This is a genomic window from Pseudomonas sp. NPDC089407 (genome assembly GCF_044900445.1).
In the GTDB taxonomy this organism is placed as follows: Bacteria; Pseudomonadota; Gammaproteobacteria; order Pseudomonadales; family Pseudomonadaceae; genus Aquipseudomonas.
Genome location: NZ_JBJDNB010000012.1, coordinates 2,762 through 115,700, shown reverse-complemented (window position 1 = coordinate 115,700; position 112,939 = coordinate 2,762). Strand labels below are relative to the sequence as shown.

The 112,939-nt window shown below is 62.5% G+C and carries 98 protein-coding genes, 5 tRNA genes and 2 pseudogenes; 45 read left to right on the top strand and 60 right to left on the bottom strand.

All coding sequences use genetic code 11. The features are described 5' to 3' along the window. Positions 1–73 precede the first annotated feature (73 nt). The 3 genes from ACI2KG_RS11925 to gabP form a co-directional block, all read right to left on the bottom strand. Complete coding sequence (locus ACI2KG_RS11925; protein ID WP_404662066.1) at positions 74–1,393, bottom strand: NAD(P)/FAD-dependent oxidoreductase; 1,320 nt, start codon at positions 1,391–1,393, stop codon at positions 74–76. Between the two features lie 62 nt (positions 1,394–1,455). Continuing rightward, positions 1,456–2,172, bottom strand: a complete 717-nt coding sequence (locus ACI2KG_RS11920; RefSeq protein WP_404662039.1) for a GntR family transcriptional regulator — start codon at positions 2,170–2,172, stop codon at positions 1,456–1,458. Positions 2,173–2,653: 481 nt separating this feature from the next. After that, on the bottom strand, positions 2,654–4,051 hold the full coding sequence (gabP, locus tag ACI2KG_RS11915) for a GABA permease (RefSeq protein WP_404662038.1): 1,398 nt from the start codon (positions 4,049–4,051) through the stop codon (positions 2,654–2,656). A 273-nt stretch (positions 4,052–4,324) separates the two neighbouring features. Between gabP and ACI2KG_RS11910 the strand changes: the two genes are divergently transcribed. Beyond that, positions 4,325–4,663, top strand: coding sequence for a DUF2892 domain-containing protein (locus tag ACI2KG_RS11910; RefSeq protein ID WP_404662037.1), 339 nt, complete (start codon positions 4,325–4,327; stop codon positions 4,661–4,663). A gap of 361 nt (positions 4,664–5,024) precedes the next feature. On the opposite strand, the gene ACI2KG_RS11905 is transcribed toward ACI2KG_RS11910, so the two are convergent. Beyond that, positions 5,025–6,233: a hypothetical protein gene (locus tag ACI2KG_RS11905; RefSeq protein ID WP_404662036.1), complete on the bottom strand. Its 1,209-nt coding sequence runs from the start codon at positions 6,231–6,233 to the stop codon at positions 5,025–5,027. 41 nt (positions 6,234–6,274) lie between these two features. Next, on the bottom strand, positions 6,275–6,724 hold the full coding sequence (locus ACI2KG_RS11900; RefSeq protein WP_201200656.1) for a YcgN family cysteine cluster protein: 450 nt from the start codon (positions 6,722–6,724) through the stop codon (positions 6,275–6,277). 222 nt (positions 6,725–6,946) lie between these two features. On the opposite strand from ACI2KG_RS11900, the gene ACI2KG_RS11895 reads away from it, so the two are divergent. Next, positions 6,947–7,540 (top strand): nitroreductase family protein, encoded by a 594-nt coding sequence (locus ACI2KG_RS11895; protein WP_404662035.1) that lies wholly within the window; start codon positions 6,947–6,949, stop codon positions 7,538–7,540. 201 nt (positions 7,541–7,741) lie between these two features. On the opposite strand, the gene ACI2KG_RS11890 is transcribed toward ACI2KG_RS11895, so the two are convergent. From ACI2KG_RS11890 to ACI2KG_RS11875, 4 genes are all read right to left on the bottom strand, one after another. Further along, on the bottom strand, positions 7,742–8,674 hold the full coding sequence (locus ACI2KG_RS11890) for a D-2-hydroxyacid dehydrogenase (protein WP_404662034.1): 933 nt from the start codon (positions 8,672–8,674) through the stop codon (positions 7,742–7,744). 2 nt (positions 8,675–8,676) lie between these two features. Then, positions 8,677–8,970: a YcgL domain-containing protein gene (locus tag ACI2KG_RS11885; RefSeq protein ID WP_016488604.1), complete on the bottom strand. Its 294-nt coding sequence runs from the start codon at positions 8,968–8,970 to the stop codon at positions 8,677–8,679. Further along, positions 8,967–10,100 (bottom strand): ribonuclease D, encoded by a 1,134-nt coding sequence (gene rnd, locus ACI2KG_RS11880; protein WP_404662033.1) that lies wholly within the window; start codon positions 10,098–10,100, stop codon positions 8,967–8,969. Before rnd ends, ACI2KG_RS11885 begins: the two co-directional genes overlap by 4 nt. 112 nt (positions 10,101–10,212) lie before the next feature. After that, complete coding sequence (locus ACI2KG_RS11875; RefSeq protein ID WP_404662032.1) at positions 10,213–11,850, bottom strand: phosphoethanolamine transferase; 1,638 nt, start codon at positions 11,848–11,850, stop codon at positions 10,213–10,215. A 252-nt stretch (positions 11,851–12,102) separates the two neighbouring features. On the opposite strand from ACI2KG_RS11875, the gene ACI2KG_RS11870 reads away from it, so the two are divergent. Then, positions 12,103–12,339: a YdcH family protein gene (locus ACI2KG_RS11870; protein ID WP_400613463.1), complete on the top strand. Its 237-nt coding sequence runs from the start codon at positions 12,103–12,105 to the stop codon at positions 12,337–12,339. 126 nt (positions 12,340–12,465) lie between these two features. Here the strand turns inward: ACI2KG_RS11870 and ACI2KG_RS11865 are convergent, their stop codons facing one another. Further along, the gene (locus ACI2KG_RS11865) at positions 12,466–13,647 is read right to left on the bottom strand and encodes a trans-sulfuration enzyme family protein (RefSeq protein ID WP_404662065.1); all 1,182 of its coding nucleotides are present in this window, start codon (positions 13,645–13,647) and stop codon (positions 12,466–12,468) included. A gap of 93 nt (positions 13,648–13,740) precedes the next feature. Here ACI2KG_RS11865 and ACI2KG_RS11860 point away from each other — a divergent pair, with 93 nt between their 5' ends. Beyond that, complete coding sequence (locus ACI2KG_RS11860) at positions 13,741–14,202, top strand: Lrp/AsnC family transcriptional regulator (protein WP_400737074.1); 462 nt, start codon at positions 13,741–13,743, stop codon at positions 14,200–14,202. Positions 14,203–14,403: 201 nt separating this feature from the next. On the opposite strand, the gene ACI2KG_RS11855 is transcribed toward ACI2KG_RS11860, so the two are convergent. Then, positions 14,404–16,734: an FdhF/YdeP family oxidoreductase gene (locus tag ACI2KG_RS11855; RefSeq protein ID WP_404662031.1), complete on the bottom strand. Its 2,331-nt coding sequence runs from the start codon at positions 16,732–16,734 to the stop codon at positions 14,404–14,406. Between the two features lie 544 nt (positions 16,735–17,278). On the opposite strand from ACI2KG_RS11855, the gene moaA reads away from it, so the two are divergent. Both moaA and ACI2KG_RS11845 read left to right on the top strand, forming a co-directional pair. Continuing rightward, on the top strand, positions 17,279–18,283 hold the full coding sequence (gene moaA, locus ACI2KG_RS11850; RefSeq protein WP_404662030.1) for a GTP 3',8-cyclase MoaA: 1,005 nt from the start codon (positions 17,279–17,281) through the stop codon (positions 18,281–18,283). 20 nt (positions 18,284–18,303) lie between these two features. Then, positions 18,304–19,200 (top strand): bestrophin family protein, encoded by an 897-nt coding sequence (locus tag ACI2KG_RS11845; RefSeq protein ID WP_404662029.1) that lies wholly within the window; start codon positions 18,304–18,306, stop codon positions 19,198–19,200. Positions 19,201–19,331: 131 nt separating this feature from the next. On the opposite strand, the gene moaB is transcribed toward ACI2KG_RS11845, so the two are convergent. Further along, positions 19,332–19,871, bottom strand: coding sequence for a molybdenum cofactor biosynthesis protein B (gene moaB / locus ACI2KG_RS11840; RefSeq protein WP_404662028.1), 540 nt, complete (start codon positions 19,869–19,871; stop codon positions 19,332–19,334). A 277-nt stretch (positions 19,872–20,148) separates the two neighbouring features. Here moaB and ACI2KG_RS11835 point away from each other — a divergent pair, with 277 nt between their 5' ends. Together ACI2KG_RS11835 and ACI2KG_RS11830 are read left to right on the top strand one after the other, a co-directional pair. Next, the gene (locus ACI2KG_RS11835) at positions 20,149–21,036 is read left to right on the top strand and encodes a LysR family transcriptional regulator (RefSeq protein WP_400613450.1); all 888 of its coding nucleotides are present in this window, start codon (positions 20,149–20,151) and stop codon (positions 21,034–21,036) included. 152 nt (positions 21,037–21,188) lie between these two features. Beyond that, positions 21,189–22,079 carry a DUF6216 family protein gene (locus tag ACI2KG_RS11830; protein ID WP_404662027.1) on the top strand — a complete coding sequence of 297 codons (891 nt, stop codon included), beginning with the start codon at positions 21,189–21,191 and terminating at the stop codon, positions 22,077–22,079. Here the strand turns inward: ACI2KG_RS11830 and ACI2KG_RS11825 are convergent. Further along, positions 22,042–22,815 (bottom strand): helix-turn-helix domain-containing protein, encoded by a 774-nt coding sequence (locus tag ACI2KG_RS11825; protein WP_404662026.1) that lies wholly within the window; start codon positions 22,813–22,815, stop codon positions 22,042–22,044. The two genes, ACI2KG_RS11830 and ACI2KG_RS11825, sit on opposite strands and share 38 nt — an antisense overlap. Positions 22,816–23,193: 378 nt before the next feature. Between ACI2KG_RS11825 and ACI2KG_RS11820 the strand changes: the two genes are divergently transcribed. The 5 genes from ACI2KG_RS11820 to ACI2KG_RS11800 all read left to right on the top strand — a co-directional run bounded on the left by ACI2KG_RS11820 (position 23,194) and on the right by ACI2KG_RS11800 (position 29,766). After that, positions 23,194–24,807 carry an APC family permease gene (locus ACI2KG_RS11820; RefSeq protein ID WP_404662025.1) on the top strand — a complete coding sequence of 538 codons (1,614 nt, stop codon included), beginning with the start codon at positions 23,194–23,196 and terminating at the stop codon, positions 24,805–24,807. Positions 24,808–24,830: 23 nt separating this feature from the next. Then, positions 24,831–25,757 carry a 4-hydroxyproline epimerase gene (locus tag ACI2KG_RS11815; RefSeq protein WP_404662024.1) on the top strand — a complete coding sequence of 309 codons (927 nt, stop codon included), beginning with the start codon at positions 24,831–24,833 and terminating at the stop codon, positions 25,755–25,757. 45 nt (positions 25,758–25,802) lie between these two features. After that, positions 25,803–26,750: a dihydrodipicolinate synthase family protein gene (locus tag ACI2KG_RS11810; RefSeq protein WP_404662023.1), complete on the top strand. Its 948-nt coding sequence runs from the start codon at positions 25,803–25,805 to the stop codon at positions 26,748–26,750. Positions 26,751–26,938: 188 nt separating this feature from the next. Next, positions 26,939–28,516, top strand: coding sequence for an aldehyde dehydrogenase (NADP(+)) (locus ACI2KG_RS11805; RefSeq protein WP_404662022.1), 1,578 nt, complete (start codon positions 26,939–26,941; stop codon positions 28,514–28,516). Positions 28,517–28,518: 2 nt separating this feature from the next. Beyond that, the gene (locus ACI2KG_RS11800) at positions 28,519–29,766 is read left to right on the top strand and encodes an NAD(P)/FAD-dependent oxidoreductase (protein WP_404662021.1); all 1,248 of its coding nucleotides are present in this window, start codon (positions 28,519–28,521) and stop codon (positions 29,764–29,766) included. Positions 29,767–29,899: 133 nt separating this feature from the next. Here the strand turns inward: ACI2KG_RS11800 and xenA are convergent, their stop codons facing one another. Further along, a complete protein-coding gene (gene xenA / locus ACI2KG_RS11795) occupies positions 29,900–30,991 on the bottom strand; it encodes a xenobiotic reductase XenA (RefSeq protein WP_400613433.1) in 1,092 nt (363 codons plus the stop codon). 75 nt (positions 30,992–31,066) lie between these two features. Between xenA and ACI2KG_RS11790 the strand changes: the two genes are divergently transcribed. The 5 genes from ACI2KG_RS11790 to ACI2KG_RS11770 all read left to right on the top strand — a co-directional run bounded on the left by ACI2KG_RS11790 (position 31,067) and on the right by ACI2KG_RS11770 (position 36,808). Next, entirely contained in the window at positions 31,067–31,375 is a 309-nt protein-coding gene (locus tag ACI2KG_RS11790; RefSeq protein WP_404662020.1) for an ArsR/SmtB family transcription factor, read from the top strand. A gap of 171 nt (positions 31,376–31,546) precedes the next feature. Further along, positions 31,547–32,725 (top strand): glycosyltransferase family 1 protein, encoded by a 1,179-nt coding sequence (locus ACI2KG_RS11785; RefSeq protein WP_404662019.1) that lies wholly within the window; start codon positions 31,547–31,549, stop codon positions 32,723–32,725. Then, positions 32,713–33,885: a UDP-galactopyranose mutase gene (gene glf, locus ACI2KG_RS11780; RefSeq protein ID WP_404662018.1), complete on the top strand. Its 1,173-nt coding sequence runs from the start codon at positions 32,713–32,715 to the stop codon at positions 33,883–33,885. The genes ACI2KG_RS11785 and glf overlap by 13 nt, the downstream gene beginning before the upstream one ends. A gap of 15 nt (positions 33,886–33,900) precedes the next feature. Further along, positions 33,901–35,049, top strand: coding sequence for a beta-glucosidase (locus tag ACI2KG_RS11775; RefSeq protein ID WP_404662017.1), 1,149 nt, complete (start codon positions 33,901–33,903; stop codon positions 35,047–35,049). Further along, on the top strand, positions 35,039–36,808 hold the full coding sequence (locus ACI2KG_RS11770) for an ABC transporter ATP-binding protein (RefSeq protein WP_404662016.1): 1,770 nt from the start codon (positions 35,039–35,041) through the stop codon (positions 36,806–36,808). Before ACI2KG_RS11775 ends, ACI2KG_RS11770 begins: the two co-directional genes overlap by 11 nt. Before the next feature lie 151 nt (positions 36,809–36,959). On the opposite strand, the gene mqo is transcribed toward ACI2KG_RS11770, so the two are convergent. After that, complete coding sequence (gene mqo, locus ACI2KG_RS11765; RefSeq protein ID WP_404662015.1) at positions 36,960–38,597, bottom strand: malate dehydrogenase (quinone); 1,638 nt, start codon at positions 38,595–38,597, stop codon at positions 36,960–36,962. A 327-nt stretch (positions 38,598–38,924) separates the two neighbouring features. After that, positions 38,925–39,116, bottom strand: coding sequence for a YhfL family protein (locus tag ACI2KG_RS11760; RefSeq protein WP_003254720.1), 192 nt, complete (start codon positions 39,114–39,116; stop codon positions 38,925–38,927). 142 nt (positions 39,117–39,258) lie between these two features. Between ACI2KG_RS11760 and ACI2KG_RS11755 the strand changes: the two are divergent. Both ACI2KG_RS11755 and ACI2KG_RS11750 read left to right on the top strand, forming a co-directional pair. Beyond that, positions 39,259–39,365, top strand: a pseudogene (locus ACI2KG_RS11755) (lysine transporter LysE); the annotation flags it as partial. Between the two features lie 211 nt (positions 39,366–39,576). Further along, positions 39,577–41,526 (top strand): sigma-54-dependent Fis family transcriptional regulator, encoded by a 1,950-nt coding sequence (locus tag ACI2KG_RS11750; RefSeq protein ID WP_404662014.1) that lies wholly within the window; start codon positions 39,577–39,579, stop codon positions 41,524–41,526. Positions 41,527–41,631: 105 nt separating this feature from the next. Here the strand turns inward: ACI2KG_RS11750 and aldA are convergent, their stop codons facing one another. From aldA to ACI2KG_RS11735, 3 genes are all read right to left on the bottom strand, one after another. Continuing rightward, positions 41,632–43,068: an aldehyde dehydrogenase gene (gene aldA / locus ACI2KG_RS11745; protein WP_404662013.1), complete on the bottom strand. Its 1,437-nt coding sequence runs from the start codon at positions 43,066–43,068 to the stop codon at positions 41,632–41,634. A gap of 50 nt (positions 43,069–43,118) precedes the next feature. Next, complete coding sequence (locus ACI2KG_RS11740) at positions 43,119–45,296, bottom strand: PQQ-dependent dehydrogenase, methanol/ethanol family (protein WP_404662012.1); 2,178 nt, start codon at positions 45,294–45,296, stop codon at positions 43,119–43,121. 294 nt (positions 45,297–45,590) lie between these two features. Next, positions 45,591–46,754 carry an ATP-binding protein gene (locus ACI2KG_RS11735; protein ID WP_404662011.1) on the bottom strand — a complete coding sequence of 388 codons (1,164 nt, stop codon included), beginning with the start codon at positions 46,752–46,754 and terminating at the stop codon, positions 45,591–45,593. 659 nt (positions 46,755–47,413) lie between these two features. Between ACI2KG_RS11735 and ACI2KG_RS11730 the strand changes: the two genes are divergently transcribed. After that, positions 47,414–47,686: a DUF3077 domain-containing protein gene (locus ACI2KG_RS11730; protein WP_336333902.1), complete on the top strand. Its 273-nt coding sequence runs from the start codon at positions 47,414–47,416 to the stop codon at positions 47,684–47,686. 438 nt (positions 47,687–48,124) lie between these two features. On the opposite strand, the gene ACI2KG_RS11725 is transcribed toward ACI2KG_RS11730, so the two are convergent. The 5 genes from ACI2KG_RS11725 to dapA form a co-directional block, all read right to left on the bottom strand. Next, positions 48,125–48,214: transfer RNA gene (locus ACI2KG_RS11725), tRNA-Ser, on the bottom strand. A 91-nt stretch (positions 48,215–48,305) separates the two neighbouring features. Then, the gene (gene purC / locus ACI2KG_RS11720) at positions 48,306–49,016 is read right to left on the bottom strand and encodes a phosphoribosylaminoimidazolesuccinocarboxamide synthase (protein WP_404662010.1); all 711 of its coding nucleotides are present in this window, start codon (positions 49,014–49,016) and stop codon (positions 48,306–48,308) included. Positions 49,017–49,046: 30 nt separating this feature from the next. After that, entirely contained in the window at positions 49,047–49,805 is a 759-nt protein-coding gene (locus ACI2KG_RS11715; RefSeq protein ID WP_404662009.1) for an MBL fold metallo-hydrolase, read from the bottom strand. Next, complete coding sequence (gene bamC / locus ACI2KG_RS11710; protein WP_400613405.1) at positions 49,806–50,927, bottom strand: outer membrane protein assembly factor BamC; 1,122 nt, start codon at positions 50,925–50,927, stop codon at positions 49,806–49,808. A gap of 15 nt (positions 50,928–50,942) precedes the next feature. Beyond that, the gene (gene dapA, locus ACI2KG_RS11705) at positions 50,943–51,830 is read right to left on the bottom strand and encodes a 4-hydroxy-tetrahydrodipicolinate synthase (protein WP_404662008.1); all 888 of its coding nucleotides are present in this window, start codon (positions 51,828–51,830) and stop codon (positions 50,943–50,945) included. Between the two features lie 259 nt (positions 51,831–52,089). Between dapA and ACI2KG_RS11700 the strand changes: the two genes are divergently transcribed. Further along, on the top strand, positions 52,090–52,650 hold the full coding sequence (locus tag ACI2KG_RS11700) for a glycine cleavage system protein R (RefSeq protein WP_003254741.1): 561 nt from the start codon (positions 52,090–52,092) through the stop codon (positions 52,648–52,650). Between the two features lie 11 nt (positions 52,651–52,661). Continuing rightward, a complete protein-coding gene (locus ACI2KG_RS11695; RefSeq protein WP_404662007.1) occupies positions 52,662–53,135 on the top strand; it encodes a peroxiredoxin in 474 nt (157 codons plus the stop codon). Between the two features lie 164 nt (positions 53,136–53,299). Here ACI2KG_RS11695 and ACI2KG_RS11690 read toward each other — a convergent pair whose 3' ends face one another. Next, positions 53,300–54,370 carry an AI-2E family transporter gene (locus ACI2KG_RS11690; protein WP_404662006.1) on the bottom strand — a complete coding sequence of 357 codons (1,071 nt, stop codon included), beginning with the start codon at positions 54,368–54,370 and terminating at the stop codon, positions 53,300–53,302. 20 nt (positions 54,371–54,390) lie between these two features. Next, the gene (locus tag ACI2KG_RS11685; protein WP_012273752.1) at positions 54,391–54,630 is read right to left on the bottom strand and encodes a sulfurtransferase TusA family protein; all 240 of its coding nucleotides are present in this window, start codon (positions 54,628–54,630) and stop codon (positions 54,391–54,393) included. A 122-nt stretch (positions 54,631–54,752) separates the two neighbouring features. On the opposite strand from ACI2KG_RS11685, the gene ACI2KG_RS11680 reads away from it, so the two are divergent. Beyond that, positions 54,753–56,189 (top strand): M48 family metalloprotease, encoded by a 1,437-nt coding sequence (locus ACI2KG_RS11680; protein ID WP_400613396.1) that lies wholly within the window; start codon positions 54,753–54,755, stop codon positions 56,187–56,189. Positions 56,190–56,307: 118 nt separating this feature from the next. Here the strand turns inward: ACI2KG_RS11680 and nadA are convergent, their stop codons facing one another. Together nadA and ACI2KG_RS11670 are read right to left on the bottom strand one after the other, a co-directional pair. Beyond that, the gene (gene nadA / locus ACI2KG_RS11675; RefSeq protein ID WP_016711984.1) at positions 56,308–57,366 is read right to left on the bottom strand and encodes a quinolinate synthase NadA; all 1,059 of its coding nucleotides are present in this window, start codon (positions 57,364–57,366) and stop codon (positions 56,308–56,310) included. Positions 57,367–57,730: 364 nt separating this feature from the next. Beyond that, the gene (locus tag ACI2KG_RS11670; RefSeq protein ID WP_404662005.1) at positions 57,731–59,239 is read right to left on the bottom strand and encodes a YdgA family protein; all 1,509 of its coding nucleotides are present in this window, start codon (positions 59,237–59,239) and stop codon (positions 57,731–57,733) included. A gap of 447 nt (positions 59,240–59,686) precedes the next feature. On the opposite strand from ACI2KG_RS11670, the gene ACI2KG_RS11665 reads away from it, so the two are divergent. The 4 genes and pseudogenes from ACI2KG_RS11665 to ACI2KG_RS11650 all read left to right on the top strand — a co-directional run bounded on the left by ACI2KG_RS11665 (position 59,687) and on the right by ACI2KG_RS11650 (position 64,277). Continuing rightward, the gene (locus ACI2KG_RS11665) at positions 59,687–61,039 is read left to right on the top strand and encodes an APC family permease (RefSeq protein WP_404662004.1); all 1,353 of its coding nucleotides are present in this window, start codon (positions 59,687–59,689) and stop codon (positions 61,037–61,039) included. A gap of 66 nt (positions 61,040–61,105) precedes the next feature. Continuing rightward, a pseudogene (locus ACI2KG_RS11660) lies at positions 61,106–62,314 on the top strand (HAMP domain-containing protein); the annotation flags it as partial. Between the two features lie 102 nt (positions 62,315–62,416). Continuing rightward, positions 62,417–63,172 (top strand): methyl-accepting chemotaxis protein, encoded by a 756-nt coding sequence (locus ACI2KG_RS11655; RefSeq protein WP_370739335.1) that lies wholly within the window; start codon positions 62,417–62,419, stop codon positions 63,170–63,172. Between the two features lie 145 nt (positions 63,173–63,317). After that, positions 63,318–64,277, top strand: coding sequence for a cation diffusion facilitator family transporter (locus ACI2KG_RS11650; protein WP_404662003.1), 960 nt, complete (start codon positions 63,318–63,320; stop codon positions 64,275–64,277). A gap of 223 nt (positions 64,278–64,500) precedes the next feature. Here the strand turns inward: ACI2KG_RS11650 and ACI2KG_RS11645 are convergent. The 18 genes from ACI2KG_RS11645 to ACI2KG_RS11560 all read right to left on the bottom strand — a co-directional run bounded on the left by ACI2KG_RS11645 (position 64,501) and on the right by ACI2KG_RS11560 (position 78,245). After that, positions 64,501–64,576 (bottom strand) — tRNA-Lys (locus ACI2KG_RS11645). Between the two features lie 59 nt (positions 64,577–64,635). Continuing rightward, entirely contained in the window at positions 64,636–65,310 is a 675-nt protein-coding gene (gene queC / locus ACI2KG_RS11640; protein WP_404662002.1) for a 7-cyano-7-deazaguanine synthase QueC, read from the bottom strand. 17 nt (positions 65,311–65,327) lie between these two features. Then, on the bottom strand, positions 65,328–65,975 hold the full coding sequence (gene queE, locus ACI2KG_RS11635; protein ID WP_201204552.1) for a 7-carboxy-7-deazaguanine synthase QueE: 648 nt from the start codon (positions 65,973–65,975) through the stop codon (positions 65,328–65,330). A 168-nt stretch (positions 65,976–66,143) separates the two neighbouring features. After that, the gene (gene ybgF / locus ACI2KG_RS11630; RefSeq protein WP_201204550.1) at positions 66,144–66,947 is read right to left on the bottom strand and encodes a tol-pal system protein YbgF; all 804 of its coding nucleotides are present in this window, start codon (positions 66,945–66,947) and stop codon (positions 66,144–66,146) included. A gap of 6 nt (positions 66,948–66,953) precedes the next feature. Beyond that, positions 66,954–67,454, bottom strand: coding sequence for a peptidoglycan-associated lipoprotein Pal (gene pal, locus ACI2KG_RS11625; RefSeq protein WP_012273762.1), 501 nt, complete (start codon positions 67,452–67,454; stop codon positions 66,954–66,956). 54 nt (positions 67,455–67,508) lie between these two features. After that, complete coding sequence (gene tolB / locus ACI2KG_RS11620; protein WP_218278946.1) at positions 67,509–68,780, bottom strand: Tol-Pal system beta propeller repeat protein TolB; 1,272 nt, start codon at positions 68,778–68,780, stop codon at positions 67,509–67,511. Between the two features lie 26 nt (positions 68,781–68,806). Beyond that, complete coding sequence (gene tolA / locus ACI2KG_RS11615; protein ID WP_404662001.1) at positions 68,807–69,916, bottom strand: cell envelope integrity protein TolA; 1,110 nt, start codon at positions 69,914–69,916, stop codon at positions 68,807–68,809. Continuing rightward, on the bottom strand, positions 69,916–70,368 hold the full coding sequence (gene tolR / locus ACI2KG_RS11610) for a protein TolR (RefSeq protein ID WP_008090221.1): 453 nt from the start codon (positions 70,366–70,368) through the stop codon (positions 69,916–69,918). The genes tolA and tolR overlap by 1 nt, the downstream gene beginning before the upstream one ends. A 14-nt stretch (positions 70,369–70,382) precedes the next feature. Next, positions 70,383–71,078, bottom strand: a complete 696-nt coding sequence (gene tolQ, locus ACI2KG_RS11605) for a protein TolQ (protein ID WP_010952367.1) — start codon at positions 71,076–71,078, stop codon at positions 70,383–70,385. Between the two features lie 2 nt (positions 71,079–71,080). After that, positions 71,081–71,533, bottom strand: coding sequence for a tol-pal system-associated acyl-CoA thioesterase (gene ybgC, locus ACI2KG_RS11600; protein WP_110743810.1), 453 nt, complete (start codon positions 71,531–71,533; stop codon positions 71,081–71,083). Between the two features lie 125 nt (positions 71,534–71,658). Beyond that, a complete protein-coding gene (ruvB, locus tag ACI2KG_RS11595) occupies positions 71,659–72,705 on the bottom strand; it encodes a Holliday junction branch migration DNA helicase RuvB (RefSeq protein ID WP_404662000.1) in 1,047 nt (348 codons plus the stop codon). Then, positions 72,702–73,319 (bottom strand): Holliday junction branch migration protein RuvA, encoded by a 618-nt coding sequence (gene ruvA, locus ACI2KG_RS11590; protein WP_110743812.1) that lies wholly within the window; start codon positions 73,317–73,319, stop codon positions 72,702–72,704. Before ruvA ends, ruvB begins: the two co-directional genes overlap by 4 nt. 109 nt (positions 73,320–73,428) lie before the next feature. Continuing rightward, positions 73,429–73,953: a crossover junction endodeoxyribonuclease RuvC gene (gene ruvC / locus ACI2KG_RS11585; RefSeq protein WP_012273769.1), complete on the bottom strand. Its 525-nt coding sequence runs from the start codon at positions 73,951–73,953 to the stop codon at positions 73,429–73,431. 188 nt (positions 73,954–74,141) lie between these two features. Then, positions 74,142–74,888, bottom strand: coding sequence for a YebC/PmpR family DNA-binding transcriptional regulator (locus ACI2KG_RS11580; RefSeq protein ID WP_400613373.1), 747 nt, complete (start codon positions 74,886–74,888; stop codon positions 74,142–74,144). 113 nt (positions 74,889–75,001) lie between these two features. Continuing rightward, on the bottom strand, positions 75,002–76,777 hold the full coding sequence (gene aspS / locus ACI2KG_RS11575; RefSeq protein ID WP_400613370.1) for an aspartate--tRNA ligase: 1,776 nt from the start codon (positions 76,775–76,777) through the stop codon (positions 75,002–75,004). A gap of 93 nt (positions 76,778–76,870) precedes the next feature. Then, positions 76,871–77,092, bottom strand: coding sequence for an FmdB family zinc ribbon protein (locus ACI2KG_RS11570; RefSeq protein ID WP_027919960.1), 222 nt, complete (start codon positions 77,090–77,092; stop codon positions 76,871–76,873). A 92-nt stretch (positions 77,093–77,184) separates the two neighbouring features. After that, a complete protein-coding gene (locus tag ACI2KG_RS11565) occupies positions 77,185–77,514 on the bottom strand; it encodes a ribbon-helix-helix domain-containing protein (RefSeq protein WP_346646452.1) in 330 nt (109 codons plus the stop codon). 257 nt (positions 77,515–77,771) lie between these two features. After that, the gene (locus tag ACI2KG_RS11560) at positions 77,772–78,245 is read right to left on the bottom strand and encodes a Dps family protein (RefSeq protein ID WP_028690591.1); all 474 of its coding nucleotides are present in this window, start codon (positions 78,243–78,245) and stop codon (positions 77,772–77,774) included. Between the two features lie 281 nt (positions 78,246–78,526). Here ACI2KG_RS11560 and ACI2KG_RS11555 point away from each other — a divergent pair, with 281 nt between their 5' ends. Beyond that, positions 78,527–79,120 (top strand): cold shock domain-containing protein membrane protein, encoded by a 594-nt coding sequence (locus ACI2KG_RS11555; protein WP_201204515.1) that lies wholly within the window; start codon positions 78,527–78,529, stop codon positions 79,118–79,120. 176 nt (positions 79,121–79,296) lie between these two features. Here ACI2KG_RS11555 and ACI2KG_RS11550 read toward each other — a convergent pair whose 3' ends face one another. Next, the gene (locus tag ACI2KG_RS11550; protein ID WP_400613364.1) at positions 79,297–79,503 is read right to left on the bottom strand and encodes a SlyX family protein; all 207 of its coding nucleotides are present in this window, start codon (positions 79,501–79,503) and stop codon (positions 79,297–79,299) included. 1 nt (position 79,504) lies between these two features. Next, positions 79,505–79,924: an HIT family protein gene (locus ACI2KG_RS11545; protein ID WP_404661999.1), complete on the bottom strand. Its 420-nt coding sequence runs from the start codon at positions 79,922–79,924 to the stop codon at positions 79,505–79,507. 692 nt (positions 79,925–80,616) lie between these two features. On the opposite strand from ACI2KG_RS11545, the gene ACI2KG_RS11540 reads away from it, so the two are divergent. The 3 genes from ACI2KG_RS11540 (at position 80,617) to ACI2KG_RS11530 (ending at position 84,750) form a co-directional block, all read left to right on the top strand. Continuing rightward, positions 80,617–81,900 carry an OprD family porin gene (locus ACI2KG_RS11540; RefSeq protein WP_400613360.1) on the top strand — a complete coding sequence of 428 codons (1,284 nt, stop codon included), beginning with the start codon at positions 80,617–80,619 and terminating at the stop codon, positions 81,898–81,900. Positions 81,901–82,060: 160 nt separating this feature from the next. Further along, positions 82,061–83,776: a proline--tRNA ligase gene (locus ACI2KG_RS11535; protein WP_404661998.1), complete on the top strand. Its 1,716-nt coding sequence runs from the start codon at positions 82,061–82,063 to the stop codon at positions 83,774–83,776. A gap of 20 nt (positions 83,777–83,796) precedes the next feature. After that, the gene (locus tag ACI2KG_RS11530; RefSeq protein WP_400613355.1) at positions 83,797–84,750 is read left to right on the top strand and encodes a hypothetical protein; all 954 of its coding nucleotides are present in this window, start codon (positions 83,797–83,799) and stop codon (positions 84,748–84,750) included. A gap of 180 nt (positions 84,751–84,930) precedes the next feature. On the opposite strand, the gene dinB is transcribed toward ACI2KG_RS11530, so the two are convergent. Continuing rightward, positions 84,931–85,989, bottom strand: coding sequence for a DNA polymerase IV (gene dinB, locus ACI2KG_RS11525; RefSeq protein ID WP_404662064.1), 1,059 nt, complete (start codon positions 85,987–85,989; stop codon positions 84,931–84,933). 221 nt (positions 85,990–86,210) lie between these two features. Between dinB and ACI2KG_RS11520 the strand changes: the two genes are divergently transcribed. From ACI2KG_RS11520 to ACI2KG_RS11500, 5 genes are all read left to right on the top strand, one after another. Continuing rightward, a tRNA-Met gene (locus tag ACI2KG_RS11520) sits at positions 86,211–86,287 on the top strand. A 134-nt stretch (positions 86,288–86,421) separates the two neighbouring features. Continuing rightward, positions 86,422–86,498, top strand: a tRNA-Met gene (locus ACI2KG_RS11515). A gap of 132 nt (positions 86,499–86,630) precedes the next feature. Then, positions 86,631–86,707 (top strand) — tRNA-Met (locus ACI2KG_RS11510). Between the two features lie 262 nt (positions 86,708–86,969). Further along, positions 86,970–89,612, top strand: a complete 2,643-nt coding sequence (gene mprF / locus ACI2KG_RS11505; protein WP_404661996.1) for a bifunctional lysylphosphatidylglycerol flippase/synthetase MprF — start codon at positions 86,970–86,972, stop codon at positions 89,610–89,612. Continuing rightward, on the top strand, positions 89,612–90,904 hold the full coding sequence (locus ACI2KG_RS11500) for a virulence factor family protein (protein WP_404661995.1): 1,293 nt from the start codon (positions 89,612–89,614) through the stop codon (positions 90,902–90,904). The genes mprF and ACI2KG_RS11500 overlap by 1 nt, the downstream gene beginning before the upstream one ends. A 214-nt stretch (positions 90,905–91,118) precedes the next feature. On the opposite strand, the gene ACI2KG_RS11495 is transcribed toward ACI2KG_RS11500, so the two are convergent. Next, positions 91,119–93,029 carry a potassium transporter Kup gene (locus ACI2KG_RS11495; RefSeq protein WP_400613349.1) on the bottom strand — a complete coding sequence of 637 codons (1,911 nt, stop codon included), beginning with the start codon at positions 93,027–93,029 and terminating at the stop codon, positions 91,119–91,121. A 235-nt stretch (positions 93,030–93,264) separates the two neighbouring features. Here ACI2KG_RS11495 and rimO point away from each other — a divergent pair, with 235 nt between their 5' ends. Then, positions 93,265–94,596 (top strand): 30S ribosomal protein S12 methylthiotransferase RimO, encoded by a 1,332-nt coding sequence (rimO, locus tag ACI2KG_RS11490; protein ID WP_201207575.1) that lies wholly within the window; start codon positions 93,265–93,267, stop codon positions 94,594–94,596. A gap of 195 nt (positions 94,597–94,791) precedes the next feature. On the opposite strand, the gene ACI2KG_RS11485 is transcribed toward rimO, so the two are convergent. The 4 genes from ACI2KG_RS11485 to ACI2KG_RS11470 all read right to left on the bottom strand — a co-directional run bounded on the left by ACI2KG_RS11485 (position 94,792) and on the right by ACI2KG_RS11470 (position 98,954). Beyond that, entirely contained in the window at positions 94,792–95,541 is a 750-nt protein-coding gene (locus ACI2KG_RS11485) for a hypothetical protein (RefSeq protein WP_404661994.1), read from the bottom strand. Between the two features lie 53 nt (positions 95,542–95,594). Continuing rightward, on the bottom strand, positions 95,595–97,274 hold the full coding sequence (locus tag ACI2KG_RS11480; RefSeq protein WP_404661993.1) for a DUF5666 domain-containing protein: 1,680 nt from the start codon (positions 97,272–97,274) through the stop codon (positions 95,595–95,597). Further along, the gene (locus ACI2KG_RS11475; RefSeq protein ID WP_404661992.1) at positions 97,271–98,116 is read right to left on the bottom strand and encodes a DUF6502 family protein; all 846 of its coding nucleotides are present in this window, start codon (positions 98,114–98,116) and stop codon (positions 97,271–97,273) included. The genes ACI2KG_RS11480 and ACI2KG_RS11475 overlap by 4 nt, the downstream gene beginning before the upstream one ends. Before the next feature lie 199 nt (positions 98,117–98,315). After that, complete coding sequence (locus tag ACI2KG_RS11470) at positions 98,316–98,954, bottom strand: hypothetical protein (RefSeq protein WP_404661991.1); 639 nt, start codon at positions 98,952–98,954, stop codon at positions 98,316–98,318. A gap of 197 nt (positions 98,955–99,151) precedes the next feature. Here ACI2KG_RS11470 and ACI2KG_RS11465 point away from each other — a divergent pair, with 197 nt between their 5' ends. From ACI2KG_RS11465 to tsaA, 4 genes are all read left to right on the top strand, one after another. Beyond that, positions 99,152–99,607 (top strand): GNAT family N-acetyltransferase, encoded by a 456-nt coding sequence (locus tag ACI2KG_RS11465; RefSeq protein ID WP_404661990.1) that lies wholly within the window; start codon positions 99,152–99,154, stop codon positions 99,605–99,607. Positions 99,608–99,726: 119 nt separating this feature from the next. Next, complete coding sequence (locus ACI2KG_RS11460; protein ID WP_404661989.1) at positions 99,727–100,437, top strand: rRNA pseudouridine synthase; 711 nt, start codon at positions 99,727–99,729, stop codon at positions 100,435–100,437. Positions 100,438–100,486: 49 nt separating this feature from the next. Beyond that, positions 100,487–100,948: a DUF1456 family protein gene (locus tag ACI2KG_RS11455; RefSeq protein ID WP_400613330.1), complete on the top strand. Its 462-nt coding sequence runs from the start codon at positions 100,487–100,489 to the stop codon at positions 100,946–100,948. A 6-nt stretch (positions 100,949–100,954) separates the two neighbouring features. Beyond that, positions 100,955–101,647: a tRNA (N6-threonylcarbamoyladenosine(37)-N6)-methyltransferase TrmO gene (tsaA, locus tag ACI2KG_RS11450; protein ID WP_400613327.1), complete on the top strand. Its 693-nt coding sequence runs from the start codon at positions 100,955–100,957 to the stop codon at positions 101,645–101,647. A 210-nt stretch (positions 101,648–101,857) separates the two neighbouring features. On the opposite strand, the gene ACI2KG_RS11445 is transcribed toward tsaA, so the two are convergent. The 4 genes from ACI2KG_RS11445 to ACI2KG_RS11430 form a co-directional block, all read right to left on the bottom strand. Then, on the bottom strand, positions 101,858–103,180 hold the full coding sequence (locus ACI2KG_RS11445; protein ID WP_404661988.1) for a dicarboxylate/amino acid:cation symporter: 1,323 nt from the start codon (positions 103,178–103,180) through the stop codon (positions 101,858–101,860). Positions 103,181–103,615: 435 nt separating this feature from the next. Continuing rightward, positions 103,616–104,962: an ATP-binding protein gene (locus tag ACI2KG_RS11440; RefSeq protein ID WP_404661987.1), complete on the bottom strand. Its 1,347-nt coding sequence runs from the start codon at positions 104,960–104,962 to the stop codon at positions 103,616–103,618. Beyond that, positions 104,959–105,636, bottom strand: coding sequence for a response regulator (locus ACI2KG_RS11435; protein WP_025340281.1), 678 nt, complete (start codon positions 105,634–105,636; stop codon positions 104,959–104,961). The genes ACI2KG_RS11440 and ACI2KG_RS11435 overlap by 4 nt, the downstream gene beginning before the upstream one ends. 133 nt (positions 105,637–105,769) lie before the next feature. Further along, positions 105,770–106,375 carry an outer membrane beta-barrel protein gene (locus tag ACI2KG_RS11430; protein ID WP_201207853.1) on the bottom strand — a complete coding sequence of 202 codons (606 nt, stop codon included), beginning with the start codon at positions 106,373–106,375 and terminating at the stop codon, positions 105,770–105,772. Between the two features lie 129 nt (positions 106,376–106,504). Here ACI2KG_RS11430 and ACI2KG_RS11425 point away from each other — a divergent pair, with 129 nt between their 5' ends. Together ACI2KG_RS11425 and ACI2KG_RS11420 are read left to right on the top strand one after the other, a co-directional pair. Then, positions 106,505–107,296 (top strand): dienelactone hydrolase family protein, encoded by a 792-nt coding sequence (locus ACI2KG_RS11425; RefSeq protein ID WP_404661986.1) that lies wholly within the window; start codon positions 106,505–106,507, stop codon positions 107,294–107,296. A gap of 202 nt (positions 107,297–107,498) precedes the next feature. Continuing rightward, entirely contained in the window at positions 107,499–108,200 is a 702-nt protein-coding gene (locus tag ACI2KG_RS11420; protein ID WP_404661985.1) for a 4'-phosphopantetheinyl transferase, read from the top strand. Positions 108,201–108,203: 3 nt separating this feature from the next. Here ACI2KG_RS11420 and ACI2KG_RS11415 read toward each other — a convergent pair whose 3' ends face one another. Together ACI2KG_RS11415 and ACI2KG_RS11410 are read right to left on the bottom strand one after the other, a co-directional pair. Beyond that, positions 108,204–109,811, bottom strand: a complete 1,608-nt coding sequence (locus ACI2KG_RS11415; RefSeq protein WP_404661984.1) for an ATP-binding protein — start codon at positions 109,809–109,811, stop codon at positions 108,204–108,206. Next, entirely contained in the window at positions 109,808–110,506 is a 699-nt protein-coding gene (locus ACI2KG_RS11410) for a response regulator (RefSeq protein WP_404661983.1), read from the bottom strand. Before ACI2KG_RS11410 ends, ACI2KG_RS11415 begins: the two co-directional genes overlap by 4 nt. Before the next feature lie 970 nt (positions 110,507–111,476). On the opposite strand from ACI2KG_RS11410, the gene ACI2KG_RS11405 reads away from it, so the two are divergent. Continuing rightward, positions 111,477–112,939, top strand: a 1,463-nt coding sequence (locus tag ACI2KG_RS11405) for an ATP cone domain-containing protein (RefSeq protein ID WP_404661982.1), incomplete at its 3' end; no start/stop codon positions are given.

Here is a 112,939-nt window from a genome sequence, read left to right as displayed (position 1 = left end):
TTCGGGCTGAGTGAGCCCGTGCCGGCGTTATCGACGCCGACCTGTCTGTTCTAAGCCTATCGCCTGCTATCGATCAGCTTTCTTTGCCAGCGCGGAACTGCCCCCACATCAGGTTGGCGTTCAGGCCCAGGGAAACCAGGGGCTGCGGCGGGTTTGCGCAAGGCCCGGGGGCATTGAGCAGGAATTCGATCAGTTCGTTCTTGTCACCGGCCAGCCAGTCGGCCAGCAACTTGCCGGTGACGGTGCCCCGGGTAACGCCCAAGCCGTTGCAGCACAGTGCGCCGACGACATTGGGCGCCAACTTGCCAAAGAAGCCCATGTGGTTGCGCGACAATGCCAGTGCGCCGCCCCAGGTGTATTCGAAGTTCACTTCAGGCAACATCGGGAAACGCCGGGCGAACGATTCGCGGTGGCGCTCGACAAAGCGCTCGAGGTACTTGCGGTTGCTGCGCCCGTCGGGGTTGTAGCTGAAACTGTTGCGGATCAGCAGGCGGTTGTCGACGGTGCGGCGCAGGGTGGTGCCGAACGGGTCGGCGGGGATCACACCCCAGTACGGTTTGCCTCCCAGGCGTGCCTGCTCTTCTTCGGTCAGCGGGCGGGTGATACTGCCGTAGGTGAACACTGGCAGCATGCGGCCCTTGAGGAAGCCGAAGCTCATGCCAAAGGCATTGGTCGTGAGCACCAGCTTGTCGGCGGTAATCGAACCATTGGCGTGGCGCAGCACGACCTTGTGACCGTAATCGACGTCGGTGATCGGCGTGTGCTCGTACAGCGAAACATTGCTCGGCAGGCTGTCGGCCAGGCCTTTGACCAGTGCCGAGGGTTGCAGCAAGGCGGTGCCAGGGGTGAACAGGCCCTTGCGGTAGAAGTGCGTGCCGATATGGTCAGGCAGATCGCGGCGTTCGATCACTTCGCAAGGCTGGCCAAGCTTGTCCAGGCCACGACGATAGGCATCCAGCACGGCAATGCCTCGGTCTTCGATGGCCGCCTGGTATTTGCCGCAGTGGCGGAACTGGCACTCGATGTCGTAGCGCTCGATCAATTCCTTGAGGTACGACTGGCCGCCCAGGTTGAGCTTGAGCACGGTCTTGGCGATGTCGATGTCGCCAATGTAGTCCTCGGCGCCGATGTCATGCGGCAGGTCGATGGCAAAGCCGGCGTTGCGCCCAGAAGTGCCAAAGCCGACCTCCTGCGCCTCGATCAGCACGATTTCGTCATCCGGAAAGTTCGTTGCCAGCTGCCGCGCAGCGGCCAGGCCGGTAAAGCCGGCGCCGACCACTGCCCAACGCGCCTGGCTGTGACCACTGTGGGCCGGCCTTGGCGTGCGGGGTTTGCTCAGGTGATACCAGCCACAGCTGGCATCATCGGCAGGTAACGAACTTATTCTTGTCATGTCACTAACCTGGATCTTGTTGTTTGACGAGTGGTCAGCACCGGTGGCCCGACCGGGGTATTTCATATCTGGATCGGTACATCCAGCCCTTGCGGGGCGGCATATTCGGCCATGCGCCGGCGCGACAGCTCCATGTGTTCACGGGCCAGCTGGCCAGCAGTCGGCGCATCACGGCGCTCGATGGCCTCGATCATCTGTTCGTGCTGCTCACAGGCGATCTCGAGGTCCCGCTGCATGTCGTCGGTGGTCGGGTGGCGGTAGAAAATCTTGCCCAGGCGGGTATGGTCGATCAGCAGCCGACGCAGGCTTGGCATCAGGTAATCGTTGTGCGCCATCTTGCCGATTTCCAGGTGGAAGGCGTCGTTGTAGAGCACGCGGTTTTCCACGTCGCGCTCTTCGATGGCCTGGCGGAATTTAGCCTGGATAGCCTTTAGCACTTCGACTTCATCGGCACTGGCGTAGGTGGCGGCCAGCTGGGTGGTGGCCACGTAGATGAGCGGCGCGGCCACGTAGAAGCTGTGCAGCGACTCGTGGTTCATGGCGGCGACACGTGGCGCGCGGTTGGCTTCCAGTTCGATGTAGCCTTCAGCGGCGATCTGGCGCAGCAGCTCACGGACCGGGGGGCGCGACAGGCCAAATTCGTCGCACAGGGCCAGTTCGTCCACCACCGCGCCCGGGGCCAGTTCCATGCTGAGAATCCGGCGGCGCAGTGCTTCGGCAAGGACGGCTTTGCGGTCCTGCGGCACTTCAGCGGTGAGTGGTTGAACACTGGCTTTCATGGCGGCCTTCTTTGTTGTCATAGCGCTATGTCTACTATTTGTATAACGACTATATGGCACTGTTAGACAATGTGTCTACAGCATTTTCGATGAACGGTGAAATCTGCCTGGGCCTTTGTTTTAGGGGGTTCCGCAGGGATCAGGGGTGGAATTAAACACCCTGGTGGCTGCATTGCCAAACCGGACAGGTAATTATCCGGATCAGACAAATCGACAGATTTTTAGCGCTTATACGACCGAGCGCCGCCCGCGCGGCGCATCGCGGATAAATCCGCTCCTACATTTGTTGCAACGTGCCGAACCTGTGACGCCATGGTCGTCAGCCTTGGTGCAGGTCTTGAGTCTTGCAAGCCGGCTGACAACCATGGCCTCACAGGCATGGCCACGTTGCAACAAATGTAGGAGCGGATTTATCCGCGATGCGCCGCGCGGGCGGCGCTCGATTTCAAAAGCAGCAAAAAGCGTTCGTCGTACCAGGCAATCAAGCAGCAGCCAAAGCCTCCCGCCGCGCATGCCGCCTGCTGGTAATCACCCCCAGCGCCAGGATCACCAGCGCCAGCGCCAGGGTCAGTGACACCTCCATACGGTGCTTGGGCATGACGAACATCGTACCCAGGGCAAAGATGATGAAACCGATCACTGCATAGGTCAGCCACGGGTACAGCCACATCTTGAAGGCAATGTCGACGTTCTGCCGCTGCAGGATGGCGCGCATGCGCAATTGCGAGAAGGCAATCGCCAGGTACACCAGCAAGGCAATCGACCCGGAACTGGCCAGCAGGAAGGCAAACACCTCGGCCGGGGCGAAGTAGTTGACGATGGTTGCCAGCATGCCGATCAGCGTGCTGCCGATCACCGCCGCACGCGGCACACCTACCTTGGAGGTGCGCTGGATAAAGCCCGGCGCATCACCACGCTTGCTCAGCGAATAGAACATCCGCGACGAGATGTAGATCGACGAGTTCAGGCAACTGGCCACCGCCACCAGCACCACGATGTCTACCAGCAGCTTGGCGTAGGGAATGTGCATGATTTCCAACGCGCGCTGGTAGGAGCCCTGCACCGGCAGCAGCGGGTCGTTCCACGGCACCACCGAAATGATCACGAAGATCGACAGCAGGTAGAACACGCTGATGCGCCAGATCACCGAACGAGTGGCCTTGGCGATGTTGCGCGCCGGGTCTTTCGACTCGGAGGCGGCGATGGTCACCGCTTCGGTGCCCAGGTAGCTGAACATGGTGGTGAGCAAGGCGCCGATGATCGCCGTCCAGCCATTGGGCATAAAGCCACCCTGCTGATCCAGCAGCAGTGGCAGGCCACTGACTTCACGACCCGGCAGCACCCCGGCCAACGCGGCTGCGCCCAAGGCGATGAAGGCAACGATGGCGATGACCTTGAGCATGGCGAACCAGAACTCGAACTCGCCGTACTTGGCCACGCTGAACAGGTTGGTAGCGGTCAGCAACACGGTCATGCTCAGGGCGAAGAACCAGGCATCGATATGCGGGAACCAGTTGTTGAGTACTACGCCAGCGGCGATGGCTTCGATGGGTATGACCAGCACCCAGAACCACCAGTACAGCCAGCCGATGGTAAAGCCGGCCCAGCGGCCAATGGCGCGGTCGGCGTAGGTGGAGAACGAGCCGGTATCGGGGCTGGCGACCGCCATTTCCCCAAGCATGCGCATCACCAGCACCACCAGCGCACCTGCCAGTGTGTAGGCGACGATGGCCGAAGGGCCGGCCGCCGCGATGGCATGCCCGGAGCCGATGAACAACCCGGCACCGATTACCCCGGCGATGGACAGCATGGTCACATGGCGTTGCTTGAAGCCTTGCGCCAGCTGATTGCCGGCGCCACTCGCGCTTGTCATTGTCATCCTGATCCCTGCTTTTGTTTTCTTTGTGGGGGGACGTGAAGCTCCTGGATCGAAACCCAGCGTGGATGAGCTTCGCGCCCGGTCACGGTACGCCAGCGAGGGGGCAGTCAAGATGCCTGGATTCGCCACGGACTTGACCATAGATGACATCGGCATCGCTGAAAGATGCATGACAGAGCCCTGAAGGCGATATCAGTTGCCGCTGGGCGACTCGAATGAACGCGGGCGGCGCGCTGCGGGTCAGCTGATTACATTTCACATGGAGGGGTTGTCATGCTCGATATCCATTCCGCTGCGTCGTCGCAGCATAATGTCCGTGGTCTGGAACGGGTCAGCTCGCTGGCCGGCGGGGCGCTGATGGTCAGCAAGGGGCTGCGCCACGGCGGCCTGGTCGGTTTGTTGCAGATGGTGGTGGGTGGCCTGGCGGTGGCGCGTGGGGTCAGCGGGCATTGCTCGACCAAAGCCTGGTGGCAGCGGCATCGGCAGGAGTATCACCGGTTGCGTTCGGATATCGAACGCAGTGCGGCGGAGTTGGAGGCCTTGAAGGCCAGTGCCAACGCAGCTACCGAGGGGGTGACCGTGACCGGCAAGGATCCGCTGGCTGGCAGCTGATTAATGCATTGCCTGTGCTGGCCCTATCGCCGGCAGGCCTGCTCTCATAGAACAAACTCTAACTTATTGATTTGGTGAAACTTGTGGGAGCGGGCTTGTCCCGCGAACACCGGCAAAGCCGGTGCCAGACACCGCGTTGCCTGCTTCGCGGGACAAGCTCGCTCCCACAATGGCCATTGTTCTCTGCGAGACAGCGCAGCCCGGAAGGGCTGGGTGATCTCCCACAGGGCGCTCATGGCTGCAGGGATACGACTGGCCAGTGCCGGCCTCTTCGCGGGTGAACCCGCTCCTACAACAGGCGGTGATTGCCCTGCAGGAGCGGGTTTACCCGCGAAGAGGCCAGCACAGCCGATAGAGATGCCTAGCGCAACGCCTTGCTCTGCAACACCTCGGACTGCCGGCCCAGCACATTCTCGCTGATCTGCACAAACTCTTCGGTGCTGACGCTCGGCAGGCGCATCAGCCCGCGCACCACATCGTCCAGCGAGCGCTTGGCCTGGGTGTGGATGCGGATTTCCTTGTCCAACGCTTGCAGCAGCATCACCCCGCGGGCCACCTGGGCTGGGCTTGCGTGCTCGCCCTTGAGCCGGGTGACCTTGGCGCCCTGCTTGCTCAGGCGCGCCTGCCAGGCCTGGTAGCGGTCATCGCTCACCCCGCCTGAACGGCGCAGCAACTCACTGGCGTAATAGTCGGTCAGGCTCTCCACTAGCCAGTCACTGCCGTCACGCCCATGAATCTGTGCAAACAACTGCACCACCTCACGCAGCAACGGGCTGCTGCCGTTCTCGCTGACCATTGGCCGGGCACTGTGCAGGTACAACGAGCCCTGCGCCGCCATCGCCCCGCGCCACATGCCGTCACGTGCGCCCACCAGCAAAAGCTTCGGCGGGTTGCGCGGGAACACCGCCTGCAGCTGCGGCCAGACGAAGGTAAGCAAGGTCAGGCTGTCCATGCGCCGCATGCCCTGCCCCACCGGTGCGGCCACGGTCACTTCGGTATTGCCCAGGCGGGCGCGGCGGCTGCCCAGATCACCCGCGAGCATCCAGCCAGTCGGCCGGTCGAACAGGCGCGATACATTGTCGATGCGGAACTTGTCCTTGCCGACGCGCGGCCAGGAGGTCTCGATGCTCTTCCAGCCCTCAGGCAGGTCGAATGCCAGGCGCGCCACCAGCTCGGTCCCATCCTGCTGGTCGAGGCGCGCAGGCGGTACCAACTGGTCACCCAGGAACAACGCCCAGTGCGGGGTGATACGCGACGAAAACGCGCCGCTGGCAAGCTTCTGGTCCAGCAGCACGCGGTAGCTGAGGCTGGTCTTGCCGGCCGCAGGCTGCCATACCCCGCGCTGACCTTTCAGTTGCCATTGGCCATCGGCCTGGAAGCCGCTGTAGGCCCCGGCCTTGCCCAGGTCGAAGTCAAGGCTGCGCACCGCGCTGCCTTCAGCCAAGGTCAGGCGAACCTCCGCCTGACCGCTGGCAGGCAGCAGGCGTACTTCGTAGTCGAGGTTGACCTTTTTCGCCCAAGCGGGCGCGCTGGCCATCAGGCCCAACAGCATTAACAGCTGGCAACGCATACAGAAACTCCTTGTTTCCCCTTGGCAGCGGGCCGCGCCGGTCAGCTGGCGCGGAAGATCAGGTGGTCTTCCCAGTCGTCTTCGTGCACATCCTGCTCCCTGAGCATACGCCCCGCCTGGGAAATGCGCTGTTCATGGACCTGCTGGCGATCGCCGCAGACCAGGTGGTGCCAGGCGGGCAGGTCCTTGCCCTCACTGACCAGGCGGTAACCGCAGGTGCTCGGCAGCCAGGTGAACTGGTCAGCCTTGCCTGGGGTGAGCTGGATGCAGTCTGGCACCTGGGCGAAGCGGTTGGGGTAATCGCTGCACTGGCAGGTTTGCAGGTCCAGCAGCTTGCAGGCAATGCGCGTGTAGTAAACGCTGTTGTCGTCCTCGTCCTCGAGTTTTTGCAGGCAGCACAGGCCGCAGCCGTCGCACAGCGACTCCCACTCTTGCGGGTTGAGTTGTTCGAGGGTCTTGCGCCGCCAGAACGGCGCGTTTTCAGCGATCATTACACGGGTTTCCTGCATGGAGTCAGCTACTAGCTTCAAGCTGTAAGCTTCAAGCAAAGGCAGCGCATACGGCTTTTCTCTTGGGGCTTGCAGCTTGCAACTTGAAGCTGGGGGCCATGGCGGCGCCAGTCTAGGGCCTGGGCTTCGGCAAAGCCAGACCGCTTGTCAGTCACGACGGGACGCAGTAGCGTGGGCGTTTCCCGTCCTTTTGCAGGAGCCGCCATGAGCGCCAACCCCCGCGTTGCCGATTACGCCATCAACGAGCAGTTCATCAACCGCTGGTCGCCACGCGCCTTCACTGCCGAGCCGATCAGTGAAGAAACCCTGCTGAGCTTCCTGGAAGCCGCCCGCTGGGCACCGTCGGCGTACAACTCGCAGCCTTGGCGCTTCCTGTATGCCCGCCGTGACACGCCAAGCTGGGAGCGTTACCTGAGCCTGCTGGTACCGTTCAACCGCAGCTGGGCGCAACAGGCGTCGGCGCTGGTGCTGGTGATTTCCAAGACCACCTTCGCCGCCCCGGGTGCTACCGAAGAAAAACCGGCGCTGTGGCACACCTTCGACACCGGTTCCGCCTGGGGGCACTTGGCCCTGCAGGCCAGCATCAGTGGCTGGCATACCCATGGCATGGCCGGTTTCGACCAGGAGGTGGCCCGCCTGGAACTGAAGATTCCGGAAGGCTATGTGCTGCATGCCATGGTGGCGATCGGCAAGCTGGGGGACAAGGCCAGCCTGGACGAAGCGCTGCAGTCGCGTGAAGTGCCTAGCCCGCGCAAGCCGCTGAGTGAGCTGGCGGCTGAGGGTGATTTCAGTCTGTAAGCCCTTTGTTGGTTTTGCTGGCCTCATCGCCGGCAAGCCAGCTCCCACAGGGATCTGCACAGCCTTCAGGTTCCGTGGGCTACCTGTGCTGGCCTCTTCGCGGGCTTGCCCGCTCCCACAGGTCTGGCACAGGTCGCAAGGGCTATGCGGTACCTGTGGGAGCTGGCTTGCCGGCGATAGGGCCGGTACAGGCATTACAAATCAATAGCCCCGAGCGAAATCGACTTCGCCACGCATCCCCTGCCCGGCCGCATAAGCCCGTACATTCTCGACAAACAACCGCACCATCGCCGCCGGCGAGGTGGGCGCCGAGCTGTGCCCGGTCAGCAGCAAGCCCCAGGCTGTCCAGAACGGGTGCTGCTTGGGCAGCGGCTCCTGGCGGCACACATCGATCACCGCCCCGGCCAGGTGGCCCTCTTTCAGCGCCTCTACCAGGTCAGCATCCACCACCGCCGCGCCACGCCCGGCATTGATGAACAGCGCCGTGGGCTGGAAGCACTTGAACAGTGCAGCGTCGTACAGGTCGTGGGTGGCAGGGGTATCGGGCAGCAGGTTGAGCACGTAGTCGACCTGGCCAACCAGGCGCGGCAGGTCGGCCAGCGCCGCCACTTCGACGAACGGTGCCTGTTCGCGGGCGCTGCTGGCAACCCCGTATAGCGCCACGCCAAACGGCTGCAGGAACTCGGCGACGCGCTGGCCGATGTCACCGGTGCCCACGATCAGCACCTTGCGCCCTTCCAGGGTACGCCCCGGGCGGTCGTCCCAGCGCCGCTCGACCTGGCTGACCAGGCGCGACAGCACCTCGCGCTCATGGCCCAGCAGGTAGGTGAGCATGTATTCAGCCATCACCTGGCCAAAGATACCCACCGCACGGGTCAGGCGGTAATCACGCGGCAGGCCATCGGCCAGCAACGGCGTGATGCCGGCCCAGGTCGACTGTATCCACTCGGGCTTGTGGCCTTGGCGCAGCAAGCTCGCCAGTAGGTCTGGCTGGCCCAGCCACACCGGGCACTGGGGTGCCTGGCGGGCCAGTTCGGCCGAGTCGCCACTGGTCAGGATTACCACTTCAGGCGCGGCTGCGCGCAACAGCTCGGCGTAGCGGGCATGGTCATGCTCGGCAATCAATACGCGCATGATCAGACCGGGTCGTTACGGCGCAGCAGCTCTTCGGGCAGGTGCTCGATGTATTCGTCTTCAAGCGGCGGCATCTGCAGGTGGTAGCCCTGATTGTCGAGGTTTTCCAGCACCTTGGTGATGTCCTCGCGGGCCAGCTTGCGCTCGGGGCTGAGCACCAGGTCGAACGCGTGCATGGGGGTGCCGAAGGCCGGCAGCAAGCCTTCGGGCACGCGTTCCAGGCCGTCGGCCTTGAGCACGTACAGGTACATTTCGTTCTTGCGTGGGCTCTTGTAGATCGAGCAAATGCGTTTCATCGGGTCTCTCCGGCACCTGCCAGGTTATCCAGCAGGGCCTGGCCCATGCGCTCACGGCGCCAGCCGCGTAGCGAATCGGGCAGTTGATAGGGGCCATTGGGGTAGCCGCTCTTGAGCAGCGCCTCCAGGGCTTTCTTGCGCAGCATCAGCTCAGGGGCAATACCCAGGCGCTCGCCTTCAGCCTGGCCGATGGCGCGCAGCTGCTTGAGGATGCCGGCGGCCTCGATCGGCAGCGGCTCGGGCAATGGCGCTGGCCACTGCTCAGCCGGCAGACTGGCGGCGCGCTTGATCAGCTGGACCAGGAACTCACCGTCCTGACGAATGGTGCGCGGGTGCATCTCGTCGATCTTGGCCAATGCCGACAGGTTGTTCGGCTGGCTCTTGGCCATGGGCCACAGCGAGTGCTCCTTGAGGATGCGGTTACGCGGCACATCGCGGCTACGCGCTTCACGCTCGCGCCAGGCGCACAGCTCGCGCAGTACGGCCAGTTGCTGCGGGGCCAGCTTCCAGGCCAGCTTGACGTCACGGTACAGGCTTTCGGGCTCGACTTCGCGGCGCAGGGCGGCCACCAGCTCGGCACCGTCCTCCAGCACCCAAGCGTACTTGTCGTCACTCAGGCGCGGGTGCAACACGGTGAACAACTCGGCGAGGTGCACGGCATCTTCGGCAGCGTAGCTGACTTGGGTTTCCGACAGCGGGCGCTGCAACCAGTCGGAGCGGGTTTCGCCCTTGGGCAGCTCGATGCCCAGCACTTCCTGTACCAGGCGCGAATAGCCCATGGAGAAGCCCAGGTTCAGGTAACCGGCGGCCAGCTGGGTGTCGAACAGCGGCTGGGGCAGCTTGCCGGTCAGGCGCAGCAGCACCTCGAGGTCTTCGCTGCAGGCGTGCAGAACCTTGACCACGCTGCTGTCTTCGAGCAGATCGGCCAAGGGTTGCCAGTTGCCGATCGACAGCGGGTCGATCAGGAACGCCCGTTGGCCGTCGCCGATCTGGATCAGCCCGGCTTTCGGGTAAAAGGTGTCGACCCGCATGAATTCGGTATCGACGGCGACAAAGGGCAGCTGATGCCAGTCGCGGCAGTGTTCGGCCAGGCTCTGGTCGTCACGGATCCAGTGAATTTCGATGGCCACAAGGCTCTCCCACTAACATTGGCGCGCAGTATATACGGCGAGGGCACTGCTGGTGAAACCCGGGCCATCCTTGATATCGATCAATGGTGCAGTTTAGGTATTTTGTGCTGCATCAGCGCTTGGCCGCCAGCCAGGGCCGGCAACTGGCGAACATGTCCAGCGACTGCTGGTAGACCTCGGTGTGCACCTGCAACAGGCCGAGCATCGAGTGGAACAGGTTGTCCTGCGACAGCGGGGCATCGCTGAGCTTGGCCAGGCAGTCGGTATCGACGCCGAAGTCCTCCTTGTAGCTGTCGGAGAACCAGGTCAGCAGCGGTACGTGCTTCTGTTGCTCGGGGGCGATGGCGTAAGGCGTGCCGTGCAGGAACAGGTTGTACTCACCCAGCGACTCGCCATGGTCGGACAGGTAGATCATCGCCGTGTCGACCTTGTCCTGCTTGCTGCGCAAGGTGTCGATCAGCGAAGCCAGCACGTTGTCGGTATAGGCCAGGGTGTTGTCGTAGCCGTTGATGATCTCTGCTTCGCTGCACTGGTTCAGTGCATTGCTCTGGCACACCGGGGTAAACCGCTCGCCGCCATTGGGGTAGCGCTTGACGTACTCGGGGCCGTGGCTGCCCATCTGGTGCAGCACCAGCACAGTGTCCTTGTCGAGGTTGTCGATCAGTTCGTCCAGGCCTTGCAACAGGATCTGGTCATGGCATTCGCCATTGGCGCACAGCTGCGGGTCCTTGAGGTTGCTGACATCGATGAACTGCACGCGGTCGCAGGTGCCCTTGCAGCCCGACTGGTTGTCGCGCCACTGCACCGCCAGGCCGGCACGCTGGAGTATGTCCAGCAACCCTTCACGGTTTTTCGCCACCCGGGCGTCGTAGTCCTTGCGCTTCATGCCGGAGAACATGCACGGCACCGAGACGGCAGTTTCAGTCCCGCACGAGTGCACGTTGGAGAACGCCAGCAGGCCCTGTTCCTTGGCCAGGTTCGGTGTGGTATCGCGGTCATAGCCCAGCACACCAAAGTGGTCTGCCCGGGCACTTTCACCCACCACCAGCACGGTCAGCGACTTGCGCTCATGTTTTTGCCAGGCGGCATCGCGCTTGGCATCTTCGCCGTAAGGCTGGAACGGGCGCGATGCCGTACCGACCCGTTCACTGACATAACCAATGGAGGCGCCGACGATATTGCTCGGGGTGAGCATCAGGCGCAGTTCGTGGTGATTGCGGAACAGCGACGACAGCCCTTGATAGTTGACCAGTGCCACCGAGCCAAGGGCCACCACGCAGGCGCCACTGACCACCAGTTTGCCCAGCAACTCGCGGTGCCAGCGGCGATAGACAATCTGCGCCTTCCACAGCAGCACCGAAGGCAGTACACCCAGTAGCAGGATATAAGCGGCAAACTTGAACGACATCAAGTCAAGCACTTCCGCAACATTGGTCTCGGCCATATTGCGGAACATGCCGGCATCAATAAGTACGCCGTACTGGTTCATGAAGTAAGCCACGCCCGCGCCACTCATGAACAATATAATGAGCAACGGTTTCAATACATAGCGGAAGGCAAACAACGTGAGGACCAGATTGAAGGCGAACAGCATCAGCACGGCAAACGCCAGGCTCAGCCACAGCCCCGACAGGCCGGGGGGCACAACCTCTTGCAGGTGCTCCCAGAGGAACATGTTGAAGCCGATCAGCAGGTAAAGGCTGGCCAGCAGCGTGACCCATTCAGTCCGCAGGGATTTGAAGTTGAGCATCAGCGTTCGCAATCAAGAGTAATTATCAACCCCCAGGCCGGGTGGCACCGTGGGAAAGTTGGGCGAACTCTAGAAAGTGCGTCATCAATTTTTTGTGAAAAAGTCGGTAACAATTTCGTGAGCATGCGCGTTTTGGCGTTTATCGGCATTTGTTTCAGCTGCCGTTCAGCCAAGCCGCCATCCCCCGCTTGCGTAAAGGCGGCTATCCTCAGTGGTCAGGACCTTACCGACAACCCTGACAGAGGTGAAGAAATGCCAGTTCCGCATGATCTGCTCGCTGACCTGCACGTTACCGCTGAAAATTTCCAGGCGCTCATGGACAAGGACCAGGCGCTGCATTCGCTGCACAAGGAATACAACGCCAAGGACAAGGAGGTGGTCGCCGCCGAAGGCAACGGCACCAACGACGAGGCCGTCAACCGCCTGCGCAAGGAGCGGTTGCTGATCAAGGACAAGATCGAACGGATCATTCATCCGCCCAAATCCTGACTGAACATCTTCTTTGAATTCACCGGCCCTATCGCCGGCAAGCCAGCTCCCACAGGGACCCCACATTATTTCGAACCTGTGGTGTACCTGTGGGAGCTGGCTTGCCGGCGATAGGGCCAGTAGCCCTTACACCGCAATCAAAGCCTGCAACGCCCCATCCAGGTCCTCGACCAGGTCGCGGTAATCCTCGATCCCCACCGACAACCGCAGCAGGTTCTCGCTGATTCCCATCACGCCCTTCTGCTCCGGGCTCAACGAGCAGTGCGACATGCTCCAGGAGTGGTTGATCATGCTTTCCACCCCGCCCAGCGAGTCGGCCAGCACAAAGATCTGCAGCGCCTCCACCAGGCGGTTGAGCGCGGCGCGGTCGCCTTTCACCTTCATCGCCACCACCGCCCCGCCACTGCGCATCTGGCGTTTGCACAGCTCATGTTGCGGGTGGCTTTCCAGCCCCGGGTAATACACGTGCTCGACCTGCGCGTGGCCTTCGAGGAAGCGTGCTACCTGCAGGGCGTTGCTGCACTGGCGCTCCATACGTACATCCAGGGTCTTCAGGCCGCGCAGGGCCAGGTAGCAGTCGAACGGCCCCTGTACCGCACCAATCGCCATGCTGATGCGGCGCAGGCGCGCCAGCAGCGCATCATTGGCCGCCACCACCACGCCACCGGTGAGGTCGGAATGGCCGCCGATGTACTTGCTGGCCGAGTGCATCACCAGGTCAACGCCCAGGGTGATCGGGCGCTGGTTCCATGGCGAGCAGAAAGTGTTGTCGATGCAGGTGAGAATGCCGCGCGCCTTGGCCAGGTCGCACACGGCCTTGATGTCGACCAGGTGCAGCAGCGGGTTGGTCGGCGACTCGATCCAGATCAGCTGGGTTTGCGGCTTGATTGCGGCAGCCACGGCGTCGAGGTCGTTGAGGTCGACATAGGTGGTGGTCAGGCCCGAGGTGCGGCTGCGGTAGTCTTCCATGATGCGGAAGGTGCCGCCATACACGCCGTTCATGACCACCACATGGGCGTCCTTGGGCAGCAGCTCCAGCACCGTGGCGGTGGCATTCACCCCCGAGGCGCAGGCCACGGCACCCACGCCTTCTTCCAGCGCGGCGACACAGGTTTCGTAGGCATGCCGGGTGGGGTTGCCGACGCGGCTATAGGAGTACTCCGGCTTGTCGTCCAGGCTGCGCTTGGTAAACGAGCTGGCGGTGACGATGGCCGGGAAGATGGCGTTGTCGGCAACGCTGAACTGCTCGCCGGCGTGGATGGTACGGGTGGCGAAATTACGCGGCTTGTCGGACATGGTCAGGCCCATTGGCAGAATGAAAGCAGCCACTATGGCACAAGCCAAATCGTCTGGCCTTGGGGTAACCTGTGAAATATTTTTCCGGCACGGCCCGCGCGCGATATGGACAGTTTCGACCAGCACATTCTTACCCTGCTTCAGCGCGATGCCTCGATTTCGCTGAAGGACCTGGCCGAGGCCGTCAACCTGTCGACCACGCCGTGCTGGAAGCGGGTCAAGCGCCTGGAAGAGGACGGCTACATTGTCGGCCGTGTCGCCCTGCTCGACCCGGAAAAGCTCGGTTTGGGGCTTACCGTGTTCGTCCAGCTCAAGACCCAGCGCCACGACAGCGCCTGGCTTGAGCAGTTTGCCGCGACCGTGACCGGGTTCGAGGAAGTGATGGAGTTCTACCGCATGTCGGGGGACTGGGACTACATGCTGCGGGTGGTGGTGGGCGATATTGCGGCGTATGACCGGTTTTACAAAAAGCTGATTACCAGTACCGATGGGCTTTCCAATATCACCTCCAGTTTTGCCATGGAGCAGATGAAGTACACCACGGCCTATCCGGTGAACCGTTCCTGATTTTTGTATTACAGCACCGGCCCTATCGCCGGCAAGCCAGCTCCCACAGGGATCGCACAATTTTCAGAACCTGTGACATACCTGTGGGAGGCTCTATGGTTTTCAGCAAGCTGGCTCCCACTGGTACTGCACAGATCTTCAGTCTTGTGGAGGACCTGTGGGAGCTGGCTTGCCGGCGATAGGGCCCTTAAAGGCAACCCATCAATCCGAAGCCAACACCGCCGCAATCCGGTTCCCGGCCTTGGCCTTCTCCACCTTGATCGCCACAAACTTCGAGGTGGGGGTATAGGTGCCCTCGCCATAACTCTCCAGCGGCACCAGCGGGTTGGTCTCTGGGTAATACGCCGCTGCCTGCCCTTGCGGCACGTCATACGCCACCAGGCGGAACCCCGACACCCGCCGCTCCACACCATCCTCCCACAGCGACACCAGGTCCACCTGCTCGCCCGGCTCGAAGCCCAGGCGACGAATGTCGGCCTCGTTGACGAACACCACCTCACGCAGGCCGAACACCCCGCGGTAGCGGTCGTCCAGGCCATACAACGTGGTGTTGTACTGATCGTGCGAACGCAGCGTCTGCAGGATCAGGTCGGGCTTGTCGCCACGGGCCAGCACCTTGGCATTGATCAACGCCTCGGGCAGCGCATGGGGCATGAAGCGGGCCTTGCCCGTGGCCGTGCGGAAGTTGCGGTCGGCCGCGTTGTTGCCCAGGTGGAAGCCGCCCGGGCTATTCAGGCGTTCATTGAAATCGGTAAACCCAGGGATGACGTCAGCGATCATGTCGCGAATACGGTTGTAATCGGCCACCGCATATTCCCAGTCGATCGGCTGGTTACCCAGCGTGGCCTTGGCCATGCCGGCGATGATCCACGGCTCCGAACGCATGTGTGGCGAGCGTGGGCGCAACTGGCCGTTGGAGAGGTGCACCATGCTGAAGGTGTCTTCCACGGTCACACCTTGCGGCCCCTCGGTCTGCAGGTCGATTTCGGTACGGCCCAGGCACGGCAAAATCAGCGCATCGCGGCCGGTGACCAGGTGCGAGCGGTTGAGCTTGGTGGAAGTCTGCACGGTCAGCGCGCAGTTCTGCAGCGCCGCATGGGTGCGCGGAGTGTCCGGGGTGGCCTGGGCGAAGTTGCCGCCCAGGGCGACGAACACCTTGGCCCGCCCTTCTTCCATGGCCTTGATCGCCAGCACCGCGTTATGGCCGTGGGCCCGCGGCACACGGAACTGGAAGCGTTTTTCGATGGCATCGAGCAACGCCGCCTTGGGTTTCTCGTCGATGCCCATGGTGCGGTCGCCCTGCACGTTGCTGTGGCCACGCACGGGCGACAAGCCGGCGCCTGGCTTGCCGACGTTGCCACGCAGCAGTTGCAGGTTGACGATTTCCTGCACGGTCGGCACCGAATGGCGGTGCTGGGTAACGCCCATGGCCCAGCACATGATGACCCGCTCGGCCTTGCGGTACATGCGTGCAGCGAGCTCGATCTCGGCCAGGGTCAGGCCCGATTGCTTGACGATATGCTCCCAGGGGGTAGCGTCCACCGCCGCCAGGTAGTCATCGACGCCACTGGTATGCTCGGCGATGAAGGCATGGTCGAACACCGCGGGCTCGCCCTTGGCCTGGGCCTCACGCTCCCACTGCAACAGGAACTTGGCAATGCCACGCATGGCCGCCATGTCGCCACCCAAAGCCGGGCGGAAATAGGCGCTGGAGGTCGGCTCGGAGCCGTTGCTGAGCATCTCGAACGGGTGCTGGGGGTGCTGAAAGCGCTCCAGGCCACGCTCTTTCAGCGGATTGAAGCACACTACCTGGGCACCGCGCTTGACCGCCTCGCGCAGCGGTTCGAGCATGCGCGGGTGATTGGTGCCCGGGTTCTGGCCGATGACGAAAATTGCGTCGGCCAGCTCCAGGTCGTGGAATACCACGGTACCCTTGCCCACCCCGAGGGTTTCCGCCATGCCCACGCCGCTGGCTTCGTGGCACATGTTCGAGCAGTCAGGAAAGTTGTTGGTGCCATAGGCGCGTACGAACAGCTGGTAAAGGAACGCCGCTTCGTTGCTGGCCCGGCCCGAGGTGTAGAACTCGGCCTCGTCCGGCGACTGCAGCGCACGCAGGTGCTTGGCAACCAGCTCGAAGGCCTCTTGCCAGGTGGTTTCCACATAGTGGTCGGTGGCCGCATCGTAGCGCATCGGGTGCGTGAGGCGGCCCTGGTATTCGAGCCAATAGTCGGTCTGGTCTTTCAGCGCGCTGACGCTGTATTTGGCGAAGAACGCCGGGTCCACCGAGCGGCCGGTGGCCTCCCAGTTGACGGCCTTGGCGCCGTTTTCGCAGAACTTGACCATGTCGCTTTCCGGCGATTCGCCCCAGGCGCACCCGGGGCAGTCGAAGCCGCCGTTCTGGTTGGTCTTGAGCATGGCCCGCAGGTTCTTGAAGGCGTTCTCGCTACCCAGCCAGCTCTTGGTCACGCTTTTCAGCGCGCCCCAGCCGGCGGCGGCGCCTTTGTAGTCCCTGATGTGTTCGTCCTGGCTCATGCGATGAATCCTCACGCTTCGATGCTTTTATTCAGCGTATGGAGCGTGGGGCGGGGGCGTCCAATCGAAAGATCTTACGGGGTGATAGGCGGTTTCGATCATCGATATTTTCTGGAGATGTGTTGGGGCTGCCAGGTGCTTGCCACAGGATCTTCAGCGCCTGTGAGATCGAGCGCCGCCCGCGCGGCGCTTCGCGGGACAAGCCCGCTCCCACATCTGTTTCGGGCCAGTCACTTCTGTAAGGTCACCTCTGTCCGCCCTGTTTGTTCCATTCGATATCGAACGGTACGCCACTGCACCTCATCGATTTCCAGCCATGCACCAAAGCTGCAACCCACCTGGCACAGGAAAAACTGGCCCGAAACAGATGTGGGAGCGGGCTTGTCCCGCGAAGCGCCGCGCGGGCGGCGCTCGATCTCACCGGCGCTGAAGATGCTGTGCCAAGTGATAGAGCCCACCAATCAAACAGTCGGGCAAAGCAATTTGACGGCCCTGCGGCCAGGTTATAGCTTGGAGTTGTGTCCCTACCCATTCGAGCGCGAACGTGGAACAGAACAGCCGGGCCCTGATAGACGGCTTCAACCGGAAAATCGACTACCTGCGGATGTCGGTCACAGACCGCTGCGACTTCCGCTGCGTGTACTGCATGGCCGAAGACATGCAGTTCCTGCCGCGCCAGCAAATCCTCAGCCTCGAAGAACTGTTCCAGGTGGCCGAACGCTTTGTTGCCCTCGGCACCCGCAAGATCCGCCTGACCGGTGGCGAGCCGCTGGTGCGCCAGGGCATCGTCGAGCTGTGCGGGCGCATCGCCGCCCTGCCCGGCCTGCGCGAACTGTGCATGACCAGCAACGGCTCGCAACTCGGGCGCCTGGCCCAGCCGCTGTTCGACGCAGGCGTTACCCGCCTGAACATCAGCCTCGACAGCCTGAACCCCGAGCGGTTCAAGCAACTGACCCGCACCGGCGACCTGCATCAGGTCATTGCCGGCATCGACGCGGCTCGCCGGGCCGGCTTCAAGCGCACCAAGCTCAATTGCGTGGTGCTCAAGGGCCGCAACGACCACGAACTGGTCGACCTGGTGCGCTTTGCCATCGACCGTGAACTGGACATCACCTTCATTGAAGAAATGCCCTTGGGGGTGATCAGCGAGCACGAACGTGGCGAGTCGTTCTGCTCCAGCGATGAAGTGCGCGAGCTGCTGGCCGGGCAATTCACCCTGATCGAGTCGACCGAATCGTCCCAAGGCCCGGCCCGTTACTGGCGCCTGGCCGAAGCGGCCAACACCCGGGTCGGCTTCATTTCGCCGCACAGCCACAACTTCTGCGCCACCTGCAACCGCGTGCGCCTGACCGTCGAGGGCCGCCTGCTGCTGTGCCTAGGTAATGAGCATTCGGTAGACCTGAAGCACGTGCTGCGCGCCCACCCGGGCAACCCTGAACGCCTGGAAAAGGCCATCCGCGACTCGCTGCACCTCAAGCCCTACCGCCACCACTTCGAAGTGGGTGGCGACGTGCAGATCCTGCGCTTCATGAACATGACCGGCGGCTGAACGGCTGTCTCTGGATTTCCATGATCGTCCACCCCACCCCCGATGTGCTGCGCGTGCTGTTCACCCTCAAAGGGTCAATCGTCAAACGCATCGCCTTGCGCTGCCTGATGGTCACCCTGCTGGCCGCGCTGATCGTGCTGGCCGAGCGGCATTTTCCGGCGTTTTTCTACCCGGTCAGCGCCACGCCATTCACCTTGCTGGGCCTGTCGCTGTCGATCTTCATGAGCTTTCGCAACAACGCCTGTTATGACCGTTGGTGGGAAGGGCGCAAGGCCTGGGGCAAGCTGATTATCGAAACCCGCTCGTTCGTGCGTGAAAGCGTGGTGATCACCGATGAAAAACTGCGTGCCGAGTTGCTGCGCAGCCTGTGCGGGTTTGCCCATGCGCTGAATGCGCGTTTGCGCAATGAATGTGAAATGCGCGCGGCCAAGCCTTGGCTGGCGAAAGACAAGATCAGCGCGCACAATGTCTGTGATGGCATCTTGCAAGAGATCGGCGCGCACTGTTCGCAACTGGCTGCGCAGCAACACATCAGCGATTGGCGTTACAGCCTGCTGGAGCAACGGCTGGTGGGCCTGACCGAAGTGCAGGCGACCTGCGAGCGGATCAAGGGCACACCGCTGCCGTTCCCCTATACGCTGTTGCTGCACCGCACCATCTATATCTTCTGCATTCTGCTGCCGTTCGCCCTGGCCGAGCCGCTGGGCTGGCTGGCGCCGTTGTTCACTACCATCGTGGGTTATACGTTCTTCGGCCTGGATGCGATTGGCAATGAGCTGGAAGACCCGTTTGGGCGGGATGAGAATGATCTGCCGACCGATGCCATGGTGCGGACGGTGGAGCGGGATGTGCTGGCGGGGCTGGGGGAACAGCAGCTGCCACCGGCTTTGTTGCCGGTGGGGTATGTGTTGAGCTGACAGATTGTTGTTGCCTGTGCTGGCCTCTTCGCGGGTGAACCCGCTCCTACAAGGTGCAGCGCAGGGCTTGAAACCAGTAGGGTCGTTGTAGGAGCGGGTTCACCCGCGAAAGGGCCAGCACAGGAAAACCCTCAACCGCGGCTCGCACAGGCCTCGATCGGCAACAGGTGCTTGACGAAGTTGCAAGGCCGGTGCCGGGCGTCCAGTTGCTCCGCCAGGATCCCTTCCCACGCCGTACGGCAAGCCCCGGTAGACCCCGGCAGGCAGCACACCAGCGTACGGTTGGACAACCCGGCCAGCGCCCGGCTCTGCACGGTCGAGGTGCCGATATCCAGAATCGACAACGCCCGGAACAGTTCGCCAAAGCCATCGACGCGCTTCTCCAGCAGGCACTCCACCGCCTCTGGCGTGCTGTCACGCCCGGTAAAGCCGGTACCACCCGTGATCAGCACCACCTGCACCTGGTCATCGGCAATCCAGGTGGCCACCTGGGCGCGGATCTTGTACAGGTCGTCCTTGAGCAGCGCCCGCGCCACCAGGCGGTGGCCGACCTCTACCGAACGGCTGGCCAGCAGTTCACCGGAGGTATCGTTGTCATAAATGCGGGTGTCGCTGACAGTCAGCACGGCGATGTTCAGCGGTACGAAGACCGCATCAGGTTGGACGCGCACGTTGAAGCTCCTTGAATGGCATTGTCGCCACGCTAGAGGCATGAGCTGCAAGCGTCCAATCGATATGGCGAACTGTTCCATCGACAAGGTCTATCGCTGCCTGTACCGGCCCTATCGCCGGCAAGCCAGCTCCCACAGGTACGGCGCAGGCCTTGAGGGCTGTGATATCCCTGTGGGAGCTGGCTTGCCGGCGAGGGCCCTGACAGGCGGCATCAAACAATGGCCAGTTACCGCAGACTTGGTTAAGGTCGACACATCAAGCACGCCAGGCATTTCCATGGATATCAAGCAGCTCAAGTTCCTCATCGCACTCGACCAGACCCGCCATTTCGGCCAGGCGGCGGCGCTGTGCCACATCACCCAGCCGACGCTGTCCATGCGCCTGCGCAACCTGGAAGATGAACTGGACCTGGTGCTGGTCAAGCGTGGCCAGCGCTTCGAGGGTTTTACCGAAGCCGGCGAGCGCATTCTGGCCTGGGCACGCACCCTGCTCGCCGCCCATGACGGCCTTCAAGCCGAGGCCGCCAGCTGCCGCGGCCAGGTGGTCGGCAGCCTGCGCCTGGGCACGGTACCGCTGGCCAGCTTCAACCCCATGCACCTGTTGTTGCCGCTGCGGGAAAAATACCCCGAACTGCACTTCCAGCTCAGTTCGCTGAGTTCGGAACAGGTCATCGACGGGCTCAGCCGCAACCAGCTCGACCTGGGCATCTGCTACCTGGACCAAGTCAACACCAGCTTCTTCGAAGTGATCGAACTGGGCACCACCACCATGGGCCTGCTGCATGACACCCGGCACTTCCAGTTTGCCAGCGACAGCCTGCGCTGGGACGAGCTGAGCGACATTCCGCTGGGGCTGCTGAGCAAGGGCATGCACTACCGCCAGTCGCTGGACCTGAGCTTCCGCAGCCGTGGCCTGGAGCCCAATTCGGTACTGGAAAGCGACTCGAGCTTCCAGCTGATCCAGGCCATCAACACCGGCATGTGCTGCGCGATCATGCCGCTGGACTGTGGCCTGGAAGACCTCAGCGAGCACCTGCGCATCGTGCCGGTGGCCGACGCCGCCATCCACAGCCAGGTCGGCCTGCTGCTGCGCCGCAGCGAGCCGCGTTCGGCGATTGCCGAGCAGTGTTTTGCCGAAGCGCGCGTATTGTTCGCCAGTTCCTGAGCGCGCTGCAGCAACTAAGAAATTTCCCACAACCGACTCAGAAACTTCGCTAACGACAGGTCAGATTAACCGCCTCTATCATCGTCACTTCATCGGACCTGTGGGCCTGCGGCGTGTATAGCAGGCCTGCTTACATCGTTAACGGAGCTGACATGAGCACTTCAACCAATCTGGCCTCATCGTTCTGGAGCGTAGAAAACCTGGCGCCCCTGGCCGGCATCGTCGGGCCCATACTGCTGGGCCTGCTGCTGTGCTTTATCTACCGGCGGGCCGGTTCGTTGTATTTTCTTAGAGACCTCATCTGGCGGATTTTTGGTGGCACCACTGAATTCGACCAGCACTCGCAGTTGAACAGGCTGCGCAAGGAACTGAGGGAAATCGAGTTCTTCCGCTACGAATTCAATATTCCCGCCAACAACCTTCACGAGGCCAGCCTGGCCCATCGCTGGATCGTCGACAACGGCCTTGCGCCCGGCGACGTGAGTCGCAATCGTGCCTACATTGACTGGAGCGATTTCAACACCCCGCAGTTTGCTACGGCACGGTTCTCCCAGGGGCGCTTCAGGTGGCTCATTGCTCTAGTGGCCGTTCTCAGCGTGCTGATGGCGCCTTTGCCGATGGCAAACCAGTCGGATTACTTGATGGTCTGGCTTAAAAATGACCCTGAAGCACCTGCTTTCTACGTGTCGCAACAAGACATCAAGTTCCAAATGTGGTTTCCCGATGAAAAGCTGACGCTGGACCAATGCCGGTCCTCCGAAACGCTGGCGTCATTCACCCGGTACATGCCGGAGGAGAAGCTCGACACCATTTGTTCGGTCTTCATGGCTCCCGATTACGCGGCTCAGGTTGAAAAGGGGGTGAAAGGCCAGCGCGGGCTGTTGGCAGGCTTGTCCGCACTCCTCATGGCCGGTCTGGTGCTGGCCGTGCTGAAGCTGGCGCGTATGCAACGCGCGCAAAACCTTTACAACCGCTGGCAAGCGAACGCCACCGCAGCCCCAGCGCCTACAGTGCCGTCGCCTGCCGATACTGCCTCGGTGTAAAGCCGGTCAGTTGCTTGAACTGGCGGCTGAAGGCGCTGTGGTCGGTGTAGCCACAGCACATTGCCACTTCGGTGATCGGCAGTTCCGAATGCAGCAGGCGGTGGGCGTGCTCCAGGCGAGCCTTGTGAATCATCTGCCGCGGCGTGAGGTGGAACACCCGCTTGCAGTAACGCTCCAGCTGGGCCACGGAAATACCGGCGATGCGGGTCAGCTCGCCCATGCTGATCGGCTGGTGGAAATGCTGGCGGATGTGTTCGTCCACCGCTGCCAGGCGCTGGTAGGCGGGGTGGCTGTCGGCGGCTGACTGCAGGTCGACCGAGATGCCGACCAGGCCGATGATTTCGCCCAGCGGGTTGTACAGCGGGCGCTTGTGGGTCAGGCACCAGCCGGGCTCGCGGCTGCCGTACAGGTGCAACTCCAGCTGGTCTTCGAGTACCAACCCTTCCTTGAGCACGCGACGGTCCTGTTCGGTGTAACCGGGGCCCAGCTGCGCCGGGAATACTTCGGCGCTGGTCTTGCCCAGCAGCGGTTGCAGGCGCTTGAGGCCGCAGCGCTGGACCAGGGTGTTGTTGGCCAGCACGTAGCGGGCGGCCGGGTCCTTGATGAAGATCGCGGCATTGGGGATGGCGTCGAGGATCGGCAGCAGCAGCGCCACACCCGCCAGCAGGGCCTCGAGGGTGGCGGGGCGGTGCTGGTCGAGGGATTGGTAGAGGGTTGCCAGGGGATTTTCGGTCATCTGTCGGTTCTCTGCTGACTGGGCCGGCCCTTTCGCGGGTGAACCCGCTCCTACAAAGGAGCGCGCAGGTGCAGAGGGCAGTGAGGTCCTTGTAGGAGCGGGTTTACCCGCGAAGAGGCCGGCCCTGCGATTACCTATCTGCAACCCTTACGGGGTAGGGCTTACAGCCTATTCCCCACCCTTCCTGCCTGCCACTGTTTTTCAGCAACTGTGCCGATTTCGTCATCCCCCCTGCAGAAAACCATCAAGAACCGTCGCCCTGATCGGTCCACTCTATGCCCCACGCAAGCCGCCCAAGTCCTACAAGAGCGCGGCCCAAAAAGCCGCATCTCGTGACATCAGACCTGCCTATCCAATAACCAACAAAAAGGCGAACCCATGTCAGGCAAATTCAAGAAACAGTTATCACTGCTGGACCTCACCTTCATCGGCCTGGGGGCCATTTTCGGCTCTGGCTGGTTGTTCGCCGCCAGCCACGTCTCGGCCATCGCCGGCCCGGCAGGTATCCTCTCCTGGTTCCTTGGCGGCTTCGCCGTCCTGCTGCTGGGCATCGTCTACTGCGAACTGGGCGCTGCCCTGCCCCGGGCCGGTGGCGTGGTGCGCTACCCGGTGTACTCGCACGGCCCGTTGCTTGGCTACCTGATGGGTTTCATCACCCTGATCGCCTTTTCCAGCCTGATCGCCATCGAAGTGGTCGCCTCGCGCCAATACGCCGCCGCCTGGTTTCCCGGGCTGACCAAGACCGGCTCCAGCGACCCGACCGTGCTTGGCTGGCTGGTGCAGTTCGCCTTGCTCGGGCTGTTCTTCTTCCTCAACTACCGCAGCGTGAAAACCTTCGCCAAGGCCAACAACCTGGTCAGCGTGTTCAAGTTCATCGTGCCGCTGCTGGTGATCGGCGTACTGTTCACCTTCTTCAAACCAGCAAACTTCACCGTCCAGGGCTTTGCCCCGTTCGGCTTGTCTGGCGTGGAAATGGCCGTGTCGGCCGGTGGCATCATCTTCGCCTACCTGGGCCTGACGCCGATCATTTCGGTGGCCAGCGAGGTGAAGAACCCGCAGCGCACCATCCCGATTGCGCTGATCCTGTCGGTGCTGCTGTCCACCGCCATCTATGCCCTGCTGCAACTGGCCTTCCTCGGCAGCGTGCCGACCGAAATGCTCGCCAACGGCTGGGCCAGCGTGACCAAGGAACTGGCCCTGCCCTACCGTGACATCGCCCTGGCCCTGGGTGTGGGCTGGCTGGCCTACCTGGTGGTGGCCGATGCAGTGATCTCACCCAGCGGCTGCGGCAACATCTACATGAACGCCACCCCGCGCGTTGTTTATGGCTGGGCGCAGACTGGCACCTTCTTCAAGTACTTCACCCGCATCGACGCCGAGTCCGGCATCCCGCGCCCGGCGCTGTGGCTCACCTTCGGCCTGTCGGTGTTCTGGACCCTGCCCTTCCCGTCGTGGGAAGCGCTGATCAACGTGGTCTCCGCCGCCCTGGTACTGAGCTACGCCGTGGCCCCGGTCACTGTTGCCGCCCTGCGCCGCAACGCCCCCGACATGCCGCGCCCGTTCCGGGTCAAGGGCATGGGCGTGCTCGGCCCGCTGTCGTTCATTATCGCCGCGCTGATCGTGTACTGGTCGGGCTGGAACACCGTGTCGTGGCTGCTGGCCCTGCAGATCGTGATGTTCGTGCTGTACCTGCTGTGCGGCCGCTTCGTGCCGACCCAGCACCTGTCGCTGGCCCAGCAAGTGCGCTCGTCGGCATGGCTGATCGGCTTCTACGCGGTGACCATCCTGCTGTCGTGGCTGGGCAGCTTCGGCGGCCTGGGGGTACTCGGCCACCCGCTCGACACCGTAGCGGTGGCTGTTTGTGCCCTGGGTATCTACTACTGGGGTGCCGCCACCGGTGTGCCTGCCCACTTGGTGCGCCTGGAAGGCGAGGACGAAAGCGAAGCCTCTGCTGAAACCTATACCGGCCGCCCTGCCGCCGTCGCTTCCTGATCTTTTACCCAAGGGACACGCCCATGAAACAGATTCACGTCATCGATTCCCACACTGGCGGCGAACCTACCCGCCTGGTGATGAAGGGCTTCCCGCAACTGCACGGGCGCAGCATGGCCGAGCTGCGTGACGAGCTGCGCGAGCTGCACGACCCGTGGCGCCGCGCCTGCCTGCTGGAACCGCGCGGCAACGATGTGCTGGTCGGCGCGCTGTACTGCCCGCCCGTGTCGGCCGATGCCACCTGCGGGGTGATCTTCTTCAACAACGCCGGCTACCTGAACATGTGCGGCCACGGCACCATCGGCCTGGTTGCCTCGCTGCAGCACTTGGGCCTGATCACTGCGGGCGAGCACAAGATCGACACCCCGGTCGGCCAGGTCAGCGCCACCCTGCATGAAGACGGCGCCATTACCGTCGGCAACGTGCCGTCCTACCGCTACCGCCAGCAGGTGGCAGTAGAGGTGCCCGGCCATGGTGTGGTGCGCGGCGACATTGCCTGGGGCGGTAACTGGTTCTTCCTGGTTGCCGAACACGGCCAGCGTATCGAGCTGGATAACCGCGAAACACTGACCGAATACACCTGGGCCATGCTCAAGGCCCTCGAAGCACAAGGCATCACCGGCGAGAACGGCGCCCCCATCGACCACGTCGAGCTGTTTGCCGACGACGCCAACGCCGACAGCCGCAACTTCGTGATGTGCCCCGGCAAGGCGTACGACCGCTCGCCCTGCGGCACCGGCACCAGCGCCAAGCTGGCCTGCCTGGCTGCCGACGGCAAACTCGCCGAAGGCCAGACCTGGGTGCAGGCCAGCATCACCGGCAGCCAGTTCCATGGCCGCTACGAGCGCGACGGCGAACGTATTCGCCCATTCATCACCGGCCGCGCCTACATGACTGCCGACAGCACCTTGCTGATCGACGAACAGGACCCGTTCGCCTGGGGCATCTGAGCCCCGGCTTTTCTACCCAACCGAGTTTCGCCAGGAGTAACAACAATGACCAACAACATCTTCACCGGCACCATGCCCGCCCTGATGACCCCGTGCACCGCCGAGCGCAAGCCGGACTTCGACGCCCTGGTGCGCAAGGGCCGCGAGCTGATCGAGGCCGGCATGAGCGCCGTGGTGTACTGCGGCTCGATGGGCGACTGGCCGCTGCTGACCGAGGCCGAGCGCCAGGAAGGCGTGGCCCGCCTGGTCGCCGCCGGCATCCCGACCATCGTCGGCACGGGCGCGGTGAACAGCCGTGAAGCCGTTTCGCATGCCGCCCACGCCGCCAAGGTTGGCGCCGCCGGCCTGATGGTCATCCCCCGCGTGCTCAGCCGCGGCGCCTCGCTGATCGCCCAAAAGCACCACTTCTCGGCCATTCTCGCTGCCGCGCCGAAGCTGCCGGCGGTGATCTACAACAGCCCCTACTACGGCTTTGCCACCCGCGCCGACCTGTTCTTCGAACTGCGCAGCGCGTTCCCTAACCTGATCGGCTTCAAGGAGTTCGGCGGTGGCGCCGACCTGCGCTACGCCGCCGAGCACATCACCTCAAAGGACGATGACGTGACCCTGATGGTCGGCGTCGACACCCAGGTGGTGCATGGCTTCGTCAACTGCAACGCCACCGGCGCCATCACCGGCATCGGCAACGCCCTGCCACGCGAAGTGCTGCAACTGGTGAGCCTGAGCAAGCAGGCCGCCAAGGGCGACGCCCGTCCCCGCCGCCTGGCGCGCGAGCTGGAAGCGGCTTTGGCGGTGTTGTCGTCGTTCGATGAAGGCTGCGACCTGGTGCTGTACTACAAGCACCTGATGGTGCTCAACGGTGATACCGAGTACAGCCTGCACTTCAACGAGACCGACGCACTGACCGATGCCCAGCGCAACTATGCCGAGCAGCAGTACGGGCTGTTCCGTAGCTGGTACGCCAGTTGGTCGGCTGAGCAGAACCTGGCCTGACTTAAGCCCTGCGCGTTCCCTTGTAGGAGCGGCCTTGTGTCGCGATCGGGCTGCGCAGCAGCCCCAGGTTTTCAGCGCAGTTGCACAAATTGCTGGGGCTGCTGGGCAGCCCGATCGCGACACAAGGCCGCTCCTACAGGGGACGCGGTCTCCCTTGATACCTGACTCTGATTACCCAAGGAGGCTTCATGACCCTGACAGGCAACCTGCTGATCGGCCACACCCCGGTAACCGGCAGCCGCTCGGCCATCCATGCTGTCAACCCGGCCACCGGCCAGGCGCTGCAACCGGCCTACCTCGGCGGCACCAGCGAACACGTGGCCCAGGCCTGCGCCCTGGCCTGGGCGGCGTTCGACGCCTACCGCGAAACCTCGCTGGAACAACGGGCACACTTTCTCGAAACCATCGCCGCGCAGATCGAAGCCCTCGGCGATGCCCTGATCGACCGCGCCGTGGCTGAAACCGGGCTGCCCCCGGCGCGTATCCAAGGTGAACGTGGCCGCACCTGCACCCAGCTGCGCACCTTCGCCCGTGTCGTACGCGCCGGCGAATGGCTGGACGTGCGCGTTGACAACGCCCTGCCCGAGCGCCAGCCGCTGCCGCGCGCCGACCTGCGCCAGCGCCAGGTGGCCCTGGGGCCGGTAGCCGTGTTCGGCGCCAGCAATTTCCCGCTGGCCTTCTCGGTGGCCGGCGGTGACACCGCGTCGGCATTGGCCGCCGGCTGCCCGGTGGTGGTCAAGGCCCACAGCGCCCACCCCGGCACCAGCGAACTGGTCGGCCGGGCGGTGGCACAAGCGGTGCAACAGTGCGGCTTGCCAGACGGCGTGTTCTCGCTGCTGTACGGTTCCGGCCGTGAAGTCGGTATCGCGCTGGTCAGCGACCCGCGCATCAAGGCGGTTGGCTTCACTGGTTCGCGTAGCGGTGGCGTGGCGCTGTGCCAGGCGGCCCAGGCGCGCCCGGAGCCCATCCCGGTGTATGCCGAAATGAGCTCGATCAACCCGGTATTCCTGTTCGACGCTGCCCTGCAGGCCCGTGCCGAAACATTGGCACAAGGCTTCGTCGCCTCGCTGACCCAGGGCGCCGGCCAGTTCTGCACCAACCCCGGCCTGGTGATCGCCCGCCAAGGCACGGCGCTGCAGCGTTTCATCAGCGCAGCCCGTGGCCATGTGCAGCAGGCCGCCGCGCAAACCATGCTGACCCCGGGCATTTTCACTGCGTACCAGGCCGGCGTTGCTGCACTGGCAAACAACGCCAATGCCCAGTCCGCCGCCAGCGGCCAGCCCGGCCAAGGCCCCAACCAGTGCCAGGCGCAGCTGTTCGTGACCCAGGCCGAAGCCTTCCTCGCCGACCCGGCCTTGCAGGCTGAAGTGTTTGGCGCAGCCTCGCTGGTTGTGGCTTGCGCCAGTGATGAACAAGTGCGCCAGGTAGCCGAGCACCTGGAAGGCCAGTTGACCGCCACCTTGCAGCTGGACGACGCTGACATCGACAGCGCCCGCGCCCTGCTGCCCACCCTGGAGCGCAAGGCCGGGCGCATTCTGGTCAATGGCTGGCCGACCGGCGTCGAGGTCTGCGATGCCATGGTGCATGGCGGGCCGTTCCCGGCCACCTCAGATACCCGTACCACTTCGGTGGGCACGGCGGCGATCCTGCGCTTCCTGCGCCCGGTGTGCTACCAGGACTTCCCTGATGCCCTGCTGCCGCAGCCGTTGCAACACGGCAACCCGCTGCAACTGCAGCGCCTGCTCGACGGTAAACGGGAAGGCTGAACATGGTCGAAACCGCTGAAACCGATATCGCCGTGATCGGCGCCGGCATCGTCGGCGTCGCCTGTGCCCTGCAACTGGCCCGCCAGGGCCGCCGTGTAATGCTGGTCGACCGGCAGGCGCCCGGCCACGGTGCGTCCTTCGGTAATGCCGGGCACCTGGCCACCGAACAAGTGTTCCCGATTGCCGACCTGTCGATCCTCAAGCGCCTGCCACGCATGCTGATCGACCCCATGGGCCCACTGCGCCTGGACTGGAAATACCTGCCCAAGGCCATGCCGTGGTTTACCCGCTTGCTGCTCAACCTGCGCCCGGCGCCGTTCCAGCGCAGCGTGGCAGGTATCCGCGCCTTGAACGAAGGCAGCCTGGCTGCCTGGCAACGGCTGCTGGGCTCGATCGGGCGTAGCGAGCTGTTCCAGGAGGATGGCTCGTTGCTGGTGTTCGAACGGCCGGAATCGCGGCAGGCGCTGGAGGCACTGCATGCGCGTATGCAGCAGCAGGCGGTACCGGTGGACGTCTGGTCAGCGGATGCTGTGCGCGAAGCAGCGCCGCAGCTGAGCCCGTCATTGCTAGGCGGGCTGTTCTTCCCCAAGACCGGGCACTTCATCGACCCGTACCGGGTGGTGTGCGAGTTGTTCGAAGCAGCCAAGGCCAGCGGCGTGCGCTTTGTCCAGGCGCAGGTCGAGGGTGGCCAGGTGCACAGCGGCGGGGTTTGCCTGGCCAGCGACCACGGCACGCTCAATGCGCGCCAGGTGCTGGTCTGCTGTGGTGCGCATTCGGCAAAACTGACCGGAGCACTCACCGGCAAGCAGGTGCCACTGGACACTGAACGCGGCTACCACCTGATGCTGCCTGGCGAACATCAGCGTCTGCCGTTTGCGGTGACCTCGCTGGAGCGCAAGTTCATCATGACGCCCATGGCCGAAGGTTTGCGCCTGGCCGGCACGGTGGAGTTCGCCGGGCTGGACGCGCCGCCTAGCATGCAACGGGCGTGGCAGTTGCATCGGTTAAGCAAGGGTTTGTTCCGGCAAGCGTTGAGTGTTGAGGGGGCGACGCCGTGGATGGGGTTTCGGCCGTCGTTGCCGGACTCGTTGCCGGTGATCGACCGGGTGTGCGATGGGCGGGTGCTGTTGGCGTTTGGGCATCAACATCTTGGGTTGACCCAGGCGGCGGTGACCGCGGAATGGGTGGGGCGGTTGGCTGAGCGGGCGGGTGGGGGTGAGATGTCGGCTTACCGGTTGGATCGGTTTTGAGTTTGGGGGCTGCTGCGCAGCCCATTCGCGGGACAAGCCCGCTCCCACAGGTATAGCGCAGGCCTGAGGGCCACACAATCCTGTGGGAGCGGGCTTGTCCCGCGAATGGGCCGCATAGCGGCCCCTTCTGAACTCAGCGATAACGCTCAAGCCAGTGCGCATACGGCGCCGGCAAGGTCCAGGAGGCTTTCTCCACGCCCAGTTCCTTGGCCGCAAAGTAGGCCCAGTGCGGGTCAGCCAAATGCGCCCGGCCTACGGACACCAGGTCCAGCTGGTTGGCCTGCAGCGCCGCTTCGGCCAGTTGCGGCGTACCAAAACCCCACGCCGAAGTCACCGGCAGCTTGGCCTCACGACGCACGCGCTCGGCAATCGGCCCCATGAACGCCGGGCCCCATGGAATATGGGTGTCAGGAATGGTAAAGCCGACACTCACGCTCAGCAGGTCAAGGCCACCGGCCTTGAAGCGGCGCGCCAGCTCGATCGACTCTTCCAGGGTCTGCTCATCGCGGCCATCGTATTCCAGCACGCCAAAACGTGCGGTCAACGGCAGGTTCTCTGGCCACACTTCACGCACGGCAGCCAAGGTTTCCAGCAGGAAGCGGCTGCGGTTGTCGAAGCTGCCACCGTAGGCGTCGGTGCGCTTGTTGGAATGCTCGGAGAAGAAGCTCTGGCCCAGATAGCCATGGGCAAAGTGCAGTTCGATCCACTCGAAGCCGGCATCGCGCGCACGGCGGGCAGCATCGACGAAGTCCTGCTTGACCCGGGCGATGTCGTCCAGGGTCATTTCGCGCGGCACTTGCGGCAGGTGTGCGCCAAAGGCAATGGCAGACGGGGCGATGGTCTCCCAGCCGCGGGCGTCATCGGCGGCAATGTGGTCGTCACCTTCCCACGGGCGGTTGGCGCTGGCCTTGCGCCCGGCGTGGGCGATCTGGATGCCCGGCACCGAACCTGCGGCCTTGATTGCCTGTACCACCGGCACGAAGGCCTGTGCATGGGCATCGCTCCAGATCCCGGCGCAGCCGGGGGTGATACGCCCTTCCGGTGCCACCGCCGTGGCTTCAACCACCAGCAGGCCGGCACCGCCACGGGCCAGGCCGGCCAGGTGCACGTGGTGCCAGTCGTTGATCATGCCGTCCTCGGCCATGTACTGGCACATCGGCGGAATGGCGATGCGGTTGCGCAGGGTGACGTCCTTGAGGGTGTAGGGTTCGAACAGTGCGGTCATGCTAATCTCCAGGAGCCTAGGATACGGTAGTTCGATCATAATCGAACTATGACAACAATTGAAAGCCCCGGTATCATGTCGACCATGCGAGCCTATAAACATCCCACTGCTGAAGACCTGATTCTCGAACGGGTGCTGTACGCCCTGAGCGACCCGGTGCGCCTTGCCATCGTCCGCCATCTGGCCGGGGTGACAGAGGCTACGTGTGGTGAACTTGATGGCGGTCGGCCGAAGTCGAGCATGTCGCATCATTTTCGGGTTTTGCGCGATGCCGGCCTGGTGCAAACCCGCAATGTAGGCACCACGCACATGAATTCCCTGCGCAGCGAGCTGCTGGACAGCCGCTTCCCCGGCCTGCTGGCCTGTATCCTGCGCCAGCACTGAGCCGCAAGGTTGGGCATGCCCTTCATCGGGTAGCACCCAGCCTGTTTGAACACCCTTCCCCGGTGATGCCTCCAAATTCTACAAGGCATCACGCGAGCCGTTCAGCGACGCCTTCGTTCAAGCCCGCCATCCGGGCCGGCGTCCGTCCGTGCTTATGCAGGGGAACCTCGTATGAACCAACTCGAATTCATTCCGCTCGATCAACCTTATGTTGGCGAATCAGCGCCGGGTATTACCCAGGCCACACGAACACGCCCGACCTTGTTGTGCTTGTCACATCTGCGTTGGGGTTTTGTCTACCAACGCCCGCAACAGCTGATGTCGCGTCTTGGTCGCGACTATGACGTGGTGTTTTTCGAAGAGCCGGTATTCGACGACGTAATGGGCCCAGGCTTACGCTTGGAGTCAGTGGCCGAGGGCGTCTGCGTGCTGGTTCCGGTGCTGCCACCGGGGCTGGATGAAGCACAGCTGATCGATGCCCAGCGCCGACTGATCGACGCTTGGTTGGCATTGGGCGACGTCGGTGAGTTGCTGCTGTGGTACTGGACGCCGATGAGCCTGCCTTTCACCGAGCATCTGCAGGCCCAAGTGGTAGTGTACGACTGCATGGATGAGCTTTCGGCCTTTCGCTTCGCACCGCCGGCCATGCTCGCCATGGAGCAACGCCTGTTACAGCGTGCCGACCTGGTGTTCACGGGCGGCCATTCGTTGTGGGAAGCCAAGCGCCAGCACCATGCCAACGTTCACGCCATGCCCAGCAGCGTCGACATCAGCCACTTTGGCCAGGCCCGCCAGCCACTGCCTGACCCACCCGACCAAGCCGAAATCCCCCATCCGCGCCTGGGATTTTTTGGCGTCATCGACGAGCGTTTTGACATCCAGCTGGTAGCCGAGCTGGCAGTTCGACGCCCTGACTGGCACATCGTGCTGATCGGCCCGGTGGTGAAAATCGACGAGGCCAGCCTGCCGCGCCTGGCCAATATCCATTACCTGGGCAGCCGGCCCTACGAAGCGCTACCCGCGTATCTGGCCGGCTGGGATGTCGCACTGATGCCCTTCGCCCACAATGAATCAACACGCTATATCAGCCCGACCAAAACCCCGGAGTACCTGGCCGGGGGCTGCCCAGTGGTATCCACCGCGGTGCGCGATGTGGTCAAAGGCTACGGAAACAGTGGCGTGGTCAGTATCGCCGACACACCCGAGGCATTCATCGAAGCGGTGCAAGACGCGCTGAACCTGCGCTTTCAGTCGGGCGAGATAGCCCGGCGCGCTGACAAAGCCCTGGATGGCATGTCGTGGGACAAAACCTGCGGCGCCATGCGGGAGCTGATCGAATGCCAACGATAACCCTCGACCACGCCATCGCCGCACCCGCTTATGACTACCTTGTCGTCGGTGCCGGTTTTGCCGGCAGCGTACTGGCCGAACGTCTGTGTGCCGGGCTCGGCCTGCGGGTACTGCTGATTGATCGCCGCGAGCACATTGGCGGCAACGCCTACGACCACCTGGACGCCGCTGGCGTGCTTGTGCATCGCTATGGCCCGCACATCTTCCACACCAATGCCCAACGCATCGTCGACTACTTGTCCCGCTTCACCGAGTGGCGCCCTTACGAGCACCGAGTACTGGCGCAGGTGGACGAACACCTGGTGCCGATCCCGATCAACCTGACCACCCTCAACACGTTGTACGGGCTGGACATGGACGAGGCCCAGGCGGCCGGGTTCCTCGCCCAGCGCGCCGAGCCGGTGATACCGCTGCGCACCTCGGAAGATGTGGTGGTCAACCAGATCGGCCGCGAGCTTTACGAGAAATTCTTCCGTGGCTATACCCGCAAACAATGGGGCCTGGACCCCTCGGAGCTCGACAAATCGGTCACTTCCCGAATACCCACCCGCACCAACCGGGACGACCGCTACTTCACCGACAGCTTCCAGATGATGCCGTTGCACGGCTATACCGCGATGTTCGAGCGCATGCTTGAGCAGGCTGGCATCGACGTGCTGTTGTCTTCCGATTTCAAGCAAGTGCGGGATCTGGTGCATTACCGGCAGCTGGTGTACTGCGGGCCGGTCGATGAGTACTTTGAACATTGCTACGGCAAGCTGCCCTATCGCTCGTTGCGCTTCGTGCATGAAACACACGATGTCGAATGCTTTCAGCCGGTGGCAGTGGTCAACTACCCGGCGCCGCACGTGCCTTATACGCGCATCACCGAGTACAAGCACCTCACGGGCCAGACCCACCCGCGCACCAGCATCAGTTACGAATACCCTTGCGCCGAGGGTGACCCCTATTACCCAATACCGCGCGCGGAAAACACCGAACTGTACCGGCGCTACAAGGCCTTGGCCGATCAGACCCCGGGGGTAACCTTCCTCGGCCGGCTGGGCACCTACAAGTATTACAACATGGACCAGGTTGTCGGCCAGGCGTTGGCGTTGTACCAGCGTATCGCCCGCGAAGCCGGGGTCGAAGCCGAAGCCTATGTCAGCGAGGCCGGTTGAGCCCTTGGGATACTGATGGATCACGAACAGCTAATACACAGCTTCGTCATGGCGGGGTACGAGTGCTCGGCCCAGCGGCGCCGCGACGGTCGCCGGCTGGATATGCTGCACGCCACCGGCCATGCGCGCTGGGCCGAGCAAGACTACCAACAGCTGGCAGCGCTGGGCGTTCGCAGTGTGCGTGATGGCCTGCGCTGGCACCTGATCGACCGGCGGCCGTATCAGTACGACTGGTCAGAGGTGTTGCCGATGATCGCAGCAGCCCGCCGTACTGGCATTCAAGTGGTCTGGGACCTTTGCCATTACGGCTACCCGGACGACCTGGACATCTGGCGACCGGCGTTCGTCGAGCGCTTTGCCCGCTTCGCCGCCGCTTTTGCCAGCCTGCTTGCCGACGGTGGCGAACACGCACCGCTGCTATCGCCGATCAACGAAATTTCATTCTGGAGCTGGGCCGGTGGCGAGGTTGGCTATTTCAACCCGTGTGCCACCGGGCGCGGCCAGGAACTCAAGCACCAGCTTGTGCGCGCGAGCATTGCAGCCATCCAGGCCATCCGCGAAGTGGTGCCGGCAGCGCGTTTTCTGCAATGCGACCCGCTGATCAACGTGTTGCCCACCAGCCGGCGTGCCGAACACATCGCCGCTGCCGAAGCCTACCGGCTGGCGCAGTACGAAAGCTGGGACCTGCTGACCGGGCGAAGCTGGCCGGGGCTAGGCGGCCAGGAAGCTTGCCTGGATATCGTCGGGGCCAATTTCTACCCGCAAAACCAGTGGTACTTTTCGGGCGAGAAAATTCCACCAGGCCACGCCGATTTCCGCCCATTGCAGGGCATGCTCAGCGAGCTGCATCAGCGTTACCAACGCCCTGTACTGCTGGCCGAGACCGGCGCCGAGGACACCGCCCGGGTGCCCTGGCTGTGCTATGTCAGCGCGCAGCTGCAACTGGCCCGCAGTCGGGGTGTGCCGATCATCGGGCTGTGCTGGTACCCGTTTCTGGATTATCCGGGCTGGGATGATGACCGCTACTGCCCGACGGGGGTGTTCGGTTATCCCGATGCCAGCGGCAGCCGGGCGCCCTTCCATCCCCTGCACCTGGCGTTGCAGCAAACCTCGGCGCAGATGAACCGGCAACACTGCAACCCGCGGGTCAGCCATGAACCCTGAGCAGCGTGACTCGCCGCTATTGCCTGACCGGCCGGTGGCGTTCCTGTGGCGTTACGTTAAACGCAGGCCGTGGCCCTTTGCCGCGTTGCTAACGCTGATCGTGGGTGCGGCCAGCTGCGCGGTAGCCGTGCAGTACGGCATGAAACTGCTGGTGGATGCCATGGCCGACGGCCCACAGGGCGCCGGGCGGGTATGGTTGCCGTTCGCGCTGTTCATCAGCTTGATCGTGGTGGAAAACCTGTTCTGGCGCAGCGGCGGCTACCTGGGTTGTCGCACGGTGGTGGCCAGTTGCGCCGACCTGCGTATCGAGTTGTTCAACCACCTGACCGGCCACCCGATGCGCTACTTCACCCAGCATTTCGCCGGTGCCTTGGCCAACCGGATATCCTCTGCCGGCGCGGCGGCGGGCTCCATCTATGGCGGGCTAGCCTGGAAAATCATTCCGCCCTGTGTCGATTTCGTCGGCGCTGTGATCGTGTTGTTGACGGTTCAGGTGACGATGGGCCTGGCCCTGATCGCCAGTGTATTGGCCGTGGCCACACTGATCACGGTAATGGGCATTCGCGGCCGCAGCCGGCATATCGACTTCGCCGCGCAATCGGCCCGGGTGGGTGGCGAGATTGTCGATCAGGTCAACAACGTCTGGACCATCAAGGCATTCTCGGCACGCGAGCGCGAACGTCGCCGCCTCGAGCAAGCCATCGGGGTCGAAGCCACGGCGCAGAAACGCAGCTGGATCTACCTGGAGAAAGCCAGGGTGGTGCATGACCTGTGCCTGTCGGTGATGGCCGGCGCCATGCTCGGGTGGGCCATCGTGCAGTGGCGAGCAGGCCAGGTCACGGCCGGGGACGTGGTCATGGTCAGCGCGCTGACCTTCCGCATTCTGCATGGCTCGCGCGACCTGGCGCTGGCCTTGGTGGATACCTCGCAGCAGCTTGGGGTAATTGCCGAAACCCTGCGCATCATCGTACAGCCCCACGCCTTGGCAGACACCCCCAAGGAGCTGCCCAGCAGCCACGGCAGCATTCGCTTCATCGATGTCAGCTACCGTCACGGCAACGGCCAGCGGGTATTCCAGCACTTGTTTCTGGACATACCTTCGGGGCAGAAAGTGGGCATCGTCGGCCCCTCCGGTGCCGGCAAATCCACCCTGATCAGCCTGGTACAGCGACTGGATGACGTGCAAGGCGGGGTGATTCTGATTGATGAACATGACCTGCGCACCGTCAGCCAGGACAGCCTGCGACGGCAAATTGCAGTAGTACCCCAGGAGCCAGCGCTGTTTCACCGCAGCGTGCTGGAGAACATAGGCTACGGCCAGCCGGATGCCACCCCGCAGCAGATCATGCAGGCGGCGCATCAGGCGCATTGCGACGATTTCATCCGCGCCCTGCCCCAGGGCTATGCCACCCGCGTGGGCGAGCGCGGGGTGATGCTGTCCGGCGGACAACGCCAGCGGCTAGGCCTGGCCAGGGCATTTCTGAAAAATGCGCCGATTCTGATCCTCGACGAAGCCACCTCCGCACTGGATTCAACCTCCGAAGCGCAGATCCAACAGGCCCTGGATGAGCTCATGAAAGGGCGCACCGTGCTGGCGGTGGCGCATCGCTTGTCTACCGTGGCCCGGTTCGACCGGATCATCGTCTTACGCAACGGGCACATCGTCGAAGACGGCCCGCCCGACACCCTGCGCCATGCAGGCGGGACGTTTCAACGGCTGTGGGAAGCCCAGGGCATGGCACTCGGTGTGACCCGGTAGCGGTTCCCGTGCCGGCCTCTTCGCGGTTGAAACCGCTCCCACACCGGTAACGCTCCCCGGTGTAGGAGCGGGTTCACCCGCGAAGAGGCCCGCACAGGCAAAAAAAAGCCACAAGGTCTCCCCCGTGGCTTTCCTTCACAACAATGGCCGCTTACAGCGCCATGTCATTCTCAGGCTTGCTTTCAACCGGCTGGCTCGGCGCAACGGTGGTACCGACGCTGGCGTCGATCACCGGTGGCTTCTGCAGTTGCAGCACTTCAGCCGTGTAGTTCCACTCTTTCTGAGTGGCCGCGGCCGAGTCGTTCAGCTTAGTGCCGTAGCTCGGTACGATTTCCTTGATCTTGGCCTGCCACTCTGGGGTAGCGACCTTCTCCTTGAACACGGTTTCCAGCACGTTCAGCATGATCGGTGCAGCGGTCGAGGCACCTGGCGAGGCGCCCAGCAGGCCGGCGATGGTGCGGTCCTGCGAAGCCACCACTTCGGTACCCAGCTTCAGCACGCCACCCTTCTCGGCATCACGCTTGATGATCTGCACGCGCTGGCCAGCCTGCCACAGTTTCCAGTCTTCCTTCTTGGCGTTCGGGAAGTAGGTGCGCAGGGCTTCGAAGCGGTCGTCGTCAGACAGCATCAGCTGGCCAGCGAGGTACTCGACCAGCGGGTACTGCTCGATACCGACCTTGGTCATTGGCCACACGTTGTGCATCGTGGTGCTGCCCAGCAGGTCCAGGTACGAACCGTTCTTCAGGAACTTGGTCGAGAAGGTGGCGAATGGGCCAAACAGGATCACGCGCTTGCCGTCCAGCACGCGGGTGTCCAGGTGCGGTACCGACATGGGTGGCGCACCGGTCGAGGCAATGCCGTAGGCCTTGGCCATGTGCTGCATGGCCACGGTCGGGTTCTCGGTCACCAGGAACGAACCGCCCACCGGGAAGCCTGCGTATTCCTTGGCTTCAGGGATGCCCGACTTTTGCAGCAGCTTAAGTGCGCCACCGCCGGCACCAATGAACAGGAACTTGGCGTCGGTGGCCGACTCGGTACCGTCCTTCAGGTTCTTGTACTCGACGTGCCAGGAGCCGTCCTTGTTGCGGCTGATGTCCTGCACTTCGCTGGACAACTTCAGGTCAAACTTGTCCTGGGTCTGCAGGTGGCCGACGAACTGGCGGGTGATCTCGCCGAAGTTGACGTCGGTGCCGATTGGCGTCCAGGTCACGGCCAGCTTCTGGTTCGGGTCGCGACCTTCCATCATCAGTGGGACCCACTTGGCGATCTGCGCGTGGTCCTCGGAGTACTGCATCGGGCGGAACAGCGGGCTGGCCTGCAGCGCGTCGTAACGCTTCTTCAGGAACTTGATGTTGTCATCGCCCCACACGAAGCTCATGTGCGGGGTGGTGTTGATGAACGAGTGCGGGTTCTTCAGCACGCCCTGGCGTACCTGCCACGACCAGAACTGGCGGGAAATCTGGAACGCCTCGTTGATTTCGATGGCCTTGGCGATGTTGACGTTGCCGTCTTTGTCTTCCGGGGTGTAGTTCAGCTCGGCCAAGGCAGAGTGACCGGTACCGGCGTTGTTCCAGCCGTTGGAGCTTTCTTCAGCCACGCCGTCCAGGCGCTCGACCATTTCCATCGACCAGCTTGGCTCCAGCTCGTGCAGCCACACCGCCAGGGTGGAGCTCATGATGCCGCCGCCGACCAGCAGCACGTCTACTTTCTTGGTTTCTGCGGCGTGCGCTTGCATGAAGCTTGCAGCGACAGCCAGACCCAGCAAGGTCTTGCCAGCTTTCTTGAACATTGATCAATTCCAGTCATAAGAACAGAGGGAGGGCCTGTGGCTGGCCCCGGTAAAGCGTGTTCTTCAGCGCAGGCTTGTTATTGATCATTGTTCAGCAGCCAGAGAACCAGAAAACGACTCGGCCTTTTGTCGAATTGACCGACAAGGCTGAATCGTTTTTCTGATTGTATCTGAAATGCCAGCACAAACAAATTGCAGGCCGATGCGCAAGGCGACGGGTTGCCCCAGCGGCGGATTGTCACGCTCAAAAACAAAAACCCCCGGCCATGTGCATGACCGGGGGCCTTGGATCACGCCGCAAGCGTCGCGATCAGGGTACCGCCAAGATTACTGCTGCTGAGGCAGTTTATCGATTGGGCCGCAGCCACCGATGATCTTGGAGATGGAAACCGAAGGGTGGAACAGGTAGTCGTAGGTGCAGTTTTTCGGTTGGTTGTAGACCTGGCCAGTGCAACCCGACAGCAGGGCAACACCCGATACGACAGCAACGGCAACAGTGGCCTTGAACAGCTTTTTCATTACTCAGTCCTTTAAATGAATCATCTTCGGCCATCGTCTGATGGCGGCGGGATGATACAGAAACTGAGCTTTGGATCCAAGTCGCTGACAGCACAAGTTTGTTGCAGGCGTGCAACAACAAGATGTGGCGCAATAAATATCCCAACTGGCCGAACGCATGCGCGCCAACCCGCGTATTAGCAATATGTTCGAGCGGCGGGGGGGGCTTGCCTGGTAGGGTTTGGCATCAAGCTGGCGGCGATGCGCTGATCACAACAGGGTGCAGTGCCCCCTTCTGCTGGCATGTGGCTTGCCGCCGCGGCCGGCATTTAACGCAAGGATGACCGCAGCATGCAAACCAAAGGTAAAGGGCGTTTTACCCTATGCCGCACCCACGCGCCAACCGCACGCTACTATTACAAAAAAACAGCTTATGCGCAGCGCCCCACCCGCTGACGGCATCGGCACCTGGAGTTCTGCTATGCCTGCGCATGTCTTGGAAACTACCGCCATTGAATTGGCTACCTTCGTCAACGATCACTTCCATGATCGCGGCATCCGCCCGGACGGGGTAATTGCCCAGTCCTGGTACCGCAGCATTAACCAGCATCAGCTCAACCCTCGGGCGGTAAACGCGAAACACATCCTTACCGCAGAAGAAATTCGCCAGCACCAGGCCCAACACCAGGAATACCTTTCCATAGCCAGCCAGGGCGTCACTGGCCTGGCCAAGCGCGTGGTGCCGGCTGGCTTTGCCGTGCTGCTTAGCGATGAACAAGGCATTACCCTTGACGCTCGCCTGCCCAACCAGCCCGACCCTTATACCCAATCCGGGCTGATCGTCGGCGCGCGCTGGACCGAATCGGTGGCCGGCACCAACGCCATCGGCACCGCCCTGGCGGCCGAACAGGCGATGATTATTCACCGCGAAGAGCACTTCCTGACCTCCAACTTCCGCCTCAGCTGTTCCGTGGCGCCAATCTTCGACGCTCAAGGTTTGCTGCGCGGCTGCCTGAACGCCACCTACCTGAACAGCGTCGGGCCGAAGGAATCGCAGTACCTGACCCTGCAACTGGTGATCATGTATGCGCGCATGATCGAGAACTCGCACTTTCGCCAGCGCTACCGCGACTGCCTGACCTTGGCAATCAAGCCGCGCGATGACATCACCGACCTAGCCAACGAACAGCTGCTGGCCTTAGACGAAAGCGGCCGAGTGGTCGGCGGTAACCGTGCGGCCTTTATCGCCTACGACACGGTGCAGAACCAGTCATTGCTTGGCCGACATATCGACACCCTGCTGCCGGCGAATGTCGACGAACTGCTGAACATGACCAGCGGTGGCGCCCGGGGCGTACAACTGCGTGCACTGATCGACGAAGCATTGGTCGACGTCGGTCTGCGTATCCCCGTTGGCCGCCTGAAACCAGCCTCACCAAAACGCCCGAGCAACCTGCAGCACCCGCAACTCGACCAACTCGGGGGCCGCGATCCAGTTCTGCAAGAGGGGGTGCGCCGTATTCGCAAGGTACTCGACAAGCGCATCCCTATTCTGATCACCGGCGAAACCGGCACCGGAAAAGAAGCCTTCGCTCGGGCAATCCACCAGGCCAGCGCACGCCGCAATGGCCCCTTCGTGGCACTGAACTGCGCCGCGCTTCCTGAAAGCCTCATCGAGAGTGAACTGTTTGGCTACCGTCCTGGCAGCTTCACCGGCGCCGACAAAAAAGGCATGAAAGGCAAACTGGAACTGGCCAATGGCGGCACGTTGTTCCTCGACGAAATTGGCGATATGCCGGCCCCCCTGCAAACCCGTTTGCTGCGCGTGCTGGCCGAGCGGGAAATTAGCCCCATCGGTGCAGCGGCGCCGGTGGCACTAGACGCCCAGGTTATATCGGCTACCCACCAAAACCTGGCCGGCATGATCAGCGCTAAGCAGTTTCGAGAAGACCTGTTCTACCGCCTCTGCGGCATGACCCTGCACGTGCCTGCCCTGCGCGAACGCAGCGATCGCGCCGAACTGCTCGATGAACTGCTGGCCGCGCAGCCTGGTGCGGCCGGGTTACGCATGGACAACGAGGCGCGGGCCCGGCTACTGGCCTACGCCTGGCCCGGCAATATCCGCCAACTGCTTAATGGGTTGAGTTACGCGGTGGCGCTGGCGGAAGGCGGAGTGATTGATAGCGATTGCCTGCCAGCGGAACTGCAAGGCGTGTTGACAGCACTACCGCCTGCCTTGGCACCTGTAGCGCCGCCCACTGGTAACCTGGCCGAACAACTGGGCAACGAGGAGGCACGCCACCTGTATGCCACGCTGCGCCAGTATCGGTGGAATGTCACTGCGGCGGCCGACAGTTTTGGGATTTCGCGCTCCACCCTGTATCGCAAAATGAAAAAGCACGGGATCGTGCAGCCCAACGAGTTGTTTTAAGCACCACCCGCAAAAGAAAGGCCCTCCATTACCGTAGTAATGGGGGCCCAAAGCAGTGCTTAGCCAGCACTGCAACAACCGGGCGCTTTAACGCTCGGCCGGCACTCACTCCTGGATGTACACCACATGGGTATGGGTGAACTCGTACAACCCATGCTTGCCATCCGCCCCGCCGATGCCGGACTTACGCGTGCCGGCATGGTAGCCCTGCATGGCTTCGAAGTTTTCGCGATTGATATATGTCTCGCCAAAGTCGATCTCGCGAGCGGCCTTTAGCGCGGCCCCCAGGTTGCGCGTGTACAGCGACGAGGTCAGGCCGTATTCGCTGTCATTGGCCAAGGCGATGGCTTCATCTAACGAATCGACTACCTGCACCGGCAAAACCGGCCCGAAGATCTCTTTGCGCATGATCTCCATATCGGCCTTGCAGCCGGCCAGCACGGTGGGCTGGTAGTGGAAGCCTTTGCCCAGGTCGGCGATGTTGCCGCCGGTGATGATCTGCGCACCCTGGCTGCTGGCGGTCTTGACCATTTGCGCCACCTTGTCCAAGCCGATCTGGTTGACCAGCGGGCCCATATCCAGATCAGCATCAGTGGACGGGTCACCGTATTTGGTGGCGGCCATGGCGCTGGCCAGTTTGTCGATAAACTCATCCGCGACACTACGCTCGACGTACACCCGCTCAGCGCAGTTACACACTTGCCCGGTGTTGATTACCCGCGAGGCGGTGATGGCTTTGACCGCCAGCTCCAGGTCGGCATCACCCAGCACAATGGCAGGCGCCTTGCCGCCCAGTTCGAGGTTGAGTTTAGTAATGTTCGGTGCAGCGGCCGCCATGATTCGCGAGCCGGTGCCAACGCTGCCGGTGAAGCTGATCAGGTCGATACCAGCATGGCTGGCCAGGGCGTGCCCTGCGCCTGCGCCAGTGCCGCTGACGACGTTGAAAACGCCGGTAGGCAGGTCGGTTTCAGCGACCAGACGGGCGAATTCGAAGCAGTTGATGGGCGTCTCTTCGCTGGGTTTGATCACGATGGTGTTGCCGGTGATCAGTGCCGGTGCCATCTTGCGAGCGATAAGGAAGAACGGGAAGTTCCACGGCAGAATGCCGGCCACCACGCCCAAGGGTTTACGCTGCAGGAAGATATGCTCGCCGGCACGGTCGCTGGTCAGTACTTCGCCTTCCAGGCGGCGCGCCCACTCGGCCATGTAATCGAGGTAGTCGGCAGTAAAGTTCACTTCCACCAGCGCCAGGCCCGGTACTTTACCCTGCTCCTGGGTAATGATGCGCGCAATGCGCTCAGCGTTGGCGCGCACTTTGTTGGCGATTTGACGCAGATAGCCGGCACGCTCGATAGCCGGTTTAGCGGCCCAGCCTTTTTGCGCTTTACGCGCGGCGGCGATGGCGCGTTCGACTTGTACGTTGGTGGCCTGGGGCACCCGCGCCAGCAGGGCGGCGTCAGCCGGGTTGTACACTTCGATCAGTTCTTCACTGCCAACAAAAGCGTTGTCGATAAAGTTCTGGTAGGTGACGATCTCGCTCATTGCAGTTTCTCCTGTCCATGAAAAAGCCCGCCAGAGCGGGCGCATAAGACTTAATTGCTTGCAGTTTTCTTGGCGGCGGCCTGCTGTTCTTGCAGGTCATAGGCGCGCTTGATCAAGTACTGATGCACGGCTTCGGCCTGCGGCATGTCGAGATGCCCTTGGAACGACGGCATGCCGTCAGGGATACGGCCCCCGTAAATGATGCCGAAGAAGCGGTCGTGGTTGTCCTTGCTCATGGTGCGCAAGTCAGGCACTACACCGCCGCTGATGGCGTTGATGCCGTGGCATTGCGAGCAACTGGAGTTGAACAGCTCACGGCCTTGGTCAATTTGTGCGGGCGTACCGGTCAGTTTCGGCGGCTCGGGTTTGCGATCGGCGAAACGGTCCTCGAGGCCCGGCAGCGTTGCGTTGCCGCCAAGCTTGTAGGTCAGCACCTGCGCATTGGGTTTAACCCCGGCACGCAGCGACAAGGCGCCGGCAAAGGTCGAGAACGCGCCACCCCAGCCAGCCATGAAGGTCACATACTGTTCACCGTCCACTTCATAGGTCACCGGGGCAGCCATCACGCCGGTGTTGGCAGGAGATTCCCAGACCTTCTTGCCGGTATCGGCGGTGTAAGCCACCACGCGACCATTTGCAGTACCTTCAAACACCAGGTTGCCGGCAGTGCTCAGGGTGCCGCCGTTGAAGATGGTGGTGTATGGCACTTCCCAACGAGCTTCCTGCTTGACCGGGTCCCAGGCGATCAGCTTGCCGGTCCAGGTATCAGCGATCTTACGCAGGCCTTCAGGGTCTTCAGGCATCATCCCGGTGTTCACGTCAAGCTGGTAGATGCTCTTGAACTGGGAGCGCGGCGGTGCGCCGTCAACGTCCTGATACATGGCCGACATGATGTGCGCCGGGATATACACCAAGCCCGTTTGCGGGTTGTATGACATTGGGTGCCAGTCGTGCGCACCCCAGAAAGCGGGCTGGATCAGGCGGGCTTTCTTCTCTGGATCTTTCCAGTAATCGGAGACTTTTTCGTTGCGGATCGGCCGGCCGGTTTTCATGTCGATACCGGTGGCCCAGTTGACCGGGATAAAGTTCTTTGCCGACAACAGCTCGCCGGTGGCGCGGTCGATCACGTAGAAGAAACCGTTTTTGGGCGCCTGCATCAGCACCTTGCGTTTCTTGCCCTCGAGTTCCAGGTCCACCAGCATGATGTGCTGCGTGGCGGTGTAGTCCCAGGCATCGCCAGGGGTGGTCTGGTAGTGCCAGACATACTCGCCGTTATCCGGGTTGATGGCCACAATGGACGAAAGGAACAGGTTGTCGCCTTTGCCTTCGCTGCGGATGCGCGGGTTCCACGATGAGCCGTTGCCCACGCCGATGTACAGCAGGTTCAGCTCCGGGTCATAGGACATCGAGTCCCACACAGTGCCGCCACCGCCCTGCCTGTGGTAGTTGTCACCGAACCAAGTCTTGGCGGCGATTTCCATGCCTTTGCCCTTAGGCATTTCCTTGGGGTCACCTGGCACGGTAAAGAAGCGCCAGTCCTGCTTGCCAGTCTCGGCGTCATAGGCAGTGATATAGCCGCGCACACCGAACTCGGCGCCGCCGTTACCGATGATGACTTTGCCTTTGACAATGCGCGGGGCGCCGGTGATGGTGATGCTGCGGGATGGGTCGCTGCGGGTATCGACGCTCCACACCTTTTGCCCGGTCTTAGCGTCGATGGCTTCCAGACGGCCATCCAGCACGCCGACATACACCTTGCCATTCCACACCGCTACGCCACGGTTCACGGCGTCGCAGCAAGCTTCACCTGCGCGCGAGCGGTCGGACTGCGGATCATATTTCCACAGCAGCTTGCCGTCGCGTGCATCCAGTGCGTAGACGATGGAAAACGGCCCGGTGGTATACATCACCCCATCAACGACAATCGGCGTGGCTTCCACACCTCGGTCGATATCCAGTTTGTAGCTCCAAGCCAGGCCGAGCTTGTCGACATTGCCGTCGTTGATTTTTTTCAGTGGGCTGAAGCGTTGTTCATCGTAGGTGCGGCCGGTGGTCATCCAGTTACCCGGCTCGCTGTTGGCCGCACTGATCCGCGCGCCATCGACAGCGGCAGGCTGCGCAGGCGCCGCCAGCGCATGGCCGGAAATTGCCGCGCCCAGTAGCAGTGAAACGAAAAGACTTTTTGCCAGTGAGGGAGCAAGGCAGTGCGGCAGGCCAATCTGATTCATCGGGGGATCTCCAGTTCTTATTAGGGGCCAGCGCTAGGCGCGGATGGCTGGAAGGAACTGGAGCAATGCCTATGCCAACAGTTTTGACACAGGCTACAGAGCAGGCACGGCGGGGCCTGTAGCGAAGCGCTGGATGAAAAGACGTCGCTACACCTGTCGCACGAGAGGGACGGTGATGCGACAGGTGTAGCGATTTCCTCTAAATCATCCTGCCGCCGGGTGCGAAAAGCGCACGCTGATTAAGCCGGGGCGCCTTGCGCCCCTTTCACAGCTTGCATCTGGCGCGCCAGCGGTTCAATGCTGGCGGCGCATGAATTCTGCAAAGAGCGGGACAGTGAAGTCCAGCACACCATGGTCGGTGCTATAGGCCATACCCTTGGCAATGACCTTGGCCCTGATGGGGCCCAGCGACGATTGGGTACGCCCCATCGCCTTGGCGATATCACCCACCGCATACGGCCCATTGCCTAGGCCGGACATGGCCCTGACGAAAAGCACTTCGCTTGGGGTCAGTTGGTCGATACGGACCCTGAAGAAACCCGCATCCAGCAAAGCCAGGGTTTCCGAATAAGACTGAACAACATCGTCCAATGATATTTCCGGCCCTTCTGCGTAGTTCCAGGCCGTGGACGCCCACTCCTGCAGAAAGAACGGATAGCCCTTTGTGCGCACCACAATCTCATTCAAGGCGGCGTCTGCGATGGACGCCTCTTCTTCCAGAATCGGCTTGAGCACCGCCTGGGCCGCAGCATCGGCATCCAGTGCATTGATTTCGGGATAGAGGAACAGCCGCTCGGCATATGACTTCGCCTCCCCTGCCAGGCGCGCGACCTGGGGCAGCCCGGCGCCTACAAGCAGTATCGGCAGGCCTTCCTGCGACATGCGGTGCATGGCGACGATCAACGCCCTGAGGTCGGCTTCACTCAGGTACTGGACTTCGTCGATCAGCAGAATCCAGCCCTTGCCAGCAGCCTTGGCTGCCCGCCCAATTACGTTGAACAGGTCTGGCAGGTCGTATTGCAGGTTGCCACTGTCGGCAAGCCCTGGCTCCGGCTCTACGCCAACTTCCACGCCGGCAATATCGATCTTGAAGATGGAGGCAAACCCGCGCAGGCCTTTGAGGCCCCGGTTTGCAATCTGCTTGGCGGCTTCCACGGTGGAGAGCGAGCGCATGACCTTGCGCATTTCCGGGTAAAGCAGACGGGCAAGGCTTTCCTCTTCCGGCGACTCGACCTTGGAGACCAGCAGGCCCGCCTGCTCGGCAATTTTTCCGACTTCGTTCAGCAACACCGTCTTGCCGGTGCCGCGTAAGCCGAGCAGCATCATTGACCGCGCACTGCGCCCGTTGATTGCCCGGCCGCAGGAGACACGGGCGTGTTCAAGCACCGTGTCGCGCCCTGCCAGCTCGGGCGGCCTGCTGCCGGCACCGGGGGCGAAAGGGTTACGGTACGGGTCCATGGGCTACCTCCAGGCAACGGTTATAGCAATAGATAGCTAAGTCTAGCGATTTTCGCTATCTATTAGTAGATTTCGCTAGCCGTCAGTATTTTGCGCCCGCCGAGCCTGCGCTTCCTACAGCAAAAACTCAGAAACATCCCCTTCCTTGTAGGCCATTTCCCAAACATACTGCCAAACTGCTCAAACGCTTGCGACGGGTCATGTCGCGCTCTAGTCTCGGCTTGTCGTTGCAAAATCAACGACCGGCTTTGACAGGCCGACAATTTTCCCGCACACGTGCACTGTTTATGGCGGCTGTACGTGGGGCACCTCCGTGTGCGCCGAGTTGCTCCGGGATCCTCGGTCTGTCAACCCATGTACAGCTGCCACCCTCTTGTTTGACAGCAAGCTTGCGGCAGCTCCAATGATCCTGGAGATGTGTATGCGCAAGATGGTCCCCGATCCACCCTACTCCCTCGATTCGGTATTGATGCAATTGCGGATGCGGCCGCATTTACCTACTGAGCCTTACACCTTGCATTAGCAGGCCCGGCCTCTTCGCGGGTGAACCCGCTCCTACAACAGGACAGCGCGGTCGTTGTAGGAGCGGGTTTATCGATGCGTCGAACCGCCGCGAACAGGCCAGCCCAGACAACCAAGATTCCAGGGAGATAAAAACAATGCCAACCGACAACACTCAAGAACCCACCACCGTCGGCAAGACCTGCTTCTACCAAGGCGAAAACAACACCCACCCGCTGTTCCGCATCGAACCCGGCATCCCCTGCCAGGACGCCCGCGAACAGGCATCGGAACTGATGGGCTACGTGCGCGACCTGATCATCACCGGCCTGATGGAAGGCGACCAGAAACTGATCTGGGCCTCGCATTACCTCAGCGCGATGGCCAAGGCGCTGCTGGATGATGCTGAGCTGGGGATGATGAAAAAATGAGCGGCTTGAAGGGGTATTGAGAGAGGGACGGCGATTTGCTCGCCATGGGATAGGGTAATGACTGATAAGTGCCCGTCTCAGGTTCTGATGTGATGCGGACATCGAGCGCCGCCCGCGCGGCGCTTCGCGGCACAAGGCCGCTCCCACATCTATTTCTGGCCAATTATTCCTGTGCCTTTGGCGCGCGCCCCCTGGGTGCATGGCTTAAGATTAATGAAGAGCAGTGGCGCAGCCGATATCAAATGGAACAAACAAGGCGGCCAGCGGTGAACTCACAAGAGTGATTGGCCCGAAACAGACTGTGGGAGCGGGCTTGCCCCGCGAAGCGCCGCGCGGGCGGCGCTCGCTCTCGCCGACGACAAAAGAATCGCGTTGAACATCTTCCAACCCAAAACGAAAAAGCCCCGCAGACGTTAATCTGCGGGGCTTCATCTTGTATGGCGGAGAGATAGGGATTTGAACCCTAGGTACTGTTGCCAGTACAACGGATTTCGAATCCGTCCCGTTCGACCACTCCGGCATCTCTCCAATGCCGCGCATCATACCAGCGTTCTTTTAAAACGCAAACCTTTTTTTAAAAAAAATCGCGTGGTATCAGGCGCTTGCGTGAACGTGCCGCTTACAGCGGCACGCCCAGGCGTTTGGCAACTTCTTCGTAAGCTTCGATCACGTCGCCCAGGCCCTGGCGGAAGCGGTCCTTGTCCATCTTCTTGCGGGTTTCTTTGTCCCACAGGCGGCAGCCGTCCGGGCTGAACTCGTCGCCGAGTACGATCTGGCCGTGGAATACGCCGAACTCCAGCTTGAAGTCGACCAGCAGCAGGCCGGCGTCATCGAACAGCTTGCTCAGCACTTCGTTGACTTTCAGCGACAGCTTCTTCATTTCTACCAGCTGCTCGGCGGTGCCCCAGCCGAACGCGACAACGTGGGATTCGTTGATGAAGGGGTCGCCCTTCTCGTCGTTCTTCAGGAACAGCTCGAAGGTGGAGGGCTCCAGCTTGATGCCCTCCTCCACGCCCAGGCGCTTGACCAGGCTGCCAGCCGCGTAGTTACGCACTACGCATTCGACCGGGATCATGTCCAGCTTCTTCACCAGGCACTCGTTGTCGCCCAGCAGCTTGTCGAACTGGGTCGGCACGCCGGCTTCTTCCAGCTTTTGCATGATGAAGGCGTTGAACTTGTTGTTCACCGCGCCTTTGCGGTCGAGCTGTTCGATGCGCTTGCCGTCGAACGCCGAAGTGTCGTTACGGAACAGCAGGATCAAGCGGTCGGCGTCATCGGTCTTGTAAACCGATTTGGCCTTGCCGCGGTAGAGTTCGTCGCGTTTTTCCATGATTGGGCTCCGCTTGCTTGAGGTGTTGGGCTAGGCGATTTCGCGCCAGTCGAGCCCGTGTTCCTGATTCGCCACCTGGAGCCAGTCCGGGTCGCACCCAAGGGTGTCGACGAAGCACTGGCGGGCCAAGTGTGGCAGGTTGTTCTTGCTGCTGAGGTGGGCCAGCACCAGGTGTTGCAGGTTGTTCCAGCCCAGCTCGTGCACCAGGCGCGCGGCCTGGTGATTGTTCAAATGCCCTTGCATGCCACCGACCCGCCGCTTCAAAAAGGCCGGGTAGTGACCGCGTGCCAGCAGGTCGCGGCAGTGGTTGGCCTCGATCAGCAGTGCATCCAGGCCCTGGTAACGTTCCAGCAGCAGCGTGTCGTACGAACCCAGGTCGGTGAGCATGCCGAAGCGCCGCTTGCCGTCACTCAGTACGTACTGCAATGGCTCGTAGGCGTCGTGTTCGACACGCGCTGCGGTCACCTCCAGGCTGCCAACGCGCAGGCTTTCGCCACAAGCGAGAAAACCGGCCACCTCCACCGGCTTGCGCATGCCGCGCAACGTCCCTTGGCTGAGGTAGACCGGTACATTGTAGCGCCGTGACAGCAAGCCGACCCCATGCACGTGGTCGGCATGTTCGTGGGTGACCAGTACCGCACTGAGCTGGGCCGGCGTGACGCCGAGCAGCGCCAGGCGCCGCTCGGTTTCGCGCAGGGAAAAGCCGCAATCAACCAGGATGAACGTGTCACCACTGGCGATCAGCGTGCCGTTCCCTTGGCTGCCGCTTCCGAGTACCGCGAAGCGCACTTAACCCAGGTGGTCCTGAATGGCGCTCAGCACGCGGCGGGCGACATCGGCCGGAGCCACGGTGTTAATGTTTTTCTCGACCGTGACCTGCACGCTGTCACCCACCTTGCTCAGGCGTACCTGGTAGCGCTCGGCACGGGCTTCACGCTCTTCCTTGGTCGGTTCGCTGCCGAACATGCGGCTGAAGAAGCCCGGCTGGTTCTGCTTGTCGTCAGGCTTTTCCGACAGGTTGATGTAGTACAGGCCCAGGCTGCGGTTGATGTCTTCGACACGCCACTCGCCACCCTGCTCCAGGGCACGGCCAACGCCAGACCAGGCGCGGTCCAGGTCGGAGCCCAGGTACAGCACCGGGTTGCCGCTGCCGTCTTCGCTCAGGCTGACGCGGCTTGGCGCGTCGAAATCGCGCGCGGCCAGCAGCGATACCGAACCGCCCTTCTCGGCGCTGCGGTTCATGCTGGCAAGCATTTCGTCGACCAGCAGGGCATCGGCGCCGGTGTTGGCGGACGAGGACGGGAACGCAGGCTCGGCAGTGCTGCCGGCCGGGCGCTCGACGCTGACCACGTACACTTCGGAGGTGTTGCGCTGTACGCCAGGCTCCATGCGGACACGCACGCGCACTTCGCTGTCACCGCTGCTGGCAGTGCTGGCCAGGCGCTGGCCGAGCGACGCCGACAGCTCGTCGAAACGCTGCCAGGTGGTGTTGAATTCACCGGTTTGCGGGCGCTCTTCAGCGATGCGGAAGCCGTTGTCCTCGAAGAACTGGCGCGCCACCGGCCACACTTCGGCTGGCGAATGCTGGGCCAGTACCCAACGGCTGCTGCCGCTGCGCTGCAGGCTGTAATCGGTCACCTGGCCGGCACCACCGGCCAACGGTTGCGGGCGCGGCACTTCGAACTCGCCGCTGGCGGTGTCGTCAGCAACGTTACGCGGAATCGGCAGCAGCGGGTCAAGGCGCTTGACGTTGCTGGCGTCCGGCGGCAGCTGCATCGGTGCGGTCGGGTGCGCCTGCAGGTAATCGCTGCCGCGGTCGCGGAAATAGCCATCCTCGCCCCACAGCCAGCCACACCCACTGGTGCTGGAGATAATCAGGGCAAGGGCAGAAAGACCAGCCAGTCGCTTCATGCGGTGTACTTCCTCTTAAACCAGTACGCCGGACTGGCGCAAGGCAGTACGGACTTTTTCGTGGCAGCCTTCGCTCAGCCAGGTCAGTGGCAGGCGAATGCCTTTGTGCATCAGGCCCATTTCGACGAGCGCCCATTTCACCGGGATCGGGTTGGCTTCGCAGAACAGGTCTTTGTGCAGCGGCATGAGTTTTTCGTTGATCGCGCGGGCTTTCTCGGCATCGCCCGCAAGGGCAGCCTCGCACAGATCGGCCATTTCGCGCGGGGCGACGTTGGCGGTAACAGAGATGTTGCCCTTGCCGCCCATCAGGATCAGCTCGACGGCAGTCGGGTCATCGCCGGACATGACGATGAAGTCGTTGCTGACGCCCTCCAGGATGGCCTTGGCACGGGCCAGGTCGCCGGTGGCTTCCTTGATGCCGATGATGTTCGGCACAGTCGACAGGCGGATCACGGTCTCGGCCTGCATGTCGCAGGAGGTGCGGCCGGGAACGTTGTACAAGATCTGCGGGATGTCGACGGCTTCGGCAATGTGCTTGAAGTGCTGGTACAGGCCTTCTTGCGTCGGCTTGTTGTAGTACGGCACCACCAGCAGGCAGGCGTCAGCGCCGGCATTCTTGGCGTTCTGGGTCAGGTGCACGGCTTCGGCAGTGGAGTTGGCACCGGTGCCGGCGATGACCGGGATCGGTTTGTTGCTGCGCTTGACGCGCTCGACCACGTGCTTGATGACCAGGATGTGTTCTTCGACATCCAGCGTGGCGGACTCACCGGTGGTGCCGACCGCGACGATCGCATGGGTGCCGTTTTCCAGGTGGAAGTCTACAAGTTTGTCGAGGCTGCCCCAGTCAACACGCCCTTGTGCATCCATGGGTGTGACCAATGCCACCATACTGCCCGCAATCATGTAACTGCTCCTGCCGGAAAAAGAGAGCGGTAATGGTACTGGGGGCATCGGCCTTGCACAAGCGAAGCAGGCGGGCGGAGCATTCCCCTCGGCGCCTTATTTCGCTACCCTTGATGCTTTGATCGGTGCAGCGCGGCCCGCCGGGCCGTCGACCTTGCTCCCCGCCAGCGTCCACGACCTCGCATGCGAGCCCCGGGCCCTGCCGACAGGAGGCTTTCGCCCGTCCTGTGCCGACCGCTCATCGCTTTAGGAATGCTGCATGTCCACCCCCACCGTCCGCGAACAATTCCTTGTTATCAGTGCCCTGGGGCCAAACCCCATGGAACTGGCCAACGTCCTCAGCCGCGCTGCCTTCGAGAACCGCTGCGCGGTGGTTACCTCGCGCCTGAGCCGCCACGGCGAGACCAGCGCCCTGGTGCTGCAAGTGGGCGGCAGCTGGGACGCCCTGGCGCGCCTTGAATCTACCCTGCCGGGCCTGGGCAAGAAGCACGGCCTGACCCTCGATGTGGTGCGCAGTGCCGACCAGGAAGTGCGCCCGCAGGCCCTGCCTTATGTGGCCTACGTTAGCGCCGCCTACCGCCCGGACATCATCAACGAGCTGTGCCAGTTCTTCCTCGACCACCGCGTCGAGCTGGAAGCCATGACCTGCGACACCTACCTGGCACCGCAGACCGGCAGCAGCATGCTCAACGCCCAGTTCACCGTAATTTTGCCGGCCGGCACCCAGATCAGCTGGCTGCGTGACCAGTTCCTGGACTTTGCCGATGCCCTGAACCTCGATGCGCTGATCGAGCCATGGCGTCCACAGAACCCAATGTAAGGAAACCGACCATGGCTGTAGCACTCGACCAACCTGTTGCCGACTTCCAGGCCCAGGCCACCAGCGGGCGAACCGTTAGCCTGGCCGAACTCAAGGGCCGGCAAGTGGTGGTGTACTTCTACCCGAAGGACAGCACCCCGGGCTGCACCACTGAGGGCCAGGGTTTCCGCGACCAGCATGACGCCTTTGCTGCCGCCAACACCGTGGTGTTCGGCGTGTCGCGCGATGGCATCAAGTCGCACGAGAACTTCAAGGCCAAGCAAGGCTTCCCGTTCGAGCTGATCAGCGACAAGGACGAGGCCCTGTGCCAGCTGTTCGACGTGATCAAGCTGAAGAAGCTGTATGGCAAGGAATACATGGGCGTTGACCGCAGCACCTTCCTGATCGACAAGGACGGTGTGCTGCGCCAGGAATGGCGTGGGGTGAAGGTGCCGGGGCATGTGGATGCCGTGTTGGCGGCTGCTCAGGCTCTGGACAAGGCGTGAGTTTTTTGGGGCTGCTTTGCAGCCCATCGCCGGCAAGCCAGGCTCCCACAGGATCTTCACAGGGCTTGAATGCAGCGCATGCCTGGGGTTGATGTCTCAAATGCAACCCAGCCCCTGTGGGAGCTGGCTTGCCGGCGATGGGCCGCAGAGCGGCCCCAATTACATCAAAGCATCGGCGAAACGCTAGGCTCCTGCCGCGGCCAGGCATCCAGCACAGCCTTGATCAAGGTCGCCAGCGGGATCGCAAAGAAGATCCCCCAAAACCCCCACAACCCGCCAAACAGCAGCACCGCGCAGATGATTGCCACCGGGTGCAGGCTGACCGCCTCGGAAAACAGCAGCGGCACCAGCACGTTGCCATCCAGCGCCTGGATGATTGCGTACACCGTCATCAGGTAGATGAACTGGTCGCCCCAGCCCCACTGAAACAGCGCGATCAGGGTCACCGGCACGGTCACCACCACTGCGCCCACGTAAGGCACCACCACCGACAGCCCCACCAACAACGCCAACAGCGCGGCGTAGTTGAGCCCCAGGCTGATGAAGGCAATGTAAGTGGCAATGCCGCAGATCAGAATCTCGATGCCCTTGCCGCGGATATAGTTGGCAATCTGCCGGTTCATCTCGTTGCCCACCCGGTTCAACAGGGTGCGTCGGCGCGGCAAGTAGCCGCTGACCCAGCGGCCAATCAGCTCGCGGTCCTTGAGGAAGAAAAACACCAGGATCGGCACCAGTACCAGGTAGATCATGGCATTGACCAACAGCGGCAGGCTGGACAGCGAGAAGGTCAGCGCCCATTGCCCGAACTTGCCGATTTCACCGCGTACCGATTCGATGGCATGCAGCACCTGCTCGTCCGACACCAGGTGCGGGTAGCGCTCAGGCAATAGCAACAGCAGTGATTGCCATTTGCCGAGCATCCCAGGCAGCTCGTTGAACAGGGTGATCAACTGGTGCCACAGCAGCGGCACCAGCACCAGCATGACTAGCGCCAGCGCGCCCATGAACAGGGCAAACACCAGCATTACCGCCAGCCGCGTCGGCACCCGCAGACGCTCCAGGGCGTTGACCAGGCCCTGCATCAGGAACGCCAGCACCATGCCCGCCAACACCGGCGCGAGCATGCCGCCCAGGGTGAGCACGGCCGTGAAAGCCAGAAACAACAGGACCGCCAGCACCACGGCTTCTTCATCGGAGAAGTAGCGCTGCATCCAGTCGCGAAGCACTTTGAACATTGACGATCCTTGGAAAAGACTCAGGCCTTGCGCAGCCAGTAGGTGTATGTACCGGCCTCGGCCGTTTCCTGCAGCAGGGTGTGACCGGCCAGCTGGGCGAAAGTGCGGAAGTCACGCTGCGACCCGGCGTCGGTGGCGATCACCTTGAGCACCGCGCCGCTGGCCAGGCGATTGAGTTCCATCTTGGCCTTGAGCAGCGGCAAAGGGCAATTCAGCCCACTGGCGTCCAGTTCGGCATCGCAGGTCAGGGTGTCACTCATCGCAGGGTCTCCAAAGGCATTGCCAGACTGCTTGTTGGCAGGGCTGGCTAGGATAGCGCCACTGGTCGCCAACGTGTGAGCCCGCTACAGTAGGTATCTTTGATCCGACGCGAGCTTCATGCATGAATCTACTGCGCCCTACCCTGCTGACGCTGGCCTGCCTGTTGGCCCTCCCCGGCCATGCTGACGACCTGCCATCGCTGGGTGACGCCAGTTCCGCGATCGTCTCGCCGCAGCAGGAACACCAGCTTGGCCGCGCCTGGCTGAGCCTGCTGCGCGGCCAGGTCAACCAGCTCAACGACCCGCAACTCAAGGACTTCGTCGAAACCAGCGTGTACAAGCTGGCCGAAACCAGCCAACTGCAGGACCGTCGCCTGGAGTTCATCCTTATCGACAGCCGCGAGCTCAATGCCTTTGCCGCCCCGGGTGGCATTGTCGGGGTCAACGGCGGGCTGTTCCTCAATGCCCAGACCGAAGGCGAGTACGCGTCGGTACTGGCGCACGAACTGGCGCACTTGTCGCAACGCCACTTTGCCCGTGGCGTCGAGGCCCAGCAGCGCATGCAGCTGCCGATGATGGCCGCACTGCTGGCCGGTATCGTGCTGGCGGCCGGCGGCGCTGGCGATGCCGGTATCGGCATGATCGCCGGTACCCAGGCGGCGGCCATTCAGGAACAGCGGCGCTTCTCGCGGCAAAACGAACAGGAAGCCGACCGCATCGGCATCCAGAACCTGGAAAAGGCCGGTTACGATCCGCGCAACATGCCGACCATGTTCGAGCGCCTGGCGCGCCAGTACCGCTATGACGCCAAGCCTCCGGAATTCCTGCTCACTCACCCGGTGACCGAATCGCGTATCGCCGACACCCGTAACCGCGCCGACCAGGCGCCCAAGGGTGGCGTGGAAGACAGCATGCGTTACCAGTTGATACGCGCCCGCGTGGCGCTGACCTACGAGGGTACGCCCGGGCTTGCCGCCAAACGCTTCCGCGCCCAGCTGGACGAAGACCCCAAGCTCGACGCGGCGCGTTACGGCCTGGCCCTGGCGCAAATCAAGGGTGGCCAACTGAACGAAGCGCGGGAAATGCTCAAGCCGCTGCTGGCCAAGGCGCCCAACGACATCACCTACAACCTGGCGCAGATCGACCTGGACATCACCAACAACCGCCTGGCCGATGCCCAGCAACGGGCTGAGCGGATGCAGGGGCTGTACCCGGGCAACTACCCGCTTAAACAGGTGCGCGCCGATTTACTGGTGAAGCAGAACAAGCCGGCCGAGGCGGAGAAAGTGTTGAACGAGCTGGTGAAGAGCCGGCCGGATGACCCGGATGTGTGGTACGACATGGCCGAGGTGCGTGGGTTGTCGGGCAATACCATCGGTTTGCACCGGGCGCGGGCGGAGTACTTCACCTTGGTCGGGGATTTTGACCAGGCGATTCAGCAGCTGGATTACGCCAAGCGCCGGGCGGGCGGCAACTTCCCGCTGGCTTCACAGATTGACCAGCGTCAGCGGGAGATCATGGAACAGCGGCGTATGGTTCAGGAAATGATGGGGCGTTGAGAGTTTTGGGGGCGCTTTGCGCCCCGATCGCGACACAACGCCGCTCCTACAAAGGATCGCATTCCTCTGTAGGAGCGGCCTTGTGTCGCGATCGGGCCGCAAAGCGGCCCCAGCAATTTCAGGCGTTCCCGGACAGTTTCAACCGCGCCGCCTGGGTAAAGTCCAGCATCCGGTTCAGCGGCTTGATGGCCTTGGGCACCAGCGCCGGGTCGACAAAGATCTCGTCACCGCCATTGCGCAAGCAATGCAGCACCCGCTCCAGGGTATTCATCGCCATCCACGGGCAGTGCGCGCAGCTGCGGCACGCCGCGCCATTACCGGCAGTCGGCGCCTCGACAAATTCTTTATCCGGGCACAACTGCTGCATCTTGTAGAAGATGCCGCGGTCGGTGGCGACGATGAAGGTCTTGTTCGGCAGCGTCTGCGCAGCTTTGATCAGCTGGCTGGTGGAACCCACCGCGTCGGCCAGCTCTATCACCGCTTCCGGCGACTCCGGGTGCACCAGGATCGCAGCGTCCGGGTACAGCGCTTTCATGTCGGCCAACTGGCGCGATTTGAACTCTTCGTGAACGATGCAGGCACCGTCCCACAGCAGCATGTCGGCACCGGTTTGCTTCTGGATGTAACGGCCCAGGTGCTGGTCCGGGCCCCAGATAATGGTTTCGCCGTTGTCCATCAGGCTTTCGACGATTTCCAGCGCGCAGCTCGACGTCACTACCCAGTCGGCACGCGCCTTCACGGCAGCCGAGGTGTTGGCGTAGACCACCACCGTACGCTCCGGGTGCTGGTCGCAGAACGCCGAGAACTCTTCCACCGGGCAACCGAGGTCGAGCGAGCAGGTGGCCTCCAGCGTCGGCATCAGCACGCGCTTTTCCGGGGTGAGGATTTTTGCCGTTTCGCCCATGAAGCGCACACCGGCAACAATTACTGTTTCGGCCGGGTGGTTCTTGCCGAAGCGGGCCATTTCCAGCGAGTCGGACACGCAGCCGCCGGTTTCTTCGGCCAGCGCCTGGATAACCGGGTCGCAGTAGTAGTGGGCGACCAGAACAGCATTCTGGGCCTTCAGCTCGGCAGCGATGGCCGCACGGTATTCGGCCTCCTGCTCGGCTGTCAGCGGGTTGGGCTGCTTGGCGTCGAGGTGGGCCTGAACCAACAGGCGTTCGGAAATCTGGGTCATGATCGCTGGACCTGCAGGCGCGCGTGCGCGTCAAATCGAGTGTATCACCCGGCCCTGGCAGATCGGCTAAGGGTGCCGGACGGCATACAGGCCGCCACGGCTCTCTGCGGGCACGGATTATTATCGGAGGCCGAAGGCTACAGCCAATCCAGCGATTACTAAAGGGGTTTTTGTGTTGCTCTCTAAGCTGCTCGCAATGCGCTTTGTGTAGGAGCGGCCTTGTGTCGCGAAAGGGCTGCGAAGCAGCCCCAAGATTTCAGCGCAGATGCACAAATTGCTGGGGCTGCTTTGCAGCCCTTTCCGACCGGTCCGGCGCCCCGGCAAGGCCGCTCCTACAGGACGGTGTTGCCTGACAGAACAGGCATTACCCCTGCGGCGACAAGGCTGCCAGGTGCGCCGCCATAAGCATGGCAAACTCTTCCACGGTCATCTTCTGCCCATTGAAATCGACCATGCCATCGGCATAGTGCAGGCTGCTGACCACATCATCGCCCTGCACGGTGGCCATGCCGCTCTGCAGCGCCATCATGCCGACCATCTCACCCGCCTGCCCCGACTGCATGGCAATCGCCTGGGCGTCGGTCTGGCCTTCCAGCAGCGCCTGCAAGGTCGCCAGGTCACCGATCATCGGCTTGGACAGCGACAGCTTGCTCTTCACCTCAGTGATCATCTGCTTGCTCAGCTGGTCCGGCGGCAGGTCGAAACTGGTCGGTGCGGCAAAGTTCATCGACAAGTTGAAGCGGCTCTCGCCATTGGCGGTCTTGAACGACAAGTTCTCTACCGCCACCTTGGGCTTGGCGGCCAGCAGCTTCTGCAGGTCGCCCTGGAAACGGGCCTTTTCGGCATCGTCCATCTGGATTTGCGGCACCGGCTGGCCAGCGGCCGCGGCGGCTTCGAACTCTGCAAGGTGCGACTGGTACCACTTCGACAAAGCCTGCAGTGCCGGGGCATTGACCGAGGTGATGCTCACTGCCATCTGCGCCTTGCCGACCGCACGGCCGTCCCAGCTGATGTCGCCGACTTTGTAGTCAACGCGTCCGCCCACGGTATCCGGGCCTTCGAGGGTCTGCAGGGCGTTCTGCTCCACACCCTTGACCAGCAGCACCTGCTGTTTCGGCCCCAGGGTGACCTTGGCCTCGGTCAACAGCAGGTCGACATTACCCACATAGATGGCATCGTGCGCGGTGGCCGCCAGGTTGCCGCCAAGCTTCAGGCCCTGCAGCTCGAACGTAGCCGGTGGCTGGTCGTCACTCACCAGTTTCATGAGCAAGCGGTCGGCATGGCCGTGGAACTTCGAGGCCTTGCCATCCTTGTCACCACTCACCTCCAACTGCATGCCCGAAAAGTCGAGGCTGTTGCCGTCCGCCTTGTCGAGCTTAAGCGGCGCCAGTTGAATCTGGCTGACCACATCGCCGCCGTAACCCAGGCTGGTCTGCGCGCTGAGGGGGGCCTTATCGCCTGCGGCAGCGAACCACGGCGCGATGGCCTCGTCCTTCTGCAGCGTGCTGTTGCTGACGGCCAGCACCGGCATCAGCTTAAGCGCCTTGACCCGCGACCAGGGGAACGGGCCATGCTCGATCTGGTCGGTCACGCCCACGTCGAAGTTGATCACCTCGCCTTCACCCACGTTGATGTCACGGGCCTTGAGCCGGTACTGGGCGGTGCTGCTGAAGAAATGCTGCTCCAGCGACACTCGTTCGATGCTCATGCTGCCACCGGTAGTGACCAGAGCCTTTTGCAGCTCGGCATTGCTGCGGGCGACAGCGTTGTCCAGCTCGGCCGGTAGCTGCTTGCCGGTGTACCACGCGCCAGCGGTGGTTGCGACGGCGATGGCGATAGCCAGGCCGGAAAGGATGCCAACTGATTTCTTCATGAATTGAACCGATTGCTGTCCGTAAGGGCTGGGTAGGCGGCCAGGGGGCCACACCGAGTGCGAAGAGTATCACCCCCGCCAGAATGGGATGCGGGCCCATGTGCCGAAATCCTGCTTTTGGGAAGCGTCCGACACACCGATTAACCAAACGACCGCTTCGTTAATTTTTACGAACACTCAAATTGATCATAACCGCAAAAAAACGCGCAAGAACCGAACAAATTGCCAGTTAAATCGATAAATATTTCAATTACGTAACATCTTGTCATGTTTAACTTGACACTCACCTACCCATCGTTTTTTATTTTCACCACTTAGCGCGTCCCCCCGCGCCTTCCGCCGCTCCAACATAAAAGGTGAACAACATGGAGCCCACCCGCTCGCCCTTGCCGCATGCGCAATACACCGTGCCCGCCGTTTACGCCCAGCAGCAGGAGCCATGCCAGCATGCCGCATGACCACAGCGCTGCCGGTAACGGCCAACTTCGCAAATCCCTGCGCCTCTGGCACGTGATCATCATCGGCCTGGCCTACCTGACGCCGATGACCGTGTTCGACACCTTCGGCATCGTCAGCGGGATTACTGCCGGCCATGTACCCAGCGCCTATATCCTGGCGCTTGCCGGTATCCTGTTCACTGCCGTGAGCTACGGCACCCTGGTAAAACGCTTCCCGCAATCGGGCTCGGCCTACACCTACACCCAGCGCGCGATCAACCCGCACGTGGGCTTCCTGGTCGGCTGGTCGTCGCTGCTGGACTACCTGCTGCTGCCGATGGTCAATGCGCTGCTGGCCAAGCTGTACCTTTCGGCCATGTTCCCGGAAGTGCCGGAGTGGATCTGGGTGGCCGGCTTCGTCACCCTGATCAGCCTGATCAACATGCGCAGCGTGAACCTGGTGGCGCACTTCAACCTGCTGTTCGTGGGCGTGCAGGTAGCGATCATCGCCGTGTTCATCTACCTGTGCGTACGCGGCCTGGACCACGGCGAAGGGCTGGGGACGGCCTGGAGCCTGATGCCATTTGCCGACAGCCAGACCCAGTTCAGCGCCCTGGCCGCCGGTGCGACCATCCTGTGCTTCTCGTTCCTGGGCTTTGACGCAGTCACCTGCCTGTCCGAGGAAACCCGTGACCCGGCCGAGACCATCCCACGGGCGATCTTCCTCACCGCCCTGATCGGTGGCGTGGTGTTCATCACCGTGTCGTACTTCATACAGGCCTACTTCCCGACCATGGCGCGCTTCCATGACCAGGAAGCCGCCCTGCCGGAAATTGCCCTGTATGTCGGCGGCAAGCTGTTCCAGTCGATCTTCATTGCCTGCACCGTGATCAACACCATCGCCTCGGGCCTGGCCTCGCAGACCAGCGTCTCGCGCCTGCTGTACGTGATGGGCCGCGACAACGTGATCCCGGCCAGCGTGTTCGCCCGCCTGCATTCGCGCTATAAGACGCCGGTGCTGAACATTGCTGTGGTCGGCGTCATTTCGCTGTCGGCGATTTTCTTCGACCTGGTGACCGCCACCTCGATCATCAACTTCGGCGCCCTGGTCGCGTTCAGCTTCGTCAACCTGTCGGTAATCAACCACTGCTACCTGCGCGAAGGCAACCGCAAGGGCCTGGGCAACCAGTTGAAGTACCTGGTGCTGCCGACCATCGGTTTCTGCATTATTGTCTCGCTGTGGCTGGACCTGAATGCGCATTCTCTGATGTTTGGCGGCATCTGGGCTGCGCTCGGGCTGGTTTATCTGGGCTGGCTGACCAAAGCCTTCCGCGCGGCACCGCCCAACTACATTGCCGAATGACCCACGCTGCCAACAACGCCCGCGCCTGATCGCGGGCGTTGTACTTGATCGAAAAGGAAAGCCCTCATGCCGCTGCGTCGCCTCTCCATCCAGTGGAAGATCACCCTGCTCGCCGGCCTGTGCCTGCTGGCCATCGTCGCCTTGCTGGTGGCCACCTCACTGACCCAGGCGCAGCGCAGCGCTGCCCTGGTCAACCAGGCCAACACCGCCATGCTCGACAGCAGCGCGCGCCAGCGCCTGCAGGCCCACGCCGAAACCCAGGCCCTGCGCATCCAGCGTTACTTCATGGACGCCTACCAGTACGGCAACGGCTTTGCCCGCCTGGTGCAGGTGCTGAAGGCCCGTGGCGGCAGCGACCTGCGTGCCGAACTGACTCAGCAGGCGCGTGCCAGCCTGGCCGGCAACCCGGACGTGATCGGCCTGTACCTGGTGTTCCTGCCCAATGCCCTGGACCAGCAAGACACCCAGTACCGCGGCCAGGACGCCATGGGCAGCAACGAGAGCGGGCGTTTTTCGCTGTACTGGTCACAACCAAGCCCCGGCAACCTGGAACGTGAAGCCATGCCCGAATCGATGCTCGGCGATGCCAGCATCAGCAGCAACGGCGCGGCGAAGAACCGTTGGCTGACCTGCCCGCAGGACTCCGGCAGAACCTGCATGCTCGAACCGTATCTGGACGAGGTCAACGGCCGCCAGGTATTGATGACCAGCATTGCCCTGCCCCTGCTGGAGCACGGCAAGGTGGTCGGCGTGGTCGGCCTGGACATCGGCCTGGCCAACTTGCAGCAACTGAGCGTGGACGGCCGCCGCGAGCTGTTCGATGGCCAGGGCCAGGTGAGTATCGCCAGCGCCGCCGGCCTGCTGGCTGGCAACAGCCGCGACGACAGCTCGCTTGGCAAGCCCATGGACCAGGCAGTCGCCGACGGCCTGTTGCGCGTCGCCCACCCGTTCACGCCCATTCCAGGCGCTGCCCCATGGCAGGTCTTGCTGGAGCTGCCGGAAAGCGTGCTGCAGGCGCCCGCCGTGGCCCTCAACCAGCGCCTGGATGCACATAACCAGAGCGCCAACATGACCAGCCTGCTGATCGGCCTGGGCGCCGCCGTGGTCGGTTTACTGCTGGTGTGGCTGACCGCACGCGGCGTTACCCGGCCAATCCTGGCCGTGGCCGCACGCCTGGAAGACATCGCCAGTGGCGAAGGCGACCTCACCCGTCGCCTGGACTACGCCCGGCAGGACGAACTGGGCCAGCTCACCGGCTGGTTCAACCGCTTCCTCGACAAGCTGCAGCCGGTCATCGCCCAGGTCAAAGGCTCGCTGCATGAGGCCCGCGGCACTGCTGACCAGTCGGCCGCCATCGCCAGCCAGACCAGCAACGGCATGCAACAGCAGCACCGGGAAATCGAACAGGTGGCCACTGCCGCCAACGAAATGAGCGCCACTGCGCTGGATGTAGCCCACAACGCTTCGCAGGCAGCCCAGGCCGCACGGGCCGCCGACCAGGCCAGCCAAGAGGGCCTGCAACTGATCGACAGCACGCGCCAGGGCATCGACCGCCTGGCTGCCGGCATGAACACCGCCATGGACGAGGCACGCGCCCTGGAAGGCCGCAGCGGGCAGATCGGCTCGGTGCTGGAGGTGATTCGCACCATCGCCGAGCAAACCAACCTGCTGGCACTCAATGCCGCCATCGAAGCGGCCCGCGCCGGCGAAGCCGGGCGTGGCTTTGCCGTAGTCGCCGACGAGGTGCGCGGGCTGGCCCAACGCACCCAGGTGTCGGTGGAGGAAATCCGCCAGGTCATTGAAGGCTTGCAGCAAGGCACGCAGGATGTGGTGGGCGCCATGCACGAAGGCCAGCGCCAGGCGCAGGACAGTGCCGCACGAATGGAACAGGCATTGCCAGCCCTGCAACGCATTGGCGAGGCGGTGGCGGTGATCAGCGACATGAACCTGCAAATTGCCTCGGCCGCAGAAGAGCAGAGCGCAGTGGCCGAGGAAGTGAACCGCAACGTGGCCGGCATTCGCGATGTGACAGAATCGCTGGCCGGCCAGGCCGATGAATCGGCACGCATCAGCCAGGCCCTGAACCGGCTGGCCAACCAGCAGCAGGCGCTGATGGAGCAGTTTCGCGTCTAACCCGCAAGGGCCCTATCGCCGGCAAGCCAGCTCCCACAGAGAGCTCGCCGAGCTTGAGGTCTGTGCAAAACCTGTGGGAGCTGGCTTGCCGGCGATAGGGCCCTGATAGGCACTACAGCATCATCGACTTTACCGAGCACACTCTATGCAAAACCCAACCCGCTCCATCTTCTTCGACATCACCAGCGAACAGGGCCTGTTACGCACCTCGATCGCCGTCACCCTGTTCATCGCCAGCATCGGCATCGCCTTCGGCGTGGCCTCCGGCTCCTACTCCATCGTCTTCGACGGCGTCTACTCGCTGGTCGACGCCAGCATGAGCGGCCTGTCGCTGGTGGTGGTCAAGCTGATCACCTCGCACACCACCAGCGTGCAGATGTCCCGCAAGCTGCGCGAGCGCTTCACCATGGGCTTCTGGCACCTGGAACCGATGGTGCTGGCACTCAACGGCATCCTGCTCAGCGGCGTGGCCATCTACGCGCTGATCAACGCCGTCAGCAGCCTGCTGCAAGGCGGCCGTCACCTGGAGTTCGGCATTGCCATGGTCTATGCCGTGCTGACCGTGATCACCTGCGTGACCATCGCCGTGATCGAGGCGCGCGCCAACCGCACGCTGAAGTCGGACTTCGTGCGCATGGACGTCAAGGGCTGGGTGATGTCGGCCAGCATCACCGCTGCGCTGCTGGTCGCCTTCTGCTTTGGGTATGCGGTGCAGGGCACGTCGCTTGAATGGGTATCGCCCTACATCGACCCGGCGGTTTTGGCGCTGGTGTGTCTGGTAATCGTGCCACTGCCGATGTCGGTGGTGCGCCAGGCGCTGTCGGAGATCTTCCTGGTCACCCCTGGCGACCTCAAGCTGCACGTGGATGAAGTGGCCAAGGCTTTCGTCGCCCGCCATGGGCTGCAGTCGTACCGGGCCTATGTGGCCAAGGTCGGGCGCTCGCGGGAGATCGAGTTGTATTTCATCGTGCCCAAGGCCATGGCCGCGAAGACGATCGATGAATGGGATGCGTGGCGCAACGAGATTGGCGATGCCGTGGGCGGTGAAGGGCCGGACCGCTGGCTGACGGTGGTGTTCACTGGTGACCCTGAGTGGGCTGAATAGCCAACCTGAGGCTTGTGCGATCCCTGTAGGAGCGGCCTTGTGTCGCGATCGGGCTGCGAAGCAGCCCCAGGGTTTCAGCGCCGATGCATAAATTGCCGGGCTGCTTTGCAGCCCGATCGCGACACAAGGCCGCTCCTACAGGGGGACCGCGCAACCCCAAAAGCCAGTGGATAACGAAAAAGCCCGCGACCATTGCTGGTAGCGGGCTTTGACGTACTGTGTATGGTGGGTCGTGTAGGATTCGAACCTACGACCAATTGGTTAAAAGCCAACTGCTCTACCAACTGAGCTAACGACCCGTTGGATGGCGCGTATAATACTGATTTCTAACGGGAAATCAATACCCCATCACAATTTTTCAAGCGTAGCGCGTTGGGTCTTGCACACCGGCGGCCTTGAAACCGTCGGCGCGCAGGCGGCAACTGTCGCATTTGCCACAGGCACGGCCATCGTCGTCGGCCTGGTAGCAAGACACGGTCAGGCTGTAGTCCACACCACGGGACATGCCGGCTTGCACGATCTGTGCCTTGCTCATGCTCTGCAGCGGCGCCTGGATGCGGAAGCCCTGCCCTTCTACCCCGGCCTTGGTCGCCAGGTTGGCCATGCGCTCGAAGGCCTCAACGAACTCGGGGCGGCAATCCGGGTAACCGGAATAGTCCACTGCGTTGACGCCAATGAAAATATCCCGCGCTTCCAGCACTTCTGCCCAGCCCAGGGCCAGCGACAGGAACACGGTGTTACGCGCCGGCACGTAGGTGACCGGAATACCTTCGCCGGGGGTTTCCGGCACGTCGATGCTGCTGTCGGTCAATGCCGAGCCGCCAATGCCATCAAGGCTCAGGCCAATCACCTTGTGCTCCACCACGCCCAGGTCGCGGGCCACGCGGGCGGCAGCGTTCAGCTCGGCCCGGTGGCGCTGGCCATAGTCGAAACTCATGGTGTAGCAGCTGTAGCCTTCGGCCTTGGCCATGGCTACCACGGTGGCCGAGTCCAGGCCGCCCGACAACAGGATTACTGCGCGTTTTTCGGTCATGTGTGCTTGCTCCTCAATCAACGTCCGGGTTCGTCGTTCCACAGCAGCTTGTGCAGCTGCAGCTGGAAGCGCACGGGCAGGTTGTCGGCAACGATCCAGTCGGCCAGGTCGCTGGCCTTCACTTGGTGATGGCTGGGCGAGAACAACACCTCACCGGCACGCTCGGCCAGGTTGTACTGGATGAGCTTGGAAACCGCCCAGTCGTAGTCCTCACGGGAACAGATGACGAACTTGACCTGGTCATTGCGGGTCAGCTGTTCGATGTTCGAGTAGAGGTTACGGTGCGACTCCTCCGAACCCGGGGTCTTCAGGTCGACCACGCGGCTGACACGGGTGTCGGTGCCGGCGATATCCAGCGCGCCGCTGGTCTCCAGCGACACCTCGTAACCGGCATCGCACAGCCGCTGCAACAACGGCAAGGCGTTGGGCTGGGCCAGTGGCTCACCCCCAGTGACGCAGACATAGCGTGGCTTGAAACCCGCCACTTGCTCAAGGATCGAATCGAGGGTGCGAACGGTACCACCACTGAAGGCATAGGCACTGTCGCAGTACTGGCAGCGCAGGGGGCAGCCGGTGAGCCGCACGAATACCGTGGGCAGCCCAGCCGTTCGCGTTTCACCCTGCAACGAGTAAAAGACTTCGGTGATGCGTAATGTGTCTTGCATGCTCGCCACGGGCGTGACAGCTAAACAGGCTGTCCGCCTCCGTCAGGCACTGTCGCGGACTCGACATGGCGTTATCCGCAGCAGCGTGTTTATGAAAAAAGGGCACAGATTCTAACGAAAAAACCCGCGACTGGCGCGGGTTTCTTTTGAACGGTACTGCTACAACGCTTACAGCTTTTGCAGGTCACGCTGGGCCAGTTGCGCGGCAGAGGTGCCGGGGTACTGGGTGATGACCTGTTGCAGGATGCCCTTGACCTTGTCGGTGTGGCCCATGCGGCGCTCGACATCGGCCAGTTTGTACAGCGAATCTGGCACCTTGCTGTGCTTCGGATACTTCTGGCTGACCTGGGCAAAGGCCTGGCTAGCGCCTGGCAGGTCACCCTTGGCCAGGTTCACTTCACCCAACCAGTACTGGGCGTTGCCGGCATACTGGCTGTTCGGGTACTTGCGCAGGAACGCGTTGAACGCCTGGCTGGCCTTGTCGAAGTCTTTCTGCTTGATCAGGTCGAAAGCGGCATCGTAGTAGAGCTTTTCTTTCGCCGGATCACCGGGCTCGCTACTGGCGGCCGGTTGTTGCGCAGCAGCACCGGCTGCTGCACCGGAGGCGGCATTGGATGCACCACCGGAGGAATTGTCAGGGGTTGCGGCAGGCGCAGCGCCACTGTTGATGCGACGGTCCAGGTCCTGGTATCGCTCCAGGTTTTCCTGCTTCATGCGCGACACATCGTTCTGCAGCTCTTCGATGATGCCTTGCTGGCGGGAAAGCTGGTCCTGCATCTGTTGCAGCTGCATGAACAGCTGACCCTGTGCAGAGGCAGGGGCCGAAGCCCCCGACCCGGCATAGGCGCCGCTCGTGCCATAACCCGCAGGCGGATAACTGCCTGCGTTGTCATCTACTACAGGGACCTCAGCCCAGGCCGCGAGCGGCAGGCTGAGTGCGAGGACGGTTACTACACGGCGGCACATACGCATAAGAACTTACTTACGCAGTTCTACGCGACGGTTCTGAGCCCAGGACTGCTCGTCGTTGCCGGTAGCAACTGGACGCTCTTCGCCGTAGGAAACCAGTTCCAGCTGAGCAGGGGAAACGCCCTGCAGAACCAGGTAGCGCTGAACGGCTTTCGCACGACGCTCACCCAGAGCCATGTTGTACTCGCGGGTGCCGCGCTCGTCGGTGTTGCCTTCCAGAACAACGCGGTTGCCGTTGGACTTCAGGTCCTTGGCGTGAACGTCCAGAGCGCGCATGGCTTCTGGCTTCAGGTCCGAGCTGTCGTATTCGAAGTAGAAGGTGGTGATTGCGCGCAGGGCGGCTTCTTCGCTCAGGGAACCGTCAACTGCGCCAGTGTTGGCACCGTAGCCAGCGTTAGGATCTACAGCAGCGCCTTCGCCTGCGTTGTCACCGCCCTTCGAGGAGCAACCTACAGCTACGGCCATGGCCAGTGCCAGCGCAGCAAATTTACCAAACTTCAGCATTTCCATCGTGAAACTCCTAATGAAACCCCAGTGTGTTAAGCAAAACGTATTACGCCGCAATCAGTTCAGGTAAGGGGACCAGGACGGTTCTCTGACTTCGCCTTGAGCGGTAGGAAGTGGGAGCCTCACGCGGCCATTAAGCGACACGAGCATCAAGACTCCCCGGCCCTGCTGGCGGGTGGCGTAGATTAGCATGGTGCCGTTAGGCGCAACAGTGGGAGACTCATCAAGACTTGTTTCAGACAGAATCTTTACACTTCCGCGTTGCAAGTCCTGTGCCGCCACTTTGAAGTTGGTAAAGCCCTGTTGGCGATGGATCATCACCAGGGTTTTTTCGTCTGCCGAAAGTTTCGGGTTGGCGTTGTAGTTACCCACGAACGTTACACGCTCGGCACCACCACCACTGACCGACTGTTTGTAGATCTGCGGTTTGCCGCCACGGTCGGAAGTGAAGTAAAGGGTGTTGCCATCTTTACCCCAGAACGGCTCGGTATTGATACCCGGGCCTGCGGTGACGCGGCTGATCTGGCGCGAAGCCACGTTCATCACGTAAATGTCCGGGTTGCCGTCTTTCGACAGCACGAACGCCAGGCGCGAACCGTCGGGCGACCAGGCTGGCGCGCCGTTCAAGCCTTCGAAGTTGGTCACCTGCTCGCGGCGGCCGGTATCGATGTTCTGCACAAAGATGCGTGGGCGCTTCTGCTCGAACGACACGTAGGCGATACGCTTGCCATCCGGTGCAAAGCGCGGCGACAGGATCGGCTCACGCGATTGCAGCAGGGTCACTGCACGTGCACCGTCGTAGTCCGAACGCTGCAGGGTGTAGCGGGTGTTGTTGGTGGAGAAACGCTCGGCCGTCACGTACAGCATGCGGGTAGAGAACGCACCCTTGATGCCGGTGAGCTTCTCGAACGACTGGTCGGCAATGTAGTGCGCCATGTCGCGCAGCTGGTCGGTGCTGCCCGCCACGCTACCGGTCAGCACTTGCTGCTCGGTGGCGACGTTGAACAGCGCGTACTGCACCTGCAGGCGACCGCCCGACGGCACGATGCTGCCAACCATCACGTACTGGGCACCCAGCGCTTTCCAGTCACGGAAGATCACTTCGCTGGCCTGCGACGGCTGGCTGATCATGTTCTGCCGCGGAATCGGCGAGTAGTAGCCGGAGTTGCGCAGGTCGTTACCAATGATGTCGGCGATGTCTTCGGGCAGCACGCTGCCGCCCTGCATACCGAAGGGTACGACCGCAATGGGTGTGGCCCGGTCGCTGCCGCTGGTGACCAGGATGTTCTTTTCCTCTGCCACCGCCATGCCTGCCACGCAGCAGAGCATGACCAGCAGTCCTCTCAGACGTTTAATCACAACGCTAGATCCTCAGGTGTAAATGTCATCTTGAACGAACGATAACGGTTGAAATCGCTCGGCTTCATACCCTGCATTTCGGTCAAACGACCAATGTTCTTGACCGCAGCCACCGCCGAACTGTCGTACGGGCCGTCACCACTGGACCGGGCCACGCTGACACTGGTAATGGTGCCGTCCGGCAACATGTTGACCTGCAGGGTCACCGTCATGCCCTTGCGCGCGGAAGGTGGGCGCGCCCAGCCCTCGGCTGCGCGCATGCGGATCAGGTCGTCGAAGTCGCCGGCCACCTGGTCCCCTTGCTCGTCAGCCAGCGCCTGCTGCCGCTCGGTGGTGTCAGACAACAGCTCGGCCAGGGCCTGGGCCTTCTTGTCTTCTGCCGCCTTGCGGGCCGCTTCCTGTGCCTTTTTCTTCTGGGCGTCTGCAGCGGCCTTTTTCTTGGCCTCTTCAGCTGCCTTCTTCTTCGCATCCTCGGCCGCCGCTTTCTTTTTGGCGTCCTCGGCTGCTTTCTTCTTGGCCTCTTCGGCTGCCTTTTTCTTGGCATCCTCGGCGGCTTGTTTCTTCGCCTCTTCAGCGGCCTCTTTCTTGGCCTCTTCTTCGGCTTTTTTCTTGGCTTCTTCCTCGGCCTTCTTCTTGGCGATGTCAGCCTGCTGCTTCTCGGCGGCTTTCTTCGCCTCTTCGGCCTTCTTGGCTTCCGCGGTTTTCTTGGCCTCGGCGGCTTCGGCCGCCTTGGCAGCGTCCTCGGCTTTTTTCGCTTCGGCGGCTTCACGGGCCTCTTCGGCCTTTTGAGCGGCGTCGGCTTTCTTTTGTTCCGCAGCCTTCACGGCTTCCTGCTCGACCTTCTTCTGCTCCAGCTGCTCGACTTCGGTCTGGCGCGACGCGGTTTTCTTCGCTTCCCCGGCAATCTTCTGATTGGTCTGGGTAGTCGCCTGGCTCTTGGACTTGAGCTGGTACAGGGTAGCCTGAACAATCGGCTTGGATGGCGGCAGCTCAGGCGTCATGGCAAAACTGACGAACAGCAGGGCGAACACCAGCACATGCAGGCCGATGGCCCAGACACTGGGCCAGAAGTAGCTTTCCGAGGCGGATGGCTCTCGCTGTTGCATCAGGGCGCCTCGGTAATCAGGCCAACGTTACCGACACCGGCCTTCTGCAACCCGCCCATGGCGCCCATGACGGCGCCGTAGTCGACAGCCTTGTCTCCCCGGATGAACACCTGGGTCTGCTTGCCCTGGTCACGGCCGGCGGCAATGATCTTGGTCACTGCGCTGGTCATGTCGGGCAAGGTCATGGCCTTGTCCATCTGCTTGTCGGTATCGACTTCGCTGCCGAGGTTCCAGTAGTAGGTTTTATCGGCCTTGATGGAAATGGTGAGGATCTGGACGTTGTTGTCCTGCGGCAAGGCTTCGCTGGAAACCTTGGGCAGGTCGACCTTCACACCCTGGTTGAGCATGGGCGCCGTCACCATGAAGATGACCAGCAGCACCAGCATCACGTCGATGTAGGGCACCACGTTCATCTCGGCGACGGGCTTGCGTTTGTGGCGAACTCGGGCCATGGGCTTCTACCTGATTACTCTTCGCTGGTGTGCACTTTGCGGTGCAGGATCGCCTGGAACTCGTCGGCGAAGGTGTAGTAACGGCCGATCAGCACTTCGCTACGCGCGGCGAAACGGTTGTAGGCAATAACGGCCGGGATAGCCGCGAACAGGCCGATGGCGGTGGCGATCAGCGCTTCGGCAATACCCGGAGCAACCGTGGCCAGGGTGGCCTGTTGGGCGCTGGCCAGGCCGCGGAAAGAGTTCATGATGCCCCACACGGTACCGAACAGGCCGATGTACGGGCTGGTAGAACCGACGGTGGCCAGGAACGGCAGACTCTGCTCGAGCTTTTCTTCCTCGCGCGAAATGGCCACGCGCATGGCACGGCCAACCCCTTCCATGACCGCGTCCGGGTCAACACCCGGCTGCTGGCGCAGGCGCGAGAATTCCTTGAAACCGGCGCGAAATACCTGCTCGACACCGGAATCCGGGTCAGGGTTGCTGCCTGCCTGACGGTACAGCTTGGACAGGTCGATGCCCGACCAGAAGCGCTCCTCGAAGGCATCCAGCGCACGACGACCGGCGCGCAGCATGGTGCTGCGCTGGAAGATCATGATCCATGAAGTGACCGAGGCGGCCACCAGGGTCAGCATTACCAGCTGAACTACCACGCTGGCATTGCTGACCAGACTCCACATGGAGGTATGGTCGACGACGTTAGCTTCCACGCTTATTCTCCTGCGTTCGATTGATTACCCGAGCCGTCCGCCGCAAAGGCGTCGCGCAGCTGGGGGGGTATGGCTCGGGGTTTGAAAGTGTCGGCACGCACTGCGGCCACCAGGAACTGCCCTTCGCAGAGCAGCGTTTCATCCTTTTCCCGCCAGACCTGCTGTACAAAACGCAGGCTGGCGCGATTGAGTTCAAGTACTTGCGCGGTGACTCGCAGTTCGTCGTCCAGCCGCGCCGGCGCGTGATAGCGCGCTTCGCTGGAATGGACCACGAACAGCAGGTTGTCTTCGGCCAGCAGCGACTGGGAAAACCCCAGGTGCCGCAGGCGTTCGGTGCGCGCGCGCTCCATGAATTTCAGGTAATTGACGTAATACACCACGCCACCGGCATCGGTATCTTCGTAATAGACGCGACAACGGTGTGCGAACGGTTCCAGGCCATTTTGCGCGCGCATACTCTAGTGCTTACTCCTCAGCTTGCCAATCCGCTGTGGCAACTGTTTTTTGTTCATTAATGTCTTATTGCCAGCGCACCTTCGGCATGCCAGCGCTAGGACCACGAAAAGTCGCTTTTGATCTGTCATTCATCGGCCGGCTCGGAAAAATCGCCCCCCTCCCCCAGGCGCCCGGGAATATTCAGACCGAAGTGCAGGTAGGCATGCCGGGTGACTACACGGCCACGTGGCGTACGCATGATGTAACCCTGCTGGATCAGGTACGGCTCCAGCACGTCCTCGATGGTGTGGCGCTCTTCGCTGATGGCTGCTGCCAGGTTGTCGACGCCCACCGGGCCACCGTCGAACTTCTCGATCATGGTCAGCAGCAGGCGGCGGTCGGAATGGTCAAAGCCGCGCTCGTCGACGTCCAGCAGGTTCAGCGCCATGTCGGCCACGGCCTTGGTGATGTGGCCCTTGCCACGCACCTCGGCATAGTCGCGCACGCGGCGCAGCAGGCGGTTGGCGATACGTGGCGTACCGCGGGCGCGACGGGCGATCTCGTAGGCGCCCTGGTCTTCGATGGCCAGGCCAAGGATGTTGGCCGAGCGGCTGACGATGGTGGACAGGTCCTTGTCGCTGTAGAACTCCAGGCGCTGGACGATACCGAAGCGGTCACGCAATGGGTTGGTGAGCATGCCGGCGCGGGTGGTCGCCCCCACCAGGGTGAACGGTGGCAGGTCGAGCTTGATCGAACGGGCCGCAGGGCCTTCGCCGATCATGATGTCGAGCTGGAAGTCTTCCATGGCCGGGTACAGCACCTCTTCGACGACCGGCGACAGCCGGTGGATTTCGTCGATGAACAGCACGTCGTGCGGTTCGAGGTTGGTCAACATGGCCGCGAGGTCGCCCGGGCGCTCGAGGATAGGCCCCGAGGTGCTCTTTACCGACACGCCCATTTCATGGGCGATGATGTTGGCCAGGGTAGTCTTGCCCAGGCCTGGCGGGCCGAAGATCAGGGTGTGGTCGAGCGACTCGCTACGGCCACGGGCGGCCTGGATGAACAGCGCCATCTGTTCGCGCACCACTGGCTGGCCGATGTATTCGTCCAGGCTCAGCGGGCGGATTGCACGGTCCTGGACTTCTTCACGGTCGCGGCCGCTGGCGGCGATCAGGCGGTCGGCTTCGATCACTTGGTAATCATCCCTTTCAGGCTGCGGCGGATCAGTTCTTCACTGCTCAGGCCGGCCTTGTCCTTGATCGCGGCGATGGCCTTGCTCGCCTCCTGCGGCTTGTAGCCCAGCGAGACCAGGGCGCTGACCGCATCGGCCTCGGCGCTGGACTCGCTGGCGACCGGCAACGGCCCGTCGGACACCAGGGTAAACATGGCCGGGGAGGTTTCCCAGGCCTTGAAGCGGTCCTTGAGCTCGACCAGCAGGCGTTCGGCGGTCTTTTTACCGACGCCGGGCACGCGCACCAGCGCTGAGGTGTCCTGGGCCTGCACGCAGCGCACCAGCTCGTCCACTTCCAGCCCGGACATCAGCGCCAGGGCCAGCTTCGGCCCTACGCCGTTCAGGCGGATCAGCTCGCGGAACAGTTCGCGCTCGCGTTTTTCGGCAAAACCGTAGAGCAGGTGGGCGTCTTCGCGCACCACCAGGTGGGTGTGCACGGTAACGGTTTCGCCCACTTTGGGCAGACGGTACAGCGTGGTCATGGGAACTTCCAGTTCGTAGCCCACGCCGTTGACGTCGATAATCAGGTGCGGCGGCTGTTTCTCCGCCAGGGTGCCGCGCAAACGTCCAATCACGTTCCGATCCTTCCTCTCGGGGAGCCGGTCAAAGACCGCTCAACCCTATCAGCAAATGCAGCGGGTGAATGCTTCACCCGGACAAATTTTGTATCTGCGCATGAAGCGCTCAAAGACGCAAGCGCCCACCGCGCCGCCGCGCCGTGGCCAGGCCATGCGGCACCAGGCTGGAACGGGTATGGGCGTGGCACAGGGCAATCGCCAGGGCGTCGGAGGCGTCGATCTGCGGCTTTTGCGTCAGTTTCAACAGGTGCATGACCATCATCATCACCTGCTCCTTGTTGGCCCCACCGGTGCCGGCCACGGCCTGCTTGACCTGGGTAGCGCTGTATTCGGCGATTTCCAGGCCAGCCTCGGCAGCGGCGACAATAGCCGCGCCGCGGGCCTGCCCAAGTTTTAGCGCCGAGTCGGCGTTGCGGGCCATGAACACCCGCTCGATGCCCATGGTCACCGGGCCATGCTGGGCGATGATTTCACTGACACCACGAAAAACGATCTGCAGCCGCTCGTGCAACTCGCCGCTGCCGGTGCGGATACAGCCCGACGCCACGTACTCGCAACCCCGGGCGGTCTGGCGGACAACGCCATAGCCGGTGATGCGCGAGCCGGGGTCGATACCTAGAATCAGAGTCATAGTGCCTGTCGTACAAAGCTCATGTTTTAACACCACTGGGGCCGCTGCGCGGCCCATCGCCGGCAAGCCAGCTCCCACAGGTACAGCGCATTTCCTGAAGCTTGTGCTGTACCTGTGGGAGCTGGCTTGCCGGCGATGGGCTGCACAGCAGCCCCAATAGCAGCCTTGACTCGGAGAGTCAGGAGACCTTAGCCGAGGTTTTCCATGATCTCATCGGAAATCTGGGCATTGGAGTAGACGTTCTGCACGTCATCCAGGTCTTCGAGCATGTCGATCAGCTTGAGCACTTTTTCGGCACCGTCCTGGTCGAGTTCCGCACTGGTGGTCGGCTGCATGACGATTTCCGCGTCAGCGGCCTTGAAACCGGCCTCTTCCAGGGCGTTCCGCACGGCATAGAAGCTGTTGAACGAGGTGAAGACCTCGAACGAACCGTCGTCGTTGGCCACCACGTCGTCGGCGTCGGCCTCCATCGCCGCTTCCATCAACGCGTCTTCGTCCACACCCGGAGCAAAGCTGATCTGCCCCTTGCGTTCGAACAGGTAAGCCACCGAGCCGTCGGTCCCGAGGTTGCCGCCACACTTGGTGAAGGCATGGCGCACGGCGGCGGCGGTACGGTTGCGGTTGTCGGTCATGGTTTCGACCATGATCGCCACGCCGCCCGGGCCGTAACCTTCGTAGCTGAGCTCTTCGACGTTGTCGCTTTCGTTGGTGCCAGCACCACGGGCCACGGCGCGGTCGATGATGTCGCGGCTCATGTTGGCGCCCAGGGCCTTGTCCAGCGCCAGGCGCAGGCGTGGGTTGGATGCCGGGTCAGGGCCGCCCTGCTTGGCAGCGACCGTCAGTTCGCGGATCCACTTGGTGAAGACCTTGCCTCTTTTGGCATCCTGGCGCTCTTTGCGGTGCTTGATGTTCGCCCACTTGGAATGACCAGCCATAACGACTCCGAATTCTTTGAATCACAAACAGCCCCGCCCCTTGACGGGGCGGGACGGGAAAATGCCTGCGCCGAAACGCAAAGGCGCATCCATGTGGATGCGCCCGGGACTGCTTATTCGACCTTGGTCTGTTCGCGCAGTCGGATGTGCAGCTCGCGCAGGGCCTTCGCGTCGACCAGGCCAGGGGCCTGGGTCATGACACACGCAGCGCTCTGGGTTTTCGGGAAGGCAATCACTTCACGAATCGACTGGGCGCCGGTCATCAGCATGACCAGGCGGTCCAGGCCGAAGGCCAGGCCACCGTGAGGCGGTGCACCGAACTTCAGGGCGTCGAGCAGGAAACCGAATTTCTCTTCCTGTTCTTCTGCTTCGATACCCAGCAGGCGGAACACGGCCTGCTGCATCTCTTTGCGATGGATACGGATCGAACCGCCACCCAACTCGGTACCGTTCAGGACCATGTCGTAGGCACGCGACAGCGCGGTGGCCGGGTTGGCCTCGAGCTCTTCCGGGGTGCACTTCGGCGCGGTGAACGGGTGGTGCAGCGCAGTGAAGCTGCCGTCTTCGTTCTCTTCGAACATCGGGAAGTCGACGACCCACATCGGCGCCCACTCGCAGGTCAGCAGCTCGAAGTCGTGGCCCAGGCGGATACGCAGCGCGCCCAGCGCTTCGCTGACCACCTTGAACTTGTCGGCACCGAAGAACACGATGTCGCCGTCTACGGCGCCAACGCGGTCGAGGATGTTGTTGAGGTTGGCCTCAGGGATGTTCTTGACGATCGGCGACTGCAGGCCTTCGACGCCCTTGGCGCGCTCGTTGACCTTGATGTAGGCCAGGCCCTTGGCACCGTAGATGCCAACGAACTTGGTGTACTCGTCGATCTTGCTGCGCGGCATGCTGGCGCCGCCTGGCAGGCGCAGGGCGGTCACGCGGCACTTCGGATCGTTGGCCGGGCCGGCGAATACCTTGAAATCGACATCTTTCAACTGGTCGGCAACATCAACCAGTTCCAGCGGGTTACGCAGGTCTGGCTTGTCGGAACCGTAGCGGCGCATGGCTTCTTCGAAGGTCATGTGCGGGAATTCGCCGAATTCCAGGTCGAGCACTTCCTTGAACAGCTTGCGGATCATGCTTTCGGTCAGGCCCATGATCTCGCTTTCATCGAGGAAGCTGGTCTCGATGTCGATCTGGGTGAATTCCGGCTGGCGGTCGGCCCGCAGGTCTTCGTCACGGAAGCACTTGGCGATCTGGTAGTAACGGTCGAAGCCGGCGACCATCAGCAACTGCTTGAACAGCTGCGGCGACTGCGGCAGGGCGAAGAAGCTACCGGCGTGGGTACGGCTAGGTACCAGGTAGTCGCGCGCGCCTTCCGGGGTAGCACGGGTGAGGATCGGGGTTTCGACGTCGAGGAAGCCGTTTTCGTCGAGGAAGCGACGGATGCTGCTGGTAATGCGCGAACGCAGGCGCAGCTTGTCGGCCATTTCCGGGCGACGCAGGTCGATGAAGCGGTAGCGCAGGCGGGTTTCCTCGCCGACGTCGGAGTATTCGTTCAGCGGGAACGGCGGGGTTTCCGCTTCGTTGAGCACGGTCAGCTGGTAGCCGAGAATCTCGATGGCGCCGGAGGCCATGTTGGCGTTGACCGCACCTTCAGGGCGCTTGCGGACCTTGCCGGTAAGCTGCACGACGTACTCGCTGCGCACGCGGTCGGCGGCGGCGAAGGTTTCGGCGCGATCCGGGTCGAACACGACCTGGGCCATGCCTTCGCGGTCACGGATGTCGAGGAAGATCACCCCGCCGTGGTCGCGGCGACGATGGACCCAGCCGCAAAGGGTGACTTCCTGGCCGTCCAGGCTCTCGTTCAGTTGGCCGCAATAATGGCTGCGCATCATGATGGTGGTTTCGCTTCTCGTGATTCGTGTATTCGGTGGAGGCCTTGGCCGCCCGGAGGGCTAATACTGCAAGACCCGGTCACAGCATTCAACTCAGTCGGCCTTGTCGCCGCCTGCCAGATTCTTTTTTGCCCCGGTCTTGAAGTCGGTTTCGTACCAACCGTTACCGCTCAGGCGGAAGCCTGGCACCGACAGCAGCTTCTTCAGCGCTGGCGCCTGACAGGCCGGGCAATCGGTCAGCGGCGCGGCGCTGATCTTCTGCAGCGCTTCCATACGGTGATCGCAGGATGCACATTGATAGTCATAAAGGGGCATGGGTGTCTCTCGTCAACCATAACGCTGGCTGCCGGGGCAGCAAAAAGCGGGATTATATATGGTTAGCAAGCACTGCGCAGCCCGCCAGGCGATCAGCGCACACTTGGCGGGTCTTGCAGCCACGCCACGCAGATGACCCGAATCAGCCCGCTGAAGTTGCGCACCCCGCCCTGGCGCAGGTGGACTTCACGGTCGACATAGGACAATACCGCACTGACCGAACAGCGGTTGGCGGCGGCGATGCGCTCGAGGATGCCCCAGTAGACGGCCTCCAGGCGCAGGCAGGTGGAAAAGCCGTTGAGCCGTACCGAGCGCGACACCGGTTGGGTCTGCAACATGTCGAAATCCGCCTTGAACGGGTCGATGCACTGTTTTCCCGGCCAACGCCCCTGGCCAATTACACGCTTGCTCGCTTGCATCATGCGCCACACTTCCTCGTCACAGGTACCAGGTGGCCTATGAAGCGCTGATGGGCGAGATTAAAGCAGCGGCAAAGTGTTCCTGCACAAAATACATAAGGCCTTCACATGACCTGTGGGAGCGGCCTTGTGTCGCGATGGGCTGCGCAGCAGCCCCGGCAATCTGTGCCAAGGCTGCAATTTTTGGGGCTGCTGCGCAGCCCATCGCGACACAAGGCCGCTCCTACAGAGATCAGTGCAGGCCGGACGGATCTGTGAACTCAGTTGCCGTCGAGCAGCACCCGCAGCATCCACGCGGTCTTCTCGTGCACCTGCATGCGCTGGGTCAGCAGGTCGGCGGTCGGTTCGTCACTGACCTTGTCCACCACCGGGAAAATGCTGCGCGCGGTGCGCACCACGGCTTCCTGGCCCTGCACCAACTGGCGGATCATCTCTTCCGCAGGAGGCACCCCTTCCTCCTCCTTGATCGACGAGTGCCGTGCATAGAATGCATACGACCCCGGCGCCGGGAAGCCCAGCGCGCGGATGCGCTCGGCGATCGAGTCGACCGCCAGCGCCAGTTCGTTGTACTGCTCTTCGAACATCAGGTGCAGGGTACGGAACGACGGGCCGGTGACGTTCCAGTGAAAGTTATGGGTTTTCAGATACAGCACGTAGGTATCCGACAACAGGCGGGACAGCCCATCGACGATGGACTTGCGATCTTCTTCACTGATACCGATATCGATTGCCATGAAGTTCCCCTTTCCATAAGGCTTGAGACTCAAGCGGGCGCCGACCACTGTAGCAACACTTGGCGCCTGGCGCATGTGACATGGCGCAACACTTCGCCCGCCGGGCGGCCTGCGGTTTGAGTAGCCTGCGGCTTTACTGTTAAATAGGCACGGTGCCACCCGTGCGGACTGTCATTGCCGGGTGCATAGGCTGGCCTGCCACGTGTTCGCGCTTTACACCTCATGCGCACCGTGCTGCCAGCTCTTCCTGTGATCGGCCTTATCAACTGTGAGCCAACCCCATGTTCAAGATCGTCCATCTGGTGACGGGCGTGGCAGCTTTGCTGCTATCGCTCATGCCCAGCCTGAAAACCGATGCAACACCCTTCCTGCAGCAACCCGACGCGGTCTACCTGGCCCTGCTCGGCCTGCTTAACCTGGTCCTGGCCCCGGTCGTGCCCCTGTATTACCGCGGTGCACGCCAACAGCTGCAACACCTGGCCTGCGCCTTGCTGGTGGTCGCCGTGGTGCTGCAGACCCTCACCCTGCTGGCCCGCCCGGAAATGGGCAACCTGGCTGCCCTGGTTTGCGCCACGCTGGCCGTGGCCCTGCACCTGGCCGTGGGCTTTGCCCGCAGCCCGCGCAAGGCACGCAACAGCCAGCACACGGTGCAAGATGGCGGCAATCGCGATACCGGTACCGTCAAATGGTTCAACACGTCGAAAGGCTTTGGCTTCATTTCCCGTGACTCGGGTGATGACATCTTCGTGCACTTTCGCGCCATTCGTGGCGAAGGCCACCGCATTCTGGTTGAAGGGCAGCGCGTGGAATTTTCGGTAATGCACCGTGACAAGGGCCTACAGGCTGAAGACGTGGTGGCCGTTACCCGCCGCTGATCGCCACATGCGCCATATCAGGCGAATGCACGATCCCTGTAGGAGCGGCCTTGCGTCGCGAAAGGGCTGCAAAGCAGCCCCAGCAATATTTGCAACTCTGCTGAAACCGGGGGCCGCTTTGCGGCCCTTTCGCGACGCAAGGCCGCTCCTACAGGGGCGCGCGGTGGCGCCAGGGATCAATAATGCGGCGGCGGCGCCTCTTCCCCTTCGCTGCCGTACTGGCCGACCATCTCTTCATAGCGCTTGATCAGCTCGGCCACCTGCATTTGCAGGCGCTCGATCACCCGCCCCTGCTCGACAACCACATCGTTCAACGCCTGAATGGTGTCATCCTGAAACGCCTGACGGGTTTCCAGCTCAACCATACGCATTTCCAGCGACATTTCAGGCCTCCTGGTAACCGGCAAGCTGCAGCCCGCGCAGACGCTCGCGCACGGCCTGCAACTGGTCATCGGAATAAGCCACTGCCGGGCACTTGCCCCACACCGGTGCAGGCCAGGCAACGTCGTCGCGCTGGCGCACGATCACATGCATGTGCAGTTGGCTGACCACATTGCCCAGCGTTGCCACGTTCATTTTGTCCGCGCCGTAACTGGCCTTCAGCGCTTGCGCCAACTGGGTGGTTTCCTGCCACAGCTGCTGCTGATCTGCCGCATCCAGATCGAACAGCTCACTGACGTCGGCGCGCTTGGGCACCAGGATGAACCATGGGTAGTTGGCATCCTTGCTCAGCAGCAGCTGGCACAGCGCAAATTCCCCCAGCACCAGTGAATCCTGCTGCAAACGCGAATCGAGGACGAACACGGCATATCTCCTTAAGGCAAAAGCAACCCGCTTCAAGCGGTGAACAGGCCTGCAAGGATACCTTGCACATTCCCGGTAACACAGCGCTACTTTTCGCACCAAAATGAGGCCGATTACTCACACTCACCCCGCTTGCCACACCACAAACGAGTCTGCATGAACAAGTTGCGGTAACACATTGACTTTACTGACAGCTTTTTAAACTTTAATGATTCTCGACTCCAACATGCCAGCAAGGTGGCTTCGCCCAGTATTTACGGCACTTTCCGACCCTCGGTAGCAGGTTTTGTGAAAATTTCATGAAGTGTTGCGAATTTTGAGCACGCTTGTTGCATTCCCTTCACGCCAAGTCGGCACGACATCTGCAGTACCAGGTGTACGCGACAAATAACAACAGCGGCATTGGTTACCAGGGAGTTTCGTCAACCGGAACCACGCGTTACAGGTTCGTTACGGTGACAGGAACAGCGCTGGGGTTATACGGCCCTTAAACCGGGGGCGTGATTTGCGACATGGAACTACCTAAAAGCGACATGGTGAAAAAGTTCCGAAAAGAGTGTTTATCGCCATATCGCCAACAACAGTCAGCGTGCTATACCTTTTCGCCGACATAACAAGAAAGAGCTGCCCCATATAACTAAAACACTTGGACGCAGCGGTACTCTTCCTAAAAACCAAAGGAGCAAATCACGATGCGCGTGATGAAGTGGAGCATGATCGCCCTGGCCGTTGCGGCAGGGACCTCGCAGTTGGCAATGGCCTCGGCACAAGACGAGTCCAAAGGTTTCGTTGAAGACAGCAAGCTGAACGTCAAGACCCGCATGCTGTATTTCAGCCGTGACTTCCGCAATAACGAGCCTGGCACCCAGAGCCGTGTTGAAGAAACCGGCCTCGGCTTCCTCGGCACCTTCGAATCGGGCTTCACCCAAGGCACCGTGGGCTTTGGCGTAGACGCCATCGGCATGCTCGGCATCAAACTGGACAGCGGCCGCGGCCGTGCTGGCACCGGTCTGTTCCCGGAAGGCTCCGACGGTCGTTCGCAAGATGACTACTCGGAAGCTGGCGGCGCTGTAAAAATGCGCATTTCCAACACCGTGCTGAAGTGGGGCGACCAGTTCACCGCACTGCCAGTACTGGCCACCGACGACAGCCGACTGCTGCCGGAAGTTGCTGAAGGTGGCTTGATCACCAGCAACGAGATCGATGGCCTGACCCTGCACGCCGGTCACTTCACCGCGCTGAATGCCCAGGCTCAGACCTACCACGACAGCCTGAACCTGACTGAGGCCAACGTCTTCGGTGGCACCTACGCCTTTACCGATAACCTTAGCACCAGCGTTTACTACTCGCACATCGAAGATCACTTCCGCAAGTGGTACGGCAACATCAACTGGGCACTGCCGATCAGCGACAAGCAAGGCCTGGTGTTCGACTTCAACATCTATGATACCAAGTCGATCGGCAACAACCTGACCGGTGCGTTCGTCAGCAAGTCCGACGGCAGCAATGACCTGGACAACATTGCAGCCAGCCTGTCGGCCGCCTACAACATTGGCGCCCACACCTTCACCCTGGCTTACCAGAAAGTCAGCGGCGACGGCGACTACGCCTACGGCGTGGACGGTGGCGGCACGGTCTTCCTGGCCAACTCCGTGGCCCGTTCCGACTTCAACGCCGAAGACGAAAAATCCTGGCAGGCACGTTACGACCTGAACTTTGCCGAGTTCGGTGTACCTGGCCTGACCTTCATGACCCGCTACGTGCGCGGTACCGGTGCAACCACCCGCACCACCGACGACGGTAAGGAATGGGAACGCGACATCGACGTCAAGTACGTGATGCAGAGCGGCCCTGCCAAGGACCTGAGCTTCCGCGTACGTCAGGCCACCTACCGTTCGGGCGATGGCGTGTACTACGGCTCCCCATCGATCGACGAACTGCGCCTGATCGTGGAGTACCCGCTGAGCATCCTGTAAGCCTGGCTTGCAGTGCCCCGCACCTGAAAAAGCCCGGCGATCACGCCGGGCTTTTTCTTGGCTGACAAGTGTCACGCCCTGGGGCATCCTGTACGCCTTCGTTTCACCCCCGTACAATGCGGGGCTATTTCAACGTCTTAGGCAATCGACACGGCTAACCATGCGCACCAGTCAATATTTGCTCGCCACCCAGAAAGAAACCCCTGCTGACGCAGTGGTCATCAGCCACCAGCTCATGCTGCGTGCCGGCATGATCCGCAAACTGGCCTCCGGCCTGTACACCTGGCTGCCGATGGGCCTGCGGGTAATGCGCAAGGTCGAAGCCGTGGTGCGCGAGGAAATGAACGCCGCCGGCGCCCTGGAAGTGCTGATGCCAAGCATCCAGCCTGCCGAGCTGTGGCAGGAATCCGGTCGCTGGGAACAGTACGGCCCGGAACTGCTGCGCCTGAAGGACCGCCACCAGCGCGACTTCTGTGTTGGCCCGACCCACGAAGAAGTGGTCACCGACCTGGCCCGTAACGAGCTGTCCAGCTATAAACAGCTGCCGCTCAACCTGTACCAGATCCAGACCAAGTTCCGTGACGAGATCCGCCCGCGCTTCGGCCTGATGCGTGGCCGCGAGTTCATCATGAAGGACGCCTACTCGTTCCATGCCGACCAGGCTTCCCTGCAGGAAACCTACGACCGCATGCACCAGGCGTACAGCAACGTGTTCACCCGCCTGGGCCTGGACTTCCGCCCAGTGCAAGCCGACACCGGCTCGATCGGTGGCAGCTACTCGCACGAATTCCACGTACTGGCCGAGTCCGGCGAAGACGACGTCATTTTCAGCGACAGCTCCGACTACGCCGCCAACATCGAGAAGGCCGAGGCCATCCCGCGTGAAACCGTGCGCCCTGCCCCTACCGAGGAGCTGCGCCTGGTTGACACCCCGGAAGCCAAGACCATCGCCCAACTGGTGGAAAACCACGGCCTGGCGATCGAAAAGACCGTCAAGACCCTGATCGTGCGTGGCGCCGAAGAGGGCAAGCTGATTGCCCTGGTGGTACGTGGCGACCACGAACTGAACGAAATCAAGGCCACCAAGCTGGAACAGGTTGCCGAGCCACTGGTCATGGCCACCGAAGCCGAACTGCGTGACGCCATTGGCGCCGGTGCCGGCTCGCTCGGCCCGCTGAACCTGCCGCTGGAAGTGGTGATCGACCGTTCGGTTGCCCTGATGAGCGACTTCGCGATCGGCGCCAACATCGACGACAAGCACTACTTCGGCGTCAACTGGGAGCGCGACCTGCCCGTACCACAGGTTGCCGACCTGCGTAACGTGGTAGAAGGCGACCCGAGCCCGGACGGCCAGGGCACCCTGGTAATCAAGCGCGGCATCGAAGTTGGCCATATCTTCCAGCTGGGCACCAAGTACAGCGAGGCACTGAAATGCCAGGTACTGGGTGAGAACGGCAAGCCGGTGGTGCTGTCGATGGGTTGCTACGGTATCGGTGTATCTCGCGTGGTCGCTGCTGCCATCGAACAGAGCTACGACGACAAAGGCATCATCTGGAACGACGCCCTGGCACCGTTCCAGATCGCCCTGGTACCACTGCGCTACGAAACCGAGGTGGTGCGCGAGGCGACTGACAAGCTGTACGCCGAACTGACCGCCGCCGGCTTCGAAGTCCTGCTGGACGACCGCGACAAGAAGACCAGCCCAGGCATCAAGTTTGCCGACATGGAGCTGATTGGCATCCCCCACCGCATCGTGGTCAGCGATCGCGGCCTGGCCGACGGCAACCTGGAGTACAAGCACCGCACCGAGCAGGACGCCCAGGCGTTGCCGCTCAATGAAGTGCTGACCTTCCTGCAGGCCCGCGTTCGCCGCTGATAACCAATGCACGAGTGATCATGTACAAGCGAAGTACCTTTACCCTGGGGGGCGCCGCACTGTGCGGCGCCCTGCTCGTCAGCGGCTGCGCCAACCAGATGTCCCAGCGCAGCGACCATGAGGAGCGCGTCGAGCGCAAACTGCTCGAGCACACCCTGCAGATCGATGTCGGCGAGCCGAAGGTGATGGAGCTTCCGCAGCGACGTGTGCGCGTGCATGAGCAGAAGCGCTTCGAAGTCACCGAGTTCGAAGTCACTCGGCGCTATGACCGCTACACGCCTTACCAGCCCTGGCGGGAGATCTACGAGATCCCGCTGGGTGCAGTGGCCGTGGTGGCGGGCGTTGGCGCCAACGTGGTCAACGTCTTCGCCTTGGGCAACCTGCCGCAAAGCATCACCCACGATTGGCTGATCTACGGCGTGGACGGGCTCAACCCGTTCATGAACGTGGCATCCAATGGCCGTGCCCAGCAGAACCTGGCCGGCATCAGTGAGGTGCAGAAAGGCCAGCGCGAGGAATCCACCAGCTTGCCCTGGAGCGAACGACTGGTCGAGGTCAAGGCTGGCAAGATGAACCATGAGCTGACCACCGATCGTAACGGCGTACTGCGCCTGAACCTGCTCGACAGCCCGTTTTCCGAGCAGAACCTCAACCACGTCGGCACCCTGCACCTGCAGGTGCTCGACGAGGACAACGCGGTACGTGGCGATGCCAGCCTGCTGGTTAGCGCCACCCTGCGCAACAAGCTGCTCGAAGCCCATGAGCTGATTTTCGATGACCTTGAAGATGACGATGTCGGCCAATGGGTACACCGGGTGAAGCGCCTGTCCGAGCTGGGCCTTGAAGAGGAAGCCAGCGAAATGGAACAGAGCCTGATCGAACTGACCCGCAACGACCCGGAGCTGCAACAGGAGTTTCTGCAGTCGCTGACCAAGGCCACAGGGCGGTTGGTGGCTGATCCGGGGGTGCAATAATAACCTCGCAGGCTGCCGCGATCCCCTTGTAGGAGCGGCCTTGCGTCGCGATGGGCTGCAAAGCAGCCCCGGCAATTCATGCGTTAAAGCTGAAATCCTGGGGCTGCTTTGCAGCCCATCCGACCGGTCCGGCGCCCCGGCAAGGCCGCTCCTACAGGGGACCGCGTAAAGCTGCTTTCTTTATTCAGGTGTGAACAGCTCCAGCTGTTCATGCGCCCCACGCAGGTCTCGCAACCTCACCCCCACCCCCAGCAAGCGCACCGGCTTGCCACCCCGGGCGAACGCCTGCCCCAGCAACTGCCGATAACTTTCCAGGTCCCTGCCCGCCCCCGCCTGTTCCAGAGTGGTCTGGCTGAAGTCATGGAACTTGACCTTGACGAACGGCTTGTCCGGCCGGTAACTGCTGTCCATACGGGCGATGCGTTCGTTCAGGCTCTCCAGCAGCTCCGGCAAGCGCGCCAGGCAACTGGCCAGGTCCGGCAAGTCAGTGTCGTAGGTGTTTTCCACACTGACCGACTGGCGGCGGCTGTCGTTGTGCACCGCGCGCTCGTCAATACCCCGCGCCAGCCCCCACAAGCGCTCGCCAAAACTGCCAAACTCGCGCACCAGCGCCAGGCGTGACCAGTCACGCAACTCCAGGCAGGTCTCGATACCCAGCCGGGTGAGTTTTTCCGCTGTGACCTTGCCGACGCCATGCAGCCTGGCCACCGGCAAGGCGGCAACGAACGCTTCCACTTCGCCTGGGGTAATCACGAAAAGCCCATTGGGCTTGCGCCAGTCGCTGGCGATCTTGGCCAAAAACTTGTTTGGCGCCACCCCCGCCGACACAGTGATATGCAGGGTGCGGGCAACACGCCGGCGAATATCCTCGGCAATGCGTGTAGCACTGCCCGAATACCACTGGCTGTCGCTTACATCCAGGTAGGCCTCGTCCAGCGACAGCGGTTCGATCAGCTCGGTGTAGTCGCGAAAGATTGTGTGGATTTCCCGCGAGGCCTCTCGGTAAGCCTCGAAACGCGGCTTGACAATCAACAGGTCTGGGCACAGTTTCAGCGCATGTCGCGACGACATGGCCGAACGCACGCCATAGGCACGCGCCTCATAGTTGCAGGTGGCAATCACTCCACGGTGCTCGGGCGAGCCGCCCACCGCCATCGGCCGACCGGCCAAGCGCGGGTCGTCACGCATCTCGATCGCGGCGTAGAAGCAATCGCAGTCGACGTGGATGATCTTGCGCAAGGACATGGATGACCGTCAGCACTGTAAATTCATACAGATAGTACCGCATGCGCCCGGCCCTTAAACAGCTTGCCGCCCTCGCCACGCGATAATCGGCCTGAAAGCCCCGTAGCGCCTGAGCTGCGAACCGTTGCAACACGCTAAGGGTTTGAACAAAAAAGGTTTTTCCGAAACAATTGCTTGACAACAGCACGCAAATCCGTAGAATTCGATCTCACAGGCGCGGGATGGAGCAGCCTGGTAGCTCGTCGGGCTCATAACCCGAAGGTCGTCGGTTCAAATCCGGCTCCCGCAACCAGATTCGAGAAAAGGCCACTGTTAACGCAGTGGCCTTTTTCTTTGCGCCTCAAAAAGTAATCGCGAGAAAGTGTCGATAAATCAAAGACTAGCGCTTGACACCTATTCGATTAACTGTAGAATGCGCCCCACAGACGCGGGATGGAGCAGTCTGGTAGCTCGTCGGGCTCATAACCCGAAGGTCGTCGGTTCAAATCCGGCTCCCGCAACCAGCTTTAAGAAAAGGCCACTGTTAACACAGTGGCCTTTTTGTTTGCCTGAAGAAAAGCGTTGCGGGCAAATTTGAGAAATCAACACATACAGCTTGACACCCTATCGCCAAGCTGTAGAATGCGCACCTCTGACGCGGGATGGAGCAGCCTGGTAGCTCGTCGGGCTCATAACCCGAAGGTCGTCGGTTCAAATCCGGCTCCCGCAACCATATTCGTCAGAACAAACCCCGCCTGTGTAACAGCAGCGCGGGGTTTGTTGTTTCTACCCTCCCCGCTTTTCGTCGCCTCGAATTCCGCCGCCCTCAAGCTAACCCTCAGGCTTGAGAGGTCTTGCCCTGCATGAACTATCTTTAACCCTGCCGGACGGCTGAAAGTCACGTTGCCCGGAGTAATATCCGGATACGTTTTCCAAAGGGACTTTCACTTGGCCGCACCTTTCCTTCACCTCGCGCTGCACGCACGGGGCATTTCATGACTTCGCACAATCCCGAACCTCCGGTGCCGCTCGCCTCGGCGCTGCCCGGTGCTGTGCAGCGCCTGCCCTTGCTCGAACGCCTCAGCCGCTACCGCCAGCCTATCGGCCTGGCCGTGACCCTGTTGCTGTTCACCATGGCCCTGATTGCCTGCCGCCACCTGCTGAGCGAGCTGGACATCTATGCCTTGCACGACGCCATGCTCAGTGTCCCGGTGCAGTCGTTGCTGGGCGCCTTGCTGGCGACAGTGGCCGGTTTCGTGGTCCTGCTGGGCTACGAGTGGTCAGCCAGCCGCTATGCCGGGGTCAAGCTGCCGGCAAGCAGCCTGGTATTGGGCGGTTTCAGCGCCTTTGCCATTGGCAATGCCATTGGCCTGTCGATGCTCTCGGGCGGCTCGGTGCGCTACCGCTTGTATGCACGCAAGGGGCTGGGTGCTGGCGAAGTGGCGCGCATGACCGTTTTTGCCAGCCTGTCGCTGGGCTGCGCACTGCCGCCCCTGGCCGCCTTGGCGACCTTGAGCAACCTGCCGGCGGCCTCGAGCGCACTGGGTTTGGCGCCAGGGTTGCTGGCGGGCATCGCCAGCGCCGTGCTGATAGCCTCTGCCCTGCTGGTTATCGGCTTGTACCGCCGGCGCCTGGCCGAGCAACCATTGGCCAACAACCTGCTCGTGCAACTGGGGCGGCGCACCCTGCGCCTGCCGGATGCACGGCTGGCCGCCCTGCAATTGCTGATCACCGCGCTGGACGTGGCGGCAGCCGCTACCGTGCTGTACCTGCTGCTGCCCGAAGCACCGCCTTTCGGCGCGTTCGTACTGGTGTACCTGCTGGCCTTGGCCGCGGGTGTGCTCAGCCACGTGCCGGGCGGTGTCGGGGTGTTCGAAGCAATATTGCTGGCAGCCTTTGCCGACCCGCTCGGTGCCGCGCCACTGGCCGCCGCCCTGCTGCTGTACCGGCTGATCTATGTGGTACTGCCACTGCTGTTGGCCTGCGTGTTGCTGTTGGCCAACGAGGCCCGGCGCCTGCTGTTCGCGCAACAAGCCATCAAGGCGGCCTCGGGGCTGGCCGCACCCATCCTGTCGATCCTGGTGTTCCTCTCCGGCGTGGTACTGCTGTTCTCCGGCGCCACACCCGAAATCGACACACGCCTGGAACACATGGGCTTCCTTGTGCCCCACCGGCTGATCGATGCCTCGCACTTCGGCGCCAGCCTGATCGGCGTGCTGTGTCTGCTGCTGGCCCAAGGCCTGCGTCGGCGCCTGTCGGCCGCCTGGCTGCTGACCACCGTGCTGCTGCTGGTCGGCGCCCTGTTGTCGCTGCTCAAGGGTTTTGACTGGGAAGAGGCCAGCCTGCTGACCTTTACCGCCACCCTGCTCGCCCTGTTCCGCCGCTCGTTCTACCGCCCCAGCCGGCTGATGGAGCTGCCGTTTTCGCCCGTATTCCTGGTGGCCAGCGCCTGTGTGGTTGGCGCATCGGTGTGGCTGCTGCTGTTTGCCTACCAGGATGTGCCATACAGCCATCAGCTGTGGTGGCAGTTCACCCTCGATGCCGACGCCCCACGCGGCCTGCGCGCCGCCATGGGCAGCGCCTTGTTGCTGGCGGCCCTGGCGCTGACCTGGCTGCTGCGCACCGCCCCGCCGGTCATCCACCTGCCCGACGCAGAAGAACTGCAACGGGCCAACCGCATTCTGCTAGCCTCCGACCAGCCTGATGGCGGCCTGGCGCTGACCGGCGACAAGGCGTTGCTGTTCCACCCGCGGGACAATGCCTTCCTCATGTATGCCCGGCGCGGTCGCAGCCTGGTGGCGCTGTACGACCCCATCGGCCCTGCCCAGGAACGCGCCGAGATGATCTGGCAGTTCCGCGACCTGTGCGACCTGCACCACGCGCGGCCGGTGTTCTACCAGGTGCGAGCGGAGAACCTGCCGTTCTACATGGACATCGGCCTGACCGCGCTGAAGCTGGGCGAAGAAGCCCGGGTCGACTTGCGCCGCTTCGACCTCGAAGCCAAGGGTAAGGAGATGAAAGACCTGCGCTACACCTGGAACCGCGGTGGGCGCGATGGCCTGAGCCTGGAGATTCACGAGCCCGGCCACGCCCCAATGGTAGAACTGAAGGAAATTTCCGACGCCTGGCTCGGTGGCAAGAACGTACGCGAGAAAGGCTTCTCGCTGGGACGCTTCAGCCCGGACTACCTGCAGCACTTCCGGATTGCCCTGATCCGCTTCCAGGGCCGCCCGGTGGCCTTCGCCAACTTGCTGGAAACCCACGGCAACGAACTGGCCAGCCTTGACCTGATGCGCGCCCACCCCGAGGCACCCAAGCTGACCATGGAATTCATGATGATCGGCCTGATCCTGCACTACAAAAGCCATGACTACGGGCGCTTCAGCCTGGGCATGGTACCGCTTTCCGGCCTGCAGCCGCGGCGCGGCGCCCCTCTGACCCAGCGCCTGGGCTCGATGGTGTTCCGCCGTGGCGAGCAGCTTTACAACTTCCAGGGGCTGCGGCGCTTCAAGGACAAGTTCCAGCCGGACTGGGAACCCCGTTACATGGCCGTGCCAGCCGGGCTTGACCCGCTGGTGGCGCTGGCCGACACCGCCGCCCTAATTGCTGGTGGCCTGACTGGATTGGTGAAACGTTGATGACCCGACGCTATTGGCTGTACCTGCTGGTTCCCCTGTTGCTGGCTGCCCTGGGTGGCGCGCTGGCCTTCTGGCTGTGGACGCGCCCGGCCCCCGAGGCGCGCCTGGAGCAACTGAGCCTCAATGACACCAGCATCACCCGCGTAACCCCTGGCGTGCACCCCAAGGTCCGCGTGGCCATCGGTGTACCTCAAGACCAGGCACTGAGCGACAAGCAACTGCTGGACCTGGCCCAGGCCGGTGAAGCACAACTGGTGCAGGTGATCCTGCCGCCCAACGATTGCAGCAAGCAGCAACAGGCGATGGACCATGCCCTGACACAACTGCCGGAAAAACCCAACCTGGTCGCCGGTATCGGCCCTGGTGCGGCCCAGGCCTGGCGCTGGCTGGCCGAGCAGAACGATGACAAGGCCCGGGCGATTTCCGTGGACTTCACCGTCGAGCAACCTGGCTGCCAGGCGCCGCTGCCCAAGTCGGCTGCCCATGGCCACTGGAACGTCGCCTGGAACGACAACCCGGATGACGCCAGTGCCGCGTTTGTGCGCGACCAGGCCAATGCCGAAACCAGCATCAGTGACTACGACATCCACCTGCCGCAGGTGCTCAAGGCTCAGTTGACCCAGGCCCTGGTTGGCCACGACGGCAACGCGCTGGCGATCCCGGTGGTTGAAGTGCCGGCCGGGCAGACCACCGACACCGTTACCCTGTTCCTCTCCGGTGACGGCGGCTGGCGCGACCTGGACCGCGACGTCGCCGGGGAAATGGCCAAGCTGGGCTACCCGGTGGTGGGCATCGACACCCTGCGCTACTACTGGCAGCACAAGACCCCGGAGCAAAGCGCCGCCGACCTGTCCGAGCTGATGCAGCATTACCGGCAGAAGTGGGGGACCAAGCGCTTTGTACTGGCGGGTTACTCGTTCGGCGCCGACGTGCTGCCGGCCATCTACAATCGCCTGCCGGCCGAGGATCAGCAGCGTATCGACGCGGTGATGCTGCTGGCTTTTGCCCGCAGCGGCAGCTTCGAGATCGAAGTCGAAGGCTGGCTGGGCAAGGAGGGCCAGGAAGCGCCAACCGGGCCGGAAATGGCCAAGCTGCCGGCCTCCAAGGTGGTGTGCGTGTATGGCATCGAGGAAACCGACGAAAGCGGTTGTACCGACGGGACGGCCGTGGGCGAACGCATGAAGCTGCCAGGCGGCCACCACTTCGATGAGAACTACTCGGCGCTGGCCAAGCGCCTGATTGGCGAGATCGAGACACGCCAGGGCAAGTCGAGTGTGGCTGAGCAGAACTGACGTCTACCCCTTACAGCCCTGACGCGGACCGTATAGGAGCGGCCTTGCGTCGCGATGGGCCGCGCAGCAGCCCCTGGATTTGCGCACAAATGCACAAATTGCCGGGGCTGCTGCGCAGCCCATCGCGACGCAAGGCCGCTCCTACAGGTTCTGTGCATGCCTTGAAGGTGATGCAGGCCAGCTGGGAGTGCGGCCTTGAGGCCTACATTACCCCTCAGATCTCAACCTGGGTCCCCAGCTCGATCACCCGGTTCAGCGGTAGGTTGAAGAAACGCAAGTTACCGTTGGCATTCTTCAGCAGGAATGCAAACAGGTTGCCACGCCAGCGCGACATCCCCTCCAGCCTTGAAGCAATCACCGTCTCACGGCTGAGGAAGTAGGTGGTGCGCATCGGGGTGAAGTCCAGGCCGTCCAGGTGGCACAGCTTCAACGCCGCGGGCACGTCCGGTTCGTCCATGAAACCAAAGTGCAACAGCACGCGGAAGAAGCCGTCACCATAGGCCTCTACCTCGAAGCGCTCCTGCTCAGGCACCCGTGGCCGGTCTTCACTGACCACGGTCAGCAACACCACCTGGCTGTGCAGCACCTGGTTATGCAGCATGTTGTGCAACAGCGCATGCGGTACGGCATCGGAGCGCGCGGTCAGGAACACCGCCGTCCCTTCGACCCGGTGCGGTGGCTGAATACGGATGCTGCTGATAAACAGCGGCAATGGCAGCGCACCTTCATCAATACGTTCGACCAGGATCTGCTTGCCGCGCTTCCAGGTACTCATCAGCAGGAACAGCACACCACCCGCCAACACCGGGAAGGCGCCGCCCTGCACGATTTTCGGCACGTTGGCGGCAAAAAACAGCCCATCCACGAACAGGAAGCCCACCAGAATCGGCACCGCCAGCACGGGCGGCCACTTCCACAACAGCAGCATCACCGCCGATACCAGAACAGTGGTCATCAGCATGGTGCCGGTCACCGCCACGCCGTAGGCCGCCGCCAGGGCACCGGACGACTCGAAGCCGATCACCAGCAGCACCACACCCACCATCAACGTCCAGTTCACCGCACCGATGTAGATCTGCCCCTGTTCGTCGCTGGAGGTGTGCTGGATCTGCATGCGCGGAATGTAGCCCAGCTGGATGGCCTGGCGGGTCAGGGAGAAGGCCCCGGATATCACTGCCTGCGAGGCGATCACCGTGGCCATGGTGGCCAGCCCGACCAACGGCAGCAGCGCCCAGCCCGGCGCCAGCAGGTAGAACGGGTTACGTGCCGCGTCCGGGTTCTGCAGCAGCAGCGCCCCCTGGCCAAAGTAGTTGAGCACCAGCGCCGGCAGCACCAGAATGAACCAGGCCCGGGCGATCGGCTTGCGGCCGAAGTGGCCCATGTCGGCGTACAGCGCCTCGGCACCGGTCAGGGCCAGCACCACCGCGCCAAGAATGGCTACGCCCATGCCAGGGTGAACCACGAAGAAGTTCACCGCCCAGCCCGGGTTGAAGGCCTTGAGCACCTCCGGGCTTTGCGAGATGCCGTGCACGCCGAGCGCGCCCAGCACCACGAACCAGGTGACCATGATCGGGCCGAACAGCTTGCCGATCTTCTCGGTACCGTGCTTTTGCACCAAAAACAGCGCCACCAGCACCACCAGCGAAATCGGCACCACCCAGTGGTCGATGCCATCGAAGGCCAGGCCCATGCCCTCCACCGCCGACAGCACCGACACCGCCGGGGTGATCATGCTGTCGCCATAGAACAGCGAAGCGCCGACCAGGCCACAGATCACCATCAGTGTGCGCAACCGCGGATAGGCCGCCGTGGCCCGCCGCGCCAGCGCGGTCAGCGCCATGGTGCCGCCCTCGCCCTGGTTGTCGGCGCGCAGGATGAACATCACGTACTTGAACGACACCACCCACAGCAACGACCACAGGATCAGCGACAGGATCCCCAGCACGCCATCATGGTTGACCGGCACCCCGTATCCGCCGGTGAAGACTTCCTTGAGGGTATACAACGGGCTGGTGCCGATATCGCCATAAACCACCCCGACCGCCGCCACGAGCAGGCCCAGCGACCGCGCCGCGCCCTGCTTCCCCTCGTGCCCGCCCTCAGCGTGACTGCTTGCCTGAACCATCGACCACTCCCGCAGACGGCCATCACGGCCTTTAGTATTCACTTTGCCACCAGGCCCTTGAAGGCACCTCGGCGCAACGGCGCGAAGCATAGCGCAGCGTTCGTCGTATTTCTGCTGGTCAAGCGACCCCGCGCTCGCTAGAATTGCGCACTTTTTGATCAGAGGCGCCGAAAGCGCCCGTCAAGATCGCCCCCGATTCCGGCCGGGCGACCTGCATTCAATACCGAGGTTAGTCATGTCCACCACGCCCGCCACCCCGAAGGTAGGTTTCGTAAGCCTGGGTTGCCCAAAAGCCCTGGTCGATTCTGAGCGCATCCTGACCCAGCTGCGCATGGAAGGCTATGAAGTCGTGCCCACTTACGAGGACGCCGACGTGGTGGTGGTCAACACCTGCGGCTTCATCGACAGCGCCAAGGCAGAGTCGCTGGAAGTGATCGGCGAAGCCATCAAGGAAAACGGCAAGGTCATCGTCACCGGCTGCATGGGCGTCGAAGAAGGCAGCATCCGTGACGTGCACCCGAGCGTGCTGTCGGTCACCGGCCCGCAGCAGTACGAGCAGGTGGTCAACGCTGTGCACGAAGTAGTGCCGCCGCGCCAGGACCACAACCCGCTGATCGACCTGGTGCCGCCACAGGGCGTCAAGCTGACCCCGCGTCATTATGCCTACCTGAAGATCTCCGAAGGCTGCAACCACAGCTGCAGCTTCTGCATCATCCCGTCGATGCGCGGCAAGCTGGTCAGCCGCCCGGTAGGCGAAGTGCTGAGCGAGGCAGAGCGCCTGGTCAAGGCCGGGGTCAAGGAAATCCTGGTGATTTCCCAGGACACCAGCGCCTACGGCGTCGACGTCAAGTACAAGACCGACTTCTGGAACGGCCGCCCGGTCAAGACCCGCATGCTCGAACTGTGCGAAGCACTGAGCAGCCTGGGTGCCTGGGTCCGCCTGCACTATGTGTACCCGTACCCGAACGTTGACGACGTGATCCCGCTGATGGCCGCCGGCAAGATCCTGCCGTACCTGGACATCCCGTTCCAGCATGCCAGCCCGAAAGTGCTCAAGTCGATGAAGCGCCCGGCGTTCGAAGACCGCACCCTGGCACGTATCAAGAACTGGCGCGAGCAGTGCCCTGAACTGGTCATTCGCTCCACCTTCATCGTCGGCTTCCCGGGCGAAACCGAAGAAGACTTCCAGTACCTGCTGGACTGGCTGACTGAAGCCCAGCTGGACCGCGTCGGTTGCTTCCAGTACTCGCCAGTTGAAGGCGCCCCGGCCAACGACCTGGGCCTGGCCGAAGTACCGGACGACGTCAAGCAGGAACGCTGGGACCGCTTCATGGCCCACCAGCAGGCCATCAGCACTGCCCGCCTGCAACTGCGTATCGGCAAGGAAATCGAGGTGCTGATCGACGAAGTGGAAGAGCAAGGTTCGGTTGGCCGCAGCTTCTTCGATGCGCCGGAAATCGATGGCAGTGTGTTCATCGATGGCGACCACGGCTTCAAGCCAGGCGACAAAGTGCGTTGCCGTGTGGTGGATGCCGACGAGTACGACATGTGGGCTGAGCCTGTCTAAAACGTCTGCAGCTTGGAAGCTCAGTCAAGCATCTGGGGGCCGCGTTGCGGCCCATCGCTGGCAAGCCAGGCTCCCACAGGTACTGCACCTGGCTTGAGGCCGATGCAATCGGGGTGGGAGCTGGCTTGCCGGCGATGGGCTGCGCAGCAGCCCCAGTAGCTTTGACTGACTGGCACCAGGCGCAGGGGCTTTTCGTCAGAACGTGTGAAACAGCATCAACCCGCCTTCGGCAGCCGGGCTGGCATCAGAGAACCCTTTGACCGCGTAAAGCTGCACTTTCCACTGCTGGTTGAGCTTGTGGGTGAGAAACAGGGTCAGTTCCTGGATTTGCGAGCCCGTCGAGACCACTTTCTGCCGCCAATCGTATGAGGCGCCTGCCGAAGTCCCCGTCGCCACCGGTATGGCGAAACCGAGGCTGGCGAAGATCGGGTCGTCGAAATCGCTGTCGGGCGGGTCACCGAACTTCTTCCAGCCCAGCGTGGCGAAACCGGTGACCGGGCCAAAGCCTTTGGTCATATCAACCTGGGCGGTGTAGTCGTACTCACCGGTGCCCAGGCACTGGTCTTCATCGGCCGTGGGAAATTTGACCTTGCCGATCAGGTCGAGCATCAGGCCGCCGTCACTGCCATCGAGCAGCGCATACCCGGCGCTGGCAACCGTGTCACCCAACCCGCTTTCTACATCATGGCAACCGCCTGGCAGGGGGTCACCATTGGGGCCGACTTCGGGGTTGGTGATGCGCAACCAGGGCACGGTGACCTTGTAGGTCATGGGGCCGGTCTCGTATTTGCCGACCAGCGGGACGTACCAGATTTCCGAAGTGGTCCCCGTGCCGTAGTCACCCGTTGAATAGTCCGTGCCCGTGGCAATGCTGAAGGTAGCGGCCAGGGCCGACGCACTGGTACATGACAACACGCAGGCGATAAGAGAGAGCGCGGGTCTCATCGGCACCTCAGGTCGTTTCGGGAAGTGTGTTCGGACTTACCCAGCCTAGTCGGCTAACGCCCGGATCGCTCTGGATGCTCGATTTTTTCGGGCGCCTCGACCTTCTCGACTTTTTCTACCTTTTCGACCTTCTCAGGCTTCTCGACCTTTTCGACCTTTTCGACTCTTTCTACCTTCTCCACTTTCTCGACCTTTTCAGGCTTCCCGACTTTCTCCACCTTTTCGACTTTCTCGACCCTCTCTACCTTCTCGACTTTCTCTACCTTCTCGACTTTTTCCGGTTTTTCGACTTTTTCTACCTTCTCGACCTTTTCAACCTTCTCGGTCTTTTCCACCTTTTCGACTTCGACCTTCTCCACCCGATTGGAACGCCCGCTGTTGCTACTCTCGGTTCGCTCCACGGTTTCGACATGTTCCGACTTGCCAGACTTGTCGACGCGTTCAGAACTGCCACGCCCAGCGGAATCCTCAACGGCGCTGCGCCCGCTGTGATCACCACTGCTTTCACTGCGCACCTCGGTCGTAGCGTTGCTACCAGCGCCTGCGGAGTCGTCCGTGTCATGCCCGCTGCCATGTCCCGAATGGTCCCTGTGCGGAGTGTCACCCCGATCATCCTGGAACTCCACGCGAGTTGCCCGTAGCTCGTGAGTACCACTGAGCACCCCACTCACCCGTACGCGCTGATCGAGCGCCTGCTTGCCGACGATCACCGTCCCCTGCCCCAGCGTGACATTGATACCCGCGACCACCCACTGCCGCGCCTGTGTGCGTTGCACCAGCCCTTCGACCATCACTTGCTGCACACGGCCAGCAAACGGCAGGCTCGGGTCTGGGCGGGTTTGCGCCACCTCCAGCTGGCGCCCCGTCCACTGGCCACGCACCAGCACTTCCCGGGCAGGGGCTACGCGGGTGCCCAGCCTCAGCCCCTGCAGGTTGCCTGGGCTGTCGATCGCGCCAATCACACTGGCCTCCCTGAGGCCGGGGGCCCGTTCGATACGGGTAGCCACCACTTCGCCGCGGGCATTGCGCAGGCCGCTGACCTTGACCGGCTCGCCCGGGCGCAGCCCTTCGGCCACCCGTGCGCCAGCGGCAAGCCGCACCGGCTGGCCCATGACCCGCAGCGGTGCAGAGGCATTGGGCAACGCCGTCAACGGTCCTTCGAACACGTTGAGGATCGAAATGCGCCCGGCTTGCAGGCCACGCTGGGTAGCAAATGCCTCTACCGCCACCACCTGCCCGATGGCCAGGTGGCCACTGCTGGCGGGTGCGCCGTTTTCACTGACCGGCACGTCCTTGCCATAGTGCACTTCCATGCCGTTGACGCAGATCGAGGCGAAGCCGGTGATGGTGCCGACGATACCGGTACCCCCTGTACCGCCAGGGCGCAAGATCGGGGCGCCAGTACCCCCGACACCACCGTGACCGTGGTCGAGGTAGGCTCCGTCCACACCGTCGGCCACCGCCCCCGTACCGCCCGTGCCACCGGGGCGCTGAGGAAGTGGCGCGCCGGTACCGCCAACACCGCCGTTGTCACTGCGTACACCTGTACCGCCGACCCCGCCCGCCCTACCACCGGTACCGCCAGGGAACTGCAAGCTTGCGGCACCGGCCATACCCACTTCGTCACGGCTGACGCATACCGGCGCTGCCGCCACCTCGGCAGGCGTCAGCAGGCTCACCCCGAAAACCAGGGCGAACGTGACGGCACTGAGGCAGCGCGCAAGCAGGGTCATGGGCCGGGTGTCTTCGACAATTCAGGGTCGGTTGCTTCAGTGTAGAAATAAAGCCCGACAGTGATGCGCTGACGTTGCTCGGCGCTGGGCGCATCCGTGCTTTCCAGCTCAGCAGAAAGCCGGCTGATGGCAAGCAGTGCCTGCATGCCATCCTTCGCAACCATTTCCCGCAATTGTTCGACGCTGGCCGGGCTCAGGGCATCGTAGTGCACGCTGCGTTCGAAAAACGGCGGGCCTTCGCTACTGAGGTTGTGCACCGCAGCGCAGGCATGGTCATGCAGGTTGTGGCCGAAGTACGCGGCCTTTTCTTCAAAGCCCTTCTGCGGCACGAAGGCCTGGGCTTCCAGGTGCACACAATCCTGCTCATCAAGCCGCACCACCCCCAGGCGCAACCACTCATCCAGCACCACCCGTCCGCGGATATCCGTACTGACCTTGGCCACCAGGGCATCGAACGAGCAATCCCCCCCCACACTGGCCAGCCGCGGCAGCGCCAGCGCCTGCCCAGGCCGCGAGCAGAATGGCGGGCTGGTAGTCCAGACAGTGACCAACTGTGCGCCCAGCGTGATGTTTTCCGGCAGGGCCTCGCACGCCACTCCCGCGTCACTGCGCAGGCGCCGGACATCCTTGCGATGTACGCCTGTCAGCAGGCTGATGCGGCTGTCGGTTGGGGGAGTATCGTTCAGGCGAAACTCGCGGTGGGCCACATCGACGAACACCTCCTTGAGCAGGTCGGCGAACACCGTGTAGGTAACCCCTTTGCGCAGCATCAGGCGTACCAGCGGGCGCATGACACGCCGCAGTGCACTTAACATCGACGGGGGCAAGGCAGGCGATTGCATCGAGCGCATTCCTTGACAGAGGAACCGAGTATACGACGCGGGAAAACATCCCACACCCAGTGCAGCCACTTCTCGACAGGAACCAGAAAAAGCTGTCGGCGCTCATCGCCAGGACATGATAAGGGCCAGGCTGGCCGGAACCTGCTCACGCAAAACCCGTCCGCTGGGTTTTGCATGGGCTGCTGCACGTCAGCGCCAATCAGCTTCTGCTGTTGTCATCACCCGGTTCACCACCCACATGATTGCCGTGATCATCACCAGGTTCACCGCCAACATGATTGCCGTGATCATCGCCAGGCTCGTCGCCGACATGATTGCCATGATCGTCCCCGGGCTCACCGCCAACATGGTTGCCATGATCGTCACCGGGCTCACCGCCAACGTGGTTGCCGTGATCGTCACCAACGTGATTGCCATGATCATCACCCGCTTCAGCATGACTACTGCTGCGCCCGGAGTTTGCGTTGCCGTCATGGCCCTGACCGTCATGGCCGCTGCCACTGTTGCCGGCATGCCCACCGCCCTCGCCGCCACTGCCGTGGCCACCACCGCTGCCGCTGCCACCGCCGTGACCGCCACCACCGCTGCCGCCTCCACCACCGTGACCGCCGCCGCCGCCGCTGCCACCACCACCGTGACCACCGCCACCACCGCTGCCACCACCACCGCCGTGACCACCACCGCCACCGCCGCCATGACCACCACCACCACCACCGTCTTTGGCATAGGCACTGGCCCCATGGGAAATCGAGTCAGGGATCAACACAATTGACGCCGACAGCACGCCAGCTACGGCAGCCGCGAGCAGAGCCTTCTTGAATAGCAGGTGGATTTGCATAGTCCGTCTCCAGGTCTTCGCCACGAGAACGCCAGGTCAGTCAGGAATTCTATTGTCAGTTTGTTCTTTTCACTGCGTGGGATTTTTTCCCACATCAAATTAATAGACCCCGCCAGCCCGGCGTTCAAGCGCCGCGCAAACAAGCCGACCAGTGGTTGGCCTGCTATGTTTTCCCTATCGCCACGGAGGAACTCGGCATGCCTGCGCCACTGACGCTGCAAACCCCGCGCTTGAGCGACTACAGCGAACTGGTCCAGGTGTGGGAGGACTCGGTACGCGCCACCCACGACTTCCTGCCAGAGGGCTACATCCTGCTGTTGCGAGAACATGTGCTGCGCCGCTACCTCGACGCCGTGATGCTGATCTGCTGCAAGGACCGCCAACGCATCTGTGGCTTCGCCGGGGTCGCCAATGGCCGGGTGGACATGCTGTTCGTCGCACCGGCCTACCGTGGCCAAGGGGTTGGCAAGCGCCTGCTGCGCTATGCCATTAACGAGCTGAATGCCGAATGCCTGGACGTCAACGAGCAGAACCCACAAGCCTTGGGCTTCTACTTGCATGAAGGTTTCGAAGTGATCGGCCGCTCAGCCACCGACGGCCTGGGGCAACCCTACCCCTTGCTGCACATGAGGCTGATGCGTACAAACCCCTGAGTGGCGACTGAATATGCCGCGGCAGGTCGGCAAAATGGCGCAACTGACACAGATTCCCATCATCAACCGCGTAGGGGCAGGTACAATGGTGGTCTTTCCCTGCCTTTGCGAATTGCCCCATGTCTGAACCCGTCCGCCTGTCCAAACGCCTTATCGAGCAACTTGGCTGCTCCCGCCGCGAGGCCGAGCAGTACATTGAAGGAGGCTGGGTAACGGTCGATGGCGTGGTGGTCGAGCAACCGCAGTTCAAGGTCGAGCAGCAGCGCGTCGAATTGCTGCCGGGTGCCCGTGCCGAAACCCTCGAGCCGGTAACCCTGCTGTTGAACCAGCCCGCCGGCATGGACAGCGAAACCGCCCGCGCCAGCATGAACATGGGCAGCCTCAGCGAAGCCCACCGTGAGGGTGTGCGCGCCTTGCACGGGCATTTTGCCCGTCAGGCCTGCATAGCGCCGCTGGAGCGCGGTGCCAGCGGCCTGCAGGTGTTTACCCAGGATTGGCGGGTAACCCGAAAGGTCGAAGCCGACCTGCGCCGCCTGGAGCAGGAGTTTGTCGTTGAAGTACGCGGCGAGACCACGCCCCAGGCGCTGGAGCGCCTGGCCCGCGGCGCCACCCGCAATGACCGCGAGTTGCCCAAGGCCAAGGCCAGCTGGCAGAACGAGACCCACCTGCGCATGGCCTTGAAAAATCCGCAGCCCGGTCAGATCGCCGAGCTGTGCGCTTACTTGCGCCTTGAGCTGGTCAGCATGCGCCGTATTCGCCTGGGTGGCGTGTCGATGGGCAAGTTGCCGCTGGGCCAATGGCGCTACCTGGCCACTACCGAACGTTTCTAAGCAATACGCCGCGCTGGAACGCGCGGCTACTGAACAGGATTTTGCAGCAATGAACCACAACGACGTCCTGCGCAGCCTGCGCTACATGCTCAAGGTGAACGACGCCAAGATGGCCGAGATCATCGGGCTCTCCGGGCTTGAAGTGAACCCCTTGGTGCTGGCCACCTACCTGAAAAAAGAGGAAGAGGAAGGCTTTGTGCGCTGCCCGGAACGGGTGATGGCGCACTTCCTCGATGGCTTGGTGATCTACCGCCGCGGCAAGGATGACAGCCGCCCGCCGCAGCCGGTCGAGCTGCCGGTCACCAACAACCTGATCCTCAAGAAGCTGCGGGTTGCCTTCGAACTCAAGGAAGACGACCTGCACGCGATCCTCAAGGCGGTCAACTTCCCGGTCAGCAAGCCTGAACTCAGCGCGCTGTTCCGCAAGGCCGGCCACGACAACTACCGCCCGTGCGGCGACCAGTTGCTGCGCAACTTCCTCAAGGGCCTGACCTTGCGCGTGCGCGGCTAGGTGGCCATGCAGCATACGGTTGCCCCGGTCGGCATCGTCCGCTCCTGCTTCAAGGAGAAGTTCGCTATCCCGCGGCAACCGCAGCTGGCCCCCGCCGCGCGCGGTGTGCTGGAGCTGCTGCCGCCGTTTGACCAGGGTGATGCAGTAGAGGGCCTGGAGCAGGTCAGCCATGTGTGGCTGCTGTTTCTGTTCCATCAGGCCCTTGAAGACAAGCCGCGCCTGAAGGTGCGGCCACCGCGCCTGGGTGGCAACAAGAGCATGGGCGTGTTTGCCACCCGCGCCACCCACCGGCCCAATGGCATCGGCCAGTCGGTGGTGCGCCTGGAGGGCGTCGAGCCTGGGCGCCTGTTGCTGTCCGGGATCGACCTGCTGGACGGCACGCCAGTGCTGGACATCAAGCCCTATGTACCCTATGCCGACAGCATCGCCGACGCCCGCAACCAGATGGCCAGCGCCGCGCCTGCGGCCATTGCCGTGCAGTGGGCCGACAGCGCCCTGCCCCAGGCCCGCGAGCATGCGCTTCGGTTGGGTGAGCCGCTGGTGGAGCTGATCGAGCAATGCCTGGCGCAGGACCCACGCCCGGCCTACCAGGTGCCACCGGCGGAGCGGGTGTATGGGGTAAGGTTCTGGGATGTGCAGGTGAGGTGGCATTACCCGCAGCCGGAGCAAATCCGGGTATTGGAGGTGGTGCTGGCCTGACCTCGACCCAAGCCTGTTCGCGGTCCCTTGTAGGAGCGGCCTTGCGTCGCGATTGGGCTGCGTAGCAGCCCCGGCAATCTTGCAGGATGGCGGAAATCGTGGGGCCGCTACGCGCCCCGATCGCGACACAAGGCCGCTCCTACAAGGGGACCGCGCAGGCATGAAAAAGGCGACCAGAAGGTCGCCTTTTTCGTTTTTACCGCAACGCTATCAACGAGCCGGGCCTTCCGCCACGCCCAGGTCGTCGGTCGGGCGGGTATCGACTAGCGGTGCACCGCCGGAGGCCAGCTCCGAAGCCAGCTTGTCGTTGTCCATTTCGTTGACCCACTTGGCCACAACCACGGTCGCCACAGCGTTGCCGACCAGGTTGGTCAGGGCGCGGGCTTCGGACATGAAGCGGTCGATGCCGAGGATCAGCGCCAGGCCGGCTACCGGCAGGTGGCCAACCGCCGACAGGGTGGCAGCCAGGACGATGAAGCCCGAACCGGTAACGCCGGCAGCACCTTTGGACGCCACCAGCAGCACCAGCAGCAAGGTGATCTGGTGGGTGATGTCCATGGTGGTGTCAGTCGCCTGGGCGATAAACACTGCAGCCATGGTCAGGTAGATCGAGGTGCCGTCGAGGTTGAACGAGTAACCGGTCGGGATGACCAGGCCAACCACCGACTTCTTGGCACCCAGGCGCTCCATCTTGGCCAGCATGCGTGGCAAGGCCGATTCCGAGGAAGAAGTGCCCAGCACGATCATCAGCTCTTCACGGATGTAGCGGATCAGCTTGAGGACACTGAAGCCGTGAGCGCGGCAGATACCGCCCAGCACCACCAGCACGAACAGCAGGCAGGTGACGTAGAAGCAGGCCATCAGGTAACCCAGCTGTACCAGCGAACCGACACCGTACTGGCCGATGGTGAAAGCCATGGCGCCAAAGGCACCGACCGGAGCCAGCTTCATGATCATGTTGATGATGTTGAACATGACATGGGCGAAGCGGTCGATCAGGTCCAGCACCGGCTTGCCGTAGCTACCCAAGCGGTGCAAGGCGAAGCCGAAGATTACCGAGAACATCAACACCTGCAGGATGTCGCCGTTGGCGAAGGCACCAACCACGGTGTTAGGGATGATGTTGAGCAGGAAGCCGACGGTGGTCTGCTGCGCGCCGGCGGCGGCGTAGGCTGCCACGCTGCTGGCGTTCAGGGTGCTGACGTCGATGTGCATGCCAGCGCCTGGCTTGACCACGTTGACGACGACAAGGCCGATGATCAGGGCGATGGTGGAGACGATTTCAAAGTACAGCAGCGCGTAGCCGCCAGTCTTGCCGACCGACTTCATGCTCTGCATGCCGGCGATGCCGCTGACCACGGTACAGAAGATGATCGGGGCGATGACCATCTTGATCAATTTGACGAAGCCGTCACCCAGCGGTTTCAGGGCAACGCCGGTTTCGGGGTAGAAGTGGCCGAGCAGGATGCCGATGGTGATGGCGACCAACACCTGGACATACAGGGATTTGTACAGCGGCTGACGTGTCGTCATGGCTAATCTTCCTCAAGTGTGCCGGTTCACCCTTCCCAGGGTGATGGGGCACCTGAATCGCTAACCCTCCTGCACCTGGAGGGATTTGTCGTTGTGTTCGAGCTGCCTGGGCAGGCCTCTGCGAAGATCAATAGCAAGGGTGGTGCCAAAATGCCCATCAAGGGTGCAAAGGCCATGTTTGCCTGGGATAAATGCCCAACGACAGGGCGATTTGGCTGAGGAAGGCTGGCGGATTTCCGCCTGGTGGCGGGATTTGTACGGGGAAGTATGGCGGGAATCCGCCCCTTTGTGGTTTGCCTGTGCCGGCCCTTTCGCGGGAATCCGCTCTTGCGGGTTGCCTGTGCCGGCCTCTTCGCGGGTAAACCCGCTCCTACAACGATCGCGTACCGTTGTAGGAGCGGGTTTACCCGCGAAGAGGCCGGCAAAACCAGCCAATCACTCCAGGCTGAAAGTAATTCTGAAGGCAGCACCGCCCAAAGGCGAATCCCCCAGGCTCAATTCGGCGTCATAGCTGTCGACAATATCCTTGACCACCGCCAGCCCGATCCCCTGCCCCGGGTGCTGGCTGTCCAGCCGCTCGCCACGCTCGAGAATCCGCTCACGCTGATTGGCCGGCACACCCGGCCCGTCGTCCTCGATACACAAGGTCAACCGCCCCGGTGCCTGCTGCAAACTTACCCGCACCTGGCTCAGGCTCAGCCGGTAGGCGTTCTCCAGCAGGTTGCCGAGCATTTCCAGTAACGCGCCCTGCTCCATCGGCACCTGAGCCGCATCGGGCAAATCCAGTTCCACGTCTACCCGTTTATCGCGGTAAACCTTGGCCAAGGTGCTGCACAGGCTGTCGAGCAACGGCCGCAACAACACGCTGTGGCGAACCAGGCCACTCTTGCGCAGGCTGGCGCGCTGCAGTTGGTAATCGATCTGCTGGCTCATGCGCTCGATCTGGCTTTGCAGCACCCGCGCCTGCTCACGCTCGCCGCTGCGCTGCTGCAAGCATTCGCCCACGCCCTGCAGCACCGCCAGCGGGGTTTTCAGGCTGTGCGCCAGGTCGTCCAACGAATCGCGGTAGCGTGTGCGCTGCTCACGCTCACTGCGCAGCAGGCGGTTGAGCGAGCGGGTCAGGCGCAGCAACTCGCGCGGGTGCTCGCCGCTCAAGCCATCGCGGGCGCCCGACTCCACCTCGTCCAGCTCATGGCTGAGCCGGCGCAACGAGCGCAGGCCCCAGGTCAGGCCGGCCCACAGCAATACCAACAGCGCCAACAAGGCCGCGCCAAAGCCAAGGTAGAGCTTTTCGCGCAGGCCATTGAGGGTGGCCTTGTACTCGCTCACCGGCTGCAGGGCGACAATGCTGTAGGCGGCGCTCTGGCCACCCAGCAGTTTGATTTCGACGTCGTAGACAAAGAACTCTTCGCCATCGGACTGGTGAATGCGGGCAAATTCGTTGCCGCGCCCGTCATAGCGCGGGCGATAGTTGATGTGCCGGTCGGCAGTGGCACGCGACTGCCAGACCAGGTTGCCGTCGCGGTCGAAGATATACCCGAGCAAGCCGGTGTACGGCAGGTTGTAGCGCTCGTCCGGCAGCAGCGTTGGCATCTGCAACTGGCCATGCTCGATGCGCGCCGCCGATATCAGCGTGGTCACATCCGAAGCCAGGCGCTGCTCGATCGACTCTTGCAGGGCCAGGCTGAAGGCTTTCTGCAAGGCGGGTAGCAAGGCCAGCATGAACAGCAGCGCCAACACGGCGGCGGCCAGCATCAGGCGCACGCGCAGCGAGCGGATCATCGGCAGCGCTCGGTGAATAGGTAGCCCAGGCCGCGTACGGTATCGATTGGTTTGAAGCCATGTTCGCCCTCAAGCTTGCGCCGCAGGCGGCCGACCAGCACCTCGATCACATTCGGGTCACGCTCCTCATCACCCGGGTACAACTGCTCCATCAGGCGGTCCTTGGCCACCACCTGCTGGTGATGGCGCATGAGGTATTCAAGGATGCGGTACTCGTAGGCGGTCAGCGCCAGGGGCTGTTCGTCGAGGGTGGCTTGCTTGCGGTTGAGGTCGAGCACCAACGGGCCGGCGGCGATGGTCGACTGGGTGAAGCCGCTGGAGCGGCGCAGCAAGGCATTGAGGCGCGCTTCGAGTTCTTCGAACTGGAACGGTTTGACCAGATAGTCGTCAGCCCCGGCAGCCAGGCCCTCGACCTTGTCCTGCCAGTTGCCACGTGCGGTAAGGATGAGAATGGGGAACGTCTTGTCCTGGCTGCGCAAGCGCGTGATCAACTCAAGGCCACTGATGCCAGGCAGGCCCAGGTCGATGATGGCCAGGTCGAAGTGGTACTGCCCGGCCTGGTACAGCGCCTCTTCGGCATCGGCGACTGCCTCGACCACATGGCCGCTTTCGCCCAGGCGGGTGTAGAGGTGATGGCGAAGCAGGGCTTCGTCCTCGACCACCAGCAGTTTCATGTGCAGCTCCTTGATTTGTGTTGCCTGTGGCGGCCTCTTCGCGGCTAAAGCCGCTCCTACAAGGGAAACGCACTCCTTTGTAGGAGCGGCTTTAGCCGCGAAGAGGCCGCCACAGGATAACGCGACTCGCCCGTCAGAACTTGTAGGAAGCAGCCAGGTAAGTCTGCGCGCTGCTGGTCAGGCGCAAGGTACCGTCCTTCGGCCCGCCATGCGCACCCACTTCGGTCGCAGCATTGGTGCGCAGATAGCGGTAGCCCAGTTCGACCGAGGCCTTGTCGGTGATGTCCTGGATCACACCGGCCTGCAGGCCGTAGGCATAACCGTAGTCGGTATCGCGGCTGGCGCCTGGCGAGTCCTGGGTGAGTTTGGTCATGCCCAGGCTGCCGCCGCCGAACAGTTTGGTGGTATCACCCACTGGCAGGAACAGGTCGTAGCTGCCCAGCAGGTTTTCCTGGCGCAGCTTCAGGCCGCTGTGGTCGCCCGAGACGTTGTCATAGGTCATGTAGTAGCGGCCCTGATCATTGATCTTGCCCACTCGCACACCCCAGGTGTCATCCTTGCCGATGATACCGTCGGCGTTGAGGTTGTCGGTGTTGCGCTGCAGCAGGCCGGACTTGCGAACCTTGTCGCTGGTCTGGCCGTAGGTCAGGCTGGCAAAGTTGTCGTCGGCGGCCTGGGCGGTGGTGATGCCAGCGGCACAGACGGCCATGGCGGCAAGCAGGGTGTTGAAGGTTTTCATGGCAGGTTACTCCAGTTGGGTGCGCTGTTTCGGTCTGGAAGCTAGAGTAAGCAGGGCACCCTGAACCGCGACTGAACCCTGACTGAACCTCGGCTGAACGAACTGATTGCCGAACAAGGAGTAGTGCCCATGCGTGTCCTGCTGGCCCTGACCCTGATGTGCAGCGCCGCCCTCGCCCAGGCGGCGGTCCAAACCCGCGAAATTCCTTACCAGGACACCGACGGCAACCGCCTGGTCGGCTATTACGCCTACGACGATGCCGTCGAAGGCAAACGCCCCGGCATTGTCGTGGTGCATGAGTGGTGGGGGCTGAACGACTACGCCAAACGCCGCGCCCGCGATCTGGCGGCGCTGGGCTACAACGCGCTGGCCATCGACATGTATGGCGACGGCAAGCACACCGAGCACCCGCAGGATGCCCAGGCGTTCATGGCGGCGGCGATGAAAGACCCTGCGGCGGCGGCCAGGCGCTTCGACGCCGGCCTTGAGCTGCTGAAGCTGCAACCGAATACTAACAAACATGAGCTGGGCGCCGTCGGCTACTGCTTCGGCGGCAAGGTGGTGCTGGACGCTGCGCGCCGTGGCGAGAAGCTGGACGGTGTGGTGAGCTTCCATGGCCCACTGGCCACACAGACCCCGGCCAAGCCGGGCGTGGTGCGCGCGGATATCCTGGTCGAGCATGGTGCGGCGGACAGCATGGTTACCGCGCAACAGGTAGAGGCGTTCAAGGCCGAGATGGATGCAGCCAAGGTCAACTATCAGTTTGTCAGTATCGAGGGGGCCAAGCATGGGTTTACCAACCCGGATGCGGACCGCTTGAGCCATGGTGAACATGGCGGGCCGGACATTGGCTATAACAAGGCAGCGGATGAGCGTTCGTGGGCGGATATGCAGGCGTTTTTCAAGAAGGTATTCAAGTAGAGATCGCCGGGGCCGCTTTGCGGCCCATCGCCGGCAAGCCAGCTCCCACAAGTACAGCGCCAGCCTCAGGCCTTGTGCGCCACCTGGGAAAGCTCAGGCTTTTGCGCAACCTGTGGGAGCTGGCTTGCCGGCGATTGGGCTGCGAAGCAGCCCCAACTATTCCACCTCCCACACCGCCGTCTCGGCTGGCACAATAGCCCCCATGAACACACTCCCCGCCTGCTGCGCCCCGCTCCAGCAACACTGGCCCCTGCCACGCCCATTACCCGGCGCAGTGCTGGTCAGTTGCGCCTTCGACCCCGCCCACCTGGCCGCTGACGACTTCCAGCGTGCCGGCATCGTCCCCAGCGCCAGCCTGCAACGCTCAGTGCCCAAGCGCCAGGCCGAGTACCTGGCCGGCCGCGTATGCGCCCGCGCCGCGTTGCAGCGCCTGGACGGCCGCGACTACGTACCCGGCACCCACGAAGACCGCTCGCCCATCTGGCCCAGCGGCATTCGTGGCTCGATTACCCACGGCAAAGGCTGGGCCGCCGCAGTGGTCGCCGCCGAGGGCAGTTGCCAAGGCCTGGGGCTGGACCAGGAAGCCCTGCTCGATGATGAGCGCGCCGCGCGGCTGATGGGTGAAATCCTCACCCCGGCCGAGCTTGAACGCCTCGACCGCCGCCAGCTCGGGCTGACGGTCACCTTGACCTTCTCGCTGAAGGAAAGCCTGTTCAAGACCCTCTACCCGCTGACCCGCCAGCGCTTCTACTTCGAACACGCCGAAGTGCTCGACTGGTCCGCCAACGGCCTGGCACGCCTGCGCCTGCTCACCAACCTGTCACCGCAATGGCAACAGGGCGCAGAGCTGCAAGGCCAGTTCTGCCTGCAGCACGGCCACCTGCTCAGCCTGGTCAGCGTCTGACCTTTACAGCGGCGCCTGCTGCCGCGGCCAATTCAGGCTGAAGCAGGCACCGCCCAGCGCTTCACTGCGCCCCACGGTGGCCCGCCCGGCGTGCCAGTAGATGATCCGCCGCACAATCGACAGGCCCAGGCCATGCCCGCCCGAGGCACGGGTACGGCTGTCGTCAAGGCGGGTGAACGGCGTGAAGATGCGATCCCAGACACCTTCAGGTATACCTGGGCCGTCGTCTTCCACATCAATGCGGCAGCGTTGCTGCCCCAACTGGTAGCTCAGGCGCACCTGCGATTCGGCATGGCGCATCGCATTGCCGACCAGGTTCTGCAGCGCCCGGTGCAGGTAGCGCGGCTCGGCCTCGACCCAGGCGCCGTCGGCATCCGCGCCCTGACACTCACCGCGCACCACGCGCACATCGGCACGCAGTGGCGCCAGCTCTGCGATCACCCGGTCAAGCAAGGCATCCAGGTCGACCCGCTGGAATTGCAAGGCCGGCGCGCCCTGCTCCAGGCGTGCGTAGGTGAGCATCTCGTCAACCAGCTTGTCGAGGTCCTGGATATCGCCGTCCATGCCGGCCAGGTGCTTGGCGCGCGCCTGCTCGGTGCTGGCGCTTTCAATCATCTCCAGGCCAAACCGCAGGCGTGCGACCGGCGTGCGCAGCTCGTGGGACACCGCCCGCACCAGTTCGCGCTGCATGGTCAGCGAGCGCTGCAGGTGCTCGGCCATGCCGTTGAAGGCAGCGGCCAGCCGCCCCACCGAGTCGGCGTCGCCGGCCGGTACGCGGGTGTCCAGGCTGCCCTGGGCGATGCGCGTGGCGGCCATTTCCAGGCCAGACACACGGCGCTCCAGCTGGCGCACCAGCAGGTAGACCACCAGGCCGATCAGGCACAAGCCAAGGAACGCGATCAGGATGAGCAACTGCGGCGGGTATGGGTTGAGCTGGTACAGCGGGCCGATTTCCAGCACCCAGGGCGAGCCGGCGAGCCCGGCGAATACCCGGATCGAATCGCCATCCCTGCCCAGCGCCATCACCGTATCGCCTTCCTCGACCCGGCGCCGCTGGTCATCGTCCAGGTTGACCCGCTCGATGCGCTGCAGGGCAACACCAAAGCCGAAGCCCTTTTCCTGCTTTATCTGAGCCAGACGCTGCTGCTGTTCGGTTACCGGGTAACGCACCAGTTCGTCGGTCAGGAGGTAAAGAGTAGCCCGCGCCAGCTGCTCGCTGATCTGTTTGATCTGTGCCACCAGCATCAGGTCTTCCTGGCCGACCTTGCGCAGCACTTGTGCCGCATGCGGGCCAGTCTTCTCGACCACCACCAGGCCACGGTACAACCGTGCTCGCTGGCCGCCGTCGAGGCTGCGCGCGGTCATCGGCTGCAGCGTCAGCGGCACGCCGAGCAGGCGCTCCCAGATCAGCAGCGAGCGCTTGCGTTCGGTGTCGTTCTGCATGGCCAGGTTGTCGGCCATCAGGCTGAAGGTGCCCTGGGCCAGGCCCTCGCGGTGCTGGGCGGCGCGCACTTCGTTGACCAGGTGCAGGCTGAGCACGCCGAGCAGGGCCACCAGCACCAGCACGGCCAGCATCCCGCCGTATATCCGCAGGAAGATCGAATTGTTCATGGCGCCTCGCCGACGAACAGGTAGCCCTTGCTGCGCAGGGTCTTGATCAGCCGGGGCTGGATGGGGTCATCGCCTATCTTCGGGCGTATCTTTGAGATGCGGATGTCGATGGAGCGGTCCTGGCCGTCGTAGCCGACGCCGCGCAACGCGGTGAAGATCTGCTCGCGGGTCAGCACCCGCCCGGCGTTGCTGGCCAGCAGCCAGAGCAGGTCGAATTCGGCGCCGGTCAGTTCGATCAACTGTTCGCCCAGGCGCGCCTCGCGCAGGCGGTTGTCGATGCGCAGTGCGCCGAAGGCCAGGTCGTGGCGCTTGCTGTCGAGCGCATCGCTGCGGCGCAGCAGGGCCTGGATGCGCGCCAGCAGCAGGCGTGGGCGCACCGGTTTGCACACGTAATCGTCGGCGCCCAGGTCCAGGCCCTGAACCTGGTCGAGTTCGTCGCTGCGGGCGGTAAGCATGAGGATCGGGCCGGGGAATTGACTGCGCACCCGACGGCAGATGCTCAGGCCGTCCTCGCCGGGCAGCATCAGGTCGAGGATGACCAGGTCGGGCTGGCTGTCCACTATGCGCCGAGCGGCGCGGGCGCCATCGCCTTCCACCGCGACCTCGAAGCCGTTGGCGTGCAGGTATTCGGCGGTGAGTTCGGCCAGGCGCTGGTCGTCTTCGACAATGAGGATACGGGGTGCGGGGTGGTCCATGGCATTGGCCCTTTTTATTCTTTGGATCGCATCAGCGCCTTCGAGCGTATGACTGTAGATCTTTGGTGTCTATGAAATCGAGCGCCGCCCGCGCGGCGCTTCGCGGGGCAAGCCCGCTCCCACAGTCTGTTTCGGGCCAATCACTCCTGTGATTTCACTGCTGGCCGCCTTGTTTGTTCCATTCGAAATCGGCTCCGCCACTGCTCTTCATCAATTTCAAGCCATGGACCTAGGGTGCGCGCGCCAAAGGCACAGGAATAATTGGCCCGAAACAGATGTGGGAGCGGCCTTGTGCCGCGAAGCGCCGCGCGGGCGGCGCTCGATCTGACAGGCAACAACCAGCTACAGGCATGCACCTGCCCCCCTCGACTGAACCGTTTTTTGTGGTAGGGTGCGCCCCCGAAAAAAACTGCTTCGGGGCACCAAGGCGCAGAAAAATACTGCAAACCACTTGGCACAAGGCCTACAGCGAATACCCACCATTCACTCACAAAGTACACACAAGTTATCCACAGGCGCTCGCCTTGCAAAGCCCCCAATACCGCATTATCTTGTATCCCGATCGCAGCGAACCACTAGATATAGGGGTTCGTGCAAAATCACACATAAAAGTCAACCCGCAAGATCAAGCGATTTTGCCGGTGGAACTTCAGGTGATTTCAGCAGCCAAACCGCTCCTGCGGAGGCGACCGAGGCAAGCCCTTCCGGGGTCTTGTTCGGGTATGGGTGTTGCAGGCCAGGCCTGGCATCCATCAGCAACAGTTTTTGGGCCCGGCCCAGAACCTTTGACTTCGGCCAGGGAGCGGCAAGCTATTGCCCCTTATTCCTGAGTCTGTCCCGAAGTCGGTACGCCCGCGCGGGCGGATGCGCATGCCATTGCGCGTCCCCGCGAGGTTATCGAGCAAGTGGACGGAACGGTGGGCGCCCATAAGGCGCCTGAACAATATAGAAACTGTGGAGACACCCACCCATGCAAACCGACACAACTCGCGAGAACCCGCAGGCCCAGGTGCCGCAGGCCGCCGATTCCAACCAGGATCTGGCTGCCACCGCCCCCGGCCAACTGCGCGTGATCAAGCGTAACGGCACTGTCGTCCCGTACACCGACGACAAGATCACCGTTGCCATCACCAAGGCGTTCCTTGCAGTTGAAGGCGGCACCGCCGCTGCCTCGTCGCGCATCCACGACACCGTCGCGCGCCTGACCGAGCAGGTTACCGCCACGTTCAAGCGTCGCATGCCATCGGGTGGCACCATCCACATCGAAGAAATCCAGGACCAGGTCGAACTGGCCCTGATGCGCGCCGGCGAGCAGAAAGTTGCCCGTGACTACGTGATCTACCGCGACCAGCGTGCCAAGGAACGTGCCACCCGCGCCAACACCGACGCCGTGGTCGAGCCGCACCCGTCCATCCGTATCACCCTGGCCGACGGCAGCCTGGCGCCACTCGACATGGCCCGCCTGAACACCATCATCAGCGAAGCCTGCGAAGGCCTGGCCGAAGTCGATGGCGACCTGATCCAGCGCGAAACCCTGAAGAACCTGTACGACGGCGTGGCCATCAAGGACGTCAACACCGCCCTGGTGATGACCGCCCGTACCTTGGTAGAGCGCGAGCCGAACTACTCGTTCGTTACCGCCCGCCTGCTGATGGACACCCTGCGCGCCGAAGGCCTGGGCTTCCTGGACGTGGCCGACAGCGCCACCCACCACGAGATGGCCGACCTGTACGCCAAGGCCCTGCCGGCCTATGTCGCCAAAGGTATCGAGTTTGAACTGCTGAACCCTGCCCTGGCCGACTTCGACCTGGAAAAACTGGGCAAGGCGATCAACCACGAGCGCGACCAGCAGTTCACCTACCTGGGCCTGCAAACCCTGTACGACCGCTACTTCATCCACAAGGATGGCGTGCGCTTCGAGCTGCCACAGGTGTTCTTCATGCGTGTGGCCATGGGCCTGGCGCTGGAAGAGAAAGACAAGGAAGCCCGTGCGATCGAGTTCTACAACCTGTTGTCGTCCTTCGACTACATGGCCTCGACCCCGACCCTGTTCAACGCCGGCACCCTGCGCCCGCAGCTGTCCAGCTGCTACCTGACCACCGTGCCGGACGACCTGTCGGGCATCTACCACGCGATCCACGACAACGCCATGCTGTCGAAATTCGCCGGTGGCCTGGGCAACGACTGGACCCCGGTCCGTGCACTGGGCTCGTACATCAAGGGCACCAACGGTAAATCCCAGGGCGTCGTGCCGTTCCTGAAAGTGGTCAACGACACCGCCGTTGCCGTTAACCAGGGTGGCAAGCGCAAAGGCGCGGTCTGTGCCTACCTGGAAACCTGGCACCTGGACATCGAAGAATTCATCGAGCTGCGCAAGAACACCGGTGATGATCGCCGTCGTACCCACGACATGAACACCGCCAACTGGATCCC

What these genes read in the sequence shown, in the direction of transcription:
- ACI2KG_RS11465 (WP_404661990.1), top strand. Translation starts at nt 99,152, where the DNA reads ATGCCTGCGCCACTGACGCTGCAAACCCCGCGCTTGAGCGACTACAGC.
- queE (WP_201204552.1), bottom strand. Translation starts at nt 65,975, where the DNA reads ATGCAAGACACATTACGCATCACCGAAGTCTTTTACTCGTTGCAGGGT.
- ACI2KG_RS11740 (WP_404662012.1), bottom strand. Translation starts at nt 45,296, where the DNA reads ATGAATCAGATTGGCCTGCCGCACTGCCTTGCTCCCTCACTGGCAAAA.
- glf (WP_404662018.1), top strand. Translation starts at nt 32,713, where the DNA reads ATGCCAACGATAACCCTCGACCACGCCATCGCCGCACCCGCTTATGAC.
- ACI2KG_RS11565 (WP_346646452.1), bottom strand. Translation starts at nt 77,514, where the DNA reads ATGATGCAAGCGAGCAAGCGTGTAATTGGCCAGGGGCGTTGGCCGGGA.
- ACI2KG_RS11875 (WP_404662032.1), bottom strand. Translation starts at nt 11,850, where the DNA reads ATGCTCAACTTCAAATCCCTGCGGACTGAATGGGTCACGCTGCTGGCC.
- ACI2KG_RS11860 (WP_400737074.1), top strand. Translation starts at nt 13,741, where the DNA reads ATGGACAGTTTCGACCAGCACATTCTTACCCTGCTTCAGCGCGATGCC.
- ACI2KG_RS11420 (WP_404661985.1), top strand. Translation starts at nt 107,499, where the DNA reads ATGAACACACTCCCCGCCTGCTGCGCCCCGCTCCAGCAACACTGGCCC.
- queC (WP_404662002.1), bottom strand. Translation starts at nt 65,310, where the DNA reads ATGACCGAAAAACGCGCAGTAATCCTGTTGTCGGGCGGCCTGGACTCG.
- ACI2KG_RS11855 (WP_404662031.1), bottom strand. Translation starts at nt 16,734, where the DNA reads ATGAGCCAGGACGAACACATCAGGGACTACAAAGGCGCCGCCGCCGGC.
- ACI2KG_RS11415 (WP_404661984.1), bottom strand. Translation starts at nt 109,811, where the DNA reads ATGAACAATTCGATCTTCCTGCGGATATACGGCGGGATGCTGGCCGTG.
- ACI2KG_RS11900 (WP_201200656.1), bottom strand. Translation starts at nt 6,724, where the DNA reads ATGATCGCTGAAAACGCGCCGTTCTGGCGGCGCAAGACCCTCGAACAA.
- ACI2KG_RS11410 (WP_404661983.1), bottom strand. Translation starts at nt 110,506, where the DNA reads ATGGACCACCCCGCACCCCGTATCCTCATTGTCGAAGACGACCAGCGC.
- pal (WP_012273762.1), bottom strand. Translation starts at nt 67,454, where the DNA reads ATGGAAATGCTGAAGTTTGGTAAATTTGCTGCGCTGGCACTGGCCATG.
- ACI2KG_RS11665 (WP_404662004.1), top strand. Translation starts at nt 59,687, where the DNA reads ATGCCGCATGACCACAGCGCTGCCGGTAACGGCCAACTTCGCAAATCC.
- aspS (WP_400613370.1), bottom strand. Translation starts at nt 76,777, where the DNA reads ATGATGCGCAGCCATTATTGCGGCCAACTGAACGAGAGCCTGGACGGC.
- ACI2KG_RS11830 (WP_404662027.1), top strand. Translation starts at nt 21,189, where the DNA reads ATGAGCACTTCAACCAATCTGGCCTCATCGTTCTGGAGCGTAGAAAAC.
- ACI2KG_RS11700 (WP_003254741.1), top strand. Translation starts at nt 52,090, where the DNA reads ATGTCCACCCCCACCGTCCGCGAACAATTCCTTGTTATCAGTGCCCTG.
- ACI2KG_RS11790 (WP_404662020.1), top strand. Translation starts at nt 31,067, where the DNA reads ATGTCGACCATGCGAGCCTATAAACATCCCACTGCTGAAGACCTGATT.
- dapA (WP_404662008.1), bottom strand. Translation starts at nt 51,830, where the DNA reads ATGATTGCGGGCAGTATGGTGGCATTGGTCACACCCATGGATGCACAA.
- mprF (WP_404661996.1), top strand. Translation starts at nt 86,970, where the DNA reads ATGACTTCGCACAATCCCGAACCTCCGGTGCCGCTCGCCTCGGCGCTG.
- gabP (WP_404662038.1), bottom strand. Translation starts at nt 4,051, where the DNA reads ATGACAATGACAAGCGCGAGTGGCGCCGGCAATCAGCTGGCGCAAGGC.
- ACI2KG_RS11455 (WP_400613330.1), top strand. Translation starts at nt 100,487, where the DNA reads ATGAACCACAACGACGTCCTGCGCAGCCTGCGCTACATGCTCAAGGTG.
- ACI2KG_RS11905 (WP_404662036.1), bottom strand. Translation starts at nt 6,233, where the DNA reads ATGCGTTGCCAGCTGTTAATGCTGTTGGGCCTGATGGCCAGCGCGCCC.
- ACI2KG_RS11445 (WP_404661988.1), bottom strand. Translation starts at nt 103,180, where the DNA reads ATGACGACACGTCAGCCGCTGTACAAATCCCTGTATGTCCAGGTGTTG.
- ACI2KG_RS11770 (WP_404662016.1), top strand. Translation starts at nt 35,039, where the DNA reads ATGAACCCTGAGCAGCGTGACTCGCCGCTATTGCCTGACCGGCCGGTG.
- nadA (WP_016711984.1), bottom strand. Translation starts at nt 57,366, where the DNA reads ATGACCCAGATTTCCGAACGCCTGTTGGTTCAGGCCCACCTCGACGCC.
- aldA (WP_404662013.1), bottom strand. Translation starts at nt 43,068, where the DNA reads ATGAGCGAGATCGTCACCTACCAGAACTTTATCGACAACGCTTTTGTT.
- ACI2KG_RS11695 (WP_404662007.1), top strand. Translation starts at nt 52,662, where the DNA reads ATGGCTGTAGCACTCGACCAACCTGTTGCCGACTTCCAGGCCCAGGCC.
- ACI2KG_RS11845 (WP_404662029.1), top strand. Translation starts at nt 18,304, where the DNA reads ATGATCGTCCACCCCACCCCCGATGTGCTGCGCGTGCTGTTCACCCTC.
- ACI2KG_RS11495 (WP_400613349.1), bottom strand. Translation starts at nt 93,029, where the DNA reads ATGGTTCAGGCAAGCAGTCACGCTGAGGGCGGGCACGAGGGGAAGCAG.
- ACI2KG_RS11730 (WP_336333902.1), top strand. Translation starts at nt 47,414, where the DNA reads ATGCCAACCGACAACACTCAAGAACCCACCACCGTCGGCAAGACCTGC.
- ACI2KG_RS11895 (WP_404662035.1), top strand. Translation starts at nt 6,947, where the DNA reads ATGAGCGCCAACCCCCGCGTTGCCGATTACGCCATCAACGAGCAGTTC.
- ACI2KG_RS11805 (WP_404662022.1), top strand. Translation starts at nt 26,939, where the DNA reads ATGACCCTGACAGGCAACCTGCTGATCGGCCACACCCCGGTAACCGGC.
- ACI2KG_RS11810 (WP_404662023.1), top strand. Translation starts at nt 25,803, where the DNA reads ATGACCAACAACATCTTCACCGGCACCATGCCCGCCCTGATGACCCCG.
- ACI2KG_RS11485 (WP_404661994.1), bottom strand. Translation starts at nt 95,541, where the DNA reads ATGAGACCCGCGCTCTCTCTTATCGCCTGCGTGTTGTCATGTACCAGT.
- ACI2KG_RS11890 (WP_404662034.1), bottom strand. Translation starts at nt 8,674, where the DNA reads ATGCGCGTATTGATTGCCGAGCATGACCATGCCCGCTACGCCGAGCTG.
- ACI2KG_RS11550 (WP_400613364.1), bottom strand. Translation starts at nt 79,503, where the DNA reads ATGTCGCTGGAAATGCGTATGGTTGAGCTGGAAACCCGTCAGGCGTTT.
- xenA (WP_400613433.1), bottom strand. Translation starts at nt 30,991, where the DNA reads ATGACCGCACTGTTCGAACCCTACACCCTCAAGGACGTCACCCTGCGC.
- ACI2KG_RS11690 (WP_404662006.1), bottom strand. Translation starts at nt 54,370, where the DNA reads ATGTTCAAAGTGCTTCGCGACTGGATGCAGCGCTACTTCTCCGATGAA.
- tolA (WP_404662001.1), bottom strand. Translation starts at nt 69,916, where the DNA reads ATGCAACAGCGAGAGCCATCCGCCTCGGAAAGCTACTTCTGGCCCAGT.
- ACI2KG_RS11815 (WP_404662024.1), top strand. Translation starts at nt 24,831, where the DNA reads ATGAAACAGATTCACGTCATCGATTCCCACACTGGCGGCGAACCTACC.
- ACI2KG_RS11530 (WP_400613355.1), top strand. Translation starts at nt 83,797, where the DNA reads ATGTACAAGCGAAGTACCTTTACCCTGGGGGGCGCCGCACTGTGCGGC.
- ACI2KG_RS11430 (WP_201207853.1), bottom strand. Translation starts at nt 106,375, where the DNA reads ATGAAAACCTTCAACACCCTGCTTGCCGCCATGGCCGTCTGTGCCGCT.
- ACI2KG_RS11820 (WP_404662025.1), top strand. Translation starts at nt 23,194, where the DNA reads ATGTCAGGCAAATTCAAGAAACAGTTATCACTGCTGGACCTCACCTTC.
- ACI2KG_RS11685 (WP_012273752.1), bottom strand. Translation starts at nt 54,630, where the DNA reads ATGAGTGACACCCTGACCTGCGATGCCGAACTGGACGCCAGTGGGCTG.
- ACI2KG_RS11475 (WP_404661992.1), bottom strand. Translation starts at nt 98,116, where the DNA reads ATGCAATCGCCTGCCTTGCCCCCGTCGATGTTAAGTGCACTGCGGCGT.
- ACI2KG_RS11910 (WP_404662037.1), top strand. Translation starts at nt 4,325, where the DNA reads ATGCTCGATATCCATTCCGCTGCGTCGTCGCAGCATAATGTCCGTGGT.
- ACI2KG_RS11670 (WP_404662005.1), bottom strand. Translation starts at nt 59,239, where the DNA reads ATGAAGAAATCAGTTGGCATCCTTTCCGGCCTGGCTATCGCCATCGCC.
- bamC (WP_400613405.1), bottom strand. Translation starts at nt 50,927, where the DNA reads ATGAAGCGACTGGCTGGTCTTTCTGCCCTTGCCCTGATTATCTCCAGC.
- ACI2KG_RS11735 (WP_404662011.1), bottom strand. Translation starts at nt 46,754, where the DNA reads ATGGACCCGTACCGTAACCCTTTCGCCCCCGGTGCCGGCAGCAGGCCG.
- ACI2KG_RS11440 (WP_404661987.1), bottom strand. Translation starts at nt 104,962, where the DNA reads ATGATCCGCTCGCTGCGCGTGCGCCTGATGCTGGCCGCCGCCGTGTTG.
- ruvC (WP_012273769.1), bottom strand. Translation starts at nt 73,953, where the DNA reads ATGACTCTGATTCTAGGTATCGACCCCGGCTCGCGCATCACCGGCTAT.
- ACI2KG_RS11680 (WP_400613396.1), top strand. Translation starts at nt 54,753, where the DNA reads ATGAATCTACTGCGCCCTACCCTGCTGACGCTGGCCTGCCTGTTGGCC.
- ACI2KG_RS11920 (WP_404662039.1), bottom strand. Translation starts at nt 2,172, where the DNA reads ATGAAAGCCAGTGTTCAACCACTCACCGCTGAAGTGCCGCAGGACCGC.
- ACI2KG_RS11835 (WP_400613450.1), top strand. Translation starts at nt 20,149, where the DNA reads ATGGATATCAAGCAGCTCAAGTTCCTCATCGCACTCGACCAGACCCGC.
- ACI2KG_RS11540 (WP_400613360.1), top strand. Translation starts at nt 80,617, where the DNA reads ATGCGCGTGATGAAGTGGAGCATGATCGCCCTGGCCGTTGCGGCAGGG.
- ACI2KG_RS11825 (WP_404662026.1), bottom strand. Translation starts at nt 22,815, where the DNA reads ATGACCGAAAATCCCCTGGCAACCCTCTACCAATCCCTCGACCAGCAC.
- ACI2KG_RS11460 (WP_404661989.1), top strand. Translation starts at nt 99,727, where the DNA reads ATGTCTGAACCCGTCCGCCTGTCCAAACGCCTTATCGAGCAACTTGGC.
- ACI2KG_RS11750 (WP_404662014.1), top strand. Translation starts at nt 39,577, where the DNA reads ATGCCTGCGCATGTCTTGGAAACTACCGCCATTGAATTGGCTACCTTC.
- ACI2KG_RS11570 (WP_027919960.1), bottom strand. Translation starts at nt 77,092, where the DNA reads ATGCCCCTTTATGACTATCAATGTGCATCCTGCGATCACCGTATGGAA.
- mqo (WP_404662015.1), bottom strand. Translation starts at nt 38,597, where the DNA reads ATGTTCAAGAAAGCTGGCAAGACCTTGCTGGGTCTGGCTGTCGCTGCA.
- ACI2KG_RS11555 (WP_201204515.1), top strand. Translation starts at nt 78,527, where the DNA reads ATGTTCAAGATCGTCCATCTGGTGACGGGCGTGGCAGCTTTGCTGCTA.
- ACI2KG_RS11535 (WP_404661998.1), top strand. Translation starts at nt 82,061, where the DNA reads ATGCGCACCAGTCAATATTTGCTCGCCACCCAGAAAGAAACCCCTGCT.
- tolB (WP_218278946.1), bottom strand. Translation starts at nt 68,780, where the DNA reads ATGCTCTGCTGCGTGGCAGGCATGGCGGTGGCAGAGGAAAAGAACATC.
- ACI2KG_RS11435 (WP_025340281.1), bottom strand. Translation starts at nt 105,636, where the DNA reads ATGAAACTGCTGGTGGTCGAGGACGAAGCCCTGCTTCGCCATCACCTC.
- ACI2KG_RS11870 (WP_400613463.1), top strand. Translation starts at nt 12,103, where the DNA reads ATGCCAGTTCCGCATGATCTGCTCGCTGACCTGCACGTTACCGCTGAA.
- ACI2KG_RS11775 (WP_404662017.1), top strand. Translation starts at nt 33,901, where the DNA reads ATGGATCACGAACAGCTAATACACAGCTTCGTCATGGCGGGGTACGAG.
- ACI2KG_RS11785 (WP_404662019.1), top strand. Translation starts at nt 31,547, where the DNA reads ATGAACCAACTCGAATTCATTCCGCTCGATCAACCTTATGTTGGCGAA.
- ACI2KG_RS11560 (WP_028690591.1), bottom strand. Translation starts at nt 78,245, where the DNA reads ATGGCAATCGATATCGGTATCAGTGAAGAAGATCGCAAGTCCATCGTC.
- ACI2KG_RS11655 (WP_370739335.1), top strand. Translation starts at nt 62,417, where the DNA reads ATGCAACAGCAGCACCGGGAAATCGAACAGGTGGCCACTGCCGCCAAC.
- ACI2KG_RS11470 (WP_404661991.1), bottom strand. Translation starts at nt 98,954, where the DNA reads ATGCAAATCCACCTGCTATTCAAGAAGGCTCTGCTCGCGGCTGCCGTA.
- tolR (WP_008090221.1), bottom strand. Translation starts at nt 70,368, where the DNA reads ATGGCCCGAGTTCGCCACAAACGCAAGCCCGTCGCCGAGATGAACGTG.
- ACI2KG_RS11885 (WP_016488604.1), bottom strand. Translation starts at nt 8,970, where the DNA reads ATGAAACGCATTTGCTCGATCTACAAGAGCCCACGCAAGAACGAAATG.
- ybgF (WP_201204550.1), bottom strand. Translation starts at nt 66,947, where the DNA reads ATGCGTATGTGCCGCCGTGTAGTAACCGTCCTCGCACTCAGCCTGCCG.
- tsaA (WP_400613327.1), top strand. Translation starts at nt 100,955, where the DNA reads ATGCAGCATACGGTTGCCCCGGTCGGCATCGTCCGCTCCTGCTTCAAG.
- ACI2KG_RS11500 (WP_404661995.1), top strand. Translation starts at nt 89,612, where the DNA reads ATGACCCGACGCTATTGGCTGTACCTGCTGGTTCCCCTGTTGCTGGCT.
- purC (WP_404662010.1), bottom strand. Translation starts at nt 49,016, where the DNA reads ATGGAAAAACGCGACGAACTCTACCGCGGCAAGGCCAAATCGGTTTAC.
- rimO (WP_201207575.1), top strand. Translation starts at nt 93,265, where the DNA reads ATGTCCACCACGCCCGCCACCCCGAAGGTAGGTTTCGTAAGCCTGGGT.
- ACI2KG_RS11865 (WP_404662065.1), bottom strand. Translation starts at nt 13,647, where the DNA reads ATGGGCCTGACCATGTCCGACAAGCCGCGTAATTTCGCCACCCGTACC.
- ACI2KG_RS11650 (WP_404662003.1), top strand. Translation starts at nt 63,318, where the DNA reads ATGCAAAACCCAACCCGCTCCATCTTCTTCGACATCACCAGCGAACAG.
- ACI2KG_RS11800 (WP_404662021.1), top strand. Translation starts at nt 28,519, where the DNA reads ATGGTCGAAACCGCTGAAACCGATATCGCCGTGATCGGCGCCGGCATC.
- ybgC (WP_110743810.1), bottom strand. Translation starts at nt 71,533, where the DNA reads ATGCGCGCGCAAAATGGCCTGGAACCGTTCGCACACCGTTGTCGCGTC.
- ACI2KG_RS11760 (WP_003254720.1), bottom strand. Translation starts at nt 39,116, where the DNA reads ATGAAAAAGCTGTTCAAGGCCACTGTTGCCGTTGCTGTCGTATCGGGT.
- ACI2KG_RS11425 (WP_404661986.1), top strand. Translation starts at nt 106,505, where the DNA reads ATGCGTGTCCTGCTGGCCCTGACCCTGATGTGCAGCGCCGCCCTCGCC.
- ACI2KG_RS11480 (WP_404661993.1), bottom strand. Translation starts at nt 97,274, where the DNA reads ATGACCCTGCTTGCGCGCTGCCTCAGTGCCGTCACGTTCGCCCTGGTT.
- ACI2KG_RS11925 (WP_404662066.1), bottom strand. Translation starts at nt 1,393, where the DNA reads ATGACAAGAATAAGTTCGTTACCTGCCGATGATGCCAGCTGTGGCTGG.
- ACI2KG_RS11580 (WP_400613373.1), bottom strand. Translation starts at nt 74,888, where the DNA reads ATGGCTGGTCATTCCAAGTGGGCGAACATCAAGCACCGCAAAGAGCGC.